This is a genomic window from Bacteroides sp. RCH18, assembly GCF_058231005.1.
In genome coordinates, this window is sequence record NZ_JBIPTC010000002.1 from 1,672,195 (window position 1) to 1,787,537 (window position 115,343).

The 115,343-nt window shown below is 43.5% G+C and carries 88 protein-coding genes and 3 tRNA genes (1 of these 91 running past the window's edge); 56 read left to right on the top strand and 35 right to left on the bottom strand.

The features are described from left to right. On the bottom strand, nt 1-320 hold the 5' end (the start) of the coding sequence (locus ACHLI0_RS21810; RefSeq protein WP_008760379.1) for a TrpB-like pyridoxal phosphate-dependent enzyme. 1,051 nt of this gene lie to the left of the window's left edge; only the first 320 of its 1,371 coding nucleotides appear in the window; the start codon lies at nt 318-320; its stop codon lies off the left edge, out of view. Between the two features lie 145 nt (nt 321-465). Here ACHLI0_RS21810 and ACHLI0_RS21815 point away from each other — a divergent pair, with 145 nt between their 5' ends. Next, the gene (locus tag ACHLI0_RS21815; protein WP_055217180.1) at nt 466-2,295 is read left to right on the top strand and encodes a TrkH family potassium uptake protein; all 1,830 of its coding nucleotides are present in this window, start codon (nt 466-468) and stop codon (nt 2,293-2,295) included. A gap of 4 nt (nt 2,296-2,299) precedes the next feature. Then, nucleotides 2,300-2,986 (top strand): potassium channel family protein, encoded by a 687-nt coding sequence (locus tag ACHLI0_RS21820; RefSeq protein ID WP_008766869.1) that lies wholly within the window; start codon nt 2,300-2,302, stop codon nt 2,984-2,986. A 575-nt stretch (nt 2,987-3,561) separates the two neighbouring features. On the opposite strand, the gene ACHLI0_RS21825 is transcribed toward ACHLI0_RS21820, so the two are convergent. The 3 genes from ACHLI0_RS21825 to galB all read right to left on the bottom strand — a co-directional run bounded on the left by ACHLI0_RS21825 (nt 3,562) and on the right by galB (nt 7,669). Then, nucleotides 3,562-4,443 carry an IS3 family transposase gene (locus tag ACHLI0_RS21825; RefSeq protein ID WP_490750164.1) on the bottom strand — a complete coding sequence of 294 codons (882 nt, stop codon included), beginning with the start codon at nt 4,441-4,443 and terminating at the stop codon, nt 3,562-3,564. Further along, on the bottom strand, nt 4,440-4,811 hold the full coding sequence (locus tag ACHLI0_RS21830) for a hypothetical protein (protein ID WP_258971489.1): 372 nt from the start codon (nt 4,809-4,811) through the stop codon (nt 4,440-4,442). The genes ACHLI0_RS21825 and ACHLI0_RS21830 overlap by 4 nt, the downstream gene beginning before the upstream one ends. A gap of 251 nt (nt 4,812-5,062) precedes the next feature. Continuing rightward, entirely contained in the window at nt 5,063-7,669 is a 2,607-nt protein-coding gene (gene galB, locus ACHLI0_RS21835) for a beta-galactosidase GalB (RefSeq protein WP_413554442.1), read from the bottom strand. On the opposite strand from galB, the gene ACHLI0_RS21840 reads away from it, so the two are divergent. From ACHLI0_RS21840 to ACHLI0_RS21855, 4 genes are all read left to right on the top strand, one after another. Then, nucleotides 7,636-8,187 carry a DUF4738 domain-containing protein gene (locus tag ACHLI0_RS21840; RefSeq protein WP_008766862.1) on the top strand — a complete coding sequence of 184 codons (552 nt, stop codon included), beginning with the start codon at nt 7,636-7,638 and terminating at the stop codon, nt 8,185-8,187. The genes galB and ACHLI0_RS21840 overlap by 34 nt on opposite strands. 135 nt (nt 8,188-8,322) lie before the next feature. Next, a complete protein-coding gene (locus ACHLI0_RS21845; protein WP_234135772.1) occupies nt 8,323-9,501 on the top strand; it encodes a heparin lyase I family protein in 1,179 nt (392 codons plus the stop codon). Nucleotides 9,502-9,722: 221 nt separating this feature from the next. Continuing rightward, a complete protein-coding gene (locus tag ACHLI0_RS21850) occupies nt 9,723-10,166 on the top strand; it encodes a PepSY-like domain-containing protein (RefSeq protein WP_008766860.1) in 444 nt (147 codons plus the stop codon). Nucleotides 10,167-10,211: 45 nt separating this feature from the next. Beyond that, nucleotides 10,212-10,712, top strand: a complete 501-nt coding sequence (locus ACHLI0_RS21855) for a PepSY-like domain-containing protein (RefSeq protein WP_008760392.1) — start codon at nt 10,212-10,214, stop codon at nt 10,710-10,712. 52 nt (nt 10,713-10,764) lie between these two features. Here ACHLI0_RS21855 and ACHLI0_RS21860 read toward each other — a convergent pair whose 3' ends face one another. The 3 genes from ACHLI0_RS21860 to ACHLI0_RS21870 form a co-directional block, all read right to left on the bottom strand. Beyond that, entirely contained in the window at nt 10,765-11,973 is a 1,209-nt protein-coding gene (locus ACHLI0_RS21860; protein WP_008760393.1) for an L-serine ammonia-lyase, read from the bottom strand. A gap of 17 nt (nt 11,974-11,990) precedes the next feature. Then, nucleotides 11,991-13,043, bottom strand: a complete 1,053-nt coding sequence (gene corA, locus ACHLI0_RS21865) for a magnesium/cobalt transporter CorA (protein WP_490750029.1) — start codon at nt 13,041-13,043, stop codon at nt 11,991-11,993. 88 nt (nt 13,044-13,131) lie between these two features. Further along, complete coding sequence (locus ACHLI0_RS21870; protein ID WP_490750030.1) at nt 13,132-15,633, bottom strand: endonuclease MutS2; 2,502 nt, start codon at nt 15,631-15,633, stop codon at nt 13,132-13,134. A 132-nt stretch (nt 15,634-15,765) separates the two neighbouring features. Here ACHLI0_RS21870 and ACHLI0_RS21875 point away from each other — a divergent pair. Further along, nucleotides 15,766-15,850 (top strand) — tRNA-Ser (locus tag ACHLI0_RS21875). Nucleotides 15,851-16,131: 281 nt separating this feature from the next. On the opposite strand, the gene ACHLI0_RS21880 is transcribed toward ACHLI0_RS21875, so the two are convergent. From ACHLI0_RS21880 to ACHLI0_RS21895, 4 genes are read right to left on the bottom strand one after another with little or no spacing between them, the layout of a single operon-like run. Beyond that, complete coding sequence (locus tag ACHLI0_RS21880) at nt 16,132-17,085, bottom strand: BT_3987 domain-containing protein (protein WP_490750031.1); 954 nt, start codon at nt 17,083-17,085, stop codon at nt 16,132-16,134. 56 nt (nt 17,086-17,141) lie between these two features. Beyond that, nucleotides 17,142-19,142 carry a RagB/SusD family nutrient uptake outer membrane protein gene (locus tag ACHLI0_RS21885; protein WP_490750032.1) on the bottom strand — a complete coding sequence of 667 codons (2,001 nt, stop codon included), beginning with the start codon at nt 19,140-19,142 and terminating at the stop codon, nt 17,142-17,144. 20 nt (nt 19,143-19,162) lie between these two features. Beyond that, the gene (locus ACHLI0_RS21890) at nt 19,163-22,267 is read right to left on the bottom strand and encodes a SusC/RagA family TonB-linked outer membrane protein (RefSeq protein WP_490750033.1); all 3,105 of its coding nucleotides are present in this window, start codon (nt 22,265-22,267) and stop codon (nt 19,163-19,165) included. A 30-nt stretch (nt 22,268-22,297) separates the two neighbouring features. Beyond that, entirely contained in the window at nt 22,298-23,653 is a 1,356-nt protein-coding gene (locus ACHLI0_RS21895; RefSeq protein ID WP_310480781.1) for an IPT/TIG domain-containing protein, read from the bottom strand. Between the two features lie 1,187 nt (nt 23,654-24,840). On the opposite strand from ACHLI0_RS21895, the gene ACHLI0_RS21900 reads away from it, so the two are divergent. Continuing rightward, nucleotides 24,841-26,112 carry a histidine-type phosphatase gene (locus tag ACHLI0_RS21900; RefSeq protein WP_490750034.1) on the top strand — a complete coding sequence of 424 codons (1,272 nt, stop codon included), beginning with the start codon at nt 24,841-24,843 and terminating at the stop codon, nt 26,110-26,112. A 7-nt stretch (nt 26,113-26,119) separates the two neighbouring features. Here ACHLI0_RS21900 and ACHLI0_RS21905 read toward each other — a convergent pair whose 3' ends face one another. The 5 genes from ACHLI0_RS21905 to ACHLI0_RS21925 form a co-directional block, all read right to left on the bottom strand. Next, nucleotides 26,120-27,697: a beta-N-acetylhexosaminidase gene (locus ACHLI0_RS21905; RefSeq protein ID WP_490750035.1), complete on the bottom strand. Its 1,578-nt coding sequence runs from the start codon at nt 27,695-27,697 to the stop codon at nt 26,120-26,122. Nucleotides 27,698-27,746: 49 nt separating this feature from the next. Then, nucleotides 27,747-30,188, bottom strand: a complete 2,442-nt coding sequence (locus ACHLI0_RS21910) for a glycoside hydrolase family 95 protein (protein WP_490750036.1) — start codon at nt 30,186-30,188, stop codon at nt 27,747-27,749. A gap of 203 nt (nt 30,189-30,391) precedes the next feature. After that, nucleotides 30,392-31,963: an arylsulfatase gene (locus ACHLI0_RS21915; protein ID WP_490750037.1), complete on the bottom strand. Its 1,572-nt coding sequence runs from the start codon at nt 31,961-31,963 to the stop codon at nt 30,392-30,394. Nucleotides 31,964-32,016: 53 nt separating this feature from the next. After that, complete coding sequence (locus tag ACHLI0_RS21920) at nt 32,017-34,704, bottom strand: glycoside hydrolase family 2 protein (RefSeq protein ID WP_490750038.1); 2,688 nt, start codon at nt 34,702-34,704, stop codon at nt 32,017-32,019. Between the two features lie 196 nt (nt 34,705-34,900). Further along, the gene (locus tag ACHLI0_RS21925) at nt 34,901-35,170 is read right to left on the bottom strand and encodes a hypothetical protein (protein WP_490750039.1); all 270 of its coding nucleotides are present in this window, start codon (nt 35,168-35,170) and stop codon (nt 34,901-34,903) included. Nucleotides 35,171-35,761: 591 nt separating this feature from the next. Between ACHLI0_RS21925 and rlmF the strand changes: the two genes are divergently transcribed. The 14 genes from rlmF (at nt 35,762) to ACHLI0_RS21995 (ending at nt 55,351) form a co-directional block, all read left to right on the top strand. Beyond that, nucleotides 35,762-36,682: a 23S rRNA (adenine(1618)-N(6))-methyltransferase RlmF gene (gene rlmF / locus ACHLI0_RS21930; protein WP_490750040.1), complete on the top strand. Its 921-nt coding sequence runs from the start codon at nt 35,762-35,764 to the stop codon at nt 36,680-36,682. A gap of 61 nt (nt 36,683-36,743) precedes the next feature. Next, entirely contained in the window at nt 36,744-39,101 is a 2,358-nt protein-coding gene (locus ACHLI0_RS21935; protein WP_490750041.1) for a sensor histidine kinase, read from the top strand. Between the two features lie 217 nt (nt 39,102-39,318). Further along, nucleotides 39,319-40,428: an efflux RND transporter periplasmic adaptor subunit gene (locus ACHLI0_RS21940; protein WP_490750042.1), complete on the top strand. Its 1,110-nt coding sequence runs from the start codon at nt 39,319-39,321 to the stop codon at nt 40,426-40,428. Between the two features lie 6 nt (nt 40,429-40,434). Further along, nucleotides 40,435-43,542, top strand: coding sequence for an efflux RND transporter permease subunit (locus ACHLI0_RS21945; protein WP_490750043.1), 3,108 nt, complete (start codon nt 40,435-40,437; stop codon nt 43,540-43,542). Next, a complete protein-coding gene (locus ACHLI0_RS21950; RefSeq protein ID WP_490750180.1) occupies nt 43,520-44,770 on the top strand; it encodes a TolC family protein in 1,251 nt (416 codons plus the stop codon). The genes ACHLI0_RS21945 and ACHLI0_RS21950 overlap by 23 nt, the downstream gene beginning before the upstream one ends. Nucleotides 44,771-44,928: 158 nt before the next feature. Continuing rightward, nucleotides 44,929-45,696 carry a GNAT family N-acetyltransferase gene (locus ACHLI0_RS21955; RefSeq protein ID WP_055217257.1) on the top strand — a complete coding sequence of 256 codons (768 nt, stop codon included), beginning with the start codon at nt 44,929-44,931 and terminating at the stop codon, nt 45,694-45,696. A gap of 379 nt (nt 45,697-46,075) precedes the next feature. Further along, nucleotides 46,076-47,845 (top strand): helix-turn-helix domain-containing protein, encoded by a 1,770-nt coding sequence (locus tag ACHLI0_RS21960; RefSeq protein WP_413554430.1) that lies wholly within the window; start codon nt 46,076-46,078, stop codon nt 47,843-47,845. 70 nt (nt 47,846-47,915) lie between these two features. Next, complete coding sequence (locus ACHLI0_RS21965) at nt 47,916-48,278, top strand: DUF488 domain-containing protein (protein WP_490750044.1); 363 nt, start codon at nt 47,916-47,918, stop codon at nt 48,276-48,278. 84 nt (nt 48,279-48,362) lie between these two features. Then, nucleotides 48,363-49,595 (top strand): Cof-type HAD-IIB family hydrolase, encoded by a 1,233-nt coding sequence (locus ACHLI0_RS21970; RefSeq protein WP_008760410.1) that lies wholly within the window; start codon nt 48,363-48,365, stop codon nt 49,593-49,595. Then, nucleotides 49,592-50,704: an isochorismate synthase gene (locus ACHLI0_RS21975; RefSeq protein WP_490750045.1), complete on the top strand. Its 1,113-nt coding sequence runs from the start codon at nt 49,592-49,594 to the stop codon at nt 50,702-50,704. The genes ACHLI0_RS21970 and ACHLI0_RS21975 overlap by 4 nt, the downstream gene beginning before the upstream one ends. Nucleotides 50,705-50,723: 19 nt before the next feature. Further along, a complete protein-coding gene (menD, locus tag ACHLI0_RS21980) occupies nt 50,724-52,391 on the top strand; it encodes a 2-succinyl-5-enolpyruvyl-6-hydroxy-3-cyclohexene-1-carboxylic-acid synthase (RefSeq protein ID WP_413554428.1) in 1,668 nt (555 codons plus the stop codon). A gap of 3 nt (nt 52,392-52,394) precedes the next feature. Further along, nucleotides 52,395-53,219: a 1,4-dihydroxy-2-naphthoyl-CoA synthase gene (gene menB, locus ACHLI0_RS21985; protein WP_234118722.1), complete on the top strand. Its 825-nt coding sequence runs from the start codon at nt 52,395-52,397 to the stop codon at nt 53,217-53,219. 3 nt (nt 53,220-53,222) lie between these two features. Further along, nucleotides 53,223-54,248: an o-succinylbenzoate synthase gene (locus ACHLI0_RS21990; RefSeq protein WP_490750046.1), complete on the top strand. Its 1,026-nt coding sequence runs from the start codon at nt 53,223-53,225 to the stop codon at nt 54,246-54,248. Next, nucleotides 54,248-55,351 (top strand): AMP-binding protein, encoded by a 1,104-nt coding sequence (locus ACHLI0_RS21995; protein ID WP_490750181.1) that lies wholly within the window; start codon nt 54,248-54,250, stop codon nt 55,349-55,351. The genes ACHLI0_RS21990 and ACHLI0_RS21995 overlap by 1 nt, the downstream gene beginning before the upstream one ends. On the opposite strand, the gene ACHLI0_RS22000 is transcribed toward ACHLI0_RS21995, so the two are convergent. Continuing rightward, a complete protein-coding gene (locus ACHLI0_RS22000) occupies nt 55,325-55,894 on the bottom strand; it encodes an RNA polymerase sigma-70 factor (RefSeq protein WP_011109391.1) in 570 nt (189 codons plus the stop codon). The two genes, ACHLI0_RS21995 and ACHLI0_RS22000, sit on opposite strands and share 27 nt — an antisense overlap. A gap of 226 nt (nt 55,895-56,120) precedes the next feature. Here ACHLI0_RS22000 and ACHLI0_RS22005 point away from each other — a divergent pair, with 226 nt between their 5' ends. From ACHLI0_RS22005 to ACHLI0_RS22045, 9 genes are all read left to right on the top strand, one after another. Continuing rightward, a complete protein-coding gene (locus tag ACHLI0_RS22005) occupies nt 56,121-57,044 on the top strand; it encodes a FecR family protein (RefSeq protein ID WP_490750047.1) in 924 nt (307 codons plus the stop codon). A gap of 250 nt (nt 57,045-57,294) precedes the next feature. Beyond that, complete coding sequence (locus tag ACHLI0_RS22010; protein WP_490750048.1) at nt 57,295-60,594, top strand: TonB-dependent receptor; 3,300 nt, start codon at nt 57,295-57,297, stop codon at nt 60,592-60,594. A gap of 24 nt (nt 60,595-60,618) precedes the next feature. Next, a complete protein-coding gene (locus tag ACHLI0_RS22015; RefSeq protein ID WP_090611839.1) occupies nt 60,619-62,214 on the top strand; it encodes a RagB/SusD family nutrient uptake outer membrane protein in 1,596 nt (531 codons plus the stop codon). Between the two features lie 42 nt (nt 62,215-62,256). Further along, nucleotides 62,257-63,198 carry an endo-beta-N-acetylglucosaminidase gene (locus tag ACHLI0_RS22020; RefSeq protein WP_055217265.1) on the top strand — a complete coding sequence of 314 codons (942 nt, stop codon included), beginning with the start codon at nt 62,257-62,259 and terminating at the stop codon, nt 63,196-63,198. 20 nt (nt 63,199-63,218) lie between these two features. Then, a complete protein-coding gene (locus ACHLI0_RS22025) occupies nt 63,219-64,430 on the top strand; it encodes a DUF1735 and LamG domain-containing protein (RefSeq protein ID WP_234118714.1) in 1,212 nt (403 codons plus the stop codon). Nucleotides 64,431-64,447: 17 nt separating this feature from the next. Further along, entirely contained in the window at nt 64,448-65,464 is a 1,017-nt protein-coding gene (locus ACHLI0_RS22030; protein WP_490750049.1) for a BT_3987 domain-containing protein, read from the top strand. A gap of 109 nt (nt 65,465-65,573) precedes the next feature. Continuing rightward, nucleotides 65,574-66,311, top strand: coding sequence for a DUF1573 domain-containing protein (locus ACHLI0_RS22035; protein WP_155521366.1), 738 nt, complete (start codon nt 65,574-65,576; stop codon nt 66,309-66,311). A 76-nt stretch (nt 66,312-66,387) separates the two neighbouring features. After that, entirely contained in the window at nt 66,388-68,271 is a 1,884-nt protein-coding gene (locus tag ACHLI0_RS22040; RefSeq protein ID WP_490750050.1) for an alpha-L-fucosidase, read from the top strand. 372 nt (nt 68,272-68,643) lie between these two features. Continuing rightward, the gene (locus ACHLI0_RS22045) at nt 68,644-70,992 is read left to right on the top strand and encodes a glycoside hydrolase family 3 N-terminal domain-containing protein (protein WP_490750182.1); all 2,349 of its coding nucleotides are present in this window, start codon (nt 68,644-68,646) and stop codon (nt 70,990-70,992) included. 105 nt (nt 70,993-71,097) lie between these two features. On the opposite strand, the gene ACHLI0_RS22050 is transcribed toward ACHLI0_RS22045, so the two are convergent. After that, entirely contained in the window at nt 71,098-71,574 is a 477-nt protein-coding gene (locus ACHLI0_RS22050; RefSeq protein ID WP_016268133.1) for a Dps family protein, read from the bottom strand. Nucleotides 71,575-71,711: 137 nt separating this feature from the next. Between ACHLI0_RS22050 and ACHLI0_RS22055 the strand changes: the two genes are divergently transcribed. Continuing rightward, nucleotides 71,712-72,638 carry a hydrogen peroxide-inducible genes activator gene (locus ACHLI0_RS22055; RefSeq protein WP_055217270.1) on the top strand — a complete coding sequence of 309 codons (927 nt, stop codon included), beginning with the start codon at nt 71,712-71,714 and terminating at the stop codon, nt 72,636-72,638. 6 nt (nt 72,639-72,644) lie between these two features. On the opposite strand, the gene ACHLI0_RS22060 is transcribed toward ACHLI0_RS22055, so the two are convergent. Continuing rightward, complete coding sequence (locus tag ACHLI0_RS22060) at nt 72,645-73,577, bottom strand: DMT family transporter (protein ID WP_490750051.1); 933 nt, start codon at nt 73,575-73,577, stop codon at nt 72,645-72,647. Between the two features lie 121 nt (nt 73,578-73,698). Between ACHLI0_RS22060 and ACHLI0_RS22065 the strand changes: the two genes are divergently transcribed. Further along, the gene (locus tag ACHLI0_RS22065) at nt 73,699-74,388 is read left to right on the top strand and encodes an MIP family channel protein (protein WP_032813526.1); all 690 of its coding nucleotides are present in this window, start codon (nt 73,699-73,701) and stop codon (nt 74,386-74,388) included. A 118-nt stretch (nt 74,389-74,506) separates the two neighbouring features. Here ACHLI0_RS22065 and ACHLI0_RS22070 read toward each other — a convergent pair whose 3' ends face one another. Next, entirely contained in the window at nt 74,507-75,229 is a 723-nt protein-coding gene (locus ACHLI0_RS22070) for a NigD1/NigD2 family lipoprotein (RefSeq protein WP_490750052.1), read from the bottom strand. 179 nt (nt 75,230-75,408) lie between these two features. Between ACHLI0_RS22070 and ACHLI0_RS22075 the strand changes: the two genes are divergently transcribed. The 15 genes from ACHLI0_RS22075 to ACHLI0_RS22145 all read left to right on the top strand — a co-directional run bounded on the left by ACHLI0_RS22075 (nt 75,409) and on the right by ACHLI0_RS22145 (nt 91,246). Beyond that, nucleotides 75,409-75,957: an RNA polymerase sigma factor gene (locus ACHLI0_RS22075; protein ID WP_008760422.1), complete on the top strand. Its 549-nt coding sequence runs from the start codon at nt 75,409-75,411 to the stop codon at nt 75,955-75,957. A gap of 8 nt (nt 75,958-75,965) precedes the next feature. Beyond that, nucleotides 75,966-77,222, top strand: coding sequence for an outer membrane beta-barrel protein (locus ACHLI0_RS22080; protein ID WP_490750053.1), 1,257 nt, complete (start codon nt 75,966-75,968; stop codon nt 77,220-77,222). 169 nt (nt 77,223-77,391) lie between these two features. Then, nucleotides 77,392-78,012, top strand: a complete 621-nt coding sequence (locus ACHLI0_RS22085; RefSeq protein WP_008760424.1) for an RNA polymerase sigma-70 factor — start codon at nt 77,392-77,394, stop codon at nt 78,010-78,012. 127 nt (nt 78,013-78,139) lie between these two features. Further along, complete coding sequence (locus tag ACHLI0_RS22090; protein ID WP_490750054.1) at nt 78,140-79,135, top strand: FecR family protein; 996 nt, start codon at nt 78,140-78,142, stop codon at nt 79,133-79,135. A 45-nt stretch (nt 79,136-79,180) separates the two neighbouring features. Next, entirely contained in the window at nt 79,181-82,429 is a 3,249-nt protein-coding gene (locus tag ACHLI0_RS22095; protein WP_490750055.1) for a TonB-dependent receptor, read from the top strand. 23 nt (nt 82,430-82,452) lie between these two features. Then, nucleotides 82,453-83,919, top strand: a complete 1,467-nt coding sequence (locus ACHLI0_RS22100) for a RagB/SusD family nutrient uptake outer membrane protein (RefSeq protein ID WP_490750056.1) — start codon at nt 82,453-82,455, stop codon at nt 83,917-83,919. A 33-nt stretch (nt 83,920-83,952) separates the two neighbouring features. After that, nucleotides 83,953-84,993, top strand: coding sequence for a cadherin repeat domain-containing protein (locus ACHLI0_RS22105; RefSeq protein ID WP_490750057.1), 1,041 nt, complete (start codon nt 83,953-83,955; stop codon nt 84,991-84,993). Nucleotides 84,994-85,003: 10 nt separating this feature from the next. Then, nucleotides 85,004-86,719 (top strand): DUF4091 domain-containing protein, encoded by a 1,716-nt coding sequence (locus ACHLI0_RS22110; RefSeq protein WP_490750058.1) that lies wholly within the window; start codon nt 85,004-85,006, stop codon nt 86,717-86,719. A gap of 13 nt (nt 86,720-86,732) precedes the next feature. After that, complete coding sequence (locus tag ACHLI0_RS22115; protein ID WP_490750059.1) at nt 86,733-88,808, top strand: family 20 glycosylhydrolase; 2,076 nt, start codon at nt 86,733-86,735, stop codon at nt 88,806-88,808. Between the two features lie 144 nt (nt 88,809-88,952). Next, nucleotides 88,953-89,087, top strand: a complete 135-nt coding sequence (locus tag ACHLI0_RS22120) for a hypothetical protein (RefSeq protein WP_008766759.1) — start codon at nt 88,953-88,955, stop codon at nt 89,085-89,087. A gap of 17 nt (nt 89,088-89,104) precedes the next feature. Further along, entirely contained in the window at nt 89,105-89,359 is a 255-nt protein-coding gene (locus ACHLI0_RS22125) for a hypothetical protein (RefSeq protein WP_055299618.1), read from the top strand. Nucleotides 89,360-89,451: 92 nt separating this feature from the next. Next, nucleotides 89,452-89,793 (top strand): type II toxin-antitoxin system RelE/ParE family toxin, encoded by a 342-nt coding sequence (locus tag ACHLI0_RS22130; RefSeq protein WP_008760431.1) that lies wholly within the window; start codon nt 89,452-89,454, stop codon nt 89,791-89,793. After that, the gene (locus ACHLI0_RS22135; RefSeq protein ID WP_008760432.1) at nt 89,765-90,076 is read left to right on the top strand and encodes a helix-turn-helix domain-containing protein; all 312 of its coding nucleotides are present in this window, start codon (nt 89,765-89,767) and stop codon (nt 90,074-90,076) included. The genes ACHLI0_RS22130 and ACHLI0_RS22135 overlap by 29 nt, the downstream gene beginning before the upstream one ends. Before the next feature lie 548 nt (nt 90,077-90,624). Further along, entirely contained in the window at nt 90,625-90,978 is a 354-nt protein-coding gene (locus ACHLI0_RS22140; RefSeq protein WP_490750060.1) for a type II toxin-antitoxin system RelE/ParE family toxin, read from the top strand. Then, nucleotides 90,944-91,246 (top strand): helix-turn-helix domain-containing protein, encoded by a 303-nt coding sequence (locus ACHLI0_RS22145; protein WP_118417892.1) that lies wholly within the window; start codon nt 90,944-90,946, stop codon nt 91,244-91,246. The genes ACHLI0_RS22140 and ACHLI0_RS22145 overlap by 35 nt, the downstream gene beginning before the upstream one ends. A 69-nt stretch (nt 91,247-91,315) precedes the next feature. Here the strand turns inward: ACHLI0_RS22145 and ACHLI0_RS22150 are convergent, their stop codons facing one another. Both ACHLI0_RS22150 and ACHLI0_RS22155 read right to left on the bottom strand, forming a co-directional pair. Then, a complete protein-coding gene (locus tag ACHLI0_RS22150) occupies nt 91,316-93,430 on the bottom strand; it encodes a virulence-associated E family protein (protein WP_490750061.1) in 2,115 nt (704 codons plus the stop codon). Between the two features lie 86 nt (nt 93,431-93,516). Continuing rightward, nucleotides 93,517-93,747 carry a DUF4248 domain-containing protein gene (locus ACHLI0_RS22155; RefSeq protein ID WP_008760437.1) on the bottom strand — a complete coding sequence of 77 codons (231 nt, stop codon included), beginning with the start codon at nt 93,745-93,747 and terminating at the stop codon, nt 93,517-93,519. Between the two features lie 193 nt (nt 93,748-93,940). Here ACHLI0_RS22155 and ACHLI0_RS22160 point away from each other — a divergent pair, with 193 nt between their 5' ends. The 3 genes from ACHLI0_RS22160 to ACHLI0_RS22170 are packed head-to-tail and all read left to right on the top strand — an operon-like array spanning nt 93,941 to nt 95,108. Then, complete coding sequence (locus tag ACHLI0_RS22160) at nt 93,941-94,444, top strand: HU family DNA-binding protein (RefSeq protein ID WP_151209583.1); 504 nt, start codon at nt 93,941-93,943, stop codon at nt 94,442-94,444. Between the two features lie 60 nt (nt 94,445-94,504). After that, complete coding sequence (locus tag ACHLI0_RS22165) at nt 94,505-94,672, top strand: hypothetical protein (RefSeq protein ID WP_008766753.1); 168 nt, start codon at nt 94,505-94,507, stop codon at nt 94,670-94,672. Beyond that, nucleotides 94,659-95,108, top strand: coding sequence for an N-acetylmuramoyl-L-alanine amidase (locus ACHLI0_RS22170; RefSeq protein ID WP_008766752.1), 450 nt, complete (start codon nt 94,659-94,661; stop codon nt 95,106-95,108). Before ACHLI0_RS22165 ends, ACHLI0_RS22170 begins: the two co-directional genes overlap by 14 nt. Here ACHLI0_RS22170 and pflA read toward each other — a convergent pair. Further along, nucleotides 95,101-95,826, bottom strand: a complete 726-nt coding sequence (gene pflA, locus ACHLI0_RS22175) for a pyruvate formate-lyase-activating protein (protein ID WP_490750184.1) — start codon at nt 95,824-95,826, stop codon at nt 95,101-95,103. The genes ACHLI0_RS22170 and pflA overlap by 8 nt on opposite strands. A gap of 16 nt (nt 95,827-95,842) precedes the next feature. Continuing rightward, a complete protein-coding gene (pflB, locus tag ACHLI0_RS22180; protein WP_225693276.1) occupies nt 95,843-98,071 on the bottom strand; it encodes a formate C-acetyltransferase in 2,229 nt (742 codons plus the stop codon). A gap of 240 nt (nt 98,072-98,311) precedes the next feature. Between pflB and ACHLI0_RS22185 the strand changes: the two genes are divergently transcribed. The 3 genes from ACHLI0_RS22185 (at nt 98,312) to lnu(AN2) (ending at nt 100,466) form a co-directional block, all read left to right on the top strand. Further along, nucleotides 98,312-98,396, top strand: a tRNA-Ser gene (locus ACHLI0_RS22185). A gap of 327 nt (nt 98,397-98,723) precedes the next feature. Continuing rightward, nucleotides 98,724-99,929, top strand: coding sequence for a macrolide efflux MFS transporter Mef(En2) (mef(En2), locus tag ACHLI0_RS22190; protein WP_122270910.1), 1,206 nt, complete (start codon nt 98,724-98,726; stop codon nt 99,927-99,929). Between the two features lie 24 nt (nt 99,930-99,953). After that, entirely contained in the window at nt 99,954-100,466 is a 513-nt protein-coding gene (gene lnu(AN2), locus ACHLI0_RS22195; protein ID WP_004308783.1) for a lincosamide nucleotidyltransferase Lnu(AN2), read from the top strand. Between the two features lie 518 nt (nt 100,467-100,984). Here lnu(AN2) and ACHLI0_RS22200 read toward each other — a convergent pair. The 8 genes from ACHLI0_RS22200 to ACHLI0_RS22235 all read right to left on the bottom strand — a co-directional run bounded on the left by ACHLI0_RS22200 (nt 100,985) and on the right by ACHLI0_RS22235 (nt 109,457). Next, complete coding sequence (locus ACHLI0_RS22200) at nt 100,985-101,266, bottom strand: YybH family protein (protein WP_445536420.1); 282 nt, start codon at nt 101,264-101,266, stop codon at nt 100,985-100,987. A gap of 88 nt (nt 101,267-101,354) precedes the next feature. Further along, on the bottom strand, nt 101,355-102,758 hold the full coding sequence (locus ACHLI0_RS22205) for a hypothetical protein (protein WP_004308779.1): 1,404 nt from the start codon (nt 102,756-102,758) through the stop codon (nt 101,355-101,357). A 211-nt stretch (nt 102,759-102,969) separates the two neighbouring features. Continuing rightward, nucleotides 102,970-103,926 (bottom strand): DUF8464 domain-containing protein, encoded by a 957-nt coding sequence (locus ACHLI0_RS22210; RefSeq protein ID WP_004308778.1) that lies wholly within the window; start codon nt 103,924-103,926, stop codon nt 102,970-102,972. Nucleotides 103,927-104,138: 212 nt separating this feature from the next. Further along, nucleotides 104,139-105,215 (bottom strand): AAA family ATPase, encoded by a 1,077-nt coding sequence (locus ACHLI0_RS22215; protein WP_008766855.1) that lies wholly within the window; start codon nt 105,213-105,215, stop codon nt 104,139-104,141. Nucleotides 105,216-105,229: 14 nt separating this feature from the next. Continuing rightward, nucleotides 105,230-105,538, bottom strand: coding sequence for a DUF3853 family protein (locus ACHLI0_RS22220; RefSeq protein ID WP_004308776.1), 309 nt, complete (start codon nt 105,536-105,538; stop codon nt 105,230-105,232). Between the two features lie 224 nt (nt 105,539-105,762). Continuing rightward, nucleotides 105,763-106,806: a hypothetical protein gene (locus tag ACHLI0_RS22225; protein ID WP_122270914.1), complete on the bottom strand. Its 1,044-nt coding sequence runs from the start codon at nt 106,804-106,806 to the stop codon at nt 105,763-105,765. Between the two features lie 8 nt (nt 106,807-106,814). Further along, entirely contained in the window at nt 106,815-108,110 is a 1,296-nt protein-coding gene (locus tag ACHLI0_RS22230; RefSeq protein WP_005924237.1) for a PDDEXK nuclease domain-containing protein, read from the bottom strand. Nucleotides 108,111-108,173: 63 nt separating this feature from the next. Beyond that, on the bottom strand, nt 108,174-109,457 hold the full coding sequence (locus ACHLI0_RS22235; RefSeq protein WP_004308773.1) for a site-specific integrase: 1,284 nt from the start codon (nt 109,455-109,457) through the stop codon (nt 108,174-108,176). Between the two features lie 280 nt (nt 109,458-109,737). Here ACHLI0_RS22235 and ACHLI0_RS22240 point away from each other — a divergent pair. After that, nucleotides 109,738-109,825, top strand: a tRNA-Ser gene (locus tag ACHLI0_RS22240). Between the two features lie 174 nt (nt 109,826-109,999). Beyond that, nucleotides 110,000-111,007, top strand: coding sequence for a beta-ketoacyl-ACP synthase III (locus ACHLI0_RS22245; RefSeq protein ID WP_008760442.1), 1,008 nt, complete (start codon nt 110,000-110,002; stop codon nt 111,005-111,007). A gap of 50 nt (nt 111,008-111,057) precedes the next feature. Here the strand turns inward: ACHLI0_RS22245 and nuoE are convergent, their stop codons facing one another. The 3 genes from nuoE to nuoF are packed head-to-tail and all read right to left on the bottom strand — an operon-like array spanning nt 111,058 to nt 115,238. Beyond that, entirely contained in the window at nt 111,058-111,534 is a 477-nt protein-coding gene (nuoE, locus tag ACHLI0_RS22250) for an NADH-quinone oxidoreductase subunit NuoE (protein WP_008766748.1), read from the bottom strand. Between the two features lie 18 nt (nt 111,535-111,552). After that, nucleotides 111,553-113,319, bottom strand: a complete 1,767-nt coding sequence (locus ACHLI0_RS22255; RefSeq protein WP_490750062.1) for an NADH-dependent [FeFe] hydrogenase, group A6 — start codon at nt 113,317-113,319, stop codon at nt 111,553-111,555. 11 nt (nt 113,320-113,330) lie between these two features. After that, nucleotides 113,331-115,238 (bottom strand): NADH-quinone oxidoreductase subunit NuoF, encoded by a 1,908-nt coding sequence (gene nuoF / locus ACHLI0_RS22260; RefSeq protein ID WP_490750063.1) that lies wholly within the window; start codon nt 115,236-115,238, stop codon nt 113,331-113,333. Between the last annotated feature and the right edge of the window lie 105 nt (nt 115,239-115,343).

Genomic DNA, 115,343 nt, shown 5'->3' on the forward strand with positions numbered 1-115,343 from the left:
CTTTCGTTCTTGAAATAGATATGTGCCGGAGTTCCAAGCGCTTTTTCCAGTCCGTAAGCGCGTACGAGCGGTGTACTACGATAATATTTATACATTTCGCGTACATCTTCCGGTATTTCGATCCATGCGTCAGTCTGGTTAAGCTCCTGATGACACAGTTCTTTGGCAAAGATTGGATACAGATCTTCCGCTTTCAGCGGTTGTTTAGTTCCCGGATGCAACGGCGGCATTGGCTTGTTGACCATATCAGCCTGAATGTTGTACCAGTAATGTGGAATTTCTTCTTCCGGTAGGATATACCGTTTTCTTTTGTCACTCATGTTATTGTGGTTTATTAGTTTTCTGCTGCCAAAAGTAGGCAAAATTTTTAATATTCGTGTAATTTTGTCAACAAAGAATCGAATTCGATTGTTATTTTAGTTAAGTTTGCACGGCATAGCAAATACGACAATAAAAAAATGTGGTATGAAGATTTATCATAAATTTCTGTTATATCAGAATAAGCTTCTCAAACCCTATGTACGTATCCTGCTGGGGTTGGTAGAAGCACTCACTTATCTGGCATCTCTGTTGTTGATTGTCGGAGTGGTTTACGAACATGGTTTTCCATTGTCCCCGGGCGAGGTACAACAGATACAGATCTTGTATAAGGCCGTATGGATCATCTTTTTAATTGATGTTACCCTGCATATTTCGCTGGAATACCGGAATACGAAAAAGCAATATCGAAGGCTGGCATGGATATTGAGCGTATTGCTTTACCTGACTTTGGTTCCCGTCATCTTCCATCGTCCTGAAGAAGAAGGAGCGATTCTGCAAGTCTGGGAATTCCTTCACGGTAAGTTTTACCATTTAATATTACTGCTGATTCTTTCTCTGCTGAACCTGTCCAATGGCTTGGTGCGTCTTTTAGGACGCCGTACGAATCCATCTTTGATACTGGCTGTCAGCTTTATGGCTATTATTCTGATAGGGACGGGATTGCTGATGCTTCCGCGATGTACGGTCAATGGCATCACTTGGGTCGATTCTCTGTTTACAGCCACCAGTGCCGTCTGTGTGACGGGCTTGGTGCCGGTAGACGTATCCACCACTTTCACCACCAGCGGACTTGTAGTCATTATCCTGCTCATTCAGATCGGCGGACTGGGAGTGATGACATTAACCAGTTTCTTCGCTATGTTCTTTATGGGAAATACTTCCATTTACAATCAGCTCGTTGTCCGTGATATGGTCAGTTCCAATTCGTTGGGGTCGTTACTGTCCACACTACTATATATCCTTGGATTTACGTTGGTCATCGAAGGCATTGGCATGGTGTCCATCTGGTTCAGCATTCACGGTACGCTTGGGATGAATCTGGAAGAGGAACTGGCTTTTGCCGCCTTCCATTCCATTTCGGCTTTCTGTAATGCGGGTTTCTCCACACTTTCAGGCAATTTAGGAAATTCGATGGTGATGACCAACCACAACTGGCTGTTCATCTCCGTCTCTTTACTGATTATCTTGGGCGGTATCGGCTTCCCGATTCTGGTTAATTTCAAAGATATCGTATTATACCATTTGCGTCATTTCTGGACGTTTGTGCGTACCCGCAAACTGGAAAGGCATAAGATGCAGCACCTTTACAATCTGAATACGAAAATCGTGTTGATCATGACTTTCCTGCTGTTGCTGATCGGTACACTGGCCATCCTTGCTTTTGAGTGGAATGCCTCCTTTGCCGGAATGCCTGTGGCCGATAAATGGACGCAAGCATTCTTTAATGCGACCTGTCCGCGAACGGCGGGTTTCAGCAGTGTCGATCTGACATCATTGAGCGTGCAGACATTGTTGGTTTATCTCTTCCTGATGTGGGTCGGCGGTGGATCGCAGTCTACGGCAGGCGGTGTCAAAGTGAATGCTTTTGCAGTGGTAGTGTTGAATCTTGTAGCCGTATTGCGGGGAAGTGAACGGGTGGAGGTCTTCGGCAGGGAATTGTCTCATGACTCTATCCGGCGTTCCAATGCGACGGTCGTCATGTCACTGGGCGTACTGTTTCTCTTTATCTTCATATTGAGCATACTCGAACCGAAAGCCTCTTTGCTGGCACTGACCTTTGAATGTGTTTCCGCCCTTAGCACGGTAGGATCGAGCCTGAATCTGACGCCTCAATTGTGCGATGCAAGTAAATTGCTGGTATCGTTGCTGATGTTTATCGGACGTGTCGGTCTGATTACGCTGATGCTGGGCATCGTCAAGCAGAAAAAGAATACAAAATACCGTTATCCGAGTGATAACATCATCATAAACTAACATCATGAAGTATATTATTATTGGTTTAGGAAATTACGGGCATGTACTTGCCGAGGAATTATCAGCATTGGGGCATGAAATTATTGGAGCGGACATCAGCGAAAGCCGTGTCGATTCAATCAAAGATAAGGTTGCCACCGCTTTTGTCATTGACGCTACGGACGAACAATCCTTGTCGGTGCTGCCTCTGAATAGCGTAGATATCGTTATTGTGGCGATTGGCGAGAATTTTGGAGCATCGATACGTGTCGTTGCATTATTGAAGCAGAAAAAGGTGCCCCGTATCTTTGCCCGTGCCATTGATGCGGTACACAAGGCAGTACTCGAAGCATTCAGCCTGGAGAAGATTCTGACACCGGAAGAAGACGCCGCCCGCAGCCTGGTGCAGTTACTCGACTTTGGGGCGACGATGGAAGCGTTCCGTATCGATCAGGATTATTATGTCGTGAAGTTTACTGTTCCGAAGAAGTTTGTCGGATACTTTGTTAATGAGCTGAATATGGACGAAGAGTTTCATCTGAAGCTGATCGGATTGAAGAGGGCGAACAAAGTCACTAATTGTCTGGGCATTTCTCTGATGGAGCTTCACGTCAAGAATGAGCTGCCCGGCGATGAGAAGGTGGAAGAAGGAGATGAACTGGTATGCTACGGCAAATACCGTGATTTCCAGTCATTCTGGAAAGCTATTTAATGAAATATAACACTGAATAATGCGAATCAGTAGCATCTATATTTTCTTCATCCTATATAAATAAAAACAAATATTATCTGTCACCTGTCACTGTTTTAGAGGTAACAGTTTGATTTTTAGATATAAATGTGGTGACGGCAACGAGTGACAGCAGTGTGATGGCAAAATTTGCCGTCACGCTGCTGCCACTCGTTGTAGCTTAATTAGTTTCTACTGCTTGAAACTCTAGTTTCATCAGTAAGAAACCATAGTTCCAAAGGCTTGAAACCAAAAGTTTCGAGCGTATGAAACCAAAGTTTCAAAGGTTAGAAACTAGAGTTTCAAGCAATGGGAACTATAGTTTCATGTCTTAAAACGAACTTGGCTTGTCTTATCCTAAAAATGGTTGTCACTATTAGAGGCTGGTTACTAAAAAGGTTGTTACATTCTATTATTTTATACTGAAAAAGTTTCTAGTTTGCATGTCTCTATTCTACAAAGGTTGTCATTAAAAAAAATAATGGACAAACCCAAATGTTCTCCGGTTCTCGGTGAAACAAAAATACAATAAATTTATGTATTCCATGCCTGTCCTTTCATTTTTTCCACAGTGATTTTCCTGGTACTTCACCGTAATACACATCTATCGGTTTTTTCATGCCGATGCTCATATGTGGTCGTTCATTATTATAGAATTCTATCATTTTTCCGATTTGTTCCCGTGCTTCCTGTTCATCCTTAAACAATGACATGCCGTATATCCATTCTGTTTTCAAAATCCCGTTCATCCTTTCAGCGACAGCATTGTCAGTGGGATTGTAGCATTCAGTCATACTCACGCGTATATGATGTTCCACCAACAGGTGAATGTAGGCATCACAGGCGTACTGCGCGCCACGGTCGGAGTGATGGATAGTTCCACATAGATTCCCGCCTCCGGCTATGACTATAGCCTGTTCTAATGCCTGTAAAGTGTATTTGGCATTAAGACCGGAAGAAAGTATCCACCCCAGAACTGCATGTGAATATATGTCAGTCAGCAGATGGAGATAACACACGCCACCTTCAATCCATATATACGTTATGTCACTGACCCAAATATGATTCGGATATTGTGCCGTTACGCCTTTTATCAGATTCGGGTATTTTTTGTACAGATGGTTCGAGTCTGTTGTATGCCTGGGTTTCTTAGGGGGTAGCATCAGACGCTCGGAACGCATTAAGTTAAGGAATGCATCCCTGCCACCAATCACATCACCACCATAAATGGAACGCAGCTCGTAATGGAGCTTCAAACCGCCTATGCCAGGATCCTTGGAACGATAATACAGGATTGAATCCACAATCATTTCCCTTATCTGCTTGCGTGAGAGAGAAGATTTGTGTTTCTTGTAGTAGGCCTGGGAAGACTTGCCAAACAGTCCGCAAAGAGTCTTCAGACTGATAGCCGGAAACTCTTCGCGAAGACCTGTGACTATTTGGCACCATCTTTTTTTAAGATGGAAATTCCTTCCTCCTTTTCCGTGGTTTCAATCAGCTTTTTAAAGGCATGAGAACGAAGTTTCTCCAGTTCAAGGGCTTTTCGCAGACGGAGAACCTCTTCTTCTAGAAGCTGTTCCTTGGATTTTGGTGCATCCTTCATTTTCAATTCGGAGATTAGTTCAGGGGGCAAAGATAGTAAATCTGAATCAATAGGGTACTGATGCAGCCATTTTATCAATACTGAATGACTACTTAAACCCCATTTCTTAGCAGTTGAAATCTTTGACATACCGCTAGTGTAATAGTCTATTAAGACTTCCAATTTGAAAGTCTCAGAATAACTCTTAGGAGATTGATTTGGCATATTTTTTCGGTTTTTATGCCTCTAAAAGAGTGTCAACCTAAATCCGTATAAGACAGCTTACTATCAGTAGAAGTGCAGAGGGTAGCTAATATGAAATAGCAACGTGTGACAGCAGCGTGACGGCAAATTCTGCCATCACGCTGCTGTCACACGTTGCTGTCACGCTCTTTTGCTTTAATTATCAGACTATTAACACTCGTTTGGTGACAGGTGACAGCAATTTTTCAAATATATTTCTTTATGTAGACCGATTATTTCGTCAGAAGACGGATACTTCCAGCTTTCACTCCGCTGGCTTTGGCAGTCAGAATAATTTCTCCGGCTGTTTCATTTGTCTGTACGATAGCTGTAAGCATTCCGTTGAAAGCGTGCATCTTCGGAAGATGGAACAGGTCGAGACTCGTGGGGTCACCGTTGGCTCCGGCACGGTATTTTCCGGCACCTTTGACGGAGAAGTTGATCAGACGACTGTCGGCAGGGCAGAGGTTGCCGTCTTTGTCCACTACTTTCACTGTCACATAAGCAAGGTCTTTGCCGTCTGCCGTCAGTTCGTTCCGGTTGCTGACCAGTTCGATGTGATGAGGCTTGCCTGCCGTACGAACTACCTTTTCTGCTACTGCTTTTCCGTCTTTATCGTAGGCCACTACTTTCACTTCACCCGGTTCATATACGGCATCCATCCACATCAGACGGTAGCGGCTTTTCAGTGAACTGTTGTTCTTGCTTTGTTTACCGTAGCTTTTTCCGTTGATAAACAGTTCGGCTGTAGGATAGTTGGTATAAACAAATACCGGAGTTACTTCACCTTCGCGTCCCGGCCATGTCCAATGCGGCAGGATATGCAGTGTTTCCGCTTCCTTATTCCATATGCTGCGATACAAGTAATAGCGGTCTTTGGGGAGACTGGCAAGGTCGATAATGCCGAACATAGAACTATGGTTGGGCCAGGCGTCAGTATCATAAGGGGAAGGTTCACCCAGATAATCGAAGCCGGTCCATACAAACTGTCCTATGGTCCAGTGATGATTGTCCGCCAAAGCAAAGTCCTCATCGGGAATGTTCGACCATGAGCATGCCTCTACGTCATAAGAAGAACATTGATGATCATCGTACTTGGCACTTTTCTTATCTGCTACAGGAAATTTGTAGACACCGCGTGAGCTGACGGTGGACGCAGTTTCACTACCCAGAATAAGATTCTGCGGAAGTTTGTTGTACGCCTCCTGATAACGATTGGCGCGGTAGTTCAGACCGGGAATATCGATCATGGCAGCAAATCCGTTGGCTAGAACACAAGTCACCTGGTCCATGCCGCAGGTAACGGGGCGGGTAGGGTCTTCGCGGTGGCAGATATCTTGCAGGAATTTGGCTACTTTATATCCTACAGGGCTGCATTGCGTGGGGACTTCATTGCCGATACTCCACATCACTACACAGGGATTGTTGCGATAATTGTGCAGCATATTCACCATATCGCGTTCCGCCCATTCGTTGAAGTAACGGTGATATCCGTTTTCACACTTGGCGATGTCCCATTCGTCGAACGGTTCGATCATCATCATAAATCCCATTTCGTCGCACAATTCCACGAGTTCGGGAGTCGGCATATTGTGGGAAGTACGAATGGCGTCGCAGCCCATATCCTTTAAGAGTGTGAGCTGGTGGCGAAGTGCCGCTACGTTGATGGCCGCACCCAGCGGACCTAAGTCGTGGTGGTTGCATACACCTTGGAATTTGCGATGCTTTCCGTTCAGATAGAAGCCTTTGTCGGCAATATATTCAATGCTGCGGATACCGAAGCGGGTAGAGTATGTATCTACCAGTTGGTTGTCCGTGTATACTTTCGATACAGCCTTGTAAAGAGCAGGGCTTTCCGGCGACCAGAGTTGAGGCGCGTTGACGATAAAGTTCTGTTCAAAGGGCTGTCTGTGGTTGATGCGGCCTTTGTTTTCTTTGCGGGTCACTACCTTTCCGGCCGGCGACAGGATTTCCGTTTCTATACGGATTTCCGTCTTTTCGCCGGCGTTCTCTATCTTGGTTTGCAGGCGTATGGCGGCAAATTCATCGCTGACGTGCGGGGTAGTAATCTGCGTGCCCCATACCGGAACGTGTACTTTGTCCGTCGCAATCAAGTGGACGTTGCGGTACAGACCTGCTCCCGGATACCAGCGGGAAGACTGCGGGCGGTTTTCCAGACGTACCGCCAGTGTATTCTTCTTTCCGTCTTTATTCAGGAAAGGGGTGACGTTGCAATGGAAAGAGTTGTAGCCGAAGGGCCAGAAGCAAGCCTCCTGTCCGTTGACGTATACACGCGCTTCACTCATTGCCCCGTCGAACAGGAGAGTGACTTCTTTGTCGGCGGGAACGTCGAAGCTGGTGCGATACCATCCGGTTCCAACATAAGGCAGCCCTCCGGTACGTCCGGTTTTCAGTGATGCCTTCTTCTCAAAGTTTTGTGTGACTGCTACGTTTTGCAGGTCGTTGTTCACATCGAAAGGTCCGAAGATGGCCCAGTCATGCGGGATAACGACTGATTCCCATTTAGTATCATTGTAGTCAGTCTGCGCAGCTTCCGGAAAATCTCCTTTACTGAATTTCCAGTTCTTTTCAAGCAGCGTCTCGCTGCGTTGTGCTTGCAGCATACAGGTTGCGCTCATCAAAAGTACAGTTAGCAACTGTTTTTGGTGTTTCATGTTCATTCTCACTTTTTCAGGTATATAAATAAGGATTGCATTACAAATGTAGGAAAAATGTCGGTTACACTTGTAAATCTCCCCGTCTTTTTGTTCCTTTGCTCTATATTTATAAAACAGAATAGTTCGGAATGAAAAAGCTAATTTATCTGCTTTTGTTACCATTGGCTCTGGCGGTAGTCGCCTGTGGCGGTAAGAACGGAAGTTCAAATAAAGAATCGGTATTGGCAAGGCAAGACAGTGTAGATGCTCATGGATTGCAGCGTATGCAAAGTTCAAAAGCTGAAACTGATATTAAGTTTAAGGGAAGAGACTATCATTCGCTGGTTTCGCGTACTCCTGACGAAAGTCTGCCTCACGTCTCCAATGATATGGGGGATACGTATGTAGACAATAAAATAGTGTTGCGCATCACCCGGGGAAGTGAAAACGTACTCAACAAGACATTTACCAAGAATGACTTTTCATCGGTAGTCGATGCGAAATTCCTTTCAAAATCCATACTCGAAGGAATCGTATATGACAAGACTACACCGGAGGGAATCGTTTACGCCGCCAGTGTTTGCTATCCGCAGACGGACTTGTATGTTCCGCTTTCCATCACTGTAACGGCCGATGGAAAAATGAGCATAAAGAAAGTAGATATGTTGGAAGACGATTATACGGAAGAAACACCTGAATAGACTTGTGAATGGGGATATAAGACGTTTCTGACAGAAGAATTGCACAAATGTGAAAGCATTTGAGACAAACGAAAGGCAGCCTTTTTGGTTGCCTTTCGTATTTTTGCACCGTCGATAAACATAATACCGAATAGAATGAAAAAATACATTTTGGCTATTTATATGATGATGGCAGGATGCGCGATGCTGACTGCTCAGACCAAAAATACGCAAACACTGGTGCCACTCACCGAACGGGTAAACGTACAGGCTGACTCTGCGCGTATCAACCAGATTATTGACGGTTGCTGGGTAGCTGTCGGGACGAATAAGCCTCATGCCATTCAGCGTGATTTCACCAACCTGTTTGATGGCAAGCCCTCCTATCGCTTTGAACTCAAAACCGAAGACAATACACTGGAAGGTTATGCGAAAGGAGAAACGAAAGGACGTGCCGAGTTTTCATATTGCTATGCAACTTCCGACGATTTCAAAGGATTACCTGCCGACGTTTATCAGAAAGCACAGATCACAAAGACTGTTTATCATCACGGGAAAGGGGCTTGTCCGCAAGGAAGTTCCCGCGACTATGAGTTTTCGGTTTATATTCCTTCTTCTCTGGACAGCAATGTCTCCACCATCTTTGCCCAATGGCACGGAATGCCCGACCGGACGCTGGTCCAGACTCCTCAGGGCGAGGTGAAGAAGCTGACAGTTGACGAATTTGTAGAACTGGAAAAAACGACCTTCTTCAAGAAGAATGCCGGACATGAAAAAGTGGCCAGACTGGATAAACAAGGCAATCCGGTGAAAGATAAAAATGGAAAACCTGTATATAAGGCAGGAAAGCCCAACGGATGGTTGGTTGAGCAGGGAGGATACCCGCCATTGGCATTCGGATTTTCCGGAGGACTGTTTTATATCAAAGCAAACTCCGATCGTAAATGGCTGACAGACAAAGATGACCGTTGCAATGCAAACCCGGGAAAGACGCCCGTTATGAAACCGCTGACTTCTGAATACAAGGCATCCACCATTGCCTACAAATTACCTTTTGCCGATTTCCCGAAAGACTGCTGGATTACTTTCCGTGTCCATATCGACTGGACGGTCTATGGCAAGGAAGCAGAAACGATTGTGAAACCGGGCATGCTGGATGTACGGATGGATTATCAGGAGCAAGGTAAGAAAGTGAGCAAACACATTGTCAATAATGAGAAGATTCTGATTGGGCGTAACGACGAAGACGGATATTACTTTAAGTTCGGAATTTACCGCGTAGGTGATAGTACCGTTCCCGTTTGTTACAATCTGGCAGGATATTCAGAAAGATAAATAGGTAAATAGTTAAGGTTATAAGTTAAGGTGAAGAGAGCGATCCGGATGTTCCTGAGTGGGCATCCGGATCTTTTTTATGGGGTAAATTTAAGGATGAAAGTTAAAGAACACAAAAAAGAATGTGATCTCTGATTATTCCCAAATCTTTCCTAAATCTGTATCGTTATTTGCAGTATAAAACTTATCAGATATAGTATTAACTAAAAAGAATAACGATTATGAAGAAAATTTTATCTTTGCTTGTGATGGCTATTGTAGCTATACAGTTCTCATTTGCCGGCGATGTGATTACAAAGGATATGAATCAGCTACCGCTTCCGGCACGCAACTTTATCAACCGTCATTTTACCAAACCTCAGGTGGCTCATATCAAGATTGATAAAGATCTGTTGGAGTCTGCCAAGTATGAAGTGCTATTGACGGACGGTACGGAAATAGATTTTGATAGCAAAGGTAACTGGGAGGAAGTAAGTGCCGGTAAAGGGCATGCAGTTCCGGCAAGTGTTGTTCCTTCGTTTGCTGCCAGTTATCTGAAAGAGCATAACTTCACAGAACCTGTGACAAAAGTAGAGCGTGACCGGAAAGGATATGAAGTGGAATTAAGTACCGGCGTTTCTTTCAAGTTCGACAAGAAAGGAAAATTCCTGAAAGCGGATGATTGATGAGTAAATGAAAATATGATATAACCTAAATCCTAAGAATTAATTATGTTGAAGTTTAAGTTTGGCGCATGGGCAGTCGTTTTAATGCTGACTGCCTTCTCTTTCAGCGCATGTGATGACAATGATGATGAAACGTATAATCCGCCTGCCAATATCACTGAGGCATTGAAGCAACTATATCCGAATGCCCAGAATGTGGAGTGGGAGATGAAAGGAGATTATTATGTAGCTGACTGCTGGGTGACTGGTGATGAACTGGATGTCTGGTTCGACGCGAATGCCAACTGGGTGATGACGGAAAACGAGCTGGATAGTATCGATCAGTTAGTACCTGCCGTTTATACCGGTTTCCGTAATTCCAACTACAGTTCATGGGTAGTGACCGATGTGTTTGTATTGACGTATCCGCAACATCCTACTGAGTCCGTGATTCAGGTGAAACAGGGAAATCTGAGATTTGCACTGTACTTTTCGCAGGAAGGAGGCTTGCTGCATGAAAGGGATATCACCAATGGCGATGATACGAATTGGCCGGTTATGGAGTAGAATTAGTTATGTACAGAGGAATGTTTGTCCACATTCCTCTGTAGTCATTATATTACATCTGCTGATAATCTTTAGCCAGTCCTCCTTCGCTGGTTTCCTTATACAGTGAGGGCAGGTCATGTCCGGTTTGTTTCATTACCTGTACCACTTTGTCGAAAGAAACACGGTGCATACCGTCTGTAAAGGCTGAATAAAGATTGGCATCCAGTGCACGGGCGGCAGCATAAGCGTTCCGCTCGATACAAGGGATTTGAACGAGACCGCATACGGGGTCACAAGTCATCCCCAGGTGGTGTTCCAGCCCCATTTCCGCCGCATATTCAATCTGTGCCGGACTTCCTCCGAATAATTGATTGGCTGCTGCCGATGCCATCGCGCAGGCAACGCCGACTTCTCCCTGACATCCTACTTCCGCGCCGGAAATGGACGCATTGAACTTGACAATGTTTCCAATTAGCCCCGCCGTAGCCAAGGCGCGAAGAATCCGCATGTCACTGAAGTCACGGCTTTTTTGTAAATGATAAAGTACTGCCGGCATCACTCCGCAGGAACCACAGGTAGGGGCAGTCACGATCTTTCCACCGGAAGCGTTTTCTTCGCTGACTGCCAGTGCGTAAGAGAAAACGAGTCCTCTGGATTGCAGAGATTGTTTGTATCCGGTAGCACGTATATAATAGGTGGAAGCTTTTCTACGTAAGTTCAGCGGTCCGGGCAATACACCTTCCGCTTCCAGACCTCGGTGGATAGCGTCTTTCATCGTGTCCCATACTTCTGCCAGATAGTCCCATATATCCTCGTTCTCACATTCCTTGACATACTCCCAATAACTTTTTCCGGTACGTTCACACCATTGCAGGATTTCGGTCATGTTGTTCATGCCGTATACTTCCGGGCTTTCGATTGTCGGGTTGTCATTATTCTCTGCCAAAGCTCCGCCACCGATACTGTAAACCGTCCAGTTTTCCAATATCTTGTTGTTTGCATCCAGAGCGGCAAATGTCATTCCGTTCGGATGGAAGGGGAGGAAAACTTTGGGTTGCCATACGATTTCTACCGGAGCGGCAGGTTGTAAAGTATCTATGATAGCCACATCCGTCATGTGCCCTTTGCCTGTAGCTGCCAAACTTCCATAAAGGGTTACTTTGAAAGATGCGGCATCCGGGTGACGTTCAACAAACATTTCTGCAGCTTTACGAGGGCCCATTGTATGACTGCTGGAAGGACCTGTGCCGATTCTGTATAATTCTTTTATTGATTTCATGGATGGGTGCGCTTTAGTTAATACCATTTCTTTTTTCTGAAGTACAAATATACAATAATACCGATAACCGCCATTATAATCCAGGCAAATAAATATCCGTACCGCCAGTCCAGTTCGGGCATCCATTTGTAATTCATTCCCCACACACCGACAAGGAACGTTAGCGGGATGAAAATGGTGGATACGATGGTCAGCCGCTTCATGATATCGTTCATTCGTAAATCATTGTTCGAGATATACAGGTCGACTAATGAAGACAGTGTTTCACGGCAGATTTCAATCGTTTGTAATACAAATTGTAAATGGTCGTTCACATCATTGTAGAAGGCACGGTTTACTTTATGTATAAGGAGATTTTCTGCCCGCAACAATTTTACATATTGCTCTTTAAGCGGGAGGATGGCCTTTTTCATCAGCATATATTGGCGGCGCAGCCCCTGAATCTGAATGCCGATGTCATTCTCATTGGTAATCATCAGCAGTTCTTCTTCCAGGTCTTCGAGTGCATCGTCGATGGAAGATATCGTTGAAATGTAGTTCGCCATGATGCTGTTCAGCAATACACTGAGCAGATAATCCGTCAGACGGCTACGGATTTTCAGTATATCGTTTCTCAATGCGGCGTTGATTTCATCAAAGAAATCTGTTTCTTTTTCAAGAAAGGTAAGTACATAGTTATTTCCCAGAATGATGCAGACTTGTTGTTGGAGCAATCCGTCGAGGTCATCCTCCTCTTTATGCTCATTGGGATAGAATATTTTCAGGATCAGGACAATATATTTGTCATGCTCTTCTATTTTCGTCGGGTGGTTGGCATTTAATATGTCTTGTAAAACGAGGAAGTCTATTTCAAAATGACTGCAAATCTCACGGATGGTTTCCGTATCTTTCAGCCCGTGTACCTGCAGCCAGTTGATTCGTTCGTTATCCAGCGTTTCTTTGACGCTTTGGAAGGTGTCACCGGAGCTTTCCTGCATCTCGGTTGCATTGTATGTACAGAGATGTAAATGGGTAGGGGTAAGGCTGTCCCCTGTGTAAATAAGCTTTTCGCTTAACAGATTATTCTTCATGCTTTATTCTCGTTTTAGAAAACCACTGTAACACAAAGGTAGTGGTTTTCTAAATGAGAACAAGTTCTTCGATCGTTTTGTTTACAGATTAGTCAAAATCGACTACCGTAATTCCGGCACCTCCGAACTGGACATGCTCGTCTGCATAATGACTGACGCCCGGTACGGTGGACAGGTATTGGCGGATGAGTGTACGGAGTATTCCGGTTCCTGTTCCGTGAAGGATACGAACGCGGTCCATGCCGACAAGGATGGCATCGTCCACGAAATAAGTGATGGCTTGCAGAGCCTCGTCACCACGCATCCCCCGTACATCAATATCTTGCTTGAAATTAAGCTTCTTCTCGTACATCTGGTCATGCGTCTGACTGCTGACAAACGTACTTTTGGCTATTCCTTCCGTTTTGGGGGCAGCGTTGCTTCGTTCCAGACGGTCCAGTTTCACCGTAGTTTTAATGCTTCCGAAAGCGACGGTTGCATTTTTACCATTGATTTCCATGACCTGCCCGACGCTTGTCTGTCCCTTGATCTTTACGTTCTCACCAACGGTGATAGGCATTACTTTAGGGGTAGCGGCTGTCTGTGATGCGGCAGTTTTCGGTTCGTTTTTCTTGTTTTTCTTCCGTTCCTGCTTCTCCTTCAGCTTCTCCATTTTGCGGGCAATCTTTTCCTCTTGTTCTTTGGAAGTCATTGTTTCCAGAGAAGTACGGAAATCGTTCAGCTCCTGGCGCACCAGGCGGGTCTTTTCTTTTTCGGCCTGAGCTTCTTTAATCGTACGGATGGTATTTTCAATGCGGGCGTTCGATTCCTGCAACATTTGTTCAGCTTCTTCTTTAGCCTGTCTGATAATCTCCTTCCGTGATTTTTGCAACTCTTCCATTTCCGTTTGATAACGGGCGATGGTGTCTTCCATGTGTTTTTCCCGTTGGCGGATCGTTTGTCGTTTCCCTTCCCAGTAGCGCTTGTCGCGTACAATGTCCTGAAGATATTTATCGGCATTGATGTACTCGCTTCCTACAATTTCCGAAGCATCTGCAATCACATCTTCCGGTAATCCGATTTTCCGGGCAATCTCTACGGCAAATGAACTGCCCGGATTTCCGATCTGTAGTTGAAAGAGTGCTTGCATCAAGTGGCGGTCGTAGAGCATGGCACCGTTGACTACTCCTTCATGATCTTCGGCAAAATGCTTCAGATTCTGATAGTGAGTCGTTATTACTCCGAACGTTCCTTTCTGATTGAAACGTTTCAGCACAGCTTCGGCGATGGCTCCTCCGATCTGTGGTTCCGTACCTCCTCCGAACTCGTCGATCAGAATGAGGCTGCGTTCATTGCAGCTTTTCATCATGATTTTCATGTTGGTCAGGTGCGAAGAATAAGTACTCAGGTCATCTTCAATGGACTGTTCGTCACCGATATCGATGAAGATACTGCTGAACATACCTGCATGACTGCGTTCGTGCAAAGGAATCAGCATACCGCATTGCAACATATATTGCAGCAAACCGACTGTTTTCAGACAGACAGACTTACCTCCGGCATTCGGACCGGAAATGATAAGGATACGCTGCTTTTGGTTTAGTTCTATATCCAGCGGAACAACCTTTTTCCCATGTTTGGCTAAAGACAGTTGCAGTAAGGGATGCACTGCCATTGTCCAGTCCAATAGCTGTTTCTTTTCTACTGTCGGTTTCAGACTGTTGGTCTGTATGGCAAAATAACTTTTTGCACGGATAAAGTCAATTTCTGCCAGAAACTCATAAGACTGAAGAATATCCGGGATAGACGGGCGCAGTATAGTTGAAAACTCTGTAAGGATACGAATGATTTCCCGTCGTTCATCCCCTTCGAGTTCACGAATACGGTTGTTGGCTTCTACGACCTCTGCCGGTTCGATGAATACGGTCTTTCCACTTGCCGATTCATCGTGCACGATACCTTTGATCTTTCGTTTTAATCCCGGAGCGACAGGAATAACGAGACGACCGTCACGCATGGTCGGAGCTACGTCTTTGTCTACATAGCCTTCAGACTGTGCATTGCGTAGGATACTGTTTAATGATCGGGAGATACTTCCCATCGTATTGGACAGTTCCCGACGGATACGGGCCAGTTCGCTGGACGCATTGTCTTTTATTTTTCCATATTTATTAAGGATACCGTCTATCTTGCCAATCAGTTGGGGGAATACGGCAATGTCTCCTGCCAACCGCTTCAGGCTGGGGTAGGGTACATCGTTTTCCTCCTCTTCTTCATTCCGGTGTAGAAAACGTACGATATCACGAATAGTCTCTAATGAACGGCGTAGGTCAAATAGTTCTTGTTCGTCCAAATACATGCCTTCTATCCGTACCCGTTTTAGTGATGGGCGGACATCGAAGAAGAATTGATCGGGAAATCCGTCTTCTTCCTGAATGATGCGCACAAATTCAGTTACCTGGTTCAGTTTCTCTTCCACTTCTTCAAATTGCTCGGAAAAGCTCATGTCTGAAACCCGTTCTTCGCCTAAAGTGCTGAGACACTTGTCTTTCAGTAACTGCCTTATTTGGTCGAATCCTATCTTTTGCTCAAAATTTTGAGGATATATCATATCTTTATACTTATTATAGGCTGCAAAAATACGATTATTTCGCGAAAAAAATGTCAGATTGTTTGCAGATTTAAAAATGATTCGTACCTTTGCACCGCTTTCAACAGAAAGCACTTCTGATAAAGGAGTTTTGGAGAGGTGGCAGAGTGGTCGATTGCGGCGGTCTTGAAAACCGTTGTACTGCGAGGTACCCGGGGTTCGAATCCCTGTCTCTCCGCTTTAAGAAAATAGAAAGTCCCTGTAAATTAATACTTTACAGGGACTTTTTGTGTTTATTCCATAATTGTTTTTTATTTCTCTGCCTTATTGTCAGAAAGGTGTCGGCAGGATGAATTTATATGATAATGGTTTGTGTGTTTATCTGCTATTCGGGTCTTCAGCTCTCCCTTCTCCTTAAAAAAGGAGAGGGGGAAGGAGAGCTTACAGACTTTTGCAATAACTTCTTCTGATTCGGATGGTTATTCCGGATTTATATTAATAGGTCTTTATTTGGCTTGTTTACTCTATGACAATCACCGGTAAGCGTATTGCTTCCCGTACTTCGGTCCAACTACCTGTTTTTAGTCTATACTTATAGCATACACAGAAGGTCGTAGTTGTCGGGTCGAGCCGGTTGTTGTAGAGTGCATAGGCGTTATCACCCGGATGGGCTACTTTGACATCCACTGTTTCCACTTCCATTTCTTCAGGATCATAAGGTTCTACAGTCAGGGAGTTATCATCAGCTACTTCGATAACAATCGTATTTTTCTTGATGAAGTCCGGCTGATTCTCCGGTTCTGCCGGTAATCTCTTAGTACCGATATTGATTCTTACCCGATTTTTGGTCAGAGGTACCATTGTTTTGGTGATGACAAAGTATCCGCTGCCTTCATACCCTGATGCATTATAGCTTGCAGGTTCTGCGGAACTGGTATATTTGTTTTTCTTCTGTATCTGCAATAATGCATTTCCTTTCTTTTTTACTATGGGATAAGGAGTTGCGTCGGCTATTGCTATGGGAATAAAGTAGATTTTATCCGGGTCCAGACTTTCAATGACTGAAATGTTTATTTTGATAGGTACCAACGTGTATGGTTCTCCTGTCGGATAAGTAACTGTGCTGCTTTCTATCGCATAGTCTTTCGGGTCCATCTTGAGGGCATATCGGCTATAATCTTCGATAAAGTTCGTATAGTTATATTCATCCAGAAGAACTGTGTCTTCTGTGAGCGATATTGTCACCGGTTCCTCTGTTGGATTGGTTCCGCTACACGCAATCGACAGATTGCGTATATTACCGTCTTTGCCATCCAGGTCGTAAACCAAATTGTGTATATTGTTATTGTCGCTGACAATGTATACCATTTTCTCGTATCGTTCATCTTCAAAGAACTTCTTTCTGTCACTGCATCCGGCAAGAAACAGTAATGCGAGTAACAGCGACAGGATGCTTATTTTATATGTTTTCATTCTTATTCTTTTAATTTATATTCAATACTAATGAATTGTCTCATAAAGTGTTCTGTTTAATCGCCCCAGCCGGGATTTTGATCAAGACCGTCCACTTTTCGTATCTCGTATTTGTCGATGGGTAAGAATACCATTTTGCGGTTTACCACTCTGTGTCTTATCCAGGGATGGTCTACCACTACCGGATAGAAGTATCCGTTCATCTCATCTTTGCTGAGGTCCATACCCTGTATGGCTTCTTTTTCGGTTTCTTCGTAGATGCCCCATCGGCGCACATCATAGTATCTTTGATTCTCATACAAGAATTCAATGGCTCTTTCTCTTTGGAGGATTTTGTTGAAGCCATCCACGCTGGCCAACTCATCATCTTTCACTCCGGGGAGCCCTACACGATATCTGATTGGGTTGAACGCCTGCTTGATCTTGTATATGTCACGGCTTTCTTCGTAGACTTTAGTTTCTCCGGTTGATTCTTTTAGTTCGATGGAATAACTACCCTGAAGATTATTGAGCGCTTCGCTATAAGCCAGCAGAATTTCCGCATAACGGATGATGGGGAAGAATTTCTCCATTACCATTCCTCCGGGTGAGGAGAATGCGTCATCATCATGCACATATTTGGTGATAACATAACCGGTGGCGGGGTAGTCGTTCACATTACCACTGGAGGAGTGCTTGCCATCCGTTACAGAAGAGTTGTCATATTTGATCATCTGCTCCTTCTTGGCATCGCTTCCGCTGTATGAACGGGCTTTCCAAAAACGGCCGGAGAAACCGATATTGGCATAGAATCTCATTTCCCGATTGCGGTACATATTGAAGACTCCCGATTTCAGTACATATTCGGAGAAGGTTTCATCCTCTGTACTGAAATTCGTGTTGTCGTATGTCCCGTCTGCTTTGTATGGTTTTGCATCTTCGGGGTAGTTGTCTGTTCCGTCATTCATATAGAACATATTAACCATTTTCTGTGATACACCCATCCCGTTATATCCATCCATTGAATGCGGAAAAGATTCTCTAAGGCACAGGTTACCGGTGCTTCTTCCCCATATAAACTCTTTGTTTTTTCTGCCGTCGGTTTCACCGTTGAACATATAGCTGTAAGACTTGAGTGGGTCGATACCGCCTACTCCGTTAGGGAACGCTTGATCTTCGTTGGTCGGAGGTACATAAGAGTCTTTATCTGCCGGAACAGTATGCAGTTCATAACGCCCCATATCCATGACTCTTTCGCAGGCTGCTGCCGCTACTGCCCATTTGCGGTCGTCGTATTGCTGGGAAATATAGAACACTCCGTCACTACTCCGTTTCCAGTTCCCGAAGTATGTTTGTCCGCGACCATTGTATAATGGGCTGGCCTGTATCAGCCTTAAGCGTGCAATCAGTGCATAAGCCGCGCCTTTGGTGGGACGTCCGAAGCTGCTGTTCGGCTGAGTTTCGGGTAGATACTGTGCCGCCAGTTCAAACTGTTCGCAGGCGTAGTCTACAGATTCGTCATACGTAGCACGTACGTTTGCGTAGGCTTCCGGTTGTTCGTTGGAGGGATATACCCGATCTCCTACAAGAATGACAGGCCCGAAGTCCATGATAAGATGGTAGTATGCGTAGGCTCTCATGAAATAGGTGTATGCCCAGATGTCCGGCTTTTCCAGATTACTCATATCAGTCACTTCGTCCATGCGTGACAGAATGATGTTTGCCTTACGGATGATTTTGTACATCGTGTTCCATTGATAAATAGATTTCCCGCTGATATTTTCTTCGTTAATGGATCCGGTAACAAATGCCATACCTGCATAACTATCTGCATTAAATGTTTCAAAAGCCTCATCGGTGGCCAAAGGACCTGGTGTCGCCGGACTATTGAGAAATTTTCCTTCATCGGGAAACATGGATGCTACGTTCCACATATATCTTTCCAGGTATTCTTTACGGGAGAAGATTGAGTCGTATTTCATTGTATCGTCAAACCATTTGTCTACATCCAGATAGTTACAGGAAGAGATACAAAAGACGGACAACAATAGAATTGAATGCAATATTAGTTTTCTCATATAATTCATTTTTTTGATAATTAGAATTTGATGTATGCCTGCAAAGTTACGCTTGCAGGAATCGGATAACGGCGTCCGTTGTAGACTGCCTGTTCCGGATCGCAGATGTCAATCTTATCCCATACGCAAAGATTATTGCCTACAAGTGAAAGGTCGATAGAGTTGATTCCTAAATTCTTTATGGATTTAGGCACATTCAGACTATAGTTGATATTTACTTCCGATAACCGCAGATATTTAGCATTGTCTCTCCAAAAATCGGATAATTGGGAGTTGTTTTCTAGATTTCCATAGGACATACGGGGGAATCTGGCATTAGGATTCTCTGCTAAAGAAGGGTTCATGCCCATCTTTTCGGCATATTCGCGTGATATCCAACGATTGGCGGGATTCTTTACCATGCTCAATACATTGCCGATCTGCTTGTCCTGAAATGGAATATAGCCGGCGCCATATCCCAAGCCTACGTGATACACATCGGTATTTCCGGTTCCTTTGAACAGTACGGCAGCCGACAATCTTTTATATCTGAACTCAACTCCGAATCCATACATGAACCGAGGGGTACTGCTGAATGACAAAGGTACTTTATCATCTCCGTTTACAACACCGTCTCCATTGACATCCTTGTATTTAATATCTCCGGGCAGATAGCTGCCGAAAGTCTGTTTAGGACTATTAGCAATATCTTCGTCATCTTTGAACAACCCTAATGCGATCAATCCTTTCTGGTATCCATAGGGACGTCCGGTAGCAGAATTATATTCATATTTGGTATCTGCTTCTTCAAAATAATTCACTCTGTTATTACTAAGAGTAAAATTTCCTCGGAATGTCAATGACATATCTTTGCCAATATCCTGAATATAGGTCACGTTTCCGTCCGAACCGTAGCTTTTCATGCTGCCTACATTACCAAACGGCATACTGACAAGACCGATATATCCCGGTACTTGTTGGCGTTGCTGGAAGATGCCGTCACGGATGTCTTTGAAGAAGTCGACTACGAAACTAAGTTTGCTGTTGAATAATTCGCCTTCGATGCCTACATCTATCTTTTTCGCTTTCTCCCATTTCAGATTGTCGGCTCCCATCTGTTTTTCTGTAATGCCGGCTCCATTGTATCCCCAGCCTTTTTCGGCAGACTCGTTGATGATCGTCAGGTAGGGAAAACGTTTGTCCGAAATACGGTCGTTACCTACGATTCCGTATGAAGCTCTGATTTTGAGAAAATTCAACCAAGGAAGCTTTTCTTGCATGAATTCATATTGGGTAGGCACCCAACCACCGGATATGGCCGGAAAGAACCCAAAGCGTTTACCTTTCTCAAAGTTTTCTGAACCGGTATATCCTATGTTGAAATCGAGTAGATATGTATCTCTGAACCCGTAACTGACTTTTCCGGACAATCCTTGATATCTTAAAGGAATAGCAGCCATACCGTCTTTTAGATCTAGTGTTGCTTTGCTGTCACTCATCTCGTAATGCATAAGAGCGGAGATACGGTGTTCATTGTTCAGCATGGTTTTCCAGGTTAGATTTGCCTGAAGGAAGTATTTACGGTACTGACTGTCTCTATTTTTATTATATGTAGTTCCTTGTTTCTTAATAGTGTGTACAAGTTCCAGATTTCCGTTCTCATCCCTACGTTCAGCCCAATACATGTCGGGCTTGACAGAACGTGTCTCTTCAAAATAAGAGCTGTTACTGAAAGCTCCCTGAATGTTTAGAGCCAGGTTCTTCAGCAGAAAACCGAAGTCTTGCTGTAAGCGTATAGTATAAGTTCCTGAATAGTTATTGATATTTTTCAAACCAGTATAATTCAGCATGGCATAAGGCGAGTATACGTCTGCTGCGCCTGATTTGTAAGTCGGCAGTTCACCAGTGGAGTAACGTACGGGAATAGTCAGCGGAGTCAGTTTAGCTTGGGCGTCCCATAATTGGTCGGTCGAAGCTCCTTGTCCGGGTAATGCCTGAGAAGACAAATAAATGTCCGAACCAAAATAAAGTTCGGTTGTCTTAGTCAGGTTAAAGTCCACGTTCAGGCGCATTCCATAGGTGTTGTAATGCACATCCTTGATGTACTTACTGTTTTCGTCTTGCTTGTAGATTGCTGATTCATTTGACATATTCATACTGACAAAATAGCGGGCGATACTACCACCTCCTCTGGCACTGGCATAATACGTCTGCTGAAGCGATGTCTTTTTAAGAATTTCGTCCTGCCAGTTTACGTCCGGATAAAAGTCGGGATCCAGATGATACTGAATGGCTTTTAGTTCAATGTCGTCATAAATGGGCTGTGCTCCACGCATGGCGCTTGCTTCATTGGCCAATACGGCATAGTCGTATGCACGCAAATATTCGGGAAGTTTTGTGAGGTATGATATTTTAACATTTGCTCGTACGTTTACTTCCATTTTGTCGGTGGTCCCATGTTTGGTAGTCACCAATACGACACCATTTGCACCACGTACGCCATATACAGCAGTTGCAGAAGCGTCCTTCAATACAGAGAAACTTTCGATATCGGCGGGGTCAATGCTGTTCAGGTTGCCTTCGAGTCCGTCAATAAGTACAAGTGCACTTGAACTGGCTCCAAACGTACCGATACCACGAATCCAGAATTCGGACATATTAGAGCCCGGTTCACCACTGGATTGCACGGAGATAATGCCGGGCACACGACCGCCGAGCATATTGGTAAGGGAAGTCGCTGGAGTCTGTATCTGCGATATATCCACATTGGTGACAGCTCCGGTAAGATTCACCTTTTTTTCTTTTGTACCCATACCGGTGATGACAACTTCATCCATTTGTTGCGCATCACTTTTCAGGATAATCCTCAGATCCTTTTCATTTTTCAGGACGATATGTTCCGTCTTTTTGTAACCGATAAAAGAGAATATGATCATATCTCCTTTTTTAGCGGATAGCTTGAATGTACCGTCAATGTCGGTGCTGGTGCCTACTCCTGCGCGGTCCTTCAGATATACGCTGACTCCGGGTAATGACTCTTTGTTTTCGTCGAATACATGTCCCGATATTGTTAATTGCTTCTCCTGTCCCATCAGTATCGATGCGGTGCAGAAGAACAGTAATAATAGTAATATGTATTTTTTCATTAGTGTCTTCTTTACATATGATTATTGGGGTTAACGCAGACTCAGTTTGCGGACGCATCCGGACCCACAGTCTGAAATATACAAATCTCCTTCGGCGGTCAAACCTACTCCTTTGGGCCAGTTGAAGGTGGCTTCTAATGGGGTTCCGCTTTGGTTACCTTTGACGCCTTGTCTGCCTACAACGGTAGTTGCCATACCTGTATTCATATCAATTTTACGTATGGTTTGTGTTCCGGCATCTGCAATATACATGTTTTTCTGTCCCGTTTCGTCTGCTATAATACTCATTTGGTTGTTCCAGCAGAATAAGCAGTCCGTCCGATACCCATTAATTACTTGAGTAGTGCTGTTACCGTCAGCTCTCACATTAAGGTGTCCGGCATATATTTCTTCTTCCGATTCTGGTTTTGCGACATCTTGTACGCTTATGACGGATGATACTCCGTAAGAAGTATATAATTTCGTCGGATCAGTTGGGTCAAACATCATACTGACAATATAGCTGTTTTCAGCTTCTGCCACAGATGTATTGTATTTATCATTCTTGATGTATTCACATACCATGTCCTCAAGTCTGAAGCGAAATAATTGTTTGGTTGCCGTACGACCATAAAAGTACCCATCTGTAGTACAATAAGCTATACAGGCTGTGGAGTTGTAGTCAACTTGTTTGGCAGGAGGATCCTGTGGCTTCAAGTAGCGTCGCTTGACTTTCCAGTCGTTGGAAGGATCAATTTCATAAATGACGTTTTTTTGTGTGCTTACGGCATACAGTTTTTCTGTTACTTTATGGTACATTACATCATTAACCAGTTCTGATATGATTTTCTTTGACAGATTCTTTTTCTCACTGATTAATGCAAGACCTCCATTATTTCCAAACCAAGAATAACATGAATAATAATTCCCTTCCGGATCACAGCATCCTACCTTCAATCGCCAAGCTTCAAAGGTAGTACTGGCAAGGTCTCCGCCGATATTGTATCCGCTTCCTGCTTTACCACATACATTTTCTACTGTAAAGCGGGAGATGTAACGAAACTTGTTGTCGAAAGTAAGAGAATCATTTCCTTTTACTACAGAGATGATACAGGTGTCTCCCGGTAATTTAGGTGCATAAACCATCAGAATATTTCCGGATGCTTGTGAAATGTATCCTTTCTTTTTATTAAAGTAGACTGATAATTTAGAAGCATCTGTTCCTAGATTTTCACCTTCTATTATAATTTTGGAGGAAAGATATCCTGAATCCGGATAAAAAGTGGTTAGTTTTAGAGGTCCATTATAATTTCCGCCTGATTTATCGTCATCCGAACAGGCAAACTGCATTATTAGGGATAATCCCATAACTATTGGCAGTAACGTTTGTGTGATTTTCTTTTTCATAAATAGTATTTAAATGTTAATACTCCTCGGCAAGGGGAGAGATTTAAGTTGCTAAATGTATACTTGGAGTAAACAGAGAACTCTCGCTTGGCGAGATCTCCGAGTGGAGTCCTAGGATGTGTTTTCCTTGATATAGGATTTCGCTTCGTTGTATACATGATTATTAATCATGAATTTTCTGTAATGTTGTGTGTACATTAAATAGTTTAATATTTATTTCTCCATAGGCATTATTGTTATTTTATTTATACTAAAAGGCTAACATATTATATCTTTTTTTTCTGCAATGCCGAACTGTGCTGTTTTGTTTCTATAAAAAATACAAATTAGATTATAGTTCTTGTGGAACTTGATATAATTATATGGAGAATAGCTAAATAGTAGTCTATGAGTTGCTTATGAATAAGAATGACTTTTATTATATTTTGAGTACTAATATAGAGACTCAAATTGTATTATTTTGATGAGTATTCGTTGAAAAAAACATTTTATTAGGAGGAAAATAAAGAAAAAATGGGGTTATTATATCATTCTTAAAAAAATAGTTTTATATTTGCACAGACATAAATAAGATATTGGTGAATACAAACAGTATTGGATTTATTAAAAGACAGAGTTAACCAAGTTCCACAAGAACTTATTTGAAATCTTTAAGTAATAGCATCGAAAGTTTATCCTTTTCTTTATTCCGTCATGAATTAAAGCATCTATAAAACGTGAAGTAGTGAATCATTATCAGATTCCTACAAGGGACTTTTATTCTCACCGCAATGAGAAGTTTTTCTCATTGCAATGAGAAAATATTCTCAAAGGCATGAGTATTTTTTCTCATTGTGGTGAGAAACTTTTCTCAAAGGCATGAGAATATGTTGAGAATATAATGATCTGTATCTATTTGTATATTAACTTAATAATAGTAGTATGCTTTCCGTTTTATACTACTATTTAAATGGTTCCAAAAAACGCTTTATCCCTAAATTATATATATTCACTTGTTTGTATGGAAAGGTATGCTTGTCTCTTTAAGAATAGAAAGTGTGTATAGTACAACTTTATTTTTATATTCATATAGAAACTGTTCGTAAATGATCAGTTGAAACTGAAATCTTAGGCTTTTATGTGTGAGTTTGGGTAAACATAATCATTGTTCTCATCGTTATAGCCTATGAATATAATGGATTTATAATATGAAAGGGTTATTGTTAATTGGGATTTTTATGTTTTACTCTATTTCCAGTGTTTGGGGACAGGATGTAATAAAACAATATGCAGGAACAGCAATGCTATATCCTGTTCAGGAAGATTCATTCCATCTTTCTACTAGTGATATGGTGCCATTTTATATCAACCATTTGGGAAGACATGGAGCCCGGTTCCCAACTTCAGGGAAGGCACTGGATAAGGCTAAAAAAGCACTTATACTGGGGCAACAGGAAAACAGACTAACAACTGATGGGAAAATATTACTCTCTACATTACAGCATTTATCTGATAGTTTTGAGGGACAGTGGGGAAAACTGTCAGTGTTGGGAGAGTTGGAACAAAAGGGAATTGCCGGACGTATGATGAGACATTATCCTCAATTATTCAGTAATTCGGCTAAAGTCGAGGCTATAGCAACCTATGTTCCTCGGTGTATAAATAGTATGGATGCATTTCTTACTCGTTTAATGCTGGATAATCCTTCTTTACGTATACAACGAAATGAGGGGAGGCAATACGATGATATTCTCCGCTTTTTTGATTTAAACAAATCTTATGTAAATTATAAGAATAATGGTGATTGGCTTTCTATATATGAAGCATTTGTACGGAATAAAATATCTTCTGCTTCTATCATGAAGAAATTTTTTATTGAACCGGAACGAGAGACCGATGAAGAAGCGGAAGAGGTTGTTATGGCTTTGTTTTCCATAGCTGCCATACTTCCTGATACAGGTCTATTGACGAATTTAGACGACCTTTTCACAATGGAAGAATGGCGTAGCTATTGGCAAACTCAGAATTTGAGACAATATATGAGTAAAAGCTCCGCACCTGTCGGAAGGATGTTGCCTGTTGCCATTTCATGGCCTTTGTTATCAGATTTCATTTATACTGCTGATGAAGTAATAAAAGGCAAGTCTGATAATGCTGCGAATTTTCGTTTTGCTCATGCGGAAACGGTGATCCCTTTTGTGGCATTGATGGGCATAGAGAATACGGATGTTCAAATTTCCAATCCTGATTCAGTTTCCCGATATTGGAAAGATTATGAGATATCTCCAATGGCAGCTAATGTACAATGGATTTTCTACCATGATAAAGCCCGTGGGGTATGGGTTAAGATTCTTTTGAATGAAAAAGAAGCGAAACTCCCCATTGCAACTTCTCGTTTTCCCTATTATCCCTGGGAAACTGTTTGCGCATATTTTAAAGAACGAATAGAAATGGCAAAAAGGATACTTATCAAAAACTAATTTGAATCTATTTCTTGTCAGCTATTTCAAAAGGAACACGTACCGAAACTCCTTTCTTCATCAGATTAGTTAGGTTGGGGTAGAGACGTTGTTTGAATGATTCCCAATTACGGAATTTCATTTGTGTCCATCCGGCTTCTGCCAATGCGAAAGCGCGGGGATATGCCATATAGGTTGCCCGGTTAATGTCCCGTATCGCTTCTCCCCATAAAGTTCCCATAACTCCGGTGATATGAGCCTGATCTTCGGCAGCCACGCCATATCCCGGGTCGAATTGATACGACTTTTCCAAAGTAGTAACGGGCATACCCCAATTGTTGAACTCGGGAAAATCTCCTTTCAGTTGCGGATAATCCAGATAAGCGTACTCACCTGGTGCCATGATAAGCGGATTACCGTGCTTTCGGGTAAGTTCAAGACAGGTAGGTGTCAATCCTCCACGCCAGCTTACTAAAGTTACGTTCTTGGGATAAGGAAAGAGATAGTCGTTGGCAGGCGGATAAATATTGTCCAGTTCGCACCAAAGTATAGGAGTCTTATTGTTCTCTTGGACGAAAGAAAGCATACGGCTGAAAAAAGGAATCATGAGCTGTGAAGCTTTCTGATAACCTAGCTCTTTCATCATGGCCTGACAACGGCTACATTGGGTCCAGTTCTTTTCTATCACAGCTTCGTCGCCTCCTAAATGTATATAATCGGATGGGAACAAGGAAGATATTTCTTTGATGATATCCTGATAGACGGAATACACTTTCTCATTATTCGCGCAAAGCATTAAATCCGTAGTTTTGCCTACTATCTTAGGCAGCGTATCGGTGTGTGTACATCCCAATTCGGGATAGGCGGCTAGTATAGCTACTGTATGTCCGGGGATATCCAGTTCGGGAATGACCTCGATATTCCGTTGAGTGGCATATTGAATGATTTCGGCAAGCTGCTCTTGCGTATAATAATCTTTGCCGACTAATTTAGGATGTTTTTTTATTTCGACTCTCCATCCCTGGTCGTCTGTCAAGTGCAACTGGAGTATGTTGTATTTGTAACGTGCCATCTGGTCAATGAAGAACTTCACATCATTTACCGGAAGGAAATGACGGGCAGGGTCGAGCATTAATGCCCGATGAGAGAAGCGGGGCGCATCATCAATGCGGATTGGAGAAATCTCCTTGTGTGCAGTGGCGCACGCGTCACCTAATAGAAGCTGATCCATCGTCATGACTCCATAATAGACCGCTCCTGCGGTAGCTCCGCTGATAGTGATCCCTTTGGAGGTTATTTTGATACGATAATGCTCTTTTCCTTCCATTGCAGGATCAACCAGCAAACGGATGTCCGCACGGCCGGATTCGGATGCAAGTGGAACCTTTGCCTGCATCCTGTCTTGTAATATCGTTTGCAGCGTCTTTGCTGTAAACTGCAATTCCGGCTGATTCAAATAGATAGCCGTATTTCCGGAACGGACGGTAAAAGGCTTCCCTTTTACCGGTGTGATCTGATTGGGCATGGGCAACAAAGCCGAAGTATTATTCTGGGCAACCAGATATCCGGCTAAGAAAAGCAAACAAAGGCAAGTATAAATTTTCATGGTCGATATTGGGGGTAAATGTGTTCATCTGAATGAAATAGATTCAGTGCTATTGTCTGATTTGGGTTAATCCATTCTCTTTGTCATATTTAAGTTGATAGCTACGTCCTTTCGTTGTCTTGAAAGAGATTGTTTTACCGGCATATTTTACGGTACAATTTTCTCCCGCCTTGGATAGAAGGGTGGCTTCTTGCAAGAGCCCGTCTTTCCATATCATATCTATCTCGAAATTTCCTTTGGCGCATACACCGTGTATCGAGCCGTCTTTCCAGGCATCCGGCAAGGCAGGCAGCAGTTGGATGAATCCCATGTGGCTCTGCAACAGCATTTCTGTGATACCTGCTGTGCCACCGAAGTTTCCATCTATTTGGAAAGGCGGGTGTGTATCCCAAAGGTTATCTACCGTTCCGTTTTTCAACAGATTACCAAAGAGGGTATAGGCGTGATTTCCATCCTGCAGGCGTGCCCATTGGTTCAACTTCCATCCCATACTCCAGCCGGTAGCACCGTCGCCACGATGCACCAATACAACTTTGGCAGCTTCTGCCAGTTCGGGAGTAGTGATAGGAGAAACAGTGTGTCCGGGATGCAGACCGAAGAGATGATTTACATGGCGATGTTCGTCTTTCGGATCGTCGATATCGGTTGACCATTCCAGTAACTGACCATAACGACCTATTTTATAAGGAACGAGATTGGCAAGCACATGTTCCCATTGTTTGCGTTCTTTTTTGTCTATTCCCAACTCTTTGCTCGCTTGGATGGCATCCAGCAGGATTTCACGGACAACCGCATGCACAAATGTAGCTCCCTGATCGACAGGTCCGTGTTCCGGTGAAGTAGAGGGGGCAGCCGTATACGTTCCGTCCGGTTTATGCCAGAGATAGTCAACAGTAAAGTTGGCACTGCTCTTAATCAGTTCATATCCTGTTTCTTTCAGGAATTTCAGGTCTTTGGTATAGTCATAATATTCCCAGACGTGAGTTGCCAGCCAGGGGCCTGCCATCGGATTAAAGTTCCAGGACATGTCCTGACTTTCCAATGGGGTGGTAAAGCCGAAGATGTTGGCGGAAATAGATGCTGTCCATCCTCTTGCACCAAAATAAGACTGAGCGGTCTTTTCTCCCGGTTTCACTAAGGTACGGATGAAATCGATTAACGGAAGCATACATTCATCCAGGTTTGTAGAGCAGGCTGGCCAGTAGTTCATTTGGATATTAATGTTATTATGATAATCCACACGCCAAGGACCGTCTATGTTGTTATGCCAGATGCCTTGCAGATTGGCAGGCATATTTCCCGGTCGGGAACTGGCTATCAACAGATAGCGTCCGAACTGGTAATAGAGTTTCTCCAAGTAGTAGTCAGGTTGTCCTTTCCGATAGTTTTTCAGTCGTTGGGCAGTGGGCAGATTGGCTGTTTTCACTGTAGGATTCAACTCAAGTTTCACCCGGTTGAACAAAGAAGCGTAGTCTTTGTAGTGTTCGTTCAGTAAGTTGGCATATCCTTTGGCTACGGCATCCTTCATCCATTGCTGTGTTGTTTCAAGCGGGTTAACGCCGACATATGTTTTAGGATCGGTGAAGTCCGGTGCGAAATTCATTTTATAATCGGTATCCGCAGTGACATAAAATATAACTTCGTCTGCTTCCTTCACTGTAATCCGCCCGTCTGCGTTGTTTAGGCTTCCTCCTTTTACTGTGGCCTGAATACGTACTGCATATTTCATTCCGTTATTGTCAAGGGAGGCTGTATAAACAAGGCCATTATTACCGTCGGTAGAGAACTGTCCGGTAGATACCGGGTTGGGTGCATATCTGAAAGTGAGATTCTGTTTGCCCGGTTGGTCGGCACTGAAACGCATCACCATCACATTGGCAGGATAAGAAATAAAATAGTTACGCTGATATGCTACGTCATCTTTTTTGAACTGAACCACCGCCATTGCCGAATCCAGTGATAAGATACGTTTGTAGTCGCTCATGCCTATTGTGCTTAATCCTGTTTCTACATAGAATTCTCCCATTGTAGTGAAGTTACCAAATCGGAAAGGCTTTTCTTTGGAAAATTCATAAGGGACTTCACTGTTGAAATTCTCGCGTGTCAGTTTTTCCGCTTTTTTCTGGTCTCCTTCTACGAACGCTTTACGTATTTCGTCCAGGATATGGGCGGACTGTTTGTTCACATTCCAATAGTAATCTGCTCCTTTGGCTGTATTAGGGCCGCCACGCCAGAGTGTTTTCTCATTAAAAGTAATGCGTTCTGCTTCTACTGAACCCAAAATATTAGCACCGATGCTTCCATTGCCGATGGGCAATGACTGTGATTCCCAACTGGCATCCTGTTGGGCACTGTGCCAGACTTCTTTTCCTTGCAGTGTATTGGGAGAATCAAACCAGATAGAAAGTCCTTTGGTGTAATCCGTACTTTCTGCATGGCCTGTAAAAATCGTAAATAAGGCACAAAATAGGAGCGAGTGTTTCTTTTTCATTATCGTGGCGTGTTTTTTATTAGATAAAATATGTATTATAAATCTATGTGTATCACAGCTTTTTAGAAGATGATGGTGCAAAAATAACAAAAAAACAGCTATATACAAACAATATGTTATGTAAACAGAAAAAAGACTGTTCGCTTCAAAAGGAACAGTCTTTTTCTATAACCTAGTATTAAAAAGGTTATTGTTCCCTGATTTTATTCTTTTCCGCTTTGATCCGGATTTTGTTTCAGATAATAATTAATTCTTTCGGTCCAAGGTTTGTTTTCGAGTGGGAAGACATTACACTGTTCTGCCCATTTATTCCATTTAACTTCTAGTTTCTTCACAATCCTTGGATATTGGGCGGACAAATCTTTGGTTTCGAACGGATCTATCGATAAGTCGATTAGCTCCCATGGTTCATTCCGGCTGCCCCGTACCAGTTTCCAATGGTCGGAAATAATGGCGCAGGAACTTTGATGCTCAAAGTATAATTCTCTGGGCTTTATCTTTTTTCCATGAATTGAAGGGAGTAAGCTCTTGCCGGGCAAATTCTCTTTGAATTCTGACGGATAAGTGGCTGTGGCAATATCCATGCAGGTAGGCAGTATGTCTATAATGTGGGCAGGTTGCCTGCAAATCTGACCTTTCATCTTGTTTTTTCCGGCATCGCCATAAGATAAGATAAAAGGAGTACTTGTGCCTCCCTGAAAACATTGTGACTTATAGCTTCTATAAGGAGTATTGCTCAAATCGGCCATAAGCTGCCCCAGATATCCGCCTTCTTTGGTTGCACCGTTATCGCTTAAGAAGATAAATACGGTATTGTCCAGTATCCCTTTCTCCTTGATGGTTTCCACTAGTTCACCGATTCCGCTATCCACAATTTCGATCATGGCGGCATAGGTTGCCATATCGGTAATCCACTGTTCCTGTTGCTTTGGGGTAAGCGTTTCCCAGGAGGGACGTTTCCCGCCAAATTCTTTTTGGTAGACAGGATAATCCATCTCGTCCGAAATGAACTTTAGCTCCTTTAACCTGTCGAAACGTTGTTTGCGCAACACGTCATATCCCACTTTATATCGGTCTCTGCATTTTTCTACACGATCGGCAGGAGCCTGGAGGGGTAAGTGAGGGGCATAATGAGCTACGTACATAAACATCGGTTTGTCTGTAGGGTGTTGTTTGACAAAACTGACGGCGGAATCGGTGATGGCAGTGGTATAGTAATAGTCATCGGGGAATTCAGTGATTCGGGCCAGATTGCTGTATACCGGTGTCGGTTTATAATAACTGCCTCCTCCGCTCAGGCAACCGTAATATTTGTCAAATCCCCGTTGGGCCGGATAGCTGCCGTTGGGAGCATCAAAAGCTCCGTCCACTGTGACGTGCCATTTACCGCTCATATATGTACTGTAGCCATTTGCTTTCATCACCTCGGCAATGGTGGGGATGTTTTTCGTAATTTGTCCTCTGTATCCGGGGCGGTGTTCATCTACTGCCGTCATCCATCCCATGCCGGCTTCGTGCTGATAATGCCCTGTCAGCAAAGCAGCACGGCTGGGGCAGCTTCTTCCTGTATTTTTGAACAGGCTGAAGCGTACCCCGTTTTCTGCCAGACGGTCTATGTTGGGAGTCTGGATTTCACTTCCGTAGCAACCCAGATCGGAGAATCCCATGTCGTCACATAAAATCAATACAATATTGGGAGGAGTATTTACCTGTGCTTCTGTACTGGCGAAACTCGCTCCTAATAAAAATGAAGTATATACTATTCTATTCATCATAACTGTATTTTAATAAGTTTGTGTTTTTCTGTTTATAGATAGAACCATGCGCATTATTCAAAGTCACTCTGTTGCTTTTCTACTTCTTTCAGTTTCAGGCGGTTCAGTTCCTGTTGTAATTCAAGTACACGCTTTTCGCAATCGGATGAGGCGGCATTCACCTTATTTCCGGCATCTTTGCTTGCGGATTGTGCTTGTGTCAGTTTTTCTTTGTCTGCTACCAGCGTATGTTCCGAAGGAAAAGTAGGAATAATCAGTTCTGCCGGAACCGGCGTATGTTTGCCTTGCCATACCACCGATGCGCGGATTTTGATTTCTCCCGGTGTGGTGGTAGATCTTACCAAGACTGGAGCAGTTCCCCAAAGTACCGGACGTGGATTGGTGAATGTTTCTTCATCGGCAACCAGTTGGCCCTGTCCTTCGATTTCGAACTTTACTTCATAATTATTCAAACGCTTGATGTTTCCGTTTTCATCTGCGATGGCTGCAATGACCGTCACGATGTCCGATCCGTTCGCTTTCATCTGCACTTTCTCGTCATCTGCCCAGAGCAACAGTTTTGACGGGCGGCGTGTGGGTGTTACTTTATGTGTCGCAACTACTTTCCCGTCCATTAATCCTTCTGCCAAAAGGTAAGAATCTGCCTGTTTCTTTTGGCGTGACAGCTTTTTATCATACATGACATCAAATACATCTTTGAATGTGATGACGGGTGAAGGCATTCCGGCTTCATTTGCCGGCTTATGATAAGTATACTCTTTGCCTCCTTTGCAATAGGTGAGGCGAACTTCGTCGCAGTTGCTATATATCGTTACATCTTTCGGAGAGAAAGGAGTCATGGCATTAGCTATGTAAATCATCGGTCCGTTATCTGCGATCAATTCCTTGTTGGGTTCGGCAGGACGCTGGGAACAGAACATATAATAAGATAGCTTAGGTTGTCGGAAGGCGTCCATGATGCCTCCGTAGAACGGATCTGGATGATAGCCTCTCTGGTGATCGAACGAGTGCCACAGGCAACCGCCCATATGTTGTCTGGTAGTTCTGTATAGTCCATCATAACTGGTAAGCTGATAATCGTTCTTAGCATAACCCTGTGCCTGAATCAGCATCGGTACTTCTCCCCAGCCACGATTGACCCGGCTTGGTGAGTTGTGAGAGTTCCAGTCATCCACATTATCTCCCCATTCGCGGGTGAAATAACTGATTTTCGGGTCCAGATTTTCAGTATTAAAGGCTCCGCCACCTCCGTTCATCGGATGGGTAAAGTGTATCGGGAAGTATTCGTGTCCGCGTGCTGTTACATCACATCCGGCATAACAATATGGATACGGATATTCTTCATTGAGAATGTCTACTACATTTTTAGCAAAATCCGCCGGATACCATGTTTCGTTCAGAATCGGCTCCCACATCCATACACTGGGGTGGTTGCGGTCACGGCGAACCATATTGCGGATATCACTATACACTCTTTGAGCAAAGATCGGTTGATCATTCCAGAATTGCCATCCCGGTGTGTTGACAATAACAAACAGTCCTAATTCATCACAAGCATCCATAAACGCCGGATCTTGCGGATAGTGGGCGTTGCGGATAACACGCATTCCGGCATCACGCAACTTCTTCGCGTCCCGCCAATGAAGGCTGTTGGGTAAGGCGTTGCCTATCACTGCAAAATCCTGATGACGGTTGGCTCCCATCAGAGGATAGGGATAAGGTTTGCCATTCAGCCAGAATCCGTCTTTTCCTTTAAATTCAATGCTGCGAATGCCGATACGGCGATAATATCCGTCGATGGTGTTACCGGCTTTATCCTTTATATAAATGTGTAGTTTGTAAAGGTAGGGGCTGTCGGGTGACCATAAATGAGGTGTTTCTACAGTCACTTTGCAGGAAATTTGTTTTGCAAGCCCCTTGCTTACCGACAAACCGGCCTCCTTAGAGAGAACACGTTTGCCGTCGCGGTCATAGAGTTCATAGAGTATTTTACCACCGAAGGACTTTCTGGAAGTGTTGCGTATATGTGCATCCAGTTTCAACTGTGCGGATTGCTCGGAAACTTTGTCGAAAGAGACAAACAATCCGCCTCCGGCTGTCTCGTTCTCATAATTTGGATCGGTGATGAATACCTTGTTGTGAACTATCATCCAGCAATCCCGGTAAATTCCTCCGAAGTATGCAAAATCCAGTGCATCTTGCGGTTTGCCGGGAGGGTAGGAGGGATCGTCACTGTTGTCTGTCCATACAGTGATTACATTGTCTTCTCCATACTTCAGACTGGAAGTGACATCTACGATGACAGGCAGAAAACCACCGAAATGCTCTTTCAGCAACTTTCCGTTCACCCATATTTTTGATTTTCCCATAATGGCTTCGAAGTGGAGGAATTGTTGTTTCCCTTTCCAACTCTCTTCGGGAGTGAAGTGTTTGCGATACCAGATTTCACCCTGATAGTTGATGCATCCGCTCGCTTCAGTGGGGAGATATTCTATGCCGTCGGGCAATGATACGATGTTCCAGTCTTTGTCATTGAACTCCGGCTGTTCCGCTCCTTTGATATTGCCTTTATAAAATCGCCAGGCAGGATTCATGTTATACACTGTGCGGCCTGTGTTGGAAAGCTGATAAAAGCCTGCTGTGGAGTAAGATGGCTGGTAAGTGTCGGCGTTAGCTACCAGTGTCCCAGCCAATAACAGACCACTGAGTAAGATTTTCCACCATGTTGAAGTACTTTTCATAATTCTTAGATTTGTTTGATTGATCTATCTTTATATATTAATGTCAGACTGTTTTGTTTTGCATTAGAACTTTATCCCGCCAAGGTACAAATTTTCCAATAGTTTGAAGCATAGGACGCCGAGCTTTATTTTTTCTTAAACATTAGCCCGGTGCGTCCTACACTTTTTACCATATCCGAAATGACCTATATCTATTTTATTTAATACCTATCGGGCCTTCATTGGCTTGAATTGGCCATCCTGGATTCTGGTAAATAATAGAAGTACTCAGATCGTTAGGATTTGAGGCCGTAATTCTGAAGTGCGTGATAGCGATAGGATTCAGATAATGCGCTTCACACCATGTGTATCCTGCATCATATATCAGATTGTTTGTCTTCACAGAACGGTAAGGACAGAGATACTTACCGCTATTAACATAGCTTGATACATTGGAGGTTTGTCCTTCTGTTCCTTCCTGTATCAAACAGTCAGGAAAGGGGAATTTACATGGTGCGGATGAAGAATGATAGAAAAACGCCTGCATTTATCTGTACGGAAATTCATTTTTCTGTTATTTGGAATGTTTACGGGTTTTATTGAATGTCTTTTTGTATTTTGCTTGTCATTTGAAAGGTTTAATCTCCGAAGCATACTCGTTTTGTTATTTTCTGCATTGACAGTATCTACGATGAACCAGGAGAAAAACAGCTCAAAACCATCTTTTTATTTCCTCTTCACCGAAGAAAAATAAGTTCCTCGGTGAGGAAGGAGCCGTTGGTTTAAAACCAAGACGACCTTGGTTTTAAACCAACGAATGTATTTGTTGCAAAGAAAGATGCATATTTCGCTTGATTTTATACAGTATTAGCTCGTATTACTGTATATAATTACATTTATTTATGCACTTTTTTTCTGATTCAATACTTTTCGTACTACTGTTTTTTGATGGAATCTTAAAAATAGCACATCGATCCAGAGTAGTATTCATGTGTTTTGAAAGATTCGTTTTCTACCCGTTTAGGAATAGCTTTTGATATTTTATATTTGTTAGTTTATAATTTGTAACTTTGCGGCCATGTTAGGAAGAAACGAATTACATACAAGAAATAAGCATAATGGGCAATATGATTTTTCGCTGTTGACGGAGAATTATCCACCATTAAAGAAGTTTGTACAACTGAACCCTCACGGAGGGCAAACAATCAATTTCTTTCATCCACAGGCGGTAAAAGCCTTGAATAAGGCTTTGCTGATAAGCTATTACGGCATCAGCTATTGGGATATACCGAAAAATTACCTGTGTCCGCCTATTCCCGGAAGAGCGGATTATATCCACTATATTGCAGATTTGATTGATCCGAAAGCGACAAATAAAAAGGCAAAGGAAGGAACGGAAAATATTCGGAATCCGAAAATCAAGTGTCTGGATATTGGGGTAGGTGCGAATTGTATTTATCCGATTATCGGACATGTGGAATATGGATGGACATTTGTCGGTTCGGATATCGACCCAGTATCTATCGAAAATGCAAGAAAGATCGTTACTTGTAATCCGGTATTGGCGCATAAGGTTGAGTTGCGACTTCAAAAAGACAATAGAAAGATTTTTGACGGTATCATTGCTCCCGGTGACTACTTTGATGTAACTATTTGTAATCCTCCGTTTCATAGCTCAAAAGAGGAAGCGGAAGAGGGAACATTGCGTAAATTGAGCAGTCTGAAAGGAGAAAGGATCAGGAATGTCAAACTGAATTTCGGAGGAAATGCGAATGAACTCTGGTGTGAGGGAGGAGAAGTGCGTTTTTTGCTCAACATGATTGCCGAAAGCGGGAAATACAGAAAGAATTGCGGATGGTTTACGAGTCTTGTTTCTAAGGAAAAGAATCTGGATAAATTATATGCAAAGCTCAAATCTGTCAATGCGTCAGAATACAAAATTGTCCGAATGCAGCAGGGAACGAAAAACAGCAGGATATTAGCCTGGCGATTTTTTTAACTAAAATGCTTCTAGCCATGGAATTTATGTTATATTTGCGTGATATAAACAAAACAAGGAAGTGGTTAATCTGAAATATAAATATATTATTGCATGCATCTGCTTATTGGCAGCTTTTTTATGTGGATATAATCTTAAACAATGGTATGCTACAAATCACAGGATAGTAAGGCATGTTTCTCTTATATATTCTTTTTCAAAAGATGAAGTCAGCAATATAAAATTTGAAGAGCTTGTCAGAAAGGAATTCAGAAAGCAGGGAATGGAACCTGTTTTTGATAGGTTTTATCTTGATTGTGATTGTTTTGCTCAAAAAAAAGGTCTAGAACATACCAGAAACTATCTTGAAATTCTCAAAAACAAACCGTTGGATCTTATTCTGCCGGTAGGGGATCAGGCTACATATTCATTGCTGTCAACAAAACACCGGCTTCTTTCATCCATTCCGGTAGTGGCGTGTAATGTACATTTCCCAGATGAAAGTCTTATCAAAGAATATGAATCAAAAAAGGTGTATGTTCTGCGGGATAGCCCGGACTTTAAACGTAATTTGGAATTTATAAAATCCCTGCAGCCTCATGTACATATGGAGGTTATCTATAATATTGATTTAACTCCTTTGGGGTATAAGTCCTTTAACCTTCTGACTCATGTCGTGGACCGTAGAAATGTACAGATTCTAAGTTCACAATCGGCATTTCCTGTTGAGTATGAATATAAAGAAATAAAAGAGATGGTTGAGTATTATTCTCTTATGCCTGCAATGGCAAATGGGAATAGCAACAATAAAGAATTGACTGTCAGTCTTTGCCCGTTTCGATATATAAAAGGGAATTCTTTGCTTGTTATGATGAAGAAATCAAAAAGTGAGCAGAGGAAAAGAGCTTTCTTACTGGATAAATCTGATTATGTGGCTCTACCGATAGTGAATGCTTTGAATATGCCTTCTTTCAGCTGTATCCGTGAAGGATTCGGGGAAGAAACAAAAATAGTGGGCGGGTATATGGCTACAGATGAGATCTCGGCTAAAGCAGTTACTGATCTGGCTTTTCGGCTATTGAATAAAGAGAAAGTAGGCATGCCTAAAATCAGAGATTTAGGGAAAGAATATGTGCTTGACTGGAAATATTTTTCTGCTTACAGTGGTTATGATATGGATAATGTACCTAAGAATGTACGTATGATCAATTATCCTTTTTATGATCATTATCGTAAAGAATTATATTTTTTGGAGGGACTTCTTATTTTTGCTTTTATACTCGTTTCGTTCATTTTATTACGGATATACCGGCGTTCACAAATAGAACGTCAAAATCTGAGAATATTGGAAGAGGCACATAAACGGCTGACCCTTTCGGCGGATGGTGGTCAGATTTCACTTTGGAATATGCATGCTGAATATATTGAATTTGATGAAAACTTTATACGTCTGACGGAACTGAAACAGCGGAAATTTAAGATTGTTGATTTTGATAAATATATATATCCTGATGATGTGGAAACTCTGCGTTCGCTGACTGAAGCCCTTTATCAATCTCCGGGTGTGCGGATGCAACGTGTACGTTTCCGTTTTGATGAAGAGAAAGATTATCAATGGTATGAACTTCGATGCCGTAGTTTAAAAGATGTACAGGGAGAAATGATGCTTGCAGGTGTTATGCAGAGCATTCAGGAATTGGTAGAGCGTGAACATCAGCTTGTGTTGGCCAAACAGATGGCTGAGAGAGCCGAACTGAAGCAATCGTTTCTTAATAATATGAGTCATGAGATTCGTACTCCGCTTAATGCTATCGTAGGCTTTACTAATCTGTTGATGAATGAAGATGCAAATGAACTGGATGCGGAGGAGAAAGCAGATATGCTTAAGATTATTAATCATAACAATGAACTGCTTTTGAAACTAATTAATGACATCGTAGAAATATCCCGTTTGGATTCCGGTAATATGGATTTTGAAATAAAGGAATGGAATATGACGGAAGTGATTGGCGAGATATATAAAACTTATCAGCCATTAGTTCGGCCCTCTTTAGAATTCCGGCTGGAATTGGATGATACAGCTTCCTTACCTGTGAATATGGATTGCCTCCGTTTCACTCAGGTTATCGTTAATTTCCTTAGTAATGCGAACAAGTTTACTCAAAATGGTTCTATTGTATTAGGCTGCAAAGTGGACAAGAAGCAGCGTGAAATTTGCGTGTATGTACAAGATAGTGGTAAAGGGATTAATGAAAAAGAACTAATGATGATATTTGACCGTTTTTACAAGGGCGATGAGTTTGAACAAGGAAGTGGGTTGGGGCTTCCTATTTGTAAAGTTATTGTTGAAAGGCTTTCAGGGCGTATAGAAGTACATTCGGAAATTGGGGTTGGCAGTTGTTTTTCTGTTTACTTGTCTATGGCGGATTCTGGCATTTGATCGTTTTGTCGAATGTCTGAACTCTGCCCATTACATCTGTTTTGTGAAGGCTTTTGCAGATATTATCCCTGTAATCGGATAAACTGTATTCGAAGGAAAGCCATTGTTTTCTCTAATAAAATTCTAATAGGATTCTAACAATTCTCTAACAGACTTCCGAAAAGAAGCCATCTATCTTTGTGCCCGAAACCAGTACTAACTTAAACGATGTTTAATTATGATGATGAAGAGGGAGTTACAATTATTTTTAACCTGCAGTGTATTATTTCTTACCGCATGTAAAAATAAGCAAGAGTCAGAATTGAAAAGTGATTATCGTATAGAGGGAGATACAGTCTATGTCGCAGATCGCCTTTTGCTTGAAAAGATAAAAGTATCAGAGGCTGAATTGAAACCTTATTCCAAGGAAGTGGTAACACCCGGTATGGTGCGTCCTATTCCCACTCGCTATACTTATGTTGCTCCGCCATTTGCGGGGAGAGTTGTAAAATCTTATATACGGATTGGACAGCCAGTAAAACAAGGAACTCCTTTGTTTGAAATCAGTTCTCCTGATTTTACTTCAGCACAAAAGGATTATTTCCAAGCCCTTTCGTCCAGAGAATTGGCAAAAAAGGACTTAAAACGTAAAGAGGATTTGATGAAAAATGGTGTTAGCTCGCAGAAGGAGTTGGAAGAGGCTCAAAATACTTTGTTGGTTGCGGATAAGGAATTTGAGAATGCATCTGCCGCATTGAGAGTATATCAGATAGACGATCCGGGAACTATGATATTGGGGCAGCCGCTTATAGTCCGTTCTCCCATTTCCGGTGAAGTGATAGAGGATCATATTGTCACAGGACAATATTTGAAGGATGATGCCGATCCGATAGCAATAGTTGCCGATTTGTCAAAAGTCTGGATTACGGCTCAGGTAAAAGAGAAAGATATCCGGTTTATAAATATGGGCAGTCATTTGGATATAGAAATATCAGCATTGCCTGGTACGATAATTAAAGGTAACGTATATCATATAGAAAAAGCGGTAGGCGAAGAAACCCGGTCGATACAGGTACTTTCTGTCTGTGATAATACAAAAGGACTTCTGAAACTAGGCATGTACACGACCATGCATTTTCTAAGCATACCTGCAGAGCAAATTCAGATTCCGGAAAAAGCTTTGCTGCAAGGTGAAAAGGATAGTTATGTATTTATGCAGATTGCTCCGGCTATTTTTGTAAAGATGCCGGTGACAGTAGAAACGACCAAAAATGGAATAGCTGTGATCAGTGATGGATTACGTCCCGGAGATAAGATAATCAGTGAAGGTGGATACTATTTTAAATAGGAAATTATGAAGAAGGAAATAATGCTTTCAATTATACAAAAAAGATGGGTAATGCTTTGCCTGTTTGTGATGATGTGCATCTTTGGATATTATTCATGGAAACAACTTTCAATAGAAGCTTATCCGGATATCGCAGATGTTACGTCTCAGGTCGTTACCCAAGTACCCGGATTGGCAGCCGAAGAAGTGGAACAACAGATAACCATTCCTTTGGAACGGGCTGTCAATGGGTTGCCCGGTATGCATGTCATGCGCAGTAAAAGTACATTCGGACTGTCTATGATTACTATTGTATTTAAAGATGGAGTGGAGGACTATTGGAGTCGCCAGCGTGTGCAGGAACGATTAAATGAGGTAGAATTACCTTATGGTGCCATTCCGGGACTTGACCCGCTGACATCACCTGTAGGAGAGGTTTATCGTTATATTATAGAAAGCGACCGGCATTCGTTGCAGGAATTGACTGATCTTCAGAATTGGGTAATTATCCCACGTATCAAGGAAGTTTCTGGGGTAGCCGATGTGACTAACTTCGGAGGTATCACCACGCAGTTTCAGGTTGAAATAGATCCGTCTAAACTGGAGCAATATAATTTGTCCCTTAGTCAAGTCATTGAGGCTATTGAGAATAATAATGCCAATGTAGGAGGAAGTGTGCTGAACCGCGGTGACTTAGGGTACGTGGTACGAGGGATCGGATTGATTGAGAATTTGGAGGATTTGGGGCATATCGTAGTGAGCACTACTTCCGGAGTCCCTATTTTTCTGAATGACATAGGCTCTTTAAAATATGGAAATCTGGAGAGAAAAGGAGTGTTAGGGTATACAGACCGTACCCGTGATTATTCCGAAAGTCTGGAAGGGATCGTCCTTCTTTTGAAGCATGAGAATCCGTCTAAAGTATTGGAGGGTATTCATGCGACAGTTGATGAATTGAATCATGAGACATTGCCTGAAGGAGTGCGGATACATACTTTTTTAGATCGTACCAGTCTGGTGGATACAACTTTGAATACTGTATCCCATACTCTTCTGATGGGAATGGGGCTGGTCATTCTGGTACTCATTCTGTTTTTGGGTAATTGGCGTGGTGCGTTATTGGTCTCTGTTACGATTCCTGTATCTTTACTTATTGCCTTTATTCTGATGTATCTGACGGATGTGCCCGCCAACCTACTGTCACTTGGGGCCATTGACTTCGGTATTATAGTGGACGGTGCTATCGTTATGCTGGAAACTATTCTCAAGAAACGTGAAGATAATCCCGAACTATATATCGAAGAGAGAAGCATCGCACAACGGGCCAAAGAAGTGGGGCGTCCTATTCTTTTCTCGACTATAGTGATTATTACGGCATACCTTCCGCTATTTGCTTTTGAGCGTGTAGAACGCAAACTTTTCACACCAATGGCATTTACGATGAGTTATGCTATGATTGGAGCGCTTTTGGTAGCACTCTTGTTAATTCCGGGACTTGCTTATGCCATCTACCGTAAGCCTCATAAACTATATAAGAATAAATGGCTGGATAAACTGAAGGAACAATATACCCGTATGATAACAAAAGTGGTGGAGAAGCCTTTGAAAGCTGTCATACCATCAGGCCTGATTCTGATAGCAGGTATCATATTAAGCATGACTGTAGGAAAGGATTTTCTGCCGGAACTGGACGAGGGTTCCATTTGGCTGCAAGTAAACCTTCCGCCCGGAATTTCTGTGGAAAAGTCGCGGGAGCTATCTGATACATTGCGTGCCCATACAATGAAACACCCTGAAGTAACTTATATTATGGTACAGGCGGGCAGAAATGACGATGGAACCGACCCGTTTACTCCTTCACATTTTGAAGTGTCTGTCGGCATAAAACCTTATGATGAATGGCCGAAAGGAAAGACAAAAAAAGATTTGATTGATGATTTGGAGAAAGAATACAAGTCTCTTCCCGGTTTTAAGGTAGGGTTTAGCCAACCTATGATTGATGGAGTGATGGATAAAATAGCCGGTGCGCACAGTGAACTGGTTGTAAAAGTATATGGTGAAGATTACCATGAAACACGTCGTATAGCGGAAGAAATCACCAAAGTATTAGCGGGTGTAAAAGGTGCTGTGGATTTGGATATTGATCAGGAACCACCTTTACCTCAACTGCAAATCGGAATGAATCGTGATGCCATAGCCCGTTACGGATTGAATGTTTCGGAGGTAGCAGACCTGATTGAAGTAGCAGTCGGGGGGAAGGCTATTGCGCAACTTTATCAGGGGGACCGCCAGTATGATATCACATGTAAATATAAAGAAGAGGTCCGGAATACTCCTGAAAAGATAGCCGGACTGATGCTGACTTCTTCTACCGGAGCAAAGATTCCTCTTTCTCAAGTTGCAGATGTCAGGCTGGGGGTCGGAGAAAGCACCATTACCCGTGAAATGAACAGGCGTCATCTGACTGTAAAATTGAATTTACGCGGACGTGACTTGACGTCTTTCTTGAAAGAAGCCCAGCATACAATCAATGAGAAAGTGCACTTTGATAAGAATAAATATACCGTTAAATGGGGAGGAGCTTTCGAAAATCAGCATCGTGCTTACACACGTCTTTCTATTATAATACCATTGACACTGATGTGTATGTTTATACTGCTTTATGCTACATTTGGAAAATTCCGGCAGGCAGGGTTAGTATTGTCTATTGTACCTTTAGCACTTTTCGGAGGTATGCTTGCTTTGAATGTACGAGGCATGACGTTGAATGTGTCCTCTGCTGTGGGATTTATAGCCATGTTCGGATTATCGATACAAAATGGCATTATTATGGTGTCTCAAATCAATAGTTTGCGCAGAGGAGGAATGGAGTTGAGAAAATCAGTCATAGAAGGAGCTCGGCAGCGTTTTCGACCTGTCTTGATGACTTCGGTCACAACAATACTCGGACTTTTTCCGGCTTCTATGGCTACCGGAATCGGCAGTGATGTGCAACGTCCGTTGGCGACGGTGATTGTGTATGGACTGATGTTCTCAACACTTATCTCTATGTTTATGCTTCCGGTGTTTTATTATCTGGTTGAAGAATCTGTTTTAAATAAAAAGAAGAATGATGAAAAAGAATATACGTTATAATTTCCTGTTCATGTTGTTGATGATAGAAGTCATCTGTGTTCAGGCTTTTGCGCAAATCCCGGATATGAAATCGAATCAGCCTATATCTTTCGAAGAATATCTGAATCGGGTAGGGAAGAATAATCTGAGTTATTTAGCCGGTAAGTTAAATGTCAGTATAGCTGATGCGGAAGTGATCGCTCAGAAAATCTTTCCTGATCCGGAACTGGTTTTTGAGGCCGGTAATGAAACTTTTTCATTAGGTCTTTCTTATACGTTAGAGTCCGGAAACAAGCGGGGAGCACGTATCAAATTGGCACGAAGTCAGGCAGAACTGGAAAAACTGTCTTTAGAACAGGGATTTCAAAATTTGAGAGCCGAAGCGGCCGAACTGTTTCTGGAGGCAATTCTTCAACGTGAACTGCTTGGTGTACAAAAAAGCTCTTACGAATATATGTTGCAGTTAAGCCGTTCGGACAGTCTGCGTTATGCAGCCGGAGAAATTACGGAGAATGATGCCCGACAGTCAAAATTGGAAGCCGTTACTTTGCTGAATGCAGTATATACTCAGGAAGCAGTGTATCAGTCTGCTTTAGTTATGCTTAACAAATGTATGGGAGTAAATACCGATACACTTCATATTCCTGCAGGGAGTTGGGACAAGCTAAGCAGAGACTTTGAATTGGGGGATTTGATAAAATTGGGTTTGAACAATCGTATGGATCTTTATATTGCGCAGAAGGGTACAGATATCACTTATCGTAAGTACAAACTAACGAGGTCCGAACGGCGGCCGGATATTGGTCTTTCCGTTTCTTATGAAAAAGATTGGAATAAGTTTCTCCCTTCGGCACGCTCTGCTACTGCCGGAATATCGATTCCTTTGTCGTTTTCGAATATAAATAAAGGAGCTATAAAGGCTGCAAGATTTCGTATTGTTCAATCGGAAATACTGGAAAAAGAGATGGAACTACAGATACAGGCGGATATTAGTCAGGCTTGGTTTAAATATGAAGCAGAAAAGAAGAAGGTGGCTCAATATAAAACAGGTGTACTGGGTGATTCTCAAAAAGTGCTTGATGGGATGGTGTATAAATACAAGCGGGGAGAAACCAATATTCTGGATGTACTGGTTGCACAGCGTACTTATAACGAGGTACGGCAGGAATATCTGGAAACGATGAAAGGATATGTCGCATCTTTGGTAGAGCTGGAGAAAGCCTGTGGAATATGGGATATAAACTTCTGAAAATGTAACGGCAGGCATTCTGATGCTCCTTTAATGGACAAACAGAAGACAAATATATCGATTTAAATTTGTTTACTTGTCAGTTTTTGAAAGTTTAGTGTATCTTTGCCATTATAAAAACGAACAATAAAGATTTATACACTGATAAATAGATTACTATGGAAACAAAGTATATTACTCTGACGAAAGAAAATATCGAAAAAGAACACATCTGCTGTGCATTCTCTGATAAGAAGTGCAAGGATAGCTATGAGTTGAAAAAGGCATGGCTGAAAAATGAGTTTGACAACGGTTATGTTTTCAGACGAATAGATGAGCGGGCGAAAGTCTTTATTGAATATGGACCTGCCGAAAAAGCTTGGGTTCCGGTTAATGCACCCAACTATTTAATGATAAACTGTTTTTGGGTTTCAGGAAAATATAAAGGATGCGGGCATGGCAAAGCACTGTTGCAGTCTGCTGTTGAGGATGCCAAAGCACAGGGTAGGGATGGCTTGGTGACTGTGGCCGGTACCTCTAAATTTCATTTTATGAGTGATGCGAAATGGTTATTACGTCAGGGGTTTGAGACAATAGAAAAACTTCCGTATGGTTTCAGTCTTTTGGCTTTGAAGATAAATCCGGCAGCTCCTGATCCGTCATTCAATGGAACGGTATCAAGTGGAGAATGTGAGGAAAAAGAAGGTGTAGTCGTTTACTATACACATCGCTGTCCGTTCGCAGAGTTTCATGTCTGTAATTCTTTAGTGAGTGTGACTGAGAACAAAGGTATTCCATTGAAAATAGTCAGATTGGAAACGATGGAACAAGCACAGAATGCACCTACACCTGCTACTATCTTTTCTCTTTTCTATAAAGGAAAGTTTGTAACGACGGATTTGAGTGCATGTATGGAGCAACGGTTTGATAAGGTGTTGGGATTATAATCTTTCTTGTGATGGTATGTGTCTCCCTTCTTTGATTTTTTTGTCTTTGTGCTGCTTTGCTCTGATGAGTGGGGCGGGTTAATAATTGTCTGGTGCTTATTTAGACTGGTCGGTTCGATTTTTCATGTACTGCTATAATCTTATGCAAATTCATTAATGGAATCGGCTGTTTATTTATATGTTGAGATGTTTTGTTTTATATATGTGGCATGTGGTTGAATTTTAGTGTTTTATTGTATGTGATGGGTGGGAAAAACTTGATAACTCCTGGCTTTTACAATCACTAACTTTTCTTATTTTAGTTCATTCAAATATGTTCAATTCTTGCATTTTATGAAACTATGTTTTACTTTTGGGGAGTAAAATCATTGGGATTATAATGAAAAGTATTCGCTCGGTTATTTGTTTTTGTGTGTTTTTGTTTGTGTTTAACCAGCTCCTTTTCGCCGACAAAACTATAGAGAATGATTCGCTATATACCAGTGAGTATATAAGTCGAATTTATATGGCAGAACCTGAACGGGCTTTAAGTTTGTTGGATGGAGCTGAAAGTAAAAGGGCTATCCCTCTGCGTATTATACATGAATTACGCAGTAGGGTTTATCGTAATATGTATATGACTAAACTGGCTTTTTTGTATGCCAAAAAGTCTTATTTGCTGGATTCCGTATCTCAGAAAGATCCTAAGCACTTGTTGACCATGACTGTCGACCTGGCAGAATTAGCAGTGCTTATGAGTGACCATAAAGAGAGTATGAGGTATGCTTTTGATGGTATCAAGCTGGCACAAAAAGAAAAGGATAAAGGGGCTGAAAGTAAGCTGTTGTTTTGCATCGGTGAAAATAAATGGCAATTGTCTTTCAAAGAGGAGGCATATGACTATTTTGACAAAGCTATCAAACTGCTTCAAGGTACAAGTACTAAACTGGAAATGGCTATGCTTTCATACTTTTATGGGATGAAAATGGATTATCTGCTCAATGATTCCCGTAGTAAAGAAGCATTGGAGGTCGGATTGAAGCGTGAGAAGCTACTTAAAGATATAGCTAAATTACCGGAAAAAACAAAAGGCTTTCTTGATCTGCAATATACTTACTTGTATGCAAAAATGTCGTATATCTGCTATTTGGAAGGAAAGTATGATCAGGCGGAAAAATATTATCAACAATATTTGTCAACAGAGAATTCACAGACACCGGATGGAAAAACCTATGCGATCCCTTATCTGCTAGTGTCAAAACAATATCAGAAAGTTATTGATCGATGTCAGGATTTTAAGAAATTGATGCAAGAGCAGGATACTGTCAACTTGCAGTATATTGGTATCCTTCAGAAAGAGGTGAAAGCGTATAAAGGTTTGAAGGATTTTGAAAAAGTAGCAGCATTACGTGAGTCTATTATTTCTATTATCGATGGTATTAACAGCAAGGATAAGCAGAATGCGGCTTTGGAATTAAATGCTATTCATAAAGCTGACGAGCAGGAAGAATATATTGCCGAACAGACTTTACAGTTAAGAATCAGAAACATATCACTTGCTTTTTTGGGATGTGTTACTTGTCTGATTTTATTTGTGCTATGGCGGATATGGCGTCATACGATTATTGTTAAATATAAAAACAAAATGCTGGCAAAGTTTATCAATGAGAAACTGGCTGGAAAAGAAGAGAACAAACAATTATTCATAGATGGAGATGCGGAAGATCCGATAGCTGTTCCATTGGACTTGGAACCGGAAACAGGCTTTTCCGAAAAAGACGATTTATCTCCGGATGAAGTAGTGGAGAGTGGGGAGGAAGAGGATGAGAATAAGAAAATTTTCAAAGAACTGAATCGTATTGTTGTTCAGGATCAGTTATATCTATCTCCGGAATTGTCGAGAGAGGATCTGGCTCAGATTGTACATTTGAATAATGCCCGTTTCGCCCGGATGATCAAGGAAAACACCGGAACTAATTTCAACGGGTATATTAATGAACTTCGTATTAACTATGCGATTCAGTTATTGAAGCAACATCCCAATTATACCATTCGTGCGATAGCTGATGAAGCCGGATTTAATAGTACGCCTATCCTGTACAGCATGTTCAAGAAAAAGACTGGTATGACTCCATACGAATTTAAGAAAGCGCAGGAATCCTTAGGTTGATTTTGGCTTTTTCGTTAAACAATTTTCCGTTTTATCGGTTTATTCTTATGATAACTAAATATAAACGGAAATGGTGCAAGTTAGGATAAAGCGAGTGTACGAAGACTTTTCAGAGACAGACGGATATCGGGTGCTGGTAGATAAACTCTGGCCACGTGGAATCAAGAAAGAATGGTTGAAATATGATTACTGGGCAAAAGATATAACGCCTTCCGCAACACTGCGTAGATGGTTTCATGAAGATATTCCGGGTCACTGGAATGATTTTGTCGTGATGTATCAGAAGGAGCTGGAAGCTTCTCAGGCTGTAGCCTATTTTCTGACTCTTATCAAACCCCATCCGGTGATCACTTTGCTTTATGCATCCAAAGAACCGGTTTATAATCATGCCCGAATCCTTCGTGATTATCTGGAAATGCATCTGAAAGAGTGAAATTAAAGTAATTTTTATCTCTTTCCGCTTTCAGTCGTTCACTCAATTTCCTACCTTTGTAATCTAAATCAAAATCGTGTGTCCATGAAGTATAAATTATTAGTTCTTGATGTAGACGGAACGCTTCTCAATGATGCAAAAGAAATTAGTAAACGTACATTGGCCGCTTTGCTGAAAGTACAGCAAATGGGAGTACGTATCGTGCTGGCATCCGGCAGACCTACTTACGGTCTGATGCCCTTAGCCAAATCCCTTGAACTCGGAAATTACGGAGGTTATATCCTTTCTTATAATGGTTGCCAGATAATTAATGCTCAAAACGGAGAAATACTGTTTGAGCGGAGGATTAATCCGGAAATGTTGCCTTATCTGGAAAAGAAGGCAAGAAAAAATAATTTCGCACTGTTCACTTACCATGATGATACGATCATTACTGACACTCCGGAAAATGAACATATCCAGAATGAAGCTCGCTTGAATAATTTGAAAGTGATCAAGGAAGAGGAATTTTCTGTAGCAATTGACTTTGCTCCGTGTAAGTGTATGCTTGTCAGCGATGACGAAGAAGCGCTGGTTAGTCTGGAGGGACACTGGAAGAGACGGTTGAACGGAGCTTTGGATGTTTTCCGTTCCGAACCTTATTTTCTGGAAGTAGTGCCGTGTGCGATTGATAAAGCTAACACGCTGGGAGCTTTATTGGAAGAACTGGATGTGAAGCGTGAAGAGGTCATCGCTATTGGAGACGGTGTGTGCGATGTGACGATGATTCAGCTGGCAGGACTGGGAGTGGCGATGGGGCATTCGCAGGATTCGGTAAAGGTCTGTGCGGATTATGTGACAGCTTCCAACGAGGAAGACGGAGTGGCTCTGGCTGTCGAAAAGGCGATAATAGCGGAAGTCCGCGCTGCAGAGATTCCTTTGGACCAGTTGAATGCACAGGCGCGTCACGCATTGATGGGTAATCTGGGTATCCAATATACATATGCCGACGAAGACCGTGTAGAGGCGACGATGCCGGTAGATCACCGTACGCGTCAGCCGTTCGGTATTTTGCACGGTGGAGCTACGCTTGCATTGGGAGAAACAGTTGCTGGACTCGGCTCGATGATTCTCTGTCAGCCGGATGAAATTGTGGTAGGAATGCAGGTCAGCGGAAATCATATATCTTCTGCGCACGAAGGTGATACAGTACGTGCAGTAGCGACGATTGTACACAAAGGACGTTCCTCTCATGTATGGAATGTGGACGTTTTTACTTCAACCAATAAACTGGTGTCCTCTATACGGGTGGTCAACAGTGTGATGAAAAAAAGATGATTGACGAAAAAAGTAACTTGACAACTATTGATGCACTCATTCAGCGGAAACAGCCCTTTGCTGTTTATCGTGTTCCCGGGGAGAAGTATCCTCGTCTGTTGACTGAAGATGTCGGAGCTGTCCGCCTGATTTACGATTTGAAAGAACTGAATGGACAAAGAGGATTTGTGATTGCTCCGTTCCGTGTAGATAAGTCATGCCCGATTGTGTTGATACAGTCCGACAGGACTGGACGGCCGTTGCCTATGGAAATCGTGGCAGACGAAGGGCAGGTCTTGCAAAGTTATCCGGAGGAATCTTTTCATACCCTTTGTACAGGGAAGTATGCGACCTGTTTTCATACATTTATTGAAGCCTTGCGTGATGCTACCTTTGATAAACTGGTGCTTTCCCGTAGTCTCACTATTGGAAAGAATCCGGAGTTTTCCCCTTCAGCTGTTTTTCGTGCAGCTTGTCAACGTTATATTCATTCTTATATCTATCTGTGTTATACTCCTCAGACGGGCGTGTGGCTGGGAAGTACCCCCGAAATTATATTGTCGGGCGAAAAAAATGAATGGAATACAGTTGCCTTGGCAGGAACTCAACCTTTGCAGAATGGTAAACTTCCGCAAGTATGGGATGACAAAAACCGTCAGGAGCAGGATTATGTGGCGTCCTATATCCGTCGGCAGCTTCTTTCGCTGGGCATTCGCTCTACAGAGAGCGGGCCTTATCCGGCATATGCCGGCGCCCTGTCACATCTGAAAACTGATTTTCATTTCTCTTTGAAAGATAATAAAAATCTGGGAGACCTTCTGAAAGTCCTGCATCCGACTCCTGCCGTGTGCGGACTGCCTAAAGAAGAAGCCTATCGGTTCATTCTGGAAAATGAAGGGTACAATCGTAAGTATTATTCCGGTTTTATCGGCTGGCTCGATCCGGAGGGACGCACAGATTTGTATGTGAATCTGCGTTGCATGCACATTGAAGACGAGCAATTGACGCTATATGCCGGTGGCGGATTGTTAGCCTCTTCAGAGTTGAATGATGAATGGCAGGAAACGGAAAAGAAATTGCAGACAATGAGGCGTATTCTTGTGTCTGCTCCAATAATGATGAATCACTAACAAGCTAATCACTATCAATATGTATTCGGACAAGAAAAATATACTCCAGTTGGTCGCGCTGCTCGAGGCGCATGGAATTACGAAAGTAGTGTTATGTCCCGGTAGCCGTAATGCACCTCTTGTGCATACGCTGTCTACTCATCCGGGTTTTACTTGTTATGCTATGACGGATGAACGGAGTGCCGGTTATTTTGCGATTGGCCTTGCACTGAATGGTGGGCATCCTGCTGCCGTTTGCTGTACTTCCGGTACAGCGTTGCTCAATCTTCATCCTGCTGTGGCAGAAGCGTATTATCAGAATATACCTTTAGTTGTGATCTCTGCCGATCGGCCTGCTGCCTGGATTGGACAGATGGCGGGACAGACATTGCCGCAGCCCGGTGTTTTTCAGACATTGGTCAAGAAATCGGTAAACCTTCCAGAGATTCAGACAGAAGAGGATGAATGGTACTGTAACCGCTTGGTGAATGAAGCCTTGCTGGAAACCAACCATCATGGAAAAGGTCCGGTACATATTAATATTCCTATATCCGAACCTTTGTTCCAGTTTACGGTGGAGTCGCTTCCCGAAGTACGTGTCATCACGCGCTATCAGGGGCTGAATGTATACGACCGGGATTACAATGACCTGATCGAACGCTTGAACAGATATCAGAAGCGGATGGTTATTGTCGGACAGATGAACTTGATTTACTTGTTTGAGAAACGGCATACCAAATTGTTATATAAACATTTCGTGTGGCTGACCGAGCATATCGGTAATCAGACAGTACCCGGTATTCCGGTGAAGAATTTTGATGCGGCGCTTTATGCGATGCCCGAAGAGAAAATCGGCCAGATGACTCCCGAACTACTGATTACTTATGGCGGACATGTGGTTTCCAAGCGGTTGAAAAAATATCTTCGGCAGCATCCGCCTAAAGAACACTGGCATGTGTCTGCTGACGGAGAAGTGATTGATCTTTACGGCTCTCTGACTACCGTCATCGAAATGGACCCGTTTGAGTTTCTGGAGAAAATAGCTCCGTTGCTGGATAACCGTGTGCCGGAATATCCCCGTGTCTGGGAGAATTATTGCAAGACCATTCCCGAACCGGAGTTCGGATATTCGGAAATGTCGGCTATCGGTGCTTTGATAAAGGCATTGCCGGAATCATGTGCATTGCATCTGGCAAATAGTTCTGTCATCCGCTATGCTCAGTTATACCCGGTTCCTTCTACGATTGAGGTATGCTGTAACCGGGGTACAAGCGGCATCGAAGGCTCGTTGTCCACGGCAGTGGGATATGCCGCCGGTTCGGATAAACTAAATTTTATAGCTATAGGTGACCTTAGTTTCTTTTATGATATGAATGCTTTGTGGAACATCAATGTCCGTCCCAATCTACGCATCCTTTTGCTGAACAACGGAGGAGGGGAGATTTTCCATACATTACCCGGACTGGATATGTCGGGTACATCGCACAAGTATATTACAGCCGTTCACAAGACATCTGCCAAAGGATGGGCGGAAGAACGCGGATTCCTTTATCAACGGGTAGAGAATGAAGAACAGCTTGCCGAAGCGATGAAAACCTTCACACAACCGGAAGCCATGGAACAACCGGTTCTGATGGAAGTATTCACCAATAAGAATAAAGATGCACGTATACTGAAAGATTATTATCATCAACTAAAACAAAAATAGATTATGTCAGCACAAAGAGAATGGACAACCATCAGAGAATACGAAGATATTCTCTTTGATTACTATAATGGGATTGCCCGCATCACCATTAACCGTGAACGCTATCGAAATGCATTTACTCCGACTACAACGGCTGAAATGAGTGACGCATTGCGCATTTGCCGGGAAGAAGCGGATATTGATGTGATCGTGATTACGGGAGCTGGTGACAAGGCTTTCTGTTCGGGCGGTGACCAGAATGTGAAAGGTCGTGGCGGCTATATCGGCAAGGACGGTGTTCCCCGTCTGAGTGTTCTGGATGTACAGAAACAAATTCGCAGCATTCCGAAACCGGTAATTGCTGCCGTGAATGGATTTGCCATCGGTGGCGGACATGTGCTTCATGTGGTTTGCGATTTATCGATTGCTTCGGAGAATGCGATCTTCGGACAGACCGGTCCTCGCGTAGGTAGCTTTGATGCAGGTTTCGGGGCCTCTTATCTGGCTCGTGTTGTCGGTCAGAAGAAGGCACGTGAGATATGGTTCCTTTGTCGGAAATACAATGCGCAGGAAGCGTTGGATATGGGATTGGTGAATAAAGTAGTTCCATTGGAGCAACTGGAGGATGAGTATGTGCAATGGGCGGAAGAAATGATGCTGCTCAGTCCGTTGGCCTTGCGGATGATTAAAGCCGGATTGAATGCCGAACTGGACGGTCAGGCAGGTATTCAGGAGTTGGCAGGGGATGCGACCTTGCTTTACTATCTGACGGATGAGGCTCAGGAAGGAAAGAATGCATTCCTGGAGAAACGTAAACCAAACTTTAAGAAATATCCGAAGTTCCCTTAAACAATGGATTGCAAAATAGACATTATTCCGCGGGTGCTTCATTTCAAGCAGCCGGCTGGAACTTCACGAGGCACATACACAACGCGAAAAGTCTGGTATCTTCACTTTACTGCTCCCGAATTTCCCAATCGGGTAGGGATCGGGGAGTGCGCTCCTCTGCCCAATCTTAGCTGTGATGATCTTCCCGATTACGAGGAAGTGCTGGCTAAAATTTGTCGGCAGGTAGAGAATCAGGGAGGCAAGCTGGACATGGAAGCTCTATGCAAGTACCCTTCCATCCTTTTTGGCCTGGAGACAGCCATTCGTCACTTTTTTGAAGGAAGCTGGGCTTTGTGGGACACGCCCTTTTCACGTGGGGAAGCGGGTATTCCGATAAACGGGCTTATCTGGATGGGCGACTTCAATAGAATGCTGGCTCAGATAGAGAAGAAGATGGAGGCTGGATTCCGTTGTATAAAGTTGAAGATTGGTGCCATCAACTTTGAAGAAGAACTGGCTTTACTCCAGCATATCCGCTCTCACTATTCTTCTAAAGAAATAGAATTGCGTGTAGACGCCAACGGAGCATTCTCGCCAACAGATGCGATGGAGAAATTGAAACGCTTGTCCGAACTGGACTTGCACTCGATAGAACAACCCATTCGTGCCGGACAATGGGAAGAAATGGCACGTCTTACTTCCGAATCTCCTTTGCCGATAGCTTTGGATGAGGAACTGATAGGCTATAATACCTGGGAAGAAAAGCAAAGGCTGCTTTCGGCTATCCGTCCGCAATATATTATTATCAAACCTTCTCTTCATGGTGGATTAGCCGGTGGCGAGGAGTGGATTGCGGAAGCGGAGAAACTGAATATCGGTTGGTGGATAACTTCTGCTCTGGAGTCTAATATCGGTCTGAATGCTATCGCTCAATGGTGTGCTACTTTTCAGAATCCATTGCCTCAAGGGTTAGGCACCGGGTTACTCTTTACAGATAATGTAGAGATGCCTCTTGAAATCAGAAAAGATTGTTTGTGGTTTTGTAAATGATGATATTCGACCGACAAAAACAGCGGTTGCTGCTGGAGGGAAAGGAATATACTCCGGGCGATATACATAGCCTTGTAGCAGAAGGTGAGGGAAACCACCCTTCTGCTATATGGGACTTATATTTTTTTCTAAACGAATGGTTTAATGATGATCCTGTGATCACTGTACATACTTCCGGTTCTACGGGGGCTCCTAAAGAATTGATAGTTCGCAAAGATCAGATGATGCAGAGTGCACGCCTGACTTGTGAGTTTCTGGATTTAAAGCAGGGTGAAACGGCATTATTGTGTATGAACCTTCGCTATATCGGGGCGATGATGGTAGTCGTCCGTTCTTTGATTGCCGGGCTGAATCTTATAGTACGTCCGGCTTCCGGTCATCCATTGGCGGATGTGGACACTCCTTTAAGGTTTGCGGCTATGGTGCCTTTGCAGGTGTATAATACGTTTCAGATACCCGAAGAGAAAGAGAAATTAAAGCAAACGGAGATTTTAATTATAGGAGGTGGAGCAGTTGACAAGGCTTTGGAGGAAGAAATCAGAAATCTGCCCAATGCTGTTTATTCAACTTACGGGATGACGGAAACACTTTCTCACATCGCTCTCCGCCGTCTGAATGGTGCAGTGGCTTCCGATCGTTATTATCCTTTTTCATCCGTAGAGTTATCTTTGTCTTCAGAAGATACATTGATGATTAATGCTCCGCTTGTCTGCAATGAAATTCTGCAGACAAATGATATTGCCCGTATTTATCCGGACGGTAGTTTTACGATTCTGGGAAGAAAGGATAATGTGATCAATAGCGGAGGAATTAAAGTGCAGGCAGAAGAGATCGAAAAGTTACTTCAGTCGTTTATCCCTGTACCGTTTGTGATCACTTCCGTTTCGGATCAGCGTTTGGGGCAGGCTGTTACTTTATTGATAGAAGGTCAGATGGAAATAAGTGCGCTAGGGACTAAATTGGAATCAGTCTTAGCACCTTATTATCGTCCTAAATATATTTATCAGGTAAATCATATTCCTCAAACGGGAAATGGGAAGATCAATCGTAAAGAGTGCCGTGTTTTAGCAGAGAGCTTACAGTTGCTCGGGAGACAGGAATAATAAAAACAGCGGGAGGTAATCTTTCAACTCGTTCCGCAGGAGTTCCATTGTTTTTTGTTTATACCGATTAATGGATTTTACGCTGAGATTCATTTCTTCGGCAATTTCCGCATGTGTTTTGCCTTCAAAGAAACTCTTCATAAATACGGTGCGATAGTTTTCCGGGAGCTTATTTAATGTTTCGTATAGCATTCGGTATAACTCATCAAGTGTATATACACTATCTGTTTCTGTTTCATAAAGAGGAGCTTTCTTCTGGATATTTTCGGCATAACTCCATTCATACTCCTGATGTTTCAGAAAGTTCAGACAACTGTTTTTTACACACATCTTTATATATCCCAATGCTGTCTCCGATTGCAAATCGAAAGAGTCGGTATCCAACTTGTCCCATAGGGAGGTGAATACATCCGAAACAATGTCCTCGCGGACTTCTTTATCATCTACAAATCTTTTTGCATACAGGCAGAAAGGAGCATAATAATCCTCGTAAAGTTGTTTGAAAGCCCTTTCTTTAGTCTGTCTGGAAAAAGATATTTTCATTATTTTGAGATTCTGTAGTTTTTCATTTTACTGCAAATATATAATAAGAAAATCAGCATTTCCTAAAATTTCCTTTCTTTTTTTTGTTTTTGGTATGAAGCTGTAGAAAATAAGTTAGCTCAAAAAATAAAATAAAAAAAAGTATGTTATACCTGTCCCTTTTCGATTACCTCAGTTGTACTATTAGTGTAATTGCAATTAAAAGACTAAGATTTTGAAAGAGAATATGGAAAATATGAATCCGGAATCATTGCTCCGAAAAGCGCAGGTATTAGGAGAGGATATTAAAGAAATGGAGTCCATTGATGTACTGGGCGCCTACCAACAAGCACAGACCCAAATAAAGACAAACAGAAGAAGGAGTATGTATAATCAGCTGATGCGTTATGCTGCATTCTTGACTATACCTTTATTGCTTTCTTCTTTGATTTTGGGATATTTATATTGGGGAGCGACGGATACCGAAGAGAAATATGCTGAAGTCATGGCGGCTACAGGCTCAGTCATTCGTTATGAACTTCCTGATCATTCGGTTGTCTGGTTAAACTCCGGTAGTACTTTACGTTATCCGACTGTTTTTAAGAAAGATAATCGTAATGTTGAATTAGAAGGTGAAGCCTATTTTGAAGTAGAGGCGGACAGGAAACGGCCTTTTTACGTCAATACTCCTGCCGGGTTAAGTGTCTATGTGTACGGAACCAAATTTAATGTGAATGCTTACGAGGATGATAATAGTATAGAAACGGTATTAGAGAAAGGTAAAGTAAACGTCATTTCACCGGACGGAAAAACAACAGTTCAGTTAGCTCCGGGAGAACGATTGCTTTATAATAAGGCAGATCAGAAATTGTTGAAGGGAAAAGTGGATGTGTATGAAAAGGTGGCATGGAAAGACGGTAAGCTGATATTCCGCAATGCCGAGCTGGATGAGATATTTAAACGGCTGGCACGGCATTTTAATGTAGATATTCAGTTTAATAATATATCGGGAAAAGAATATAAATATCGTGCGACCTTCCGTAATGAAACACTGCCACAGATATTGGATTATCTGGCTAAGTCTGCTGCCTTGAAGTGGAGAACCGAAGAGGCAGTACAACAGGCAGATGATACATTCACAAAGAAAAAGATAATAGTAGATTTATATTAGTAACCATAAAAATGAGAGTAGCCTATGAGATAGCACAAAGATCGTAAAAAAAGGAAGAAAGCTGCTACCAACAGCTGTCTTCCCCCCAATTTTTCAGATTCGCGGTAAGGAGTCTTGCAAACGCTAACCGGAATCAAACCATAGTTCATTATAGTAATAAACTTTAGTTAACCGCAAATGTATGAAAAAAAATCATTCATTTATTGCATTATATCCTAAATATGCTTTAAATCTAAAACTACCTTTAGTTATGAGGATTAGTCTGGCACTACTTTTTGCAGTCGTTTTACAACTATCTGCAGAGAATGGCTATGCTCAACGGACGCATGTTGCCATTTCTATGAACAATGTATCTGTAGAACAGGTACTGAATAAAATAGAAGAAGCTTCCGATTATGTTTTCCTTTACAATGACAAAACGATTCAGAAGAATCGTATTGTTTCTGTGAGAAATAAATCAGGTAAGATTCTGGATATTCTAGATGACATTTTTAAGGGGACCGATATTACGTATACCGTAGTTGACAAGCAGATTATTTTATCGACTAATAAAATGCAACTTGTTCAGCAGGAAGGACAAATCCAGATAAAAGGAGTTGTGAAGGATGCTGGCGGAGATCCCTTGATCGGTGTGAATGTGAAAGTGAAAGATTCTACGGTCGGTACTATCACCGATATAAACGGAAACTTTTCGCTGCAGACCAGGAAAGGAGATATTCTGGAAATTTCTTATGTGGGATATGCCACGAAAACAATAAAGGTACAGAATGCCCAAGTTCTGAATATTGTGCTGACAGAAGATACGGAAGTACTGAATGAAGTCGTTGTTACTGCATTGGGTATCAAGAAGGAAGCTAAATCTTTGTCATACAATGTACAGCAAGTAAGCAATGCCGAGATTACACGCATTGCAGATGCCAACTTCGTCAATAATCTGAACGGTAAAGTTGCGGGTGTTACAATTAACTCATCTTCAGCTGGTGTCGGTGGCTCTTCACGTGTAGTGATGCGTGGAACCAAATCATTGAATGGTAATAACAATGCTCTTTATGTAGTTGATGGTATACCGATGAGTGATATGAGTGCCGCTTCTACGCAGCCTACAGACTCATACGAAGGTGCCGGTCAGTCCGGTGATCCTATTTCCGGTCTGAATCCCGAGGATATAGAGAGTATCTCTGTCTTGAGCGGACCGTCAGCTGCTGCTCTTTACGGTAGTGCCGCTGCCAATGGGGTAGTAATGATTACTACTAAAAAAGGTAGGGAAGGACGTACTTCAGTCAGCATATCCAATAATACGACTTTCTCCGCTCCTCTTGTCTTGCCCGAATTTCAAAATACTTATGGGCAGACAGAAGTGGGTAGTTACTATAGCTGGGGCAGTAAATTGAATACACCGAGCAGCTATGATCCTAAAGACTTCTTTCAGACAGGTGTGAATGTAACCAATGCTGCCAGTCTTTCTACAGGTACTGACAAGAATCAGACTTACTTATCTTTAGGTACTACCAATGCCAAAGGTATTATCCATAATAATGACTACGAACGTTACAATGTTACTGTCCGTAATGTAGCCAAGATGCTGAAAGATAAGCTGACTCTTGACCTGAGCTTTATGCTTAGTTCTGTAAAAGAACAGAATATGACCTCTCAGGGACTTTACTATAACCCGTTAGTACCTCTTTATCTGTTTCCTGCGGGAGATGATTTCTCCAAAGTACAGGCGTATCAGCGGTACGATTCGGAACGAAATTTGCTGACTCAGTACTGGCCTTACAGCACAAGTCTGGCTTTACAGAATCCATACTGGATTACCGAGCATATTAAAATACCTAATCACAAGAACCGTTATATGGCAACCGCATCGGCAAAATATGAGTTTGCTGACTGGATTAATGTAACAGCCCGTGCCAAAATGGACCGCAATAACGAACGCCGTGAGCGCATGTATGATGCCGGAACAAATACTTTGTTTGCTTCTAAATACGGTTATTACTCTAAGAGTAATATCGAGAATCAGCAGATATACGGTGAATTATTGCTGAATATTAATAAGTACTTTGTCGATAATACCCTAAATGTAACAGCCAATGTGGGTGGGAACTTTGAAAACAATGATTATCAGTCTGATTATTTCGGAGGCAAACTGAAGTCGGTAGCCAACCTCTTTACTTTTGGCAACGTGGATACTTCAGAGAAGAATCTGGCCAACCAATATGGCTATCATTTGAAAAAACGCGCCATATTCGGTAGTGCTCAGATCGGTTACAAGTCTATGGCTTATCTGGATGTGACGGCTCGTAACGACTGGTCATCTACTTTCAAAGGGACGAATACCGGTTCTTTCTTCTATCCGTCTATCGGTCTTTCGGGGATTATCACAGATATATTCCGTTGCAGTACGGATATTATGCCATACATGAAAGTACGTATTTCTTATTCGGAAGTAGGTAATTCACCGGATGTATTTCTGGCTATTCCGACTTATGAGTTGGTTGATGGCGTTCCTGTTACTCAGTCCCGACGTCCTAACCCCAATCTGAAGCCGGAACGTACCAAATCATGGGAAGCCGGATTTAACTTTGTCTTCTTCAAGAACCGTTTGAGATTGGATGGATCTATCTATCAGTCACGTACCTACAATCAGTTCTTTGAACGTACCCTTTCTTCTACTACCGGCTATAAATCGGAAGTAGTCAATGGCGGTCGTGTAGATAATAAAGGTATCGAATTGTCTTTGCGCTTTGAGGACAAATGGGGAGATTTTGGCTGGAGTTCGTATCTGACCTATTCATTGAACCGAAATAAAGTGGTGGAATTGCTGCGCAACTATGAAGATCCTTATACGCACGAACTTACCTCTCTGGATAGAATTGATATGGGCGGGACAAGTATGTATAAAATGATACTGACAGAAGGCGGATCTATCGGCGATATTTATGTGAATACGCTTCGCACGGACGAACATGGAGCTATCTATGTCCATCCTTCGGACCAGGTTGTAGTCACTCAGCCTGATGAATTTGTAAAGGCCGGTAATAGTGCTCCTAAGTATAACCTCGGTTGGGGAAACACATTCAGTTACAAAGGGCTTTCATTGGGATTCCTGTTCACGGCACGTGTCGGTGGTGTAGTTGTATCACAGACACAGGCGACGATGGACGCATACGGCTCTTCAAAGGCTACAGCCATTGCCCGTGATAATGGTGGAGCCATTGTTAACGGTCGTCCTATCGGTGCGGAAGATTACTATACGAAAATTGGAGGTGCCGGTGCTCAGGGTGGTATTGGTTCTATGTACACCTACAGTGCGACTAATGTCCGTTTGTCTGAGTTGTCGTTAGGCTATGATATTCCTATCAACAAGTATGTGGACTGGATTAAGGGGTTGAACGTATCTTTCATCGGCAAGAATCTCTTTTTCCTTTATAGGAAAGCTCCGTTCGATCCGGAACTGACAGCAAGTACAGGCACTTACTTTCAAGGTATCGACATGTTTATGTCGCCAAGTCTGCGTAATTTGGGATTCTCTGTGAAAGTTAATTTCTAATCAAACTTATAAATTGTAGAAGATATGATATTAAATAAAATACTATCATGGAACAAACTTTCCATTCTCGGGATATCTTTGATGCTATTAAATAACATTTCGTGTATCGACTATGAGGATAACGTAAATCCGAATGAAGTCACCGAGGAAATGATGGAAGTAGACAACTTGAAGACGGGTGCTTTCTTTTCGCAAATGCTGCGTCGGGTTGTAATCATAAATGATGGCGACAAGCTCGACTCTGACTATCAGATTGCCCAGAACTTATCGCATGACCTCTATTCGGGCTATATTGCCGCTACCTTAGGATCTACCAATCATAACGGGCAGTATAACTTTCAGGAACAATGGGTGAATGCCACTTTTGATTATGCCTATACCGGCATTATGGCACCATGGCAAAGTATTCACAAAATAGCCACTGAACAGGAACTGCCGGAAGTTGACGCATTGGCTACCATCGTAAAGGTAGGAGGCATGCACCGTATTGCTGACACATTTGGTCCTATTCCATATGTAAACTATGGCTCTTCCAGCTTATATGATGCATTGGATTTGGTTTATAATAAGTTTTTTGAAGAACTGGATAATGCTATCGAAGTATTGAGCAATTATGTGAACGGAAATGTGGATGCTAAGCTGATGAGTGACTATGACTGTGTATATGGGGGGGACGTAGAGAAGTGGGTGAAGTTTGCCAACACACTGCGTTTGCGTCTTGCTATACGTGTTTCTTATGCGAATCCCACACTGGCAGAAGCACAGGCAAAGAAGTCAATGGAAAACATGTTCGGCTTTATCGAAAGTAAAGCGGAACGTGCCGAACTTTCGCATAATTCATTGGAATATCATCATCCGTTGCACGAGATAGCCTATAACTTCAATTCGGGTGACTGTCGTCCGGGTGCTACCATCGTAGCCTATTTGAACGGACTGAATGATTCGCGAATCAGCTCTTATTTTACAGCCGCCGATGACGGTGAATATCATGGCGTACGTATTGGTATCACAACAAGCAATATGAGCAATTATCAAGGCAATAAAATCTCTAATCTGAATATTAACCGTGCTTCTACTCCGGTAGTATGGATGACGGCTGCCGAATCGTTCTTCCTGCGTGCCGAAGGTGCATTACGCGGCTGGGATATGGGTGGAACGGCCAAATCATTCTATGAGCAAGGTGTACGCATGTCGTTTGAAGAGAATAATGCCGCTGGTGTAGATGATTATTTGGCTGATCATACCTCGACTCCGGGTGCTTTTGCAGATAATGTGGGTAGTGATAATTATACCTTCAGCAGCAGGGTTACTCCTGCATGGGATGATAATGCCGGATTTGAAGCTCAGTTGGAACGCATCATTACACAGAAGTGGATTGCCATTTATCCCGACGGTCCCGAAGGCTGGAGTGAATATCGTCGTACAGGCTATCCGGAAGTTATTCCTGTAGTAAGAAACAGTAGTAATGGTACGATTGATACCCAGTTGCAAGTCCGCCGTCTGCCTTATACACGCGACGAGAAGATCAACAATGCTAGCGGCGTTGCCAGTGGTATATCGGCTTTGGGTGGTCAGGATACGGGTGGAACTAAACTCTGGTGGGACAAAAAATCCCGATAACAGGAGAATGGACATTGTTTAATTCTAAAAACACTAATTACGATGAAAACAAAAATAACAGGTTTACTGACTTTCCTTATCGGAACATTCTTTTTCTATAGTTGTGATACCGATGTGGAAGCGTTAGAAATTCAGAAACTGAAAACATATGACGAGCAGTATTTTGAGAATCTGCGTGCTTTCAAGAAAAGCGATCATGAGATAAGTTATGCTTATTACGAAGCGTGGTCACCGATCGAAGGTGTGACAGGCTATAAAGATCCCGCGTCGTGGGGTGAACGTATGGTAGGACTGCCTGACAGTATAGATATTGTAAACCTTTGGATGGGAATACCGACAGCAGAGACACATCCGATAGCATATGCGGATATGCAATACTGCCAGCGGAAACTGGGTACACGTTTTGTCATGCATGCCGATGCTTCTCATTACAGACACCAGTTCACCGTTGATGGGGTTGATTATGATCTTAGCCAGAATAAGGACGATGAAGCGATGGCTGCATATGCAAAATGGATTGTGAATCAAGTGTTGGAACCGGGACTTGATGGAGTAGACGTTGACTGGGAAGGTTGGAGTGGTTCCGATTTGGTCAGATTGATAAAGGAACTTGGCAAGTATTTTGGTCCTGAAGGCGAACAGCCGGATAAGTTGCTTATCGTTGACTACTTCAGTGGAACACCACCGACAGACATCATACCTTATTGTGATTATATCGTTCAACAGGCTTATAGTGATCAAGTGGGGTTCTTGACTCAACCCAGTAACTTTCCACCCGAAAAGATGATTTATTGCGAATCGTTCGGAGTATTCTATGCTGATGGGGGGCAACTGATGAACTATGCACGTTGGGAACCGTCGAAAGGCCGTAAAGGCGGATGTGGAGTATTCTTCTTGGGAAGAAACTATTATTCATCGTCAGGTATACCTTACAATGAGTTCAGGGAAGCTATTCAGATAATGAATCCTGCAATAAGTGAATAAATAATGAATAAATAAGAATCATGATGAAAACATATATATTTAAACATTCCTTATTGGGAGTAATAGTGGGTTTATCCATCTTGAGTTGTACGGAGGGTGATAAATTCGATTATAATAAAAATGTGGCTTTTATTACAGGAACAGAAACGACACCTGTAACAAAGTTTGTAGTAGAGGATACTCCTTCTTCGTATGCAGTCACCGCTTCTACTACCAATAAAGTGGATAAAGATGTGAATGTGAAGTTTGCGATTGACAGATCGTTGGTAGAGTCCTACAATAATGAGCATAATACTAAATATTATCCAATTCCGGAGGGTGCTGTAGTCCTCGAAAATGCTGATGCTGTCATTCAGGAAGGCAAAGCTTTCTCAACGCCGGTTACTGTCAAGGTAACCTCGACGGAAGATTTTGCCGAAGGACGTGTATATGTCATTCCTGTCACTATGCTGCAAGTGGACGGGCTGGAAATATTGAAACCTTCGAAAACGATATTCTTGCAGATATCCCGTGTTATTCATTTTACGTCATTGAATATTAGTAACACCAATCTTTATAGTAACTTTATTTTCCCGGATGACAAGAAGCAGGAATTGTCCAACTTCACCTATGAGATTAAGTGTTATTCTCAGGAATGGCATCGGATTGCTCGTCTGTGTAGCTTCACCTCAGCAGACGAACAACGTTCGAGCATGCTTCGTTTTGGAGAAAACGGATTGGATATAAATGCATTGCAATGGGTAAGTCCCAGTGGTAGTATTGTGTCCGGCACTCGTTTCAGTACCGACCGTTGGTATATGATTTCTCTGACTTATGATGGTAGTAAATTGACTATGTATGTAGACGGAGTGAAAGATGCTCAGGGCGATGGTGATGGTAAACCGGTAGATTTCCAACGTTTTGAGTTGGGTATGTCTTGGACAGGCTATCGGGGATCTCAGTATTTCCGTGGTCGTATTGCCGAAGTACGTGTATGGAACCGTGCGTTGAGTACAGGCGAACTACAGATGAATCTTTGTGGCGTTGACCCGCAGTCGGAAGGACTGGTTGCTTACTGGAAAATGAATGAGGGCGAAGGACACATTTTTAAAGATGCAACCAAAAATGGCTATGATATGGACTGGACAAATACAGCTCGTGAGATAAATGAAGGAGCTGGATTGACTTATAACTTAAATTATAGCAGTGCTATAGCATGGGATAGTGATGATAATAATAGGTGTAACGAGTAATAAAATAAATGATAGCTATGAAAATAAATACATATTTCTTAGGATTATTGACGGTAGCCGGCCTATTCAGCTTTCAGTCATGCGATGATGAGAGTTACGATGTTGTGGGTAATCCTGATAATTTAATTTATTTCCCTTCGAAAGGCCAGCTCGATAATGTGTCTGCGGCTGTTGAGACTTTTACGGTGGTTTCTACACCTGTCGGATATTTTGGTGATGAAATTTACGCTAAGTTTGGAGTATCTGCCACTCGCCCAATGGATGGAACTGCAACGGTGACGGCTACTATTGATAATAGTCTGGTTGAGACTTTCAATACGGAGAATGGTACTGAGTATAAAACGACCTCTGCAGCTGTTTTGCAGAAAGCATCTGTCAGTGTGGGCAGCGGTGCTTATATATCATCTGATTCTATTGAAGTCGTAATTCCGGAAGATAAGTATTCCGGATTGTCCGAAAAGGGAACCTATCTGATACCTGTACGGTTAGAATCGACAACCAGAGGAAAGGTTACCGTCACTAAGAATTTGGCTTATGTAGTGGTGAATTTAGAAGAAAAATTGATCAAGGAAGATGCAGGCTCTGGTGATATAACAGGAACAAAAGTGAGTGACCGCTCTGTATGGACGGCTACGACTACAGACGCTTCAGTAGATGAGAACTCCATTGCCCGTATCTTTGATGGAAATACCGGTTCCGGTGCATCCTTCTCCAATGAAGAGAATCCTATTTTTACGCTCGATATGCATGCGACGAATAAGGTAACTGCTCTTTATTTTAAGAACTCGTCTTCAAGTTGGGGCTCATACTATAACTTTAGCAGAATCGGAGTAGAGTTGAGTACTGATGGCAACAACTGGACAAATGCAGGAACTGCCGCTCCCGTAGTGGAAAACAATACAGATCAATATATCATACTTTATGGTGCGGTTCCGGCACGATATGTAAGATTGTCTCTGCAATGGAGCAGCGGTGGTGGCTCATGGGGATATTACTATCGTACTTTTAACGAATTGGACGTTTACGTTGAATAAACGGCTTTCGTATCTGATAGAAGAGGGGGATAAAGTTGATTGGTGATAAGAGAAACGTTGCCCCCTCTTATCTTTGAAAAATGTAATGTTTGTATAATACTTGTAGATTATGAAAACACTGATTTTATCTATTTCCTTCTTATTCCTGATGCTCCTTCCTGCAATGGCGCAAGAACTTCAGCATTCGGAAGAACTGGTGTTCGAAGAACGTGTCTTTGATTTTGGAGAAATAAAGGAAGAAGATGGACTGGTTTCACATGAATTTGAGTTTAAGAATGTCAGTCAAAAAGTTATTTCTATCAATGGAGTAACAAGCGGCTGTGGTTGTGTACAGTTTGAATTTCCTAAAGAACCGCTCCGACCGAATACTACAGGTAAAGTGAAAGTGACTTACAATCCGGCCTACCGACCGGGCTTCTTTAGTAAAGAAGTAGTTGTTTTGAGCAATAACAATGCCAACTACAACCGTATTTGGGTAAAAGGCACCGTCATTCCCTGCAAACATCCGGTATCAGAGAATTATCCGTATGAGTACGGTAGTGGACTTTGGATGAATTTCGAAGTAATGGCATTCGGTACCATAGGCAAAGGCGGTACGAAAACAATGAAACTGAAATACGTAAACGATACCGATAATGATATACAGCTTATGTTTGTCGTTATAGGTGGTAATACAGATCTTAAGTTTACCAGTCCCCGTCAGGTGAAAGCCCGTGAAGAAGGTGTGATGCCTGTTGAATATCAATATTCCGGCAGCTTTCCGACCGAAACACGTGTCTATCCTGTGATCAACGGGCGGGCATTAATGAAACCGCTGAAGATAACATGTACCAATCCGGTTGATTAGTAATATAATATTTCCTATCTTAGCACCGGCAAATAAAATAACCTGAAAAGATAAAACTATAAATGAATCGAACACCATGAAGAGAAAACCAATCGCAACCAGTATTTCTACAGTAGTATTCAGTCTACTTTTAACAGGATGTCAGAGTGTTTCGGCACCGGAAGCTATTTTACCCGTTCCTCAGGAAAAGCAAGTAAATTGGCAGAAGATGGAGACATATGCCTTTGTACACTTCGGTCTCAATACCTTCAATGACCGTGAATGGGGTTATGGCGACTCTGATCCGAAAACGTTCAATCCTGCTCGTCTGGACTGCGAGCAATGGGTGCAGACATTTGTCAATTCCGGTATGAAAGGAGTAATCCTGACTGCCAAACATCATGACGGCTTTTGTCTGTGGTCTACACAGCTTACCGAATACTGTATTCGAAATACCCCTTACAAAGACGGTAAAGGTGATATTGTACGCGAACTTTCCGATGCCTGTAAGAAGTATGGAATCAAATTTGCCGTTTATCTCTCTCCGTGGGACAGGCATCAAGCCAATTATGGAACGCCGGAGTATGTAGATTATTTCTATAAGCAGTTGCATGAATTGCTCACTAATTATGGTGATGTTTTTGAAATCTGGTTTGACGGAGCCAACGGAGGAGACGGTTGGTACGGAGGAGCGAAAGACGCACGTACGATCGACCGCAAAACATACTATGATTACCCGCGAGCTTATAAGATGATCGATGAACTGCAACCGCAGGCTGTGATTTTCTCAGACGGAGGGCCGGGCTGCCGTTGGGTAGGAAATGAGAATGGATTTGCCGGAGCTACTAACTGGTCTTTCCTTCGGGCAGGCGAGGTATATCCGGGATATCCCAAGTATCGGGAATTACAGTACGGGCATGCCGATGGAAATCAATGGGTCGCTGCCGAGTGTGACGTTTCTATCCGTCCGGGATGGTTCTATCACCCAGAGGAAGACGACAAGGTAAAAACAGTCGATCAACTGACGGACTTGTATTATCGTAGTGTAGGTCATAATGCGACTTTATTATTAAACTTCCCTGTAGACCGCAACGGTTTGATTCATCCGACCGATTCATTGAATGCTGTTTCATTCCATCAGAGAGTTCAGAAAGAGTTGGCAGATAATTTATTGAGCAGTGCAAAAGTATCAGCTTCCGACGAGCGTGGAGGACAATTCAAGGTTCGTGGCGTAACGGACGGAAAGTACGACACTTATTGGGCAACCAATGACGGAGTGACTACCGCCGATCTGACTTTCACTTTTAGTCAGCCGACGAAGATGAATCGGGTAATGATTCAGGAGTATATACCTTTGGGACAAAGGGTTAATTCCTTTGTTGTAGAATATAAGGAGGGCGATCAGTGGTTGTCGGTTAAATGCAACGAAGAAACTACAACCGTAGGATACAAACGTTTGTTACGCTTTGAAATGATCGAAACAGAAGAATTGCGTATACGGTTTACGGATGCTCGTGCATGTTTGTGTATCAATGAGGTCGGGGCTTATTACGCTCCCGATGCAACGGAAAATTATACACCGGCAACCTCAGAACTGAAAAGTTTCTCTTTTACAATTTTGGGAGTGGATACGGAAGAAGCAAAGAAATGTAGTGACAAGGACGATCAGACCGCTGCTTTAATCTCAGGCAAGGAAATCATGATTGATCTTGGTGAAAATCGTACAATCCATTCATTCTATTATTTACCTGATCAAAGTGAATATAGTAAAGGGTTGATCTCATCATACGAATTGTCTGCCGGTATTACCGAAGAGGCGATGCAAGTCGTAGCACAGGGCGAATTCTCGAACATCCGTAATAATCCGATTCTTCAGAATGTGTACTTTAGTCCGGTTGAGGCTCGCTATCTTAAGTTAAAAGCGACTCGTATGGTAGATGAAAGTGATTCTTTGGGAATAGCGGAAATTGGGTGTCGATAGCCTCTCTCTAGAATATTTTTTGATTTTATCTGCAATATCTGCCACCTGCTTGTTTATTCGGTGATTTATAGTGGCTTATAGTGTTGCAGATACCTGTTGCAGATGTGTTGCAGATAATTTATCTGCAACACAGTGATTATTATATCTTTGTGTGATCTCTTGATGGATTCTTTGAATTGATAGTATCTTTGGTTTGTTTCAATTGGCAGAACATTTAGTTTCTGAGGCTTGAAACTAGAGTTTCTCCTGTTTGAAACTAAAGTTTCATCAGCTTGAAACTAAAGTTTCGTCAGCTTGGAACTAAAGTTTCACCGCATGAAAACTTCTGCGAAACTAGCGGAAAGTAATTTTTATATTATATCATATTGTATGTTGACAAAGCGATTATATATTTTGATTGTAGGATTGGCGATGAATGTCGTGGCTTTTGCCCAATCTTCTCTGTTACCTTATAAAAATCCGGTCTTGTCTGTTGATGAACGGGTGAAAGACTTGCTTTCACGTATGACATTGGAAGAAAAGGTCGGGCAACTATTATGTCCTCTTGGCTGGGAAATGTACGAAATAAAGGACGATGAAGTACATCCTTCTGAAATGTTTAAAAGACTAATGAAAGAAAAGAACGCAGGTATGCTGTGGGCAACTTATCGTGCAGACCCTTGGACTAAGAAGACATTGGAAAATGGCCTCAATCCCGAGCTGGCTGCCAAAGCCGGCAACGCATTGCAGAAATATGTGATTGAAAATACCCGTCTGGGTATTCCTTTATTTTTGGCTGAAGAAGCACCTCACGGACATATGGCGATTGGAACGACCGTTTTTCCAACCGGCATAGGGATGGCGGCAACTTGGTCACCGACACTGATTGAAGAAGTAGGAAATGTGATTGCTAAAGAGATTCGTTCACAGGGTGCACATATCAGTTATGGTCCTGTACTGGATTTATCTCGTGATCCTCGCTGGTCACGTGTAGAAGAAACCTTTGGTGAAGATCCCGTATTGAGTGGACGACTGGGAGCGGCGATGGTCCTAGGGCTAGGTAGCGGAGACCTGTCCCGTGAATATGCTACCATCGCTACATTGAAGCATTTTCTGGCTTATGCAGTACCGGAAGGTGGACAAAACGGTAACTACGCATCGGTAGGGACCAGAGATCTGCACGAAAACTTTCTTCCTCCTTTTCGGGAAGCGATCGATGCGGGAGCACTGTCTGTGATGACCTCCTACAATTCAATAGATGGTGTTCCCTGTACGGTCAATCATTATCTGCTGACACAATTACTGCGTAACGAGTGGAGATTCCGTGGCTTTGTTGTTTCGGATTTATATAGTATTGAAGGAGTCCATGAAAGTCACTTTGTTGCCTCTACTATAGAAGAGGCAGCTATGCAGGCCGTTTCTGCCGGAGCAGATATTGATTTAGGTGGCGATGCGTTTATGAATCTTACTCACGCCGTTCAATCCGGAAAAATCAGTGAAGCAGTGATTGATACTGCCGTATGCCGGGTATTACGGATGAAATTTGAAATAGGATTGTTTGAACATCCTTATGTAAATCCGAAAACAGCAACGAAGATGGTGCGTAGCAAGGACCACATCAAATTGGCACGCAAAGTGGCGCAATCATCTATTGTATTACTGAAGAACGAGAATTCGATTCTTCCTTTGAATAAGAAGATAAAAAAAGTAGCAGTTGTCGGACCTAATGCGGATAATCGTTATAATATGCTGGGAGACTATACAGCTCCGCAAGAAGATGAAAACATAAAAACCGTGTTAGACGGAGTGATCTCCAAACTGTCTCCTTCTAAGGTGGAGTATGTGCGTGGATGCGCTATTCGTGATACGACAGTGAACGAAATAGCGGAAGCGGTGGAGGCAGCTAGCCGTTCGGAAGTCATAATAGCAGTGGTGGGAGGATCCAGCGCACGTGATTTCAAGACGAGCTATCAGGAGACGGGTGCAGCAATTGCTGACGAAAAGAGTATCAGTGACATGGAATGTGGCGAGGGGTTTGACAGGGCTACCTTGACTTTACTGGGAAAACAACAAGATTTATTGATTGCATTGAAGGCTACCGGGAAGCCACTGATCGTAGTCTATATTGAAGGTCGTCCGCTGGATAAAGTTTGGTCATCCAAGTATGCCGATGCATTGCTGACCGCTTCTTATCCGGGGCAGGAAGGAGGGTATGCAATAGCTGATGTTTTGTTTGGAGATTATAATCCTGCCGGACGATTGCCGGTTTCCATCCCCCGTTCTGTCGGACAGATACCTGTCTATTATAATAAAAAGGCTCCCCGCAATCATGATTATGTCGAACAAGCTGCTTCTCCATTATACACTTTTGGCTATGGGTTGAGTTATACCACTTTCGAATATTCGGATTTACAGGTAATACGTAAATCTCTCTGCCATTTTGAAGTTTCATTCAAAGTGAAAAATACAGGAAGCTATGACGGTGAAGAAGTGGCACAACTTTATCTGAGGGATGAATATGCTTCAGTAGTTCAGCCTCTCAGACAATTAAAGTGTTTTGAACGTTTCTTCCTGAAAAGAGGAGAGGAGAAGGAAATCTTTTTCACTTTGACCGAAAAAGACCTGTCCATTATCGACCGGAATATGGCGCGTGTTGTGGAAACAGGAGATTTCCGGATAATGATTGGTGCCTCTTCGGATGATATAAGACTAACAAAAGATATTTCTGTAGAGAGTCTGTGAGTGACGAAGAGACTTATTTCTAATCTGAGTTTATCAACATGGAACAGGCTGACTCTGAATAATCACGAGTCAGCCTGTTTTTCACTTAAAACCTAAACCTTGTATTTACTTGCTGTTATAAGCCGTCAACATCCAAACCATCTTTTCCTGTTCTTTCAGATAATCGCTCATCATCGAAACGGTTACTTCATCTCCGGCTTGTGAAGCGATAGACAGAATCTTGCGTTCTTCACCGATCAGATAACTGATAGACTGTAGGATGTTATCCAGTGCCTGTTCTCCGTTGCTTACCTTATCCACTTCATTAATATTGGCTACTTTCAGATAATCACTGAATTTGTTGGCAGGAGTACCGCCCAGCATCAGGATACGTTCTGCGATTTCGTCCACCTTTTCGGCGGTATCATCATACATCTTTTCGAATTGGCTGTGAAGTACGAAGAAGTCATGCCCTTTGATATTCCAGTGGAAACCGCGGAGGTTGGTGTAATACACTTGGAAGTCTGCCAGTAATTGTTGCAAAGATGCTACTACGTTGTTTGCTCCCGATTCGTTCAATTTGATAAATTCTAAAGTTTTCATATTCTATTTGTTTTTAATGATTTATATTCGTTTTCTTTTTTTCTGTACTGCAAAGATAAGGCGGAAAATGCTTGTTGTCAAACTGATAATTTCTATCTTTGCATAGAAGAAATCTATAACTTAATCATATTTGATAGATGACGATACAACAATTAGAATATATATTGGCGGTTGATCAGTTCCGTCATTTTGCCAGAGCGGCGGAATATTGCCGCGTGACGCAGCCTACGCTGAGTGCTATGATTCAGAAACTGGAAGATGAGTTGGGAGTGAAGTTGTTTGACCGTACAGTGCAGCCGGTCTGTCCCACAGCGATTGGAGAAAAGATCATTGATCAGGCACGTGTCATTCTGGCACAGACGGCGCAGGTGAAAGAAATAATCAGTGAAGAGAAACAGTCACTGGCAGGCGTGTTCCGTTTGGGGGTATTGCCTACCATAGCACCTTATTTACTTCCCCGCTTCTTCCCCCAACTGATGGAAAAGTATCCGGAACTGGATATACGCGTCACGGAAATGAAAACACAGGATATCCAACAGGCATTGCATGCCGGAGATATCGATGCCGCAATTATAGCCAGCAAACTGGAAGACACTTTCCTGAAAGAAGAAACACTTTTCTATGAAACATTCTTCGGATATGTTTCCTGCAAAGAACCTCTGTTCAAGCACGACGTGATACGCACTTCCGATATTACGGGCGAACGTCTCTGGCTATTGGACGAAGGGCATTGCTTCCGTGACCAGCTTGTACGTTTCTGCCAGATGGAAACGGTCAAAGTCAATCAGATGGCCTACCATCTGGGAAGTATGGAAACCTTCATGCGCATGGTAGAAAGCGGAAAAGGAATCACCTTTATTCCCGAACTGGCCGTTTCGCAACTGAACGAAGAACAGAAGAAACTGGTACGTCCGTTTGCCATTCCCCGCCCTACACGGCAGATAGTGCTTGCGACCAGCAGGGATTTTATCCGTCATAGCCTGCTCAACGTACTCAAAGAAGAGATACTGGCGGCAGTACCCAAGGATATGCAATCCCTGCAATCCATTCAATACTTGCTGTAATATTGCTTATCCCTGCGTACTGCTTCCGGCTGTATGGCGTTTCAACCATCGACCTATTTCAGCTCCCTTAAAATAGATAATGAGGGAGCTGACTATGATAATCATTCCTGCAACGGTACTGAATGTCGGATACTCTCCCGGGAGCATGATCCAGCTAAGTACGGCGCCCAATATCGGGTTGATTAGTCTGCACATATTGATATCACTCACTTTGGCTCCTTTACTCTGCAAGGCGATAAACCAGAAGCTGAAAGCAAAGACCGAGATAAATACCAGAATAGAAAGACTGATATAGAATCCGGCAGGCTTTCCGATAAATGAATGATACCCTTCCGTACCTAATCCTATCATATAGATAAGCAGTCCGCCGAAGAACATCTGCACGGCATTCAGGAAGATAGGGTTTATCTTGCCTTTATCTTCCGATACCGAAATCGCGGAATATCCCTGAAAGATGATACTGAGCAGCAGAAGTACAATTCCCGTGATCCCTTTCCAGTCCAGCGGAGCGCCATTGCTGCCCATGCCTACGATAAGTAGCAAACCGATGAGGCTGACAATAAGGCTGATAATCTTGTGCACATTCAGCCGGTCATTGCTGGCCAGCAGATGGGCTAGCAGTACATTGATCAGAGGTGTCATTCCCATAATGATAGAAGAGATAGCCCCGCTGACGAAGTCGACACCGAAATAGAAAGCCGTGTACCCCATAAGCATATTGATCAGGATCAGATTCAGAAACAGTTTGCTGTGTTGGCGTATTTCTTTCCACATTCCCTTATGCCAGGTATAAGCAAAAAGAATGATGCCTACAGTGGTAAAGCGGATTCCTGCAAAGTTCATCGGCGAAAAGTCGTAACTCAGTCCCTGCTTGATAAACGGATTGACGATAGCCCATAATACAGAGGCCAATATAGCGTAAAAAAGTCCTTTTTTCATTTTATGGTTTGGTGGTTTTATTCAAAAATGCTGCAAAGATAGTAATAATTAGGCACATACATTTTGAATCTAGGTATTAATTCCTTATATTTGGAAAATCAACCATTTTTTATTTAGTAATATGAAAAAATACATTGCAGAAATGATCGGGACGATGGTGCTCGTCCTGATGGGATGTGGAAGTGCTGTTTTTGCCGGCAGTATGGCTGGTACTGTAGGAGCCGGCGTGGGAACGGTCGGCGTTGCTTTGGCATTTGGGCTTTCAGTAGTGGCGATGGCGTATGCTATCGGAGGTATTTCGGGATGTCACATCAATCCTGCTATTACGTTAGGAGTATTCCTTTCGGGTCGTATGAATGGAAAAGATGCGGGTATGTATATGCTTTTCCAGGTTATAGGAGCGATTATCGGTTCGGCTATTCTTTATGCCCTGGTGACCACCGGCGGGTACGACGGACCGACGGCTACCGGTTCCAACGGCTTTGGTGACGGCGAGATGCTACAGGCATTCATCGCAGAAGTGGTCTTTACTTTCATTTTTGTATTGGTGGTGCTGGGGTCTACCGATCCGAAGAAAGGGGCGGGAGCTTTCGCAGGCCTTGCCATCGGTCTTTCTCTGGTATTGGTGCATATCGTATGTATCCCTATTACAGGTACTTCCGTCAATCCGGCACGTAGCATCGGTCCGGCATTGTTCCAGGGTGGAGAAGCGTTGTCGCAGTTATGGCTGTTTATTGTGGCGCCGTTTGTAGGAGCGGCTGTCAGTGCGCTCGTCTGGAATTATTTCGGTGACAAGAATGAAAAGAAATAATAAGAAGAAATAAACGGATCACTTTATGATAAAATTAAGGGCGAGAGTTTCACAACTGTCGCCCTCTTTTGCGTAATTATATATTATAATAAAAAGAGTGTTTCTATAATTACTAGATTTAATTAGATGCGGGGAATTTCACTTCATAGAATTTTTCCCCGTTATATAAGGTCTTGACACGTATTCTGAGTCCTTTCTTGCCTTTCATCTGATCTTGAATCTTATCTAATTTGAAAGATATATACCCTTCGCCCAGACGGTCAGCGGTGTCGCCTTCGTCGTTATGTCGGAATTCCAGATCGATATACTCATCGTTGGCATCATCGGCAGCAGGTTCAGCTTCCTTGTTGTTGATGACCAGATTCAGGAAATGTTTCTTGTCCTCGCTATGCGTGCCGTAATATTGGAATTCGATTGTCAGATATTTCTTGTCTTGGGTAATCCACATATAAGTAGAATTGATTTTATCGTCTCCGATCTTCTCTTCCGTATTTTCTCCTTCCCCCATAGTCACGATTTCTTTGGTCAGGATCTCTTTTATTTCTCTTACCTGAATATTATAGTCATATCCCTTCACCGGTTCTTCCAGCTCTTTGAATATCACAAAGGCGCGTTGCCCGTCTTTATTCTTGTCACTGATCCATCCGTTTCCATTGCTCGGGAACATTGTTTTTCCATCATCCAGAGTGAAATAGAAATCCTTGCTATCCGGGCTGATCAGATTGATGGTGCTGATGACCAGTGAATCGGATGAGGAGTCATCATCATCCAGACACGACTGAAGTATCGGCATTGTGGTCATAACAGCAATAATAAATGCAATGAATTTAAATTTCTTCATATACTATAAAAATGTTTTTTAATGAGTACTATTTACTTGCTTTGTACTTTGAAAATGCAAGGGGGGAGAAAATATTGCATTTGAATCTGTTAAAGAAACAAAAGTTGCAAAAGAGTTGTTCTCTCTGTGCAGTATTTCTATCTTTGCTGCATTTATAAGGTAAACACGTGTATAAGCAAATGGAAGAATTTGAGTTGTCGGAACAATGCAGGCTGGGAAATAATCGAGCCCGCAAAGAATTGTATGAGCATTATGGAGGGCGTTTGCTAGGCGTCTGTCTGCGCTATACCGGCGACCGTGATACAGCTCAGGATCTGCTTCACGATGGTTTTATAAAGATATTCAGTTCTTTCGACAAGTTCACCTGGCGGGGTGAAGGCTCACTGCGGGCCTGGATGGAACGGGTGATGGTCAATACCGCTTTACAGTATCTTCGCAAGAGTGATGTAATCAGTCAGTCGACGCCTTTGGAAGAAGTGCCCGAAGATTACGAGGAACCCGACGCTTCGGCTGTAGAGATGATTCCGCAAGCGGTATTGATGCGATTTATCGAAGAGCTGCCGGCGGGATACCGTACCGTGTTCAACCTTTACACCTTCGAGGAAAAATCGCATAAGGAAATAGCACAGTTGTTAGGTATTAATGAGAAGTCATCGGCTTCGCAATTATTTCGGGCGAAGAGCGTGTTGGCTAAGAGAGTAAAAGAATGGATAATGAATAACGGATAGGTAGAGATATGGAAGAGAAAGAATTATGGATGAATAAGTTGAAGGAGAAGCTCGGGGATTACACGGAGCCGCTTCCTGCTTCCGGTTGGGAACAACTGGAAAAAGAACTTATGCCTCCTGTGGAGAGGAAGATATATCCTTATCGTAAATGGACGGTAGCCGCTGCGGCTGTCATTTTATTGGCTTTGGTGTCATCGGTCAGCCTGTATTTCCTCGGAACTCCTGCTGCTGATGAAATTCGTCATGCCAAGACTCCGGCGTTAGCCTCTGTACCGGATGTTTTGCCGGATGCGCAGCAACCGGATATGACAGGAACAACGGTAGAACCGGTAGTGCGTCCGGTAGTGAAGAACCGCATCGCGAAAGCAGAACGGAACATTCCCCAACCGACGGCAAATATCGACGAACCGGTGAAGAAAGAAGAGCAGCCTTCGGAGCTGAACGCTCAGACCGGCGACCGGAAAGAAAAAGAAGAAGTGGAACCGGTGGAAGAAACGAAAGCCGCCCGGCATAAGCCTGCAGATACGGAACAACCGAGAAATAAGCCACGCCGCCCTTCCAGCAGAGACAAACTACATATTCCGGCAGAAAAGGCATCTTCGCAGAAAGGCACATGGTCGATGGGACTTTCGGTAGGTAACTCCGGTGGTGCTTCTACAGAGTTGGGATCGGGCATTCCTTCTTATATGTCCCGCGTGAGCATGGTATCGGTATCAAACGGTCTGTTGAGCATACCCAATGATCAGCAATTGGTCTTTGAAGATGGAGTACCTTATTTGCGTCAGGCCAATCAGGTGGTCGATATGGAACACCATCAACCTATCTCCTTCGGATTATCTGTCCGCAAGAGTCTGGCGAAAGGTTTCTCTGTCGAAACAGGATTGACTTACACCTTGCTTTCTTCGGATGCTAAGTTTGCGGACAGCGACCAGAAGACCGAACAGAAACTGCATTATCTGGGTATCCCGTTAAAAGCGAACTGGAACTTCCTTGATAAGAAACTGTTTACTCTTTATGTATCCGGTGGAGGTATGATTGAGAAATGTGTTTATGGTAAGCTGGGCACGGAAAAGGAAACTGTGAAACCTTTGCAATTCTCCGTCTCCGGTGCAGTCGGCGCACAGTTTAATGCCACCAAACGGGTAGGTATATACGTAGAACCCGGTGTTGCTTATTTCTTTGATGACGGTTCCGATGTACAGACCATCCGTAAGGAGAATCCGTTCAACTTCAATATTCAGGCGGGTATCCGACTTACTTATTAGTCAATATAGTTGAGCTATATATTTTAAAAGCGATATTTTACCAATGACGGTTAAAATATCGCTTTTAAAGTTTTATGTGCAGAAACTCTGCTGAAAAATCGGAAATCTGAGAAAATATTAATATCATTGTCATCTGTAACTTTATACCTTTGTTTCAAAATACGACACTATGGTTGATTTTTCAGATGAAAAGTTTTTATTAGACGAGATTAGAAAAGGTAATAATCAGGCATTTGAATATCTTTTTAAGGCTTATTATCCCCGTTTGCGCGGCTATGCTATTCGCTTCGTGGAAGATGAAGAGACGGCTCGTGATATTATTCAGGAGTGTTTTCTGCGTTTTTGGGAGAAGCGGGAGTTGTTGTCGGCTGTATCGGTCACCTCCTTACTTTTTGCAATGGTACGCAATGGATGCCTGAATTACTTGAAGCATCTTTCCATTGTCGAGAAACATCAGATAGAATATCTTGCATCCATTGATGGTGAAGAAAGGCTCTATTATGCCGACTTCACGCTAGATGCAGAGCACAAACTACTATATGACGAATTGCAGGAACAAATCAACCTTGTCATCGGGCAGCTTCCCGAGCGTTCGCGGGAAATCTTTCTGATGAGCCGTTTCAAAGGACTGAAGAATCGTGAAATTGCAGACAAACTTCAGATATCGACTACGGCAGTCGAGAAGCACATTGCGAAAGCATTGAAAAGCTTCTCCAAACACTTCAAAGACAAGTATCCGGTAGACATTTATATTATGATTGTTGCCTGGGTGATTATGAATAATAAATAAAGAAGAAAATATAAACCATTGATAATTAGAATGGAAGAGCAGGGACTGAAAAATTCCTGCTTTTTTCTTTGTATGGGTGGTTGGGTAAAAGAAATAATAGTTGTTACATCTTATAGAAAGTGAAATTATGGAAGAAAAGAAAAACATTCGTGAGTTGGCCGTTCAGTATTTCGAAGGAAGAATCCGGCGAAAAGACGAAAAACTATTGTTTGAGTATGTCGGACAAAGTGAAGCAAATCGCACGGCATTCAGACAGTGGGAAAAGGAGTGGATTGCCTCGGGCATTACCGATTCCAATACCACGAAGGAGTGGGAGACATTACAACGCAAAATCCGCACGCAGGAAGCCATTATCCCGATGCTGGGTATTTCGAAAACGAGATTCTCCGTTTGGCGGAAAGTGGCTGCTGTTGCAGCCATCGTACTTCTGACTATAGGAGGAACCCTCGGTGTCCGGCAACTCTCTTCTTCATTACAACCGGAAACGTACTTTGTATGCGAAACTCCTTATGGCGAGAAGAGTAAAGTCGTTCTGTCTGACGGTACAGTCGTTTGGCTTAATGCAGGTTCTACACTGAAGTATTCGAACAAGTTTAATACCGCCAATCGCAGAGTCGAACTGAATGGTGAGGGGTATTTTGAAGTCACCAAGAAAGCGGGAGCTACTTTCATCGTGCAGACACATGGATATGACGTCGTTGTGAAAGGAACGAAGTTCGACGTATCCGCCTATGATGACGATCCGTTCATTTCCACCACTTTACTTGAAGGCTCGGTCGAACTGAATTATAAAGGCAGTCCGATAAGGATGTCTCCTGGAGAGTCCATGAGATTGAACGTAGAAACAGGAAAATTCATCCGTACCCAAGTAAACGCTTCACAATCAAAAGCGTGGGCGGAGAACCGTATAGAATTTGATCACATTACATTGAAGGAACTGGTTGCAAAACTATCCCGACAATATGATGTGAATATTTGGCTGGAATCGGAAGCAGTAGGAGACAAGACATTCCGTATTTCTCTGCGCAACAGAGAAACAATCGGAGAGGTGATGACGGCTTTGCAAGAGATTATCCCGATAACCGTCGAACGTAAAGGCAAGGATATATATATCAGAGAATAATTTCCATTTCGTAACAACTATTATTAAATTAAATCGAGAAAAACTATGAACAACCGAAAGAGCTTATTACGGCTGCTTCTTTTAGTTTCATTCTGTCTGGCGACAGTGACTTTGCACGCCCAAGTCATCAACAAGACATTCAAGAATGAAACATTGAAGACAGTATTGAAAGAAGTTGAGCAACAAACAGGTTTATCTGTCATCTATAAGACAGATGAAGTGAATGAGAATAAAAGAATTACGGCAACTTTCAAAAATGCATCATTGGACGAAATTCTGAATAAAGTCTTGGATAAGGATTTGACTTATAAGTTGCAAAACAAGATGATAGTCATTTTGAAAAAGACTCAGAAACCTCATGACGGCAGTACAAAGAAGAATATCAAAGGGACAGTCGTGGATGATAAGGGCGAACCGATCATTGGGGCCAGTGTGGTAGTGAAAGGAACTTCAACCGGAATAATTACGGACCTTGACGGAAACTACACTATAAATGAGGTATCGGAAGATGCCTGGATTTCAGTCTCTTATATCGGTTATCAGAGTGTGGAACTTCGAGCTGCCGATAGTAAGAATCTGCTTCGGATTGTCCTGAAGGAAGACACTAAAGTATTGGATGAAGTAGTTGTCGTGGGGTATGGTGTACAAAAGAAAAGTGATATCACCGGTTCCGTTTCTTCCGTAAAATCAGCAGAGCTGTTGTCAGCTCCTAATGCCAGTACTGCACAGGCATTGCAAGGACGTGTGGCAGGCGTTGTTGTGCAGAATTCCAGTGGTGCTCCTTCGGGATCGGCAACGATCCGCATCCGTGGAGCCAACTCGCTGACTTATGGAAATGATCCTTTGATCATCATTGATGGTGTTCAAGATGGGAATATCGGAAGTTTGAATCCTAATCAGATAGAATCCATCGAAGTATTGAAAGATGCTGCCGCCCTTTCTGTCTATGGTTCGAAAGGTGCGAATGGTGTTATTCTGGTGACAACTAAAAATGGGAAAACCGGAAAGCCACAGGTGTCTTACAACGGTTTTGTTTCATTTGATGAAGTACGGAAAACCTTGCCTGCATTGAATGCAAAAGAATATGCCCTGCTGATGAATGAGGCTCAGGAAGAGAATGGGCTCAATCCTGTTTTTGGACCGGATGAGATTCCGTTGGAAGGAAACAGTACGGACTGGCAGGATAAGATTTTTCGGAATGCGGTTTCCCAATCACATAACATCAGTATCAGCGGAGCGAAAGAAAGCATTTCTTATTTCATAGCTGGAGGATATACCAATAAAGATGGCATTGTACAGAATACCAATTTTAAACAATATACTTTTCGTGCAAACTTTAAAGTTCAGGCTACATCCCGTTTGAATTTGTCGCTGAATACGTTTGCCTCTTATGACGAGACGCACAATGGAGATTATGAACAGGCTATTAATGCAGCACTTCAATGGTCGCCTACGAAACGCATCTATGACCCCGATAGCGAAGGAGGATATACACAGCCGGGTGGAGGAATAGGACCGGTTTCATTGTACAATCCGGTGGGGTATGCTTTGGAGATAGTGGACGATAAATCCGTTGCTTCTTTTAATGCTTCTTTAATGGGAGAATATAAATTCTGGGATTTCCTCAAATTATCTTCTTTGTTTTCATATAAGACTCATAGCGATACCAACGGGTATTTTGATAATCAGCGTGTCAATAATGGCGATATTAGAGATATTAACGGAAGTAAGGCCCAATCACGCTATATTGCTTTGCAAAGTACCAGTATTCTGACTTTTGATAAGGCTTTTGGTGATCATACCGTTCAGGCTACCGGGGTATACGAAGTGTTGAAGGATAATTATCAGAGCACATCTGCTTCTTCCAGAGGAATCCCGGTGGGAATGGGATATAATGGAGTGCAGTTCGGTTCTATTTTGCAGGCCCCTTGGGTGGAATATTCTACTACGGTGATGCAGTCTTTTATGGGTCGCGTGAATTATAGTTATAAGAATAAATACATGTTTTCCGGATCGGTTCGTTATGATGGAGCCAGCCAGTTGGCAGAAGGAAACAAATACGACAATTTTACAGCAGTTTCATTAGGATGGAATCTTATGGAAGAGAAGTTTATGAAAAGGCTGAAAGATATGGTACCGGAGTTTAAAATTCGCGGGAGTTACGGTACGGTAGGCAATGCGGCAGTGCCCGCTTACTCTTCTCATTTAAAGTTTTATCCGGGCATGGACGATAGCGGAAACCCGACTTTGGCCATATCAGATTTAGGCAATGACAATCTGAAATGGGAACGCACCCGTGAGTTGAACATCGGTATAGACAGTCGATGGTGGGGAGGGCGTTTGAGTTTCTCAGCCGAATATTATAACAAGAAAACCACAGACCTGTTGATGTGGCAGAAAGTACCTTCAGTATTGGGTGTCAGTTCCATCCTGACCAATGTCGGTTCCGTGTCCAATAAAGGATTTGATATCATGTTGGGTGGTATTCCTGTCTCTACCAAACATTTTAAATGGGACATCAATTATACATTGAATATCAATAAAAATAAGATTCTCGAACTGGACGGGCTTTCCAATACGCTTATTACTACTGGTGCCGATTATCCGGGATTGGTGGGTTCTTATGTCCAGATGGTGGGACAACCGATGGGTACATTCCTCGGATATACCTTTGCCGGTGTTTGGCAGAAATCAGAAGTTTCGACGGCTGCGCTTTACGGAGCAAAGCCCGGAGATGCCAAGTATGTAGATATCAACCGTGATGGAAAAATAGATAAGGATGATATAGGCATTATCGGTAATGCCCAGCCGAAGTTGAGCTTCGGATTCAACAATACATTTACGATTTTTGATTTCGACCTGAATATTTTCTGGCAGGGAGTATCCGGTAATGACATTTATAATCAGAATCGTATCCGGCGTGAGACTTATTCGTCAGATGCATTCCCGACCAGTACGGTTATGAAAAATCATTGGACACCGGAAAATCCGACAAATATTCCTGCTTTTTCGGGAGCAGAGTATGTAAATTCTTCCCGTTGGGTGGAGAAGGGAGACTATTTGCGCCTGAAAAATATCACATTGGGCTATCGTATTCCGCACAAGATACTGTCAAAAATAGGATGTTCGTCCGCCCGTATCTATGTCAGTGCCAATAATCTATGGACAATAACCAATTATTCGGGATTTGATCCGGAAGCAAGTATGGGAGCAGACTCGGATGCGGCAGGCGTGGACCGTGGTGTGTATCCTTCGTCAAAGAGTTTCCTTGTAGGGTTGGATATTTCGTTTTAATGATCATTTAATAATAACAGACTATGAATTGTACACTTATAAAAAAGAGCTGCGTCGGATTATTGGCGATAATATTAAGTACGAGTTGTGCCGATTTGACAGAGAATCTTACCGGACAGCCAACTGTCGATAAGTTCTTCCAGACACTGACCGACTTCAATAGCTATATCACAGGAGCCTATACCCCCTTAATCCTTTTATATGGTACCGATATGCCCTATGCGGCCAGTGCAGGTGCCGAAGATGTAAATACCCCCGTCATCAGATGGAAAGGATTCGAACAGGTTAACATTAACACAGTAGGAAATCCGGACGAAGTGACGGATGAGTTATGGAACTCATATTACACAAGTATTAGCGCGTGCAATACATTGATAAAGATTATCGGTGAGAACACGAAATTATCTCCCGACGAATTGTCCCCGATTGGAGGGGAAGCCCATTTCTTGCGTGCTTTTAATTACTTCCAGTTGGTGCGTTGGTTTGGCGAAGTGCCATTGTTGACGGAGGATAATCAGGATAATGCGGCAAAAGAGCCTCAGGCGAGTGTTGCCCGGATTTACGAGCAGATAGTTTCTGATTTGAAGAATGCAGAGTTGACATTGCCTCTTTCACAGGATGATCCGAGCCGTCCGAGCCGTTGGGCGGCAAAAGCGTTGCTGGCAAAAGTCTATTTGACAATGGCGGGATTTCCGTTGAATGAGACTTCCTGTTATGCGCTGGCACGTGATAAGGCTAATGAAGTAATTAGTGAAAAGGTCTATACCTTAGAAAAAGTATATTCCCAATTGTGGTTATGGAGCAACCGTAAAATAAACTCCGAATTTATCTTTGCGCTTTATGCCAGTTCGGACAATGCAACAGGCAGTTATATCCATCAGGCCGTGCGTCCTACGGATCACGGAGAAAACGGCTGGGCAGATTGGACCAGTGACAAACGCTTTCTGGAAACTTTTCCCGTAGGAGATGGCAGCCGTTTGAGCGGAACTTTTTATACTCGGATGAGGGACGGTGCTTCGTGGGAAGACACCAATGTGGCACAACCTTATGTGGGAAAGTACCGGGATGCAGGTCCAAAGAGCGGAGGATATTCAGGGATAGCTACAGCTAATAAAGCGGACGGATTTTTCTGTATGTTACGCTATGCCGATGTGTTGCTGATCTACGCGGAAGCCGCTAATCTGGCGGAAGGCAGCCCTTCGAAGGCGGCATACGATGCTATCAATGAAGTCCGCGAACGAGCAGGGCTGACTAAACTTTCGGGACTGACTCCAGTACAGTTTGACAAGGCGGTATTGGACGAACGTAACTGGGAATTAGCTTTTGAATGTAATCGTTGGTTCGATTTGTGTCGTCGTCATATTCTGAAGGAGACTTTGGAGGCTTATTATCCGGAGGCAAAGATTGACGATCACAATTATCTTCTACCGAAACCGAGCGACCAGATGACCATCATGACCGGTATTGTTCAGAACCCCGGATACAATTAAACGTCAATAACATAATCGAAAAGAACGAATGATATGAAAAGAAATATAACTTTGATTTTAATCACTTTGTGTCTGGCGATAGGAGTCGTTTCTTGCAGTGAAGATTCTTATCCGGAGAATCCTACCCTTGTTTCGCCTATTTCGGGATTAGTCTTGGAAGTGAACGGAACGGACTATGTGGCTACCCCTCTGTTGCAGGAGGAAGATGGTTTGTTGAGTAAAACATTGTTGGTGGCAGTCAATCAGCCTTCCACTACTGCCATAGTGAAACAGATAGACGTTTCCGACCCTTCGGCTACGGTCAATATAAATGTGGGAGATGTGATCACTTTCAGGAATAACCAATTTGCATTGGAATGGACGAAGGGGACACAAGCCGAGACTTTTCTACTGGAGATGAGTTATAATCCTCCTCCGGTAATGTATTTGGTAATGTCGGGTGAGAAAGGAGATTACTATGGCCTGAATACAGAAACGGCACAGACCATTGCTTCCATTACCTATAATAATCTGTTTGAAGGATATATAGACTTGACAAATACAAGCTGGAACAACATCGGCTTGGTGCAATCTGACCAGTCCGCCTATTTTGATGTTAGCGCCGGATTGGGCGGCGGACAATCTTATGGAACTTTAGCGATGGTGGAGAAATCTTCTCCGGGAACCGGCTATTATCCGTGTGACGGTCCTTGGGGAGACTGGACAACTACTGGAGGCAATGCCTCAATTGTCTCTCCTGGCATCTGGAAAATTAACTTTGACCTTACTACCCGTCAGATCGTTTTACTGGAGACGCAATGGGCTGTTACGGGGACAGCCGCAGGAACGGTGAAAGCAATGGTCTACAATTCTGATACCCGCAAGTGGTCTTTGACGACAGAACTTACAGCCGGAAAATTGAAATTTACCACTATTCCGGTCTCTGCCGGTGATCCGACTGTAACGTATGGGGCATCCGATGGTATTGTCAGACTGTCGGAGACAGGGACGGATATTACTATCGACGAAGCTGGCACGTACCGGATAGAACTGGACTTGAGTACACCTTTTTATGATTATACTATAACGAGATAAATCAACAATTATGAAGAAATTCTTATTAAGCAGTATATTTTTGTTTTCACTGGCTTATGGAGTAATAGCTTGTACCGACGGTTTGCCGACCGACAACTGGGAAGAACCTGTCGCTCCCGCAGAGCCTGCCGTTACTACCCTGCGTGGTTCGTTCGAAAGTAAGTTTGTGAGATACTCCAAAGGTCAGCAACACGAAGCTCAGATGGAAGAAGCGAAGATCGTCACCCTTTGGAAAGACACCCTTTGGCAGAACGACCGTACACACAAACAGATAGTGTTATGGTCAGGAGATAAAAAATATGACGACCTCACTTATGAAGTCTCGGATCTGGTGAGCGATGCGAACAGCATCTCTGCCTCCAATATCCGACTTCGTTTCCCTTCCTATATAAAGGGAGACGATCAGGCACTCGATTGTGGAAATTATGAGAGCCGTACCACTACCTTGATTGCCGATGCCCTTTCCGAAGTACCCGTCACAACGCTTACCACTCAAGATCCCGTTAAGATATGGGTGACCATAAACACGCCGGCAGATGCCGTACCGGGCATATATACCGGAACCATTCAGGTGAAATCAGCCAATGAAGTGAAGCAGAAGTTTAATCTGGAATTGCTTGTCGTAGATCATCAGTTGCCTGCGGTAGCCGATTGGAGTTTCCATCTTGATTTATGGCAGTTCCCTTTCCAATTGACAACTCTGTGTCGGGACAACGGAGAAAATGTCGTTCCTTTCTCCGATGAATATTTTGCGATGATGAAGCCGTTTTATCAACTGTTGGCAGATGCCGGGCAGAAGGTAATCACCACGTATATCAAGGACGGTGCTTTCAATAGCGGACAAACGATGGTGAAGTGGTCGAAAAACGGTTCCGACGAGTGGATATTCGACTATACCGATTTTGATAAATATGTCGGGAAAATGATGGAATGGGGAATCAATAAACAGATCAGCTGTTTTTCTTTGGCCGGATGGAAGACGTCTGTCGGATATAAAGACGCGTCGGGCACAGACCGGATATTGGAACTCACCATAGGTACGGAAGAATATAACACTGTGTGGTCTGCTTTCCTGACTTCTTTCAAGATGCATCTGCAAGCAAAAGGCTGGTTTGACAAAACCGTGCTTTATATGGATGAGATTAAAGAAGACGGTATGAAGTCAATCATAGCTTTAATCAAAGAGAACGATGCGAACTGGAAAATAGGACTGTCGGGAGGAAATGTCGACAGCGGGATAGAGAACAGCCTGTATGATTATTCGACCATTTTAGGCTACGAGCGCCAGTCGGACAATGCCATTTCTACCTTCTACACTAGTTGCTCGCAGCAATACCCGAACAACTACGTTACGGCGCAAACCAATCCGGCAGAAATGCCGTGGATGGCGTGGTATGCGCTGGCAAAAGGATTCGACGGATATCTGCGCTGGGCATACGATTACTGGACACAGTCCGACCCTGCCAGTGCACAGGATGGAAGTAATGCGTCCGGCGACTTCCATATGATTTATCGCAGCGAAAATACCGCCGCCGCTGTTCCCATCTCCAGCATCCGTCTGGAATTGCTGCGGGAAGGCATTCAGGATTATGAAAAGGCACGTATACTGAACAACGGACAACTGGACGCAGCTATCCGCAATTTCACCTCTGCTTCGGGGCGTGAAGCCGCCAAGTGGGTAGGAATAGCCGAAGGAACATTGAAAGAACTATCTGCAAATGATTAAACAGAAATAGATAATGAAGAAATTAAAGAATAAAATAGCTTTCGTACTGCTGTTTATACTTGTCTCCGCCATGTCGCAGGCAAAGGGATTGGACCCACGTTTTCAGATACTCCCTTTACCCCAGAACATAGAGATACTGAAAGGGCAGGGGATAGCAGGTAGTGAACTGGCATATATCGTATCGAAAGGCGAAAGTAAAGTCCCCGTTTTAGGAACATTGCTGGACGCTTTACCCCGCATTGAAAAACAAGGAGCAGGTATTACACTTTCCCTGTCGGAACAGAACACCCCCGAATCTCCGGAAGGATACACACTGGAGATTACATCCCGGGGAGTAACGATCCAATCGCGCGGACAAGCAGGATTGTTCTACGGTTGTCAGACCTTGGAACAACTGATGGAGGATAGTCGTGACCTTCGTATCCCTATTCCATGTCTCCGAATGACGGATTATCCCGAAATCCCTTACCGTGCCGTTCACTTTGATACGAAGCATCATCTGGACCGGACGGAATACTACTACCGGACCATTGATAAACTGGCTCGCTATAAGGTAAATGCCATCATTTGGGAAGTGGAAGACAAGCTGCGCTATACCCGCCGTCCCGAAGTGGGCGCCCCCAATGCCATCAGCAAACAAGAGATGCAGGCTATCAGTCGCTATGCCAAGGAGCGTAATATTGAGATTAGTCCCTTAGTACAAGGATTGGGACACGCCGGCTTTATCCTGAAGCGCCATTGGGAACTGCGGGAAAATCCGCATAGCGACTGGGAGTTCTGTCCTTCCGACCCGCGCACCTATGAGTTGCAGTTTGATCTTTATCGGGATGCGATGGAAGCCATGCCGGACGGCAAATATCTTCATATAGGCGGAGATGAAATAACGGCTATCGGCATAGACGAACGTTGTAAAGCAACCGGAAAAACAGCTTTTGAATTGCAGATGATCTGGCTCAAAAAGGTTTGCGACTTTGCTGTGGAACATGGCAGAACTCCCATCTTCTGGGATGATATGCCTTTGAAATATGCCGACCTTTGGTGGTTGTTGCATCGCCCGCTCACCGATGATGAAATTCGTAAGAACTGGAATACCTCCCGGCTGGACGAAGCTATCAAGATGTTCCCGAAGAATTGCATCTATATGCGTTGGCATTACGAAGACCCTACCGTCTTGTCCCATCAGATGCTTCTGGAATGGTATCATAAGAATGGACTGAATGTAATGGGAGCTACCGCCGCAGCGACCGGTGAGACTCCGTTTATGCCCAGAAACAACTCCAGGGCACAATATATTAAAGATTTCTGCAAACTTGTTTCTCAAAATCAGTTGAAGGGCATCCTTGCCACGGCTTGGGATGATGCCTCTGCCCATTGGGAAACGGTGATGCGCGGACTTATAGCACAGGGCGAATATAGTTGGCATCCGGACGGGCGGACTGTGGACGAGTTTATCCGGGCGCACGCCCGAAGGGAGTTCGGATTGTCCGGTCAGCAAATGGAGTTTCTGACGGAAATGGAGAAAGCTGCTTTCTTCTTTGATCAGGCATTAGTTGTTTCCGGCACACGAAATCCTGCATGGGGAGTATCGGAAACATTCCGGTTGCTGGATTTGCCGGATCCGGAGAAACCGGGAGAATGGAAGCGGAAATATCAGGGAAGACTGGATACCGTCCGCATTGAATCGGCGCGTTATGAGAAGATTTGTAAAGGCTTGAAAGTGGCTGAACAGGCAGCTTTACGCAATCGCTACACGTTGGATATTTATAAGCAGACGAACGAACTGTTTCATTATCCGGTGAAATTGTTGGAAGTTTTAGAGGTTTATGACAGTACAAAAAACGATGAAGAACGTCTTCAAGCATTAGTAAGGATAGGTGACGTTTGTAACTCCTTCAAAAGTATGCGTGCTGAATTTGAAAAGACTTATTCGCAAACTCGTTTTATGGAGAGTCCGGAGGGGTATATTGCCGACCAGAACCACCATCATCACTTGTCTGCTTTAAGTAACAACAGTGACTGGATATTTCTGTATGAAATGCCGATGGTAGAAAAAGTGGAAAGATGGTTGAAAGAACAAAAAGATAACTAACCTTAGATTTTAAATATCGTATTGTTCTGTTGAGGACAATACAGCGTAGTGTTTTTGAAGGTATTAGTCACCATTTCGGGAAGCAGGCAATAGCTGTGCTTTCCGGAATGGCTTTTTTATTTATAATTTATAAAAATCGTTTTTATGGAAAATTCATTGAGTGATGAATTGTTTTGTTCATTGAAGAATGAACTTCGTGAAGTAGATGCACAAATCAGTGTGCATAGTGAAAAACTGTTGGAGCTGATTGACCAAAAAAAAGAATTGTCGTCCAACTGATTCGGGAAGAAGAACAAATGACGCCCACTGTTATCGAATATCGGGGAGATCCGAAACGGTACATTTCTGTTATTCTAGGTGCTATTGACCGGGGGAGGTTGACGTATAATGGAGACGCGAATTGCGAACAGACGTTCCGGTCCTTGTCAAGTGTGATAGATGTCATAAGCCCTAAGAACGGGAAAGCGCTTAGTATCGAAACGTTGGTCTCGTATGAGAAGAAAGAACGTGCCGGAGAGTTTTCAGATTATTCGGAGGGAAAATTCGAATAAAATGAGTACCCGAGAGGGAATTTAAGCCCGTTAGCAGTATAAATTCGACTTTAAAAGTTGTATGATATTGAAACTTTTATTATATTTGCACAATGAGAAGAAAAGTAATAGCATACGGTCAATACTACAAGGATTTTCTTGCCACTCTGACAGAAAAGGAAATTCAAAAAGTGAAATATGTGCTTTCATTGCTTGGAACAGAAGACCGTTTGCCTATCAAATTTATAAAGGTTATACGTGATGGTCTATATGAACTACGTATATCATATAACGGAAACATTTACCGTATCTTTTTCATTTTTGATGAAGGGCAAATAGTTGTTTTATTTAATGGCTTCCATAAGAAAACACAGAAAACCCCATCATCTGAAATAGATAAGGCATTAAAAATAAAGGAGGAATATTATGAGTACAAAAAACAACATGCTGACTGATATCAGCGCAGAACTTGATAAGGAGTTCGGAGCACCTGGGACTCCGGAACGTGAAAAGTTCGATGAAGAGGCATACGCTTTTTATACTGGTCAAATACTGTTGGATGCACGACGGGAAGCAAAAGTAACTCAGTCTGAATTAGCAAAGAGAATCAATGCAACTAAATCGTATATCTCACGTATTGAAAGCGGAGCTATAAATCCAAGTGTAGGAACATTCTACCGAATTATTAATGCATTAGGATTGAAGATTGAAATCGTAAAACCAATCATGGGTATATAGTCGAAAAAACCGAAGGATATCTTAATCCTCCGGTTTTTCATATTTTACTTTCCTATCACTTCGATTAACCAACGATTTAAGTTCCGGCTTTCTGCACTAAATTCCACTCCGATCTTTACAATAAGATATTCTTCCTTCGTATATCTTCAAAGGTTTGTATTCCAATAGGAAGTTTACGCATCAAGTTGTCCATATCTGATTCTTTTGATCTTTTGCACATCAAAGATAACAAATATTTCCTGAAGTCTGCTTCAATTGGTGGGTTGATTTGAAAATGCGGTGAGAAATCGAAAAAAGACGGTTGTGTTTTTCCGATTTTCCGCCGTCTTTTTGGAGAAAGAAAAGGTAAAAAGTGAGAGGAGTGAGAGAGGATTTCTAACATTCGTATTTTTTTTAGAGAAATATAGAAAGTAGAAATAAAGAAATAAAATAGAAAAAGTTTCAATTCCTCTCTCACTCCTCTCACTTTTGGGGGTGAAGATGATGAAAAATAATATAAAACGAGGAAATGTGTTGTATAGTTGAACAACATTCCTTATATTTGCGTTATGGAAAAGAAACGTAAGATCCGTACATACGGAGGTTACTTTGAGGCTTTCATGGAGACTTTAACCGAAAAGGAACAAGATAAGATTCAATACGGATTACTCTTGTTGAAAACACAAGAAAGACTCTCCGCTAAATTTGTGAAGTTTATTCGGGATGGAGTTTTTGAACCTCGCACAGAATATAATAACAATATATACCGGGTATTTTTCATATTTGATGATGGTAATATTGTTGTGTTGTTCAATGGCTTTCAAAAGAAGTCACAAAAAACACCTGGTCATGAAATTGATAAAGCAGTTAAAATAAAGGAGGAATATTATGCAGATAAACAATCATCAAATAGTAGATTATGATGCTGTCCTTGATGCCAAATTTGGTGCTGAAGGTACTCCCGAGCGTGCAGAGGCAGAAGAAAAGGCCTACGCCTTTTATACAGGACAGATTATCGAGGACGCAAGAAAAAAGGCTAAAATCACTCAGGCTGAATTAGCTCGGCGTATCGGTTCTGACCGTTCTTATATTTCAAGAGTAGAAAGTGGTCAGACAGAGCCTAAAGTATCTACTTTCTATCGTATAATGAATGCGTTAGGCTGTAAAATCGAATTTTCAATGATTTTGTAAAAACAATAAATGCAGAGTATCTGTCAAGATGACTCTGCATTTTGCTATATTCACAAGGCTTTCCCGCTTCTATTCATACAGCCTGTTTGATTTTACCTGCTCGATATCTATAATAAATACGGCATATCGGCGCCCGTTATTTCCTTTTTTGGATTCAAAATGGTGTTTAGTCATCACTTTCCCCAACTGTATTTTTGATCCGATGGAATACTGATAACCGGTACGCTCACGTATTAGTTCCGCAATCTCACTGACAGTCAGATAATAAACCTTCTCGAAACGTTCCGGCTTGCGGATATGCGTAAGAACCATTTCTTCTTCCGGTGAATGAAAGATGAAAGCCTCGTTATTCTCTTCAAGCCGTTCATTGTCCGCTTGCGTGAACCAGTATTGATATCCCGGCTTATTCAGCAGATATTTGATCTGAGCATAGAGTTGCGCATAATTGATGGTAATAAATTGGATGGAATAAGGATGAAAACAAAGGAAACGCCGGTTGCCTGTCGTGTCGTGAAGCACTTCCTGATAATTGCAGGTTCCTGCAAAAGAGGCCGTATGAGGGAAGTTTTGCGAACGGCGTGCATATGGCAGACGGAAACTAATCACTTTGCGCGTTACCAAATCTTTGAATGCATTCAGTTCCCGACCGCTCATCCCTTCAAACTCGTCGAGATTGATCAGCATGGCCTGCGTTATTTTAGCTAAATCATCTTTATTGTTCGAATTGATTAGTCCGGTAGAGAGATAAGCACGCAGTTCGGGAGGCAGGAGATTATTGATAAAGGTAGTCTTTCCTATGTTCTGTATCTCGCTGCATAGCAGAAGTACCGTGTGATTGACAATATTCTCCTGAGTAGCCGCTGCGCACATCGCCACCAGATAACGTTCCAGGCATTCCGCCCAAAACTCCTGATGACTCGTCTGGACACTATCCGCCAGGATACGGATATAGTCGGTTCCGTCCCATTCGGGCAGTAATTCGAAATACTCGCGAATAGGATGATACGACTGGCTGAAATCGGAGTAAATCAGATTTTCGATTGTTTTGACAGTACAGGGATATCCCAACTCGTTGATTTCTATCCAGATACTGTTTTCCATCATCTCATCCAAGATGCGGAAAGGCTCCGGTTTCTCGGTGTCGGGACGCCTTCTGCGATATTCCATGATATGCAGCACTTCGTTGTAGCGTGTTTCGTAGTGCTCGCTGATATATTGCTCTATCCGTAATATTCGTTTCTGCGTGCCATTCAGCTTACAGGTATTAAATTCGTCGGTATGAGCGTAGGCGCTATTGATCAAAGAGACTGTCTCGTCTGCCGGAAAGTCTGTAAACTGGCTTTTGATAAAAGCGGATGCTTCCTCCTGCGGAATGCCGTAGCGATTGAAGGTACATGAGAGATGGTGCAGATAATTGTTCCGGTTGCCTGCTATGTATTTTTCGGATTTGTTGTGATAGTAGGTTAAAGTCAGCACCAGAGAAGCGTTGGCGGAATGGGCGTTGAGCGCTGTGTCTTCATTCGTCGGGGGGCCGTCCGGAGGAGTCTGTTGTTTACTGCCGGAGAGACTTTTACGATTTGAAACCTTGTAGGATGCCTGAGGTTGATCTACAAGAAAAGCGTCAGCGTTCGGATTGAAATAGATCTCCGGATCGTAAGAGAACAGACAGGTGCGTGCCACATCCTGACCGGAGGTGTCGATTTCTATCTGACAGAGTTCGGTGTAAAAAGAAACGAGTCTGGTGTAAGCTGCATGATGGAAGTCTTCTATTTCTTGAAGGGTTTCGGGCAATGTCTCATCCGGATGGCATGCGCGTACTATGATTTTCACGCCCATCCCTTTGGGACTGATAAAGGCGATGCGGGTGTAATCGCATCTCTTGATGATAGGGAGGATGCGTGCCAATTCTTCTTTGCTGAGGTGGTCGATGTCTATCACGATGTGTCCCAGATATTTGACGAGGTTCACTTTGGTACGCCTTCCTCGGTAGCTGGCGGAGAAGGCGATTGCCGGCAATTCTTTTTTCTTCTCATTGGCAGCCTTTTCTCCTTGCTCTGCAAAGATGCGGCGTATTTCTTCGACTTTTTCCCGGTAGGTAAAACTGCCGATAGTGGACACTATTTCTTCTTCGGTCATCTCTGCTATTGCGTAGTAGAAACCTTGAAATATGGTGAAATGTTTCATTTTTATTTTGATTATTGTTTGTCGATGCAAAGGAACTTCTTTGCGAAAATGTGTAAAGGAACTTTGTGTAAAATGGCAATAAGTTACTACGGTTCGCCCAAAAAGTGTATGATAGTTGCCACTTGTTTCGGCGAAAGGAGACGGTTGCGTGCGCGGTAACCTTCCTGCTCGAGTTCGTGCAGGAGAGGGAGGTTGTAAATAATCCAACGACGAAGTATTTGTAAAGCAACTTTGAGGCAGACATGGGGATTGTAAAGGTGAGCCAGTTCCGCTTTGGTATAGGTGCGGATAAGGAAAGAATCTTCTTTGTAATTCATGATGTTTTCTTCTTGTTTTATGCTATAAAGTTACAAAAAAATCCTTGTTTTTCAAAGGTTTGACTTCGTTTTTATTCGTTGGGAATCAAGAAACTTCGTTGGGGAATATGGCTTGTCCGGATACCCTTATCTTTGTGCTGTTAACAAGAAAGGGATGCATCCTATGTATTATAAACTTTAAAATTATTTTATTATGGCAATGACAGTATCTTATTCAGTGGTGCCGCGCAAGAATCCTGCAAAAAAGAGCGAACCGGCAAAGTATTATGCACAGGCGCAGGCGTCGGGAGAGTTGGACTTTGAAGAGTTGTGCGAAGCGATCACCAGTCGTTCTACTTGTACGGAAACGGATGTACGTGCGGCTATTTCGGGTATTCTTTACGAAGTGAAGCGTGCGTTGAAGGCAGGAAGAATTGCGAGGCTGGGCGATTTGGGCAGTTTGCAGATAGGACTGAACAGTGAAGGTGCGGCATCGGTCAAGGAATTTTCCGGTTCGATGATTAAGGGGGCGCATCTTATTTTCCGTCCCGGAAAGACGCTGGCGGAGTTGATGAAGATTCTGAGTTATCAGCAAGTGCTGACCCGTGCGGTGGCGCAGGCGGGTGCGGGCGATGACGGGGGAGAAGACCCTGACAAGAACCCCGGTTCCGGCGGTGATGGCTCCGGCGATGAAGAGGCTCCGGACCCTACGGTATAATTGGCAGACGGGTCAAGGTAATAACGAATTAAAATAACTACCACTTAATATTTTGATAAGATGAAAGAAATAGTAAACCGGATTTTAGATGTGATCATGTATCTGATTCCTTTCTTCGGAAAGAGAAAGCGGGACAAGGTGGTGAGAGAAGTGCGCTATCATACTACTTGTAAGGAGGTGTGCAAAGTGAAAACGACGGAAAGGGAAAAGGAACATGAGAAAGATTAGTCTGATCGTGATCCATTGTTCCGCCACCCGTGTCGATTGCGACTTTACGGCAAAGGATGTGGATACGGCTCACCGTTATCGTGGCTTTTCGTGCTGGGGGTATCATTATTATATACGCAAGTCGGGCGAGATTGAGCCGATGCGGGATGAAGATACGGTCGGAGCTCATGCACGTGGCTATAATGCGATCAGCTTAGGTGTATGCTATGAGGGCGGTCTGGATGAGAATGGAAAAGCGGCGGATACGCGTACCCCCCGTCAGAAGGAGGCGCTACATCGCTTGGTACACGAATTGTTGCAGCGTTATCCGGAAGCTAAAGTAGTAGGGCATCGGGATTTAAGTCCCGACACCAACTATAATGGGATCGTAGATCCTTGGGAACGGATTAAAGAATGCCCTTGCTTTGAGGTCATTGGAGAATTCTCCATTAATTAACTACCACCGTAGTGAAATACTCTTTGAATACCTCCGCAGCTTTTTCAAGCTGTTCGGGGGTATTTTCTTTTACCCCTTTCATCTTGTATTCCTGTCCCATCGCTTCGTACTTATGTACGCCCAGTGTATGGTAAGGCAGTATTTCCACCCGTTGGATCATCTTATATTTTCCGAGTGCTTCTCCCAGTGCGCGTATGTCTTCTTCAAAATCGCTGTATCCGGGCACTAGCACATAACGCAGCCAGAAAGGTTTCTCCTGTTCTTCCAGCCAGGCGGCCGTGCGGATGGTTTGCTCGTTGCTTCTTCCGGTCAGCGTCTGATGGCGGTTGGGGTTGAATTCCTTTATATCCAATAACACAAGATCGGTCAGCTTGAATAATTCTTCTACGTCTTCGTTCCAAAGTCCTCCGTTGCTGTCCAGACAGACATGGATGCCTTTTTCTTTCAGTTCGCGGACCAGCGGGACGAGTGCTTTCGCCTGAAACGTCGGTTCGCCTCCGGAGAAAGTGATTCCTCCTCGTTTCCCGAAGAAGGGGCGCTGGCTCATTGCCATGCGGACGATTTCTTCCGGTGGGGTAGGCGTGCCTCCCTTTCCTGCTATCGTATCCGGATTGGCGCAATAGAGGCAGCGGAAGTTGCATCCTTGAAGAAAAACGACGAGCCGTAAGCCCGGCCCGTCGAATGTTCCCATACTTTCGTATGAATGTACGTTTATCATCATATAGAGTAATAGATTACATACGTTCGTGGAAGCTACGGCTGATAACTTCCAGTTGGTGTTCGCGGCTCAGCTTCACGAAGTTTACGGCATAGCCGGAAACGCGGATGGTCAGCTGCGGATAGTTCTCCGGATGCTCCATGGCATCGTACAGCATATCACGGTTCAGTACGTTTACGTTCAGGTGGTGGGCACCTTTGGTGAAGTAACCGTCCATCATCGTCACGAGGTTCTCGATACGGTCTTCGTCCGTAGCACCCAGTGATTTCGGAACGATAGAGAAGGTGTTGCTGATACCGTCCTGTGAGTCACGGTAACGAAGTTTCGCTACAGAGCTCAGAGAAGCGATCGCACCATTCTTGTCGCGTCCGTGCATCGGGTTGGCACCCGGAGCGAAGGCAACACCTTTGGCACGTCCGTCGGGAGTAGCACCGGTCTTTTTGCCGTACATCACATTGGAAGTGATAGTCAGCAAGGAGAGGGTAGGACGGGCATTCTTGTAAACAGGCAATTTCTTCAATTCTTCGCTGAAGAAGTATACCAGGTCTACGCCAAGGTGGTCTACCTTGTCGTTGTCGTTACCGAAGCAAGGGAATTCTCCTTCGATGTCGAAGCCTTCTGTCAGGCCGATATCGTTGCGGCGGGCAGTTACTTTCGCATATTTGATGGCAGACAGTGAGTCGAGTGCGATGGAAAGTCCGGCAACACCGTAAGCAAGGTTTATGCGCGGGTTCGTATCTACAAGAGCCATCTGGGCTTTCTCGTAGTAATACTTGTCGTGCATATAGTGGATGATGTTCATCGCTTCGTTATATACGCGGGCGATTTCGGTCAGCACTTTCTTGTAGTTGTCCATTACTTCTTCGAACTTCAGCGTGTCACTGGTCAGTACGGGGATGTTCTTCACCATGACTGTACCGGTATTCTCGCAACGTCCGCCGTTGATGGCAAGCAACAGGGCTTTGGCCAGGTTGCAACGGGCACCGAAGAACTGAATCTGCTTGCCTATTTCCTGATATGATACGCAGCAGGCGATTCCGTAGTCGTCGGACTGACGTACTTCGCGCATCAGGTCGTCATTTTCGTACTGGATAGAAGAAGTGTCGATAGAAACCTTTGCACAGAATTCTTTGAATCCTTCCGGAAGTTCCGGGCTCCAGAGTACGGTCAGGTTCGGTTCCGGTGAAGGGCCGAGGTTGTACAATGTCTGCAGGAAACGGAAAGAGGTCTTTGTCACTTTGGTACGTCCGTCGTTGAGACGTCCGCCCAGAGATTCGGTTACCCAGGTCGGGTCGCCTGCAAAGATGTCGTTGTATGATTGCATACGCAGGTGGCGGACCATACGCAGTTTGATGACAAACTGGTCGATCAGCTCTTGCGCGAACGATTCGGTGATGGTTCCTTTGCTCAGTTCATATTCCAGATAGATATCGAGGAAAGAAGAAACGTTACCCAGTGACATGGCGGCACCGTCTTGTTCTTTGACGGCGGCAAGGTAAGCCATATATACCCACTGTACGGCTTCTTGTGCCGTGTAAGCGGGACGGCTCAGGTCGAGACCGTAGTATTCGCCCATCACTTTCATGTCTTTCAGTGCCTTGATCTGTTCTGCCACTTCTTCGCGCAGACGGATACGGGCCTCTGTCATCGGACCGGTGAGGTTGTGCAAATCTTCCTTCTTTGCTTCGATCAGACGGTCGATGCCGTAAAGAGCCATACGGCGGTAGTCACCGATGATGCGTCCGCGTGCATAATTGTCGGGAAGTCCGGTGAGGAATCCCAGCGAACGGAAGGAACGGATTTCTTCCGTATATACGTCGAATACTCCGTCGTTGTGCGTCTTGCGGTAGTGAGTGAAAATATCTTTTACGCGTTCGTCCACTTCCACACCGTTTTCGTGACAGGCTTTGCTGACTACGTTGATACCTCCGAAAGGCTTGATGGCACGTTTCAGAAGTTCGTCTGTCTGCAGGCCGACGATCAGTTCGTTTTCCTTGTCGATATATCCGGCCTTGTGGGAAGTGATGGTTGATACGGTAACATTATCTAATGAGCGGACACCGTTGTTTTCTCTTTCTTCTGCCAACGCTTCGAGGCAGCGGTTCCATACGGCTTTGGTACGTTCTGTAGGTCCTTCGAGGAATGAAGCATCTCCGTAATACGGAGTGATGTTATGACTTACGAAATCTCTGACGTTGATTTCGCTGCTCCAAAGACCGTCTTTAAAGATCTTGTTTAATTCCATAAAATGATAAAATTAGAGGTTGTAGTTATCCTATTCTTTAGAGCGCACAAAGTTACAATCATTTTTCATATAATCAGCATAAATATGCTCTATTTTATGCTTTTCAACATAAAATACCTATTAATTGCTATCCTTAGGAAAAGATTAGATTAAATTTTTAGTGAAAACTCTTGCAAGTTTAAAATATCTTCGTACCTTTGCACCGCTTTTAACGAAAAGCACTTCTGATAAGGAAGTTTTGGAGAGGTGGCAGAGTGGTCGATTGCGGCGGTCTTGAAAACCGTTGTACCGCGAGGTACCCGGGGTTCGAATCCCTGTCTCTCCGCAACAAACGCTGAAAATCAGCAGATTGCAAAACAAACACCCAGTTTTACACCCAAGAATGCAAAGTCGGGTGTTTTTGTTTTATTTAAGATAATACAACCACTACATAATAAAAGAGTAGCGATATTAAAAGAATCCGATGAGAAAAGACTAATATTTATCTATCCATTCAGTTTGATTTTTCAGGACTTTACATCGTCCTGAAAGTATTTGTTATTGTATTCCAACGTCAGGAGTGGATTATAATACAAGTTTTTTGTGTGGATAGAATTTCGTTTTGCTTAATGTACGAAAGTACTTATCTATAAACGCATGAAATATTAGCACAATGAATCATTGGAAATCAACTTTGGCCGTGATAGGAATAGGCCAACTCATATCTATTTTAACAAGTTCGATTGTTGGCTTCTCCATTATTTTTTGGATTAGCAACGAATTTAAATCCCCGACAGCTTTATCTCTGGCTATTTTAGCTGGATTTTTACCACAATTTGTATTAGGCTTGTTTACCGGGGTCTATGTTGACAGATGGAATCGAAAGAAAACGATGTTTTATTCGGACTTGTTCATCGCGTTCTGTACCCTATGTCTTTTTATTGTGATAACCAAGGGTTATAAAGACCTTTCTTTTTTTTATCTATTGACTGCTTGTCGTTCAATAGGCAGTACGTTTCATGCACCTGCTTTACAGGCAAGCATCCCTCTACTGGTTCCCAAGCACCATCTTGTCAGGGTATCAGGTTTGTACCATTCCATTCAATCCTTCAGTGAGGTGATAGCTCCCGTTGTAGGGGCAAGCCTCGTTGTTTGGCTTCCCATACAGTATATTCTGCTCATAGATGTGATCGGAGCTGTTGCTGCTTGTCTGACCTTACTTTGTGTCCAGATTCCTTCTCTTCAAAAAACGAAAGTTCTTCCAGATTTCAAAAAAGAACTGACGGAATGTTGGCATACCTTGCGGCGTACAATGGGCATTTTGCCTTTATTCGTATGCTTTACGCTGGTGACTTTTGTCCTTATGCCTGTTTTTACGTTATTTCCTTTTATGACGCTTCTGCATTTCAACGGAAACATTTTGCAAATGGGAGTTGTGGAAATGGGTTGGGGCTCAGGGGCATTGTTGGGCGGTTTAGTACTTGCCTGTAAGGCTTTGAAAAGCAAGCAAACATTAGTGATGCATACGGCTTATGTGATATTGGGATTGTATCTGATTAGCGCCAGTTATTTACCATCAAGCGCATTTATAGGTTTTGTTTGCCTAACATTTACAGGAGGCATAGCCTATTCCATTTACCATGCGCTTTTCATCGCTATTATTCAGCAGAACTTGGCTTCGGACATGCTTGGACGGACTTTTTCTCTCATCTTTAGTTTGAGTACCTTTCCATCAATGCTGGGTATCGTAGCTTCAGGATATTGGGTGGAAGCATGGGGTATCACATCCGTCTTTATGATCAGCGGATGGGTTATCTTTCTGATTGGAGTGGGTGCAAATTTTATTTCTTCAATCAAGCAGTTGGATAATTACGCATAGTATTATTTATTAAAGAATTATTATATGACAAAGAAAGAACACACTACGATTACAGAGTTATTTCAAGTTTTGGACTTGTTGGAAAGCCTGGACATGCAGTTTTGGTTGGATGGAGGCTGGGGAGTGGATGTCTTGTACGGACAGCAAACCCGCTTGCATAGAGATATTGACATTGATTTTGATGCCAATTATACAGACCAACTCCTTGATCTTTTGCAGGAGAGAGGATATCAAATTGAAACAAATTGGTTGCCCACCCGTGTGGAACTGTATAGCAAAGAATTAGGCTATATTGATATCCATCCTTTTGTCTTGAATGCGGACGGCACTTCCAAACAAGCCGACTTGGATGGAGGCTGGTATGAATTTCAACCGGACTATTTTGGAACAGCAGTCTTTGAAGGCAGAAGCATCCCTTGCATTTCTGCAAAAGGGCAACAAGTATTCCATTCGGGCTACGATTTAAGAGAGAAGGATATTCACGATTTATCTATAATTAAACAATGTATAACAACAATGAGCCTAACAATTAGATAAGAACAAGAAAATGACAGAAAAACAAATTGTCTGGTATATCTTACTTACAGAAGTAAAGATAGACAGTGACACCCAGTCTGTCACATCCCTGAGTGTAGCTCCATTGGCAGTCTTGCCGGAATTCCAGCGTAAGGGAATTGGGGGGGATGTTGATTCAGTAAGCCCATCAGAGGGCAGCACTTTTGGGTTACGGCACAGCAGTCGTATTGGGGCATAAAGAGTATTATCCTCGATTTGGCTATCGCAAGGCTATCGATTTAGGAATTGAATTTCCTTTCGAAGTCTCTCATGAATATTGCATGGTGGCTGAATTAATACCTGGAGCTACTGAGAATGTGAAAGGTATGGTTTGTTATCCAACTGACTTTAAATAGTTTAACAAGTAAAATTCATTATATAACTCGGACTGGGTATTTCAATTTCCCAGTCCGTATTCTGATAGTACTTATTCAATTGGAAGATTGTGTTGCTTCAAGAATGAAAGTTTATCCCAATACCCTCTTTGAAAGACGATTTTGTTATCTTTTACATGAAAAAAATCCGCATCCACGAAGTCCAAGAGAGTCTTTCCATTCCATGATAGCCCATTCGCCATCTTCAAAAATATTTTCCACCATACAAACCATTTTAGCAGTGGTAAATTCATTCACAAACATTTTGTAGATTGATTCTTTACCTATTATTGGTTCGTTTGCGACTTGATGATTTACTGCATTAGTAGCATACAGCTCTGCTATATGATAAGCATCTGCTTTGTTAAAGCAATCTATCCATTTTTCCAAAACTTCTTTAGGCTTCATTTTTTATAAATTCTTAGGATTTTGATTCTGTAATAAAAACAATCTGTTTGGATGCATAGATACTTGATTTTATTAATAATAGGCTATTCTATATTCTAAATCCTCTGGATTTTTGCTCTCTCTGCACCGAGTTACGTAGATTCTGCTGTAACTTTTCCCATTGTTCCTTAAACCATTGTACTATGGGTTGTCGGTTTATGGTCAGCATAAGCTTACCACTATCCATCGGATGTTTCTCAACCCTAAAAATATCATTCTTGATGTCAAATTTCCACCTGTGTTCTTCGGAATAAATTTTGCCACTACATTGTATGGATTCTTTCTTTGTCAAGAGGTTTTCTATCATGTCTTTGGTAAACCCGATAACAGCGCATAATTTTTCCATTCTCAACATCTCTTTGAACATGGGAAACCATTTGTGGGCTTTTTCAAGCAAGGTGCTCAATCGTGATATTTCCTTGTCTTTGGCTTCAAGTTCTTGATTATGTATTCTTTGAAGATTACGAATTTGTCTGCTATGCTGTTCCTGTATTTGTTGTATCTGAATTTTTAATTCATCAGTAGCTTTGTCCCGTTTGGTAATTTCCTGATGTAGCTGCTCGATGTGATGTTCCAGTTCTTTCAGCTTACCGCTTCCGAAAAGAGAACCTACACCGCTTGCTATGGCGGTAGCAGCATTGGTGGCTGTTTTCTTTAGTTTGTCCGTGCGTATCTCTGCTTTTACCTGTTTGAGTTCCTGTTCGGCAAGGCTTACTTGTTGTTCCTTGTGTCGCTTGGTTTCCTCTATACGTTGCAGTTCGGCTTTCTGCTTCTCAATGATGAAATCATTTCGTTCCAGATGCTCTTTACCTGTGACAGCTTTTGCCTGTCCACGTTCCATCAGGAGAATATCGGAAGCAAGGGTCTGCATGGTTGCCATATCCTCGTCATTGAGCTTTCGGCTCTTTCCAGTTTCATGGTTCATCCAGTCGAATACGACATGAGCATGATAATTTGGTTTGAACCATCTGTTACCGACTTGGAAGCTCTCCTTGTCTTCTGCTTCCGGCTGACCGTTCAGCCAATGCCCTTCGTCTTTATGCAGGAAAATCTGTAGCGGAGTGATGCCCCAGCGTCTTTGGCACTCTTCACCGAATTTGCGTACATCAGCCAGTGTGGTGTCCGGTCTGATAAGCAATACTCCTTCACGGATGGGTGAGCATCCCGCCACCTTGATAATCTTTCCATTCTTTCCCTTGCGTTCCCTTTCCTTTTCCTGCATGGCACGTCCGGTCTTTTCCTTGACCATTTGCTTGATATTGTCATAATGAGTTCGCAGTTCGGGAGTGCCGAAGTCGGGATTTATCCACTGTTCGTTATCGGTGGAAAGTTCGGGAACGACATAGATTCTGGACTCCCCGATATTACGCATATACTCGGCAGTCCTTCGGTTGTGTGCCTCGCTCGATGCGATGTTGCAAGGCTTGATATGTATGCTTGATTTTGTTGCCATAGCTTCTTTCCTTTGTTTACAATTGATTTACTTTGCTCGCTTTCGCAGAGGGGTTCTTAGGGGTAACCCATAAGCGGAGATTGCAAAGAGAGGGTCACTCTTTGCTCGGGGTTCTCAGGGGTGAAACGCCCTGAGTGGGTCATTAGGGCAAAGCCCTAATCCCCTCGGGAGAGCCCACAACTACGAAAGCGAAGCGTGTAGTTATAGTGGGCTATAACTGGAAGCCGTTCTTCTTTTCCGGTGATTGGCTGCGCACCCCTTTGGCGGACTGGAGCTGCCTTTTTCTTTCAATCTGTTTCTGTAAGTATTCGTTCAAGTCCTTGCATCCTCTGTAAATCTGCGAAGCGTCCCGGATGTACCGCTCTCTGCCGTATTCCATGCGGATTTGCCGGAGTGCTTCCAGTCCTGCATGGTCGTTGTCGAAAAAGCAGTGGATGCGTTCGTAATTGCCCAACGGATAGAGAGCCTTGTTTACATTCGATACGGAGTTCAATACAATGTAGTCCTGCCCGTCCAATTCCGGATAATTTGGGCAGCTCTCTTGTCTCAATGTCAAAAAGGAGAGGTAGTCCATAAATCCCTCGAACACATAACAGGTATTCCTCGCTTTTCCCGACTGCCTGATGTGGGAGATTTCCTTTGGGGCGATGCAGCCCTTGAAATAGCGGTTGCGGATTTCATATCCACACGAACCATTGGGAAAGGCGATGGCAAAGTACCGCTTGCCGTTGTGAGTGAAACGTGCTTCACTACATTCTCTTTTCGCCAGTTTTATGTTAATTCCTCTACCTTGTAAGTAGGCAAGCAGGGCAGTAGATGACAGCGGAACAATCTCCAACTGTTGGAAGCTCGGCTCGGAAGAGTTTTGCTTTCCAAAAGAGAAAGATACCGGGCGCACGTGCGGTGTCTGCTCTGCTATCCGTTTCAAGATGTAAGGTACATGGTCGGTAGCGTACAGGTGTGCAGCCAGTTCTATGATACCACCACCTTTACCCAAACCGAAGTCATACCATTGTTCACGTTCGGTATTTACCTTGAACGAGGCTTCGGCTTCTTCCCTTAACGGTGATTTATACCACAGATTGACACCTTGTTGCTTGACGGGAGAATATCCTAAACTATGCAGATAATCCGCTATTCTGATTTGCTTGGCTGTCTGTATATCCATAAAATGATTGTTTTAGTAGTTGGTGAATTGGTTTATTTTTCTTTTTGCCCGTACCTTTTTAGGAAGTACGGTCTATAATCACTTCACTAAATTCTCGTATATATAGGATACGGTAATAAAGTGAAGTGATTTAGTCCCATTCCCCAAGCACTTCACTATATTCCTAATATATACACCCCGAGAATAAAGTGAAGTGATTGTAGGGAAATGGGCTAATAGTGGAAGTCAGGCATGAATGTGTATTTTCTGCCTGTCTCCTGCACTATCATCCGTTTGTTGCGGAGCATGGTGATGAGCGATACCGCCTTTTTATGGTTCAGCTTTACACCCACTGACATATAGGTCTTGATTAAGGCATCTTCCAGTTCCTTGTAGCCGTATTCCTCTTTCAGCCCGAAAACGGCTTCCAATGCGATACGGTGCTGCTGCTCGGTGATATGCCTGTAAGGGTCGAACTTCTCTTCTTCGGGTCTTCCCGGCTTCTTTGTTTCAGGTTTGTATCCCTCAATGAGTTCGGGAAGGGCTTTGTCGTTGATACGGAATGCGAAAGGCTCAAAGTCCATTGCCCGGATGTGAATGGCTGAAACATGGCTGATGTCACCGTTGCCCTTGTCCTTTTCTACCTGCAATACGGTTTCCGCCTTGTTGTTCAACTCCGTACCAATGTGCCCTCTTGCGTTCTCATCCCCTTTGTTCTGATGCAGTATCGTATGGATATGTATCTGCCTGTCGTCCGTCCACTGCATCAGCTTGGATATGATGCGTGTTGATTCACTGGGGCTGTTGATGTCATACACCATATCCCGTATGCCGTCTATAATTACAAGACCGATTTCGGGTGTATTGTAAATAGCCTGTTCCACAATCCTGATACGCTGCTCAGGCGTGTATTTTCTTAAGGCAAGAAATTCAAGATTCTCATTGTCCCTATCATCTGGCAAACCAGCCATTCGCAAAATGCGCGTCATGACTTTCAGACAATGGTAAGGGCTTTGCTCTGTATCAACATAAAGCACTTTCCGCTTATCTTCAGGCAGTTCAGCCACATACCGCAGCACTGTGCCGTTCTTCAATGCAGCGGCTACGATAGCCGATACATTGAACGTTTTTTTACTTTTGGCTTTGCCGATGGATGCGCTGAAATTACCCAATGTCCCAATGACAGAATCATGTACTTTAAGGATTTCAGGTGCTTTCTCATAACTTTTCGACAGGCTCAAACGTGAGGCTTGCCAAAGGATTATGGCTTCTTCAGCCGATATTTCCTTAGTCTCTTTCATATAGTCCATAGCCATGCCTCCCGTTATTTCCGTCCTCCTGTTTTCTTTCCAGCCAGTTCAAGGGCAAGCTCAACATCCACGATAATCTTACGTCCTATCTGAGTGATTGCCTTGTCAATCTTTCCGCTTTTCTTGATACGGTTGGCGGTGGGTAGGCTGCACCCGAACAGTTTGGCTATGCCCAGTATTCCGTACACATATTTTCTTTCTGTGTCTGTAATGGGCTGTGGCTGCGTTTCCGTTTGACGGGAAGCGTGCTTACTTAGGAATATGAACTCTTCACCTGTCATCTGCCAGACGGGTTTTGATAATAATTCTTGAAGATTTTTCATCGTTCAATCTATTTAGTCGTTTAACAATCAGCCCTGCGCACTGGCTGTTATCTCTGTTCTCGAACGATGCAAAATTAGGTAGGGTTGTAAGTGGTAAGGATGTGGTTGATATAAATGGAATATCTTGTTATTTATCTGAATATCAGATAATAAAAATACCACTCAAAAATTTAATTTGAGTGGTAAAAGTGGTTGTTTCGTAAAATGTCAGGGCATATCACAGATTATCGGAATATACCATCCATTTCTTTGGCAAATTTCCGGTTGCTGTCACTGGGGAAATCGGAAACAGGCTCTTTGTACTTTGACTTGTAGTAGCTTTCCTCAATATCCAATATTTTCAGGATATTCCTCTTCCAATTCTCCCTGTCCTGTTTGGGCAGTTTTTCGCTCATCAGGAATATCAGATAGCAGGTACGTATTTTTTCTCTCGGTCTGATTTGGGGTTTGGTGTCGCTTGGTAGCAGGTTCATGCAGGTATAGAAATCATGTTCGGAAATATTCTCGAACTGTTCTCCCACGCAGGTTACATGAATGAGCGAAAGCAGTTCCATATTGAAATACTCAGTCTGTTTCGTTCCCAGCACTTCTTCCTGTATGTTGGGGGCATTTGGTTCTTGTTCGGCTGGCTCTTCCGGCTCGTTTGTTTCATCAAATACATATTTCGCCAATGTCTCTTTGAGGTGGCAGCCCAGCCGATAGATTTCATTGAAACGGCTTTTTGCATATTGCAGGGCTTTCTCTCTGGTCTGTTTTTGCAGATCGTAGAGTTCGGTCAGCTTGTTTTTTTTCTCCTCGTATTCATCTTTGTACCGTTCATATTCCATTTCCGCACGCTTTTCATCCTCTGCAGTGTGTTCCCGATAACCTATGGAATCGTATCGGTGGTATGCTTCGTTTAGCGGAGCATGGAGCTTGGTCGTCTTGTATTGCTGTTCTTCTATGGCTTCTTTATAGATTTCTGAAACTCGGAAGCAGATATTGTAAACGGTCTGTTCATCTGGCATACATCCTTTCTTGTAATAACTTATGTTTTCGCATACTTCCTTTTTCAGGCTATTCAGAATCAGTGTGTATTGCTCCTGTGGAAGATGAAACACCAGTTCAAGAATGGCTGTTTCAAGAACCGTTACATCATTGTAGTCCAGATAGAACTTGGTAATGAATTTCTGCTTTTCAAAAGAGAAACCTTTATTATCAAACCAGTCTTTATATATTCTGTTCAATTCTCCGTATCGGGGAATCAGCGTTGTAATTACATCTTTCATGGACGCAACTATTTTTGAGTGTTATTGTCTTTGTCAAGGAAAGAGGCCAGTTCTTCTTCCACTTCTTCCACGCTGGGCAACGCTGATTTCAGTTTCTCGGGAATCGCTTTGCTCAATTGGTAATCGCTGATGCCGATGGGCTGGTCATAGCCTGTCAATGCGTATTGTGCCACAACTTCGTCTTTTCCCTTGCATAGCAACAACCCGATAGTCTTGTTGTCATTCTCTCCCCTCAGTTTATCATCCACCACATTGATGTAGAAGTTCAGTTGTCCTGCATACTCCGGTTTGAATGGGGTAGCCTTTAATTCTACCACGATATATGCGTGCAACGGAATGGAATATAGAATCAGGTCGGCAAAGAAATCGCTGTTTCCGACTTGGAAGTGCTTCTGCCGGGCAACGAAGGCAAAACCGTTGCCCATTTCCAACAGGTAGCGGGTAACGTGTTTCACCAGCTGTTCTTCAATATCCCTTTCGTCTGCTTTTTCTTTGGCTCCTGCCAAATCAAAGATGTACGGGTCTTTGAGTAGGTAATTGGCAAGGTCGCTTTGTGGAGCCGGAAGTGTGGTCGTGAAATTGTTTACCTTGTTGTTACTGATTTGTCGGCTATACAAATCACTGTCAATTTGCATTTTCAATACATTGCTGCTCCATCCTATTTCCACAGACTGCTTCATGTACCAGTAGCTTAGACCTAAAGGTAGCGAACTGTCAAGTATAGTCATTTGGCTTGTCCAGTTTATTTTGGCTATAGGAGAGGTCAAGAAAACTTCTTCTATTTCCCTGATTCCCATCCTGTAAATGGCAGACACGGTTTTTCCCACATCTTCAAATTGCGCAGGAACTTCCTGCGTAATTGCTAATGATTGACAATCAATCGATTGTATTTGCGCAGTAAGTTCCTGCGTAAATTGCTTGTCATTCAGTTTTAATACTTCATTGGTCACACTCTGTATGGTTGGGACAGACAGGCTTGCATCTGTTTCTATGAAACTTTGCAACGCTCTTAAAGGATATGCTTTTGCAAACTGGCACATATAGGTAAGGTTACGTTCCGAATAGCCTTTCTTTTCAGGGTAATGCAGTCGGATAGCCTTTGCCAACTGCTTGATGATTTTGCTTCCCCATCCGTGCAGCTGCTGGTGATAAAGGATGTAATTGCCTATCTTCCAGTAATGGAACAGCATTTGTGCATTGGCTGCAACAATCAGCCTTACTTGTGCCTGTTCTATTTCCGAACCGACCGCTTGTATGAATGTATCAAAATTCGTTTTCTCTATGTTGGATTCCTTGTTGCTCATATTGTGATGATAATTTCTACAAATATAGTCATTGGTAACTATCTATGAAACTGTTTGATACTTTTATAGTTGATTAAACTTGTTCATGGCATTTGCCTTAATATCATCCGCTATGTCAATGTAGGGTTTCATAGCTTTGTAGTCGCTGTGTCCCGTCCATTTCATGACCACCTGTGCCGGGATTCCGAGAGCCAGCGCATTGCAGATGAATGTCCTTCTTCCTGCATGGGTACTGAGCAAAGCGTATTTGGGTGTGACTTCATCAATACGTTCATTTCCCTTGTAGTAGGTTTCCCGTACAGGCTCGTTGATTTCTGCCAGTTCGCCCAGCTCTTTCAGGTAATCGTTCATCTTCTGGTTGCTGATGACGGGCAGAGCCATGTAATTCTCGAAATGGATGTCCTTGTATTTGTCCAGTATGGCTTTGCTGTATTTGTTCAGTTCAATCGTCAGGCTGTCGGCAGTCTTGACTGTGGTTATTTCGATGTGGTCGGACTTCACATCGCTTCTTTTCAGATTGCGAACATCCGAATACCGCAAACTCGTAAAGCAGCAGAACAGGAAAACATCACGCACACGTTCCAGGTATTGCTTATCCTTGGGTATCTGGTAGTCTTTCAGCTTGTTCAGTTCATCCCAAGTCAGGAAGATTACTTTTTTCGAGGTGGTTTTCAGTTTCGGTTTGAACGTATCGTATGCAATGTTCTGATGATGTCCTTTCTTGAAGCTCCAGCGCAGGAACCATTTGAGGAATCCCATTTGCTTGCCGATGGTGCTGTTTCTCATATCCTTGGTGTCACGCAGGAAGTTGACGTATTCGTTCAATCCAAACTCGTTGAAATAGTTGAACGTTGCATCCTCCTTGAACTCTTTGAGGTGGTTCCTCACTGCTGCAAATTTTTCATAGGTGGATGCCGTCCAGTTATTCTGGTTACCGCACTCTTTTACAAACTCATCGAACACCTCCCAAAAGCTGACAGGGGCTTCTTCCGGCTGTTCTTCGCTGGTGTCTTTCATTCTCATGTTGAAAGCTTCCTTCAACTGTTGGGTCGTTGGCATGACCTCCTGCACCTCAAATTCCTTGAAAATATTCTGGATTTCGGCATAGTATTTCAGCAAGTCCGTATTGATTTCGGCTGCACTTTGCTTTAGCTTGTTGGTACATCCGTTCTTTACCCGCTGCTTATCTGCATCCCATTTGGCTACGTCAATCCGGTAGCCCGTTGTAAACTCGATGCGTTGGCTGGCAAAGATGACACGCATACGGATGGGTACGTTCTCTACGATTGGCACACCGTTCTTTTTCCGGCTCTCCAATGCAAAAATGATGTTGCGCTTGATATTCATAATTGGGTGCGTTTGAAATTCTACACCCAAATATACACCCAATTATTGAGATAGCAAAAGACATTTAGAAACATTTACTTTTACTCTATATTGTAATTTACACTTGATTATCAGTCGTTTGCAGTTTTATGATATTCTGTGAAAGTATAAGTTCGAGAGCCTGTCTCTCCGCTGGAAAGCAGCTTTTGGGCTGCTTTTTTGTTTTTATGGAGGGCGACGCCTCCGATGTTGTGAAACGAAAACGGGAGCGTTTTCTTAGTGTTTATTGAGTTTTTTGAAAGGAGAGATGCTCGAGTGGTTGAAGAGGCACGCCTGGAAAGCGTGTATACGCCAAAAGTGTATCGCGGGTTCGAATCCCGCTCTCTCCGCTGAATCTGAAATTTAGTCAAAACTTCTCGTTCTTTAGCCAAAAGTTCTTTTCATAGGTCAAAGTGTCTGGTATTTCTAGTACTCTTCTCTTGTATATCATTCTCTTTTCTGTATATTTGCGCCCGATATTTTTTTTGAGATATCACATATTTGTAATTCTGAAAATAGACTTGATGGATAAAATAAATGCGGTAATTACTGGGGTCGGGGGATATGTGCCCGATTATGTGCTGACTAATGATGAAATTTCTAAAATGGTGGATACCACCGACGAATGGATCATGGGGCGTATCGGCATAAAAGAACGACATATCTTGAATGAAGAGGGGCTTGGAACTTCGTATATGGCCCGTAAGGCCGCCAAGCAGTTGATGCAACGCACAAAGAGTCATCCCGATGATATCGATCTGGTCATTGTCGCCACTACTACTTCGGACTATCGTTTTCCTTCAACGGCATCTATCTTGTGCGAAAGACTGGGCCTGAAGAATGCTTTCGCTTTCGATATGCAGGCGGTTTGCAGCGGTTTCCTGTATGCGATGGAAACGGGAGCGAATTTTATCCGTTCGGGGAAATATAAAAAGATTATTATTGTAGGTGCTGATAAGATGTCGTCCGTAATCGATTATACGGACCGGGCCACTTGCCCTATCTTTGGCGACGGTGCGGCCGCTTTTATGCTGGAACCTACTACGGAAGAGGTCGGCATCATGGATTCGGTGCTGAGAACGGATGGTAAAGGGCTGCCTTTCCTGCATATTAAAGCGGGAGGTTCCGTATGTCCTCCTTCCTATTATTCATTGGATCATCATCTGCATTATATTTATCAGGAAGGCCGCACGGTGTTCAAGTATGCCGTAGCGAATATGTCGGATTCCTGTGAAGCTATTATCGCCAGAAACCACTTGACTAAGGAGGATATTGATTGGGTGATTCCCCATCAGGCTAACCAGCGTATCATTACCGCTGTGGCGCAACGGCTGGAAGTACCGTCCGAGAAAGTGATGGTCAACATCGAACGTTATGGCAACACCAGTGCCGGCACGCTTCCGCTCTGCATCTGGGATTTTGAGAAAAAACTGAAGAAAGGCGATAATCTGATATTTACTGCATTCGGTGCGGGATTTGCCTGGGGAGCGGTTTATGTGAAGTGGGGATACGACCCCAAAGAAGATGCGTGACATATCGGATACCCGATACGTCACATCCTCTTTTGAAGGGCGGGGAAGACTTATTCCAGTTCCTCGATAATCTTCTTCACATCTACCGGTTGCAGTCGTCCGTACACCTTTTCGCCGATCATCACTACCGGAGCCAGTCCGCAGGCGCCTACGCAGCGCAGGCAATCCAGCGAATACTTTCCGTCGGGGGTGGTTTCTCCGACTTCGATGCCGAGTACCCGCTTGAACTCTTCCAGCAACTTCTCCGAACCACGTACGTAGCACGCCGTGCCCATGCAGACGGAAATCGGATGCTTTCCTTTGGGAGTCATCGTAAAGAAGGTGTAGAATGTCACAACTCCGTAGACTTTCGACACGGGGATTCTGAGTTTGGAGGCTATGATCCGTTGCATCTCTTCGGGCAGATAGCCGTGCAGATGTTGTGCTTCATGCAAAATATTGATTAATTCGCCCGCATTGTTCCCGTGCTTGTCGCAAATCGTCTTGACTTGTTCCACCACATCGCAGGCTAGCTTGATATCTGACATAATAGTACTTGTTTAAAGTTAATCAATCGATTTGTTGAAATAATGCGTGTGCAAGAGCATTTCCGATTTCTCACCCAGCGGTTTGCCGAGATATTCTTCATACAGTTTCTGAATATACGGGTTATCGTGAGATTTGCGCAAAGGTTTGTTGGCATCTTCCCGGTAAAGGGCGTTGGCACGGGCGTAGAGAACGTCCGAGTTGCCGTGATGCAACGGTTGCCCGCCACCTCCGATGCAGCCGCCGGGGCATGCCATGATTTCGATGACATGATATTCATTATGTCCGTTTCGTATATCTTCCAGTAAGTGCCTTGCGTTGCCTAGTCCGTGTGCGATGCCTACTTTCAGTTCAAATCCGTTCAGGTTGATGGTGGCGCGCCGGACACCGCTCAGTCCGCGTACCTGTTCAAAGTTGACATTCTTCAGCGGCTGTCTGGTGTAGATTTCATAAACGGAGCGCAGGGCGGCTTCCATGACACCACCCGTCGTACCGAAGATGACACCGGCGCCGGTCGATTCTCCCATAGGGTTGTCGAACGGGCTGTCCAGCACGAGGGTAAAGCCGATGTTGGCTCGCTTTATCAGGCGTGCCAGTTCGCGGGTGGAGATGGAGTAATCGACGTCGGGGACACCGTTTACTTTGAACTCGTCGCGGTCACATTCATATTTCTTGGCAAGGCAGGGCATAATGGAGACGACTACCAGCTTTTCGCGGGGGATTCCCATTTTCTCTGCCCAGTAAGACTTGGCGATGGAGCCGAACATCTGTTGTGGAGAACGGGCGGTAGAAGGGATATCCAGCATATCCGGGAAGTGGTGTTCGAAGAAGTTTACCCAAGCCGGACAGCAGGAAGTCAGAATCGGAAGCCGGACGGATTTATCTCCGTCCAGATAGCGTGTCAGTCGGTTCAGAATTTCGGAACCTTCTTCCATGATGGTGAGGTCGGCGGCAAAGTCGGTATCGAATACGTAGTCGAAACCCAGTTCGCGGAGGGCGTAAACCATTTTTCCGGTTACCAGTGTGCCGGGAGGCAAGCCGAATTCTTCTCCCAGGGCGGCACGTACGGCGGGGGCAGTCTGGACAATTACGATCTTATCGGGGTCGGCCAAATCGTCCAGAAGGCGGTTGGTGTAATCCCGTTCGGTCAGTGCGCCTACCGGGCATACGGCTACGCATTGACCGCAGTAGGTACATTCGCTGTCCTTCATCATTCTGTCGAAGGCAGGGGCTATCGTTGTGTTGAATCCGCGGCGGATGGCTCCCAGTGCGCCGACTGTCTGTACATCGTTGCAGACACTTTCGCATCGGCGGCAGAAGATGCACTTGTCCATGTTGCGCACAATGGAGGAGGTCACTTCCCGTTTGCGGGGAGAAAGTTCGCCGCCGTTGAACGGCATTTCACGGATGTTGAAGCGCAGTGCCAGTGTCTGGAGTTCACAGTTGCCGCATTTGGGACAGGTGAGACAGTCGTTGGGATGATCGGACAGGATCAGTTCGGCTACCACTTTCCGGGCGTTCATCACGCGCAGGGTGCTGGTTTTCACTACCATCCCTTCCGTGCAACGGGTAGCGCAGGCGGGAGCCAGATTGCGGCGTCCTGCCACTTCGACTACACAGATGCGGCAGGAAGCGGGATTGTTCTTGATGCAGGTTCCTTTCAGGTCGATGTGACACAGCGTAGGTATGTTGATGCCGATTTTGCAGGCGGCTTCGAGGATCGTGCTTCCTTCGGGTACGGTGATAAAGTGACCGTCTATCTGGAGGGTAATTTGTTTTTCTTCCATAGCAGTAGATTTTAGCAGACAAGAATAGCTTTGAATTTACAGCGTGCCATGCACATGCCGCACTTGATACATTTCTCGGGGTTGATGACATGAGGCTTGCGTACCAAGCCGCTGATGGCATCCGCCGGACAATTCTTGGCACACAAGTGGCAACCGATACAAAGTTCCGGATTAATGGTATAGGTCAGCAGGGACTTGCATTGTTTGGCGCGGCAGGTCTTGTCTCTGACGTGTTCCAGATATTCGTCACGGAAGTTGTCGAGGGTAGACAATACCGGATTCGGAGACGTCTGTCCCAGTCCGCAGAGTGCCGTATCCTTTATCACCCGTCCGAGGGTGGCAAGCGTGTCCAGGTCTTTTTCCGTGCCCCGTCCTTCCGTTATCTTGTTCAGCAGTTCCAGCAGACGTTTGTTGCCGATACGGCATGGGGTACATTTACCGCAGGATTCTTCGACGGTAAAGTCGAGATAGAAACGGGCGACGGATACCATACAGTCATCTTCGTCCATCACGATCATGCCTCCCGATCCCATCATGGAACCGGCTGCCAGCAGGTTGTCGAAGTCGATGGGAGTATCCAGATGTTTCTCCGTCAGACAGCCCCCTGACGGACCGCCTGTCTGTACGGCTTTGAATTTCTTTCCTCCCTTGATGCCTCCGCCGATTTCGTAGATTACTTCCCGCAGGGTAGTTCCCATCGGTACTTCGATCAGTCCGACATTGTTGATCTTTCCGGCAAGAGCGAAGACTTTGGTGCCTTTGGAGCGTTCCGTTCCGATGGAGGCGAACCATTCGGCGCCTTTGGTCAGGATAATGGGAATATTGGCGAGGGTTTCCACATTGTTCACATTAGTCGGTTTGCCCAGATAACCGGATTCGGCGGGGAAAGGAGGTTTCAGGGTCGGCTCTCCCCGTTTTCCTTCCATCGAATGGATGAGGGCGGTTTCCTCGCCACAGACGAACGCGCCTGCTCCGTAACGGATCTCTATGTCGAAGCTGAAATCTGTCCCCAGGATGTGGTCTCCCAGTAATCCGTATGCACGGGCTTGCTCAATCGCTTTTTTGAGCCGGTTGATGGCCAGCGGATATTCGGCGCGGATGTAGACCAGTCCTTTGGAGGAACCGATGGAGTAACCGCAGATGCACATCGCTTCTACAATAGAGTGCGGGTCGCCTTCCATAATGGAGCGGTCCATGAAGGCGCCAGGGTCGCCTTCGTCGGCGTTGCAGACAACGTACTTTACGTCCGATACCTGCTTACTGGCAAATTCCCATTTCAGGCCGGTGGGGAAACCACCACCGCCACGCCCCCGCAGTCCGGAGCGTTTGATGATGTCGATGACGTCGGCAGGCTGTTTGTTGAGAAGACAGTCGGCCAGTGCGAAGTATCCTTCACGGGCGATGTATTCTTCTATATTTTCGGAGTCGATGAATCCGCAGTTGCGCAAGGCGATGCGGAGTTGTTTCCGGTAGAAGTCCATGTGTTTGGAGTCGCTGACGGTTTGCTCGGTCTTCGGGTCTATGTAGAGCAGCCGTCCGATTCTTCGTCCTCCGATGATGTGTTCGCTGATGATTTCCTCCGCATCTTCGGGAGTGACTTGGGTATAGAACGTATTGTCAGGAATGATCTTTACGATGGGGCCCTTTTCGCAGAAGCCGAAGCAGCCTACTGTGATGACGTCTACTTTGTCGGTTATCCCGTTTCTTTCAATGGCTTTTTGAAGATTTTCAGTGATGCCCTGACTGGAAGAGGCTTTACAACCGGTACCTCCGCAAATAAGAATCTGGAGGTGTGCTGTTCCGGACGCCAGCCCGCAACATTTTTCGGAAACCTTTTCATTACTTTCTTCGCGCAATGAAAGATGGTGCTCCGCTCTCTTCCTGATTATTTGCAAATCATGGATAGATAGTATTTTCATAAGTATCAGAATTGTTAGATTTCTGCAAATATAATTCTTTGTTCGGAATTAGCGCTTTGTTTAGGGAAAATAAATATTCTTCTTTGGTGCCGGCTTGCGGAAGTA

Excerpts from the sequence above, each read along its gene's own strand:
- ACHLI0_RS21815 (WP_055217180.1), top strand. The coding sequence starts at position 466 with ATGAAGATTTATCATAAATTTCTGTTATATCAGAATAAGCTTCTCAAA.
- ACHLI0_RS21820 (WP_008766869.1), top strand. The coding sequence starts at position 2,300 with ATGAAGTATATTATTATTGGTTTAGGAAATTACGGGCATGTACTTGCC.
- ACHLI0_RS21830 (WP_258971489.1), bottom strand. The coding sequence starts at position 4,811 with ATGCCAAATCAATCTCCTAAGAGTTATTCTGAGACTTTCAAATTGGAA.
- ACHLI0_RS21840 (WP_008766862.1), top strand. The coding sequence starts at position 7,636 with ATGAAAAAGCTAATTTATCTGCTTTTGTTACCATTGGCTCTGGCGGTA.
- galB (WP_413554442.1), bottom strand. The coding sequence starts at position 7,669 with ATGGTAACAAAAGCAGATAAATTAGCTTTTTCATTCCGAACTATTCTG.
- ACHLI0_RS21845 (WP_234135772.1), top strand. The coding sequence starts at position 8,323 with ATGAAAAAATACATTTTGGCTATTTATATGATGATGGCAGGATGCGCG.
- ACHLI0_RS21850 (WP_008766860.1), top strand. The coding sequence starts at position 9,723 with ATGAAGAAAATTTTATCTTTGCTTGTGATGGCTATTGTAGCTATACAG.
- ACHLI0_RS21855 (WP_008760392.1), top strand. The coding sequence starts at position 10,212 with ATGTTGAAGTTTAAGTTTGGCGCATGGGCAGTCGTTTTAATGCTGACT.
- ACHLI0_RS21860 (WP_008760393.1), bottom strand. The coding sequence starts at position 11,973 with ATGAAATCAATAAAAGAATTATACAGAATCGGCACAGGTCCTTCCAGC.
- corA (WP_490750029.1), bottom strand. The coding sequence starts at position 13,043 with ATGAAGAATAATCTGTTAAGCGAAAAGCTTATTTACACAGGGGACAGC.
- ACHLI0_RS21870 (WP_490750030.1), bottom strand. The coding sequence starts at position 15,633 with ATGATATATCCTCAAAATTTTGAGCAAAAGATAGGATTCGACCAAATA.
- ACHLI0_RS21880 (WP_490750031.1), bottom strand. The coding sequence starts at position 17,085 with ATGAAAACATATAAAATAAGCATCCTGTCGCTGTTACTCGCATTACTG.
- ACHLI0_RS21885 (WP_490750032.1), bottom strand. The coding sequence starts at position 19,142 with ATGAGAAAACTAATATTGCATTCAATTCTATTGTTGTCCGTCTTTTGT.
- ACHLI0_RS21890 (WP_490750033.1), bottom strand. The coding sequence starts at position 22,267 with ATGAAAAAATACATATTACTATTATTACTGTTCTTCTGCACCGCATCG.
- ACHLI0_RS21895 (WP_310480781.1), bottom strand. The coding sequence starts at position 23,653 with ATGAAAAAGAAAATCACACAAACGTTACTGCCAATAGTTATGGGATTA.
- ACHLI0_RS21900 (WP_490750034.1), top strand. The coding sequence starts at position 24,841 with ATGAAAGGGTTATTGTTAATTGGGATTTTTATGTTTTACTCTATTTCC.
- ACHLI0_RS21905 (WP_490750035.1), bottom strand. The coding sequence starts at position 27,697 with ATGAAAATTTATACTTGCCTTTGTTTGCTTTTCTTAGCCGGATATCTG.
- ACHLI0_RS21910 (WP_490750036.1), bottom strand. The coding sequence starts at position 30,188 with ATGAAAAAGAAACACTCGCTCCTATTTTGTGCCTTATTTACGATTTTT.
- ACHLI0_RS21915 (WP_490750037.1), bottom strand. The coding sequence starts at position 31,963 with ATGATGAATAGAATAGTATATACTTCATTTTTATTAGGAGCGAGTTTC.
- ACHLI0_RS21920 (WP_490750038.1), bottom strand. The coding sequence starts at position 34,704 with ATGAAAAGTACTTCAACATGGTGGAAAATCTTACTCAGTGGTCTGTTA.
- rlmF (WP_490750040.1), top strand. The coding sequence starts at position 35,762 with ATGTTAGGAAGAAACGAATTACATACAAGAAATAAGCATAATGGGCAA.
- ACHLI0_RS21940 (WP_490750042.1), top strand. The coding sequence starts at position 39,319 with ATGATGATGAAGAGGGAGTTACAATTATTTTTAACCTGCAGTGTATTA.
- ACHLI0_RS21945 (WP_490750043.1), top strand. The coding sequence starts at position 40,435 with ATGAAGAAGGAAATAATGCTTTCAATTATACAAAAAAGATGGGTAATG.
- ACHLI0_RS21950 (WP_490750180.1), top strand. The coding sequence starts at position 43,520 with ATGAAAAAGAATATACGTTATAATTTCCTGTTCATGTTGTTGATGATA.
- ACHLI0_RS21955 (WP_055217257.1), top strand. The coding sequence starts at position 44,929 with ATGGAAACAAAGTATATTACTCTGACGAAAGAAAATATCGAAAAAGAA.
- ACHLI0_RS21960 (WP_413554430.1), top strand. The coding sequence starts at position 46,076 with ATGAAAAGTATTCGCTCGGTTATTTGTTTTTGTGTGTTTTTGTTTGTG.
- ACHLI0_RS21965 (WP_490750044.1), top strand. The coding sequence starts at position 47,916 with ATGGTGCAAGTTAGGATAAAGCGAGTGTACGAAGACTTTTCAGAGACA.
- ACHLI0_RS21970 (WP_008760410.1), top strand. The coding sequence starts at position 48,363 with ATGAAGTATAAATTATTAGTTCTTGATGTAGACGGAACGCTTCTCAAT.
- ACHLI0_RS21975 (WP_490750045.1), top strand. The coding sequence starts at position 49,592 with ATGATTGACGAAAAAAGTAACTTGACAACTATTGATGCACTCATTCAG.
- menD (WP_413554428.1), top strand. The coding sequence starts at position 50,724 with ATGTATTCGGACAAGAAAAATATACTCCAGTTGGTCGCGCTGCTCGAG.
- menB (WP_234118722.1), top strand. The coding sequence starts at position 52,395 with ATGTCAGCACAAAGAGAATGGACAACCATCAGAGAATACGAAGATATT.
- ACHLI0_RS21990 (WP_490750046.1), top strand. The coding sequence starts at position 53,223 with ATGGATTGCAAAATAGACATTATTCCGCGGGTGCTTCATTTCAAGCAG.
- ACHLI0_RS21995 (WP_490750181.1), top strand. The coding sequence starts at position 54,248 with ATGATATTCGACCGACAAAAACAGCGGTTGCTGCTGGAGGGAAAGGAA.
- ACHLI0_RS22000 (WP_011109391.1), bottom strand. The coding sequence starts at position 55,894 with ATGAAAATATCTTTTTCCAGACAGACTAAAGAAAGGGCTTTCAAACAA.
- ACHLI0_RS22005 (WP_490750047.1), top strand. The coding sequence starts at position 56,121 with ATGGAAAATATGAATCCGGAATCATTGCTCCGAAAAGCGCAGGTATTA.
- ACHLI0_RS22010 (WP_490750048.1), top strand. The coding sequence starts at position 57,295 with ATGAGGATTAGTCTGGCACTACTTTTTGCAGTCGTTTTACAACTATCT.
- ACHLI0_RS22015 (WP_090611839.1), top strand. The coding sequence starts at position 60,619 with ATGATATTAAATAAAATACTATCATGGAACAAACTTTCCATTCTCGGG.
- ACHLI0_RS22020 (WP_055217265.1), top strand. The coding sequence starts at position 62,257 with ATGAAAACAAAAATAACAGGTTTACTGACTTTCCTTATCGGAACATTC.
- ACHLI0_RS22025 (WP_234118714.1), top strand. The coding sequence starts at position 63,219 with ATGATGAAAACATATATATTTAAACATTCCTTATTGGGAGTAATAGTG.
- ACHLI0_RS22030 (WP_490750049.1), top strand. The coding sequence starts at position 64,448 with ATGAAAATAAATACATATTTCTTAGGATTATTGACGGTAGCCGGCCTA.
- ACHLI0_RS22035 (WP_155521366.1), top strand. The coding sequence starts at position 65,574 with ATGAAAACACTGATTTTATCTATTTCCTTCTTATTCCTGATGCTCCTT.
- ACHLI0_RS22040 (WP_490750050.1), top strand. The coding sequence starts at position 66,388 with ATGAAGAGAAAACCAATCGCAACCAGTATTTCTACAGTAGTATTCAGT.
- ACHLI0_RS22050 (WP_016268133.1), bottom strand. The coding sequence starts at position 71,574 with ATGAAAACTTTAGAATTTATCAAATTGAACGAATCGGGAGCAAACAAC.
- ACHLI0_RS22055 (WP_055217270.1), top strand. The coding sequence starts at position 71,712 with ATGACGATACAACAATTAGAATATATATTGGCGGTTGATCAGTTCCGT.
- ACHLI0_RS22060 (WP_490750051.1), bottom strand. The coding sequence starts at position 73,577 with ATGAAAAAAGGACTTTTTTACGCTATATTGGCCTCTGTATTATGGGCT.
- ACHLI0_RS22065 (WP_032813526.1), top strand. The coding sequence starts at position 73,699 with ATGAAAAAATACATTGCAGAAATGATCGGGACGATGGTGCTCGTCCTG.
- ACHLI0_RS22070 (WP_490750052.1), bottom strand. The coding sequence starts at position 75,229 with ATGAAGAAATTTAAATTCATTGCATTTATTATTGCTGTTATGACCACA.
- ACHLI0_RS22075 (WP_008760422.1), top strand. The coding sequence starts at position 75,409 with ATGGAAGAATTTGAGTTGTCGGAACAATGCAGGCTGGGAAATAATCGA.
- ACHLI0_RS22080 (WP_490750053.1), top strand. The coding sequence starts at position 75,966 with ATGGAAGAGAAAGAATTATGGATGAATAAGTTGAAGGAGAAGCTCGGG.
- ACHLI0_RS22085 (WP_008760424.1), top strand. The coding sequence starts at position 77,392 with ATGGTTGATTTTTCAGATGAAAAGTTTTTATTAGACGAGATTAGAAAA.
- ACHLI0_RS22090 (WP_490750054.1), top strand. The coding sequence starts at position 78,140 with ATGGAAGAAAAGAAAAACATTCGTGAGTTGGCCGTTCAGTATTTCGAA.
- ACHLI0_RS22095 (WP_490750055.1), top strand. The coding sequence starts at position 79,181 with ATGAACAACCGAAAGAGCTTATTACGGCTGCTTCTTTTAGTTTCATTC.
- ACHLI0_RS22100 (WP_490750056.1), top strand. The coding sequence starts at position 82,453 with ATGAATTGTACACTTATAAAAAAGAGCTGCGTCGGATTATTGGCGATA.
- ACHLI0_RS22105 (WP_490750057.1), top strand. The coding sequence starts at position 83,953 with ATGAAAAGAAATATAACTTTGATTTTAATCACTTTGTGTCTGGCGATA.
- ACHLI0_RS22110 (WP_490750058.1), top strand. The coding sequence starts at position 85,004 with ATGAAGAAATTCTTATTAAGCAGTATATTTTTGTTTTCACTGGCTTAT.
- ACHLI0_RS22115 (WP_490750059.1), top strand. The coding sequence starts at position 86,733 with ATGAAGAAATTAAAGAATAAAATAGCTTTCGTACTGCTGTTTATACTT.
- ACHLI0_RS22120 (WP_008766759.1), top strand. The coding sequence starts at position 88,953 with ATGGAAAATTCATTGAGTGATGAATTGTTTTGTTCATTGAAGAATGAA.
- ACHLI0_RS22125 (WP_055299618.1), top strand. The coding sequence starts at position 89,105 with ATGACGCCCACTGTTATCGAATATCGGGGAGATCCGAAACGGTACATT.
- ACHLI0_RS22130 (WP_008760431.1), top strand. The coding sequence starts at position 89,452 with ATGAGAAGAAAAGTAATAGCATACGGTCAATACTACAAGGATTTTCTT.
- ACHLI0_RS22135 (WP_008760432.1), top strand. The coding sequence starts at position 89,765 with ATGAGTACAAAAAACAACATGCTGACTGATATCAGCGCAGAACTTGAT.
- ACHLI0_RS22140 (WP_490750060.1), top strand. The coding sequence starts at position 90,625 with ATGGAAAAGAAACGTAAGATCCGTACATACGGAGGTTACTTTGAGGCT.
- ACHLI0_RS22145 (WP_118417892.1), top strand. The coding sequence starts at position 90,944 with ATGCAGATAAACAATCATCAAATAGTAGATTATGATGCTGTCCTTGAT.
- ACHLI0_RS22150 (WP_490750061.1), bottom strand. The coding sequence starts at position 93,430 with ATGAAACATTTCACCATATTTCAAGGTTTCTACTACGCAATAGCAGAG.
- ACHLI0_RS22155 (WP_008760437.1), bottom strand. The coding sequence starts at position 93,747 with ATGAATTACAAAGAAGATTCTTTCCTTATCCGCACCTATACCAAAGCG.
- ACHLI0_RS22160 (WP_151209583.1), top strand. The coding sequence starts at position 93,941 with ATGGCAATGACAGTATCTTATTCAGTGGTGCCGCGCAAGAATCCTGCA.
- ACHLI0_RS22165 (WP_008766753.1), top strand. The coding sequence starts at position 94,505 with ATGAAAGAAATAGTAAACCGGATTTTAGATGTGATCATGTATCTGATT.
- ACHLI0_RS22170 (WP_008766752.1), top strand. The coding sequence starts at position 94,659 with ATGAGAAAGATTAGTCTGATCGTGATCCATTGTTCCGCCACCCGTGTC.
- pflA (WP_490750184.1), bottom strand. The coding sequence starts at position 95,826 with ATGATAAACGTACATTCATACGAAAGTATGGGAACATTCGACGGGCCG.
- pflB (WP_225693276.1), bottom strand. The coding sequence starts at position 98,071 with ATGGAATTAAACAAGATCTTTAAAGACGGTCTTTGGAGCAGCGAAATC.
- ACHLI0_RS22200 (WP_445536420.1), bottom strand. The coding sequence starts at position 101,266 with ATGAAGCCTAAAGAAGTTTTGGAAAAATGGATAGATTGCTTTAACAAA.
- ACHLI0_RS22205 (WP_004308779.1), bottom strand. The coding sequence starts at position 102,758 with ATGGCAACAAAATCAAGCATACATATCAAGCCTTGCAACATCGCATCG.
- ACHLI0_RS22210 (WP_004308778.1), bottom strand. The coding sequence starts at position 103,926 with ATGGATATACAGACAGCCAAGCAAATCAGAATAGCGGATTATCTGCAT.
- ACHLI0_RS22215 (WP_008766855.1), bottom strand. The coding sequence starts at position 105,215 with ATGGACTATATGAAAGAGACTAAGGAAATATCGGCTGAAGAAGCCATA.
- ACHLI0_RS22220 (WP_004308776.1), bottom strand. The coding sequence starts at position 105,538 with ATGAAAAATCTTCAAGAATTATTATCAAAACCCGTCTGGCAGATGACA.
- ACHLI0_RS22225 (WP_122270914.1), bottom strand. The coding sequence starts at position 106,806 with ATGAAAGATGTAATTACAACGCTGATTCCCCGATACGGAGAATTGAAC.
- ACHLI0_RS22230 (WP_005924237.1), bottom strand. The coding sequence starts at position 108,110 with ATGAGCAACAAGGAATCCAACATAGAGAAAACGAATTTTGATACATTC.
- ACHLI0_RS22235 (WP_004308773.1), bottom strand. The coding sequence starts at position 109,457 with ATGAATATCAAGCGCAACATCATTTTTGCATTGGAGAGCCGGAAAAAG.
- ACHLI0_RS22245 (WP_008760442.1), top strand. The coding sequence starts at position 110,000 with ATGGATAAAATAAATGCGGTAATTACTGGGGTCGGGGGATATGTGCCC.
- nuoE (WP_008766748.1), bottom strand. The coding sequence starts at position 111,534 with ATGTCAGATATCAAGCTAGCCTGCGATGTGGTGGAACAAGTCAAGACG.
- ACHLI0_RS22255 (WP_490750062.1), bottom strand. The coding sequence starts at position 113,319 with ATGGAAGAAAAACAAATTACCCTCCAGATAGACGGTCACTTTATCACC.
- nuoF (WP_490750063.1), bottom strand. The coding sequence starts at position 115,238 with ATGAAAATACTATCTATCCATGATTTGCAAATAATCAGGAAGAGAGCG.